This window comes from Arthrobacter sp. efr-133-R2A-63 (assembly GCF_030209795.1).
GTDB classification, from domain to species: domain Bacteria; phylum Actinomycetota; class Actinomycetes; order Actinomycetales; family Micrococcaceae; genus Arthrobacter; species Arthrobacter bambusae_A.
Genome location: NZ_JARVRG010000024.1, coordinates 168,734 through 256,084 on the forward strand (window position 1 = coordinate 168,734; position 87,351 = coordinate 256,084).

82 protein-coding genes, 1 rRNA gene and 1 pseudogene (1 of these 84 running past the window's edge) are annotated in these 87,351 nt (G+C 65.3%); 66 read left to right on the forward strand and 18 right to left on the reverse strand.

Features of this window, described 5'->3' with window-relative positions:
• On the reverse strand, positions 1–370 hold the beginning of the coding sequence (locus QRN45_RS13440; RefSeq protein WP_284763682.1) for a pyridoxal phosphate-dependent aminotransferase. The gene continues 785 nt to the left of window position 1, outside the view; 370 of the gene's 1,155 nt are visible here — the first part of the coding sequence; the start codon lies at positions 368–370; the stop codon falls past the left edge of the window.
• An 86-nt stretch (positions 371–456) separates the two neighbouring features.
• Here QRN45_RS13440 and truB point away from each other — a divergent pair, with 86 nt between their 5' ends.
• The 9 genes from truB to QRN45_RS13485 all read left to right on the forward strand — a co-directional run bounded on the left by truB (position 457) and on the right by QRN45_RS13485 (position 9,563).
• On the forward strand, positions 457–1,377 hold the full coding sequence (gene truB, locus QRN45_RS13445) for a tRNA pseudouridine(55) synthase TruB (protein WP_284763683.1): 921 nt from the start codon (positions 457–459) through the stop codon (positions 1,375–1,377).
• Between the two features lie 2 nt (positions 1,378–1,379).
• Positions 1,380–1,733: a hypothetical protein gene (locus QRN45_RS13450; RefSeq protein WP_078105694.1), complete on the forward strand. Its 354-nt coding sequence runs from the start codon at positions 1,380–1,382 to the stop codon at positions 1,731–1,733.
• Between the two features lie 2 nt (positions 1,734–1,735).
• Positions 1,736–2,185 (forward strand): hypothetical protein, encoded by a 450-nt coding sequence (locus QRN45_RS13455; RefSeq protein WP_078105693.1) that lies wholly within the window; start codon positions 1,736–1,738, stop codon positions 2,183–2,185.
• 117 nt (positions 2,186–2,302) lie between these two features.
• Entirely contained in the window at positions 2,303–3,286 is a 984-nt protein-coding gene (locus QRN45_RS13460; protein ID WP_264637656.1) for a bifunctional riboflavin kinase/FAD synthetase, read from the forward strand.
• A gap of 9 nt (positions 3,287–3,295) precedes the next feature.
• Positions 3,296–4,150, forward strand: coding sequence for a tryptophan 2,3-dioxygenase (gene kynA / locus QRN45_RS13465; RefSeq protein WP_284763684.1), 855 nt, complete (start codon positions 3,296–3,298; stop codon positions 4,148–4,150).
• 188 nt (positions 4,151–4,338) lie between these two features.
• Positions 4,339–4,608, forward strand: a complete 270-nt coding sequence (gene rpsO, locus QRN45_RS13470) for a 30S ribosomal protein S15 (RefSeq protein WP_028266602.1) — start codon at positions 4,339–4,341, stop codon at positions 4,606–4,608.
• Between the two features lie 253 nt (positions 4,609–4,861).
• Positions 4,862–7,114 (forward strand): polyribonucleotide nucleotidyltransferase, encoded by a 2,253-nt coding sequence (locus QRN45_RS13475; RefSeq protein ID WP_284763685.1) that lies wholly within the window; start codon positions 4,862–4,864, stop codon positions 7,112–7,114.
• Between the two features lie 153 nt (positions 7,115–7,267).
• Positions 7,268–8,611, forward strand: coding sequence for a M16 family metallopeptidase (locus tag QRN45_RS13480; protein WP_078105689.1), 1,344 nt, complete (start codon positions 7,268–7,270; stop codon positions 8,609–8,611).
• A 490-nt stretch (positions 8,612–9,101) separates the two neighbouring features.
• A complete protein-coding gene (locus QRN45_RS13485) occupies positions 9,102–9,563 on the forward strand; it encodes a DUF1579 family protein (RefSeq protein WP_241708790.1) in 462 nt (153 codons plus the stop codon).
• A 26-nt stretch (positions 9,564–9,589) separates the two neighbouring features.
• Here QRN45_RS13485 and QRN45_RS13490 read toward each other — a convergent pair whose 3' ends face one another.
• The 3 genes from QRN45_RS13490 to moaA form a co-directional block, all read right to left on the reverse strand.
• Complete coding sequence (locus QRN45_RS13490) at positions 9,590–9,883, reverse strand: hypothetical protein (protein ID WP_284763686.1); 294 nt, start codon at positions 9,881–9,883, stop codon at positions 9,590–9,592.
• Between the two features lie 80 nt (positions 9,884–9,963).
• Complete coding sequence (locus tag QRN45_RS13495; RefSeq protein ID WP_234753108.1) at positions 9,964–10,230, reverse strand: MoaD/ThiS family protein; 267 nt, start codon at positions 10,228–10,230, stop codon at positions 9,964–9,966.
• Positions 10,231–10,234: 4 nt separating this feature from the next.
• Positions 10,235–11,365, reverse strand: a complete 1,131-nt coding sequence (gene moaA, locus QRN45_RS13500) for a GTP 3',8-cyclase MoaA (RefSeq protein WP_284763689.1) — start codon at positions 11,363–11,365, stop codon at positions 10,235–10,237.
• A gap of 179 nt (positions 11,366–11,544) precedes the next feature.
• On the opposite strand from moaA, the gene QRN45_RS13505 reads away from it, so the two are divergent.
• The 17 genes from QRN45_RS13505 to QRN45_RS13585 all read left to right on the forward strand — a co-directional run bounded on the left by QRN45_RS13505 (position 11,545) and on the right by QRN45_RS13585 (position 27,314).
• Positions 11,545–12,276: a response regulator transcription factor gene (locus tag QRN45_RS13505; RefSeq protein WP_284763723.1), complete on the forward strand. Its 732-nt coding sequence runs from the start codon at positions 11,545–11,547 to the stop codon at positions 12,274–12,276.
• Positions 12,263–13,531 (forward strand): sensor histidine kinase, encoded by a 1,269-nt coding sequence (locus QRN45_RS13510; protein WP_284763690.1) that lies wholly within the window; start codon positions 12,263–12,265, stop codon positions 13,529–13,531. Before QRN45_RS13505 ends, QRN45_RS13510 begins: the two co-directional genes overlap by 14 nt.
• The gene (locus QRN45_RS13515) at positions 13,528–15,087 is read left to right on the forward strand and encodes a molybdopterin-dependent oxidoreductase (RefSeq protein ID WP_284763691.1); all 1,560 of its coding nucleotides are present in this window, start codon (positions 13,528–13,530) and stop codon (positions 15,085–15,087) included. The genes QRN45_RS13510 and QRN45_RS13515 overlap by 4 nt, the downstream gene beginning before the upstream one ends.
• A gap of 41 nt (positions 15,088–15,128) precedes the next feature.
• Entirely contained in the window at positions 15,129–16,349 is a 1,221-nt protein-coding gene (locus QRN45_RS13520) for a molybdopterin molybdotransferase MoeA (protein ID WP_284763693.1), read from the forward strand.
• Complete coding sequence (gene moaC / locus QRN45_RS13525) at positions 16,337–16,882, forward strand: cyclic pyranopterin monophosphate synthase MoaC (protein WP_284763694.1); 546 nt, start codon at positions 16,337–16,339, stop codon at positions 16,880–16,882. Before QRN45_RS13520 ends, moaC begins: the two co-directional genes overlap by 13 nt.
• Positions 16,879–17,379: a MogA/MoaB family molybdenum cofactor biosynthesis protein gene (locus QRN45_RS13530; protein WP_284763696.1), complete on the forward strand. Its 501-nt coding sequence runs from the start codon at positions 16,879–16,881 to the stop codon at positions 17,377–17,379. Before moaC ends, QRN45_RS13530 begins: the two co-directional genes overlap by 4 nt.
• Positions 17,369–17,824 carry a molybdenum cofactor biosynthesis protein MoaE gene (locus QRN45_RS13535; protein ID WP_284763697.1) on the forward strand — a complete coding sequence of 152 codons (456 nt, stop codon included), beginning with the start codon at positions 17,369–17,371 and terminating at the stop codon, positions 17,822–17,824. The genes QRN45_RS13530 and QRN45_RS13535 overlap by 11 nt, the downstream gene beginning before the upstream one ends.
• A 58-nt stretch (positions 17,825–17,882) precedes the next feature.
• Positions 17,883–18,641: a 4-hydroxy-tetrahydrodipicolinate reductase gene (gene dapB / locus QRN45_RS13540; protein WP_241708807.1), complete on the forward strand. Its 759-nt coding sequence runs from the start codon at positions 17,883–17,885 to the stop codon at positions 18,639–18,641.
• A 4-nt stretch (positions 18,642–18,645) separates the two neighbouring features.
• Positions 18,646–19,134 (forward strand): hypothetical protein, encoded by a 489-nt coding sequence (locus QRN45_RS13545; protein WP_078105678.1) that lies wholly within the window; start codon positions 18,646–18,648, stop codon positions 19,132–19,134.
• Positions 19,135–19,194: 60 nt separating this feature from the next.
• On the forward strand, positions 19,195–19,602 hold the full coding sequence (locus QRN45_RS13550; protein WP_241708809.1) for a hypothetical protein: 408 nt from the start codon (positions 19,195–19,197) through the stop codon (positions 19,600–19,602).
• 23 nt (positions 19,603–19,625) lie between these two features.
• A complete protein-coding gene (locus QRN45_RS13555; protein ID WP_241708810.1) occupies positions 19,626–19,901 on the forward strand; it encodes a nitrilase-related carbon-nitrogen hydrolase in 276 nt (91 codons plus the stop codon).
• Between the two features lie 64 nt (positions 19,902–19,965).
• Entirely contained in the window at positions 19,966–20,877 is a 912-nt protein-coding gene (gene dapA / locus QRN45_RS13560) for a 4-hydroxy-tetrahydrodipicolinate synthase (RefSeq protein ID WP_078105677.1), read from the forward strand.
• Between the two features lie 27 nt (positions 20,878–20,904).
• Positions 20,905–22,596, forward strand: coding sequence for a ribonuclease J (locus QRN45_RS13565; RefSeq protein WP_078105676.1), 1,692 nt, complete (start codon positions 20,905–20,907; stop codon positions 22,594–22,596).
• Between the two features lie 171 nt (positions 22,597–22,767).
• Positions 22,768–25,617, forward strand: coding sequence for an FtsK/SpoIIIE family DNA translocase (locus tag QRN45_RS13570; protein WP_241708813.1), 2,850 nt, complete (start codon positions 22,768–22,770; stop codon positions 25,615–25,617).
• A gap of 9 nt (positions 25,618–25,626) precedes the next feature.
• A complete protein-coding gene (gene pgsA, locus QRN45_RS13575; protein ID WP_241708814.1) occupies positions 25,627–26,229 on the forward strand; it encodes a CDP-diacylglycerol--glycerol-3-phosphate 3-phosphatidyltransferase in 603 nt (200 codons plus the stop codon).
• Entirely contained in the window at positions 26,226–26,729 is a 504-nt protein-coding gene (locus QRN45_RS13580) for a CinA family protein (RefSeq protein WP_078105674.1), read from the forward strand. Before pgsA ends, QRN45_RS13580 begins: the two co-directional genes overlap by 4 nt.
• A 132-nt stretch (positions 26,730–26,861) precedes the next feature.
• Positions 26,862–27,314 (forward strand): helix-turn-helix domain-containing protein, encoded by a 453-nt coding sequence (locus QRN45_RS13585; RefSeq protein WP_078105673.1) that lies wholly within the window; start codon positions 26,862–26,864, stop codon positions 27,312–27,314.
• A 179-nt stretch (positions 27,315–27,493) separates the two neighbouring features.
• On the opposite strand, the gene QRN45_RS13590 is transcribed toward QRN45_RS13585, so the two are convergent.
• Entirely contained in the window at positions 27,494–27,991 is a 498-nt protein-coding gene (locus tag QRN45_RS13590; RefSeq protein ID WP_264637673.1) for a MarR family winged helix-turn-helix transcriptional regulator, read from the reverse strand.
• 41 nt (positions 27,992–28,032) lie between these two features.
• Between QRN45_RS13590 and QRN45_RS13595 the strand changes: the two genes are divergently transcribed.
• The 7 genes from QRN45_RS13595 to dapF all read left to right on the forward strand — a co-directional run bounded on the left by QRN45_RS13595 (position 28,033) and on the right by dapF (position 35,175).
• A complete protein-coding gene (locus QRN45_RS13595; protein WP_241708817.1) occupies positions 28,033–28,272 on the forward strand; it encodes a DUF3046 domain-containing protein in 240 nt (79 codons plus the stop codon).
• Between the two features lie 241 nt (positions 28,273–28,513).
• Complete coding sequence (gene recA / locus QRN45_RS13600) at positions 28,514–29,563, forward strand: recombinase RecA (protein WP_078105671.1); 1,050 nt, start codon at positions 28,514–28,516, stop codon at positions 29,561–29,563.
• Between the two features lie 109 nt (positions 29,564–29,672).
• A complete protein-coding gene (locus tag QRN45_RS13605; RefSeq protein WP_502870717.1) occupies positions 29,673–30,233 on the forward strand; it encodes a regulatory protein RecX in 561 nt (186 codons plus the stop codon).
• Positions 30,234–30,361: 128 nt separating this feature from the next.
• Positions 30,362–31,624: an aggregation-promoting factor C-terminal-like domain-containing protein gene (locus QRN45_RS13610; RefSeq protein WP_241708818.1), complete on the forward strand. Its 1,263-nt coding sequence runs from the start codon at positions 30,362–30,364 to the stop codon at positions 31,622–31,624.
• A 22-nt stretch (positions 31,625–31,646) separates the two neighbouring features.
• On the forward strand, positions 31,647–33,227 hold the full coding sequence (miaB, locus tag QRN45_RS13615) for a tRNA (N6-isopentenyl adenosine(37)-C2)-methylthiotransferase MiaB (RefSeq protein WP_284763700.1): 1,581 nt from the start codon (positions 31,647–31,649) through the stop codon (positions 33,225–33,227).
• 6 nt (positions 33,228–33,233) lie between these two features.
• Positions 33,234–34,175 carry a tRNA (adenosine(37)-N6)-dimethylallyltransferase MiaA gene (gene miaA, locus QRN45_RS13620; RefSeq protein ID WP_284763701.1) on the forward strand — a complete coding sequence of 314 codons (942 nt, stop codon included), beginning with the start codon at positions 33,234–33,236 and terminating at the stop codon, positions 34,173–34,175.
• Positions 34,176–34,206: 31 nt separating this feature from the next.
• Entirely contained in the window at positions 34,207–35,175 is a 969-nt protein-coding gene (dapF, locus tag QRN45_RS13625) for a diaminopimelate epimerase (protein ID WP_241708823.1), read from the forward strand.
• Here dapF and QRN45_RS13630 read toward each other — a convergent pair.
• Complete coding sequence (locus tag QRN45_RS13630; protein WP_284763703.1) at positions 35,156–35,770, reverse strand: class I SAM-dependent methyltransferase; 615 nt, start codon at positions 35,768–35,770, stop codon at positions 35,156–35,158. The two genes, dapF and QRN45_RS13630, sit on opposite strands and share 20 nt — an antisense overlap.
• A 387-nt stretch (positions 35,771–36,157) precedes the next feature.
• Here QRN45_RS13630 and hflX point away from each other — a divergent pair, with 387 nt between their 5' ends.
• Together hflX and QRN45_RS13640 are read left to right on the forward strand one after the other, a co-directional pair.
• Positions 36,158–37,720 carry a GTPase HflX gene (gene hflX, locus QRN45_RS13635; protein WP_284763704.1) on the forward strand — a complete coding sequence of 521 codons (1,563 nt, stop codon included), beginning with the start codon at positions 36,158–36,160 and terminating at the stop codon, positions 37,718–37,720.
• Complete coding sequence (locus tag QRN45_RS13640) at positions 37,713–39,776, forward strand: ATP-dependent DNA helicase (protein WP_284763705.1); 2,064 nt, start codon at positions 37,713–37,715, stop codon at positions 39,774–39,776. The genes hflX and QRN45_RS13640 overlap by 8 nt, the downstream gene beginning before the upstream one ends.
• Positions 39,777–39,814: 38 nt before the next feature.
• Here the strand turns inward: QRN45_RS13640 and lexA are convergent, their stop codons facing one another.
• Entirely contained in the window at positions 39,815–40,564 is a 750-nt protein-coding gene (gene lexA, locus QRN45_RS13645) for a transcriptional repressor LexA (protein WP_078105743.1), read from the reverse strand.
• Between the two features lie 358 nt (positions 40,565–40,922).
• Between lexA and QRN45_RS13650 the strand changes: the two genes are divergently transcribed.
• The 8 genes from QRN45_RS13650 (at position 40,923) to QRN45_RS13685 (ending at position 47,163) form a co-directional block, all read left to right on the forward strand.
• The gene (locus tag QRN45_RS13650) at positions 40,923–41,282 is read left to right on the forward strand and encodes a LysM peptidoglycan-binding domain-containing protein (protein WP_264637675.1); all 360 of its coding nucleotides are present in this window, start codon (positions 40,923–40,925) and stop codon (positions 41,280–41,282) included.
• 91 nt (positions 41,283–41,373) lie between these two features.
• The gene (locus tag QRN45_RS13655) at positions 41,374–42,492 is read left to right on the forward strand and encodes a histidinol-phosphate transaminase (protein ID WP_284763706.1); all 1,119 of its coding nucleotides are present in this window, start codon (positions 41,374–41,376) and stop codon (positions 42,490–42,492) included.
• 43 nt (positions 42,493–42,535) lie between these two features.
• Entirely contained in the window at positions 42,536–43,162 is a 627-nt protein-coding gene (gene hisB / locus QRN45_RS13660) for an imidazoleglycerol-phosphate dehydratase HisB (protein WP_078105662.1), read from the forward strand.
• A complete protein-coding gene (gene hisH / locus QRN45_RS13665; protein ID WP_284763707.1) occupies positions 43,159–43,914 on the forward strand; it encodes an imidazole glycerol phosphate synthase subunit HisH in 756 nt (251 codons plus the stop codon). The genes hisB and hisH overlap by 4 nt, the downstream gene beginning before the upstream one ends.
• 1 nt (position 43,915) lies before the next feature.
• Positions 43,916–44,074 carry a CG2302 family histidine operon protein gene (locus QRN45_RS13670; protein ID WP_171983385.1) on the forward strand — a complete coding sequence of 53 codons (159 nt, stop codon included), beginning with the start codon at positions 43,916–43,918 and terminating at the stop codon, positions 44,072–44,074.
• A gap of 47 nt (positions 44,075–44,121) precedes the next feature.
• Positions 44,122–44,868: a bifunctional 1-(5-phosphoribosyl)-5-((5-phosphoribosylamino)methylideneamino)imidazole-4-carboxamide isomerase/phosphoribosylanthranilate isomerase PriA gene (gene priA / locus QRN45_RS13675; RefSeq protein ID WP_078105660.1), complete on the forward strand. Its 747-nt coding sequence runs from the start codon at positions 44,122–44,124 to the stop codon at positions 44,866–44,868.
• Positions 44,868–45,770: an SseB family protein gene (locus tag QRN45_RS13680; RefSeq protein WP_284763708.1), complete on the forward strand. Its 903-nt coding sequence runs from the start codon at positions 44,868–44,870 to the stop codon at positions 45,768–45,770. Before priA ends, QRN45_RS13680 begins: the two co-directional genes overlap by 1 nt.
• A 58-nt stretch (positions 45,771–45,828) precedes the next feature.
• The gene (locus QRN45_RS13685; protein ID WP_264637679.1) at positions 45,829–47,163 is read left to right on the forward strand and encodes an MFS transporter; all 1,335 of its coding nucleotides are present in this window, start codon (positions 45,829–45,831) and stop codon (positions 47,161–47,163) included.
• A gap of 83 nt (positions 47,164–47,246) precedes the next feature.
• Here QRN45_RS13685 and QRN45_RS13690 read toward each other — a convergent pair whose 3' ends face one another.
• Complete coding sequence (locus QRN45_RS13690) at positions 47,247–47,633, reverse strand: DUF1844 domain-containing protein (protein ID WP_078105657.1); 387 nt, start codon at positions 47,631–47,633, stop codon at positions 47,247–47,249.
• A 376-nt stretch (positions 47,634–48,009) separates the two neighbouring features.
• Here QRN45_RS13690 and infC point away from each other — a divergent pair, with 376 nt between their 5' ends.
• The 5 genes from infC to QRN45_RS13715 all read left to right on the forward strand — a co-directional run bounded on the left by infC (position 48,010) and on the right by QRN45_RS13715 (position 51,861).
• Positions 48,010–49,032 carry a translation initiation factor IF-3 gene (infC, locus tag QRN45_RS13695; protein ID WP_502870718.1) on the forward strand — a complete coding sequence of 341 codons (1,023 nt, stop codon included), beginning with the start codon at positions 48,010–48,012 and terminating at the stop codon, positions 49,030–49,032.
• A 117-nt stretch (positions 49,033–49,149) separates the two neighbouring features.
• Entirely contained in the window at positions 49,150–49,344 is a 195-nt protein-coding gene (rpmI, locus tag QRN45_RS13700) for a 50S ribosomal protein L35 (RefSeq protein ID WP_059387794.1), read from the forward strand.
• 117 nt (positions 49,345–49,461) lie between these two features.
• Positions 49,462–49,992 (forward strand): 50S ribosomal protein L20, encoded by a 531-nt coding sequence (gene rplT, locus QRN45_RS13705; protein ID WP_284763712.1) that lies wholly within the window; start codon positions 49,462–49,464, stop codon positions 49,990–49,992.
• A gap of 53 nt (positions 49,993–50,045) precedes the next feature.
• Positions 50,046–50,942, forward strand: coding sequence for a TrmH family RNA methyltransferase (locus QRN45_RS13710; RefSeq protein ID WP_284763714.1), 897 nt, complete (start codon positions 50,046–50,048; stop codon positions 50,940–50,942).
• Position 50,943: 1 nt separating this feature from the next.
• The gene (locus tag QRN45_RS13715) at positions 50,944–51,861 is read left to right on the forward strand and encodes a cation diffusion facilitator family transporter (RefSeq protein ID WP_284763716.1); all 918 of its coding nucleotides are present in this window, start codon (positions 50,944–50,946) and stop codon (positions 51,859–51,861) included.
• 14 nt (positions 51,862–51,875) lie between these two features.
• Here QRN45_RS13715 and QRN45_RS13720 read toward each other — a convergent pair whose 3' ends face one another.
• Complete coding sequence (locus tag QRN45_RS13720; protein ID WP_264637682.1) at positions 51,876–53,084, reverse strand: MFS transporter; 1,209 nt, start codon at positions 53,082–53,084, stop codon at positions 51,876–51,878.
• 146 nt (positions 53,085–53,230) lie between these two features.
• Here QRN45_RS13720 and QRN45_RS13725 point away from each other — a divergent pair, with 146 nt between their 5' ends.
• On the forward strand, positions 53,231–53,671 hold the full coding sequence (locus QRN45_RS13725) for a (deoxy)nucleoside triphosphate pyrophosphohydrolase (protein WP_264637683.1): 441 nt from the start codon (positions 53,231–53,233) through the stop codon (positions 53,669–53,671).
• Positions 53,672–53,696: 25 nt separating this feature from the next.
• On the opposite strand, the gene QRN45_RS13730 is transcribed toward QRN45_RS13725, so the two are convergent.
• Positions 53,697–54,791: an Rv2578c family radical SAM protein gene (locus QRN45_RS13730; RefSeq protein ID WP_241708841.1), complete on the reverse strand. Its 1,095-nt coding sequence runs from the start codon at positions 54,789–54,791 to the stop codon at positions 53,697–53,699.
• 124 nt (positions 54,792–54,915) lie between these two features.
• Between QRN45_RS13730 and pcp the strand changes: the two genes are divergently transcribed.
• Positions 54,916–55,563, forward strand: a complete 648-nt coding sequence (pcp, locus tag QRN45_RS13735) for a pyroglutamyl-peptidase I (protein WP_284763717.1) — start codon at positions 54,916–54,918, stop codon at positions 55,561–55,563.
• On the opposite strand, the gene QRN45_RS13740 is transcribed toward pcp, so the two are convergent.
• Positions 55,560–56,228, reverse strand: coding sequence for an SIMPL domain-containing protein (locus QRN45_RS13740; RefSeq protein WP_284763718.1), 669 nt, complete (start codon positions 56,226–56,228; stop codon positions 55,560–55,562). The genes pcp and QRN45_RS13740 overlap by 4 nt on opposite strands.
• A 172-nt stretch (positions 56,229–56,400) precedes the next feature.
• Here QRN45_RS13740 and pheS point away from each other — a divergent pair, with 172 nt between their 5' ends.
• The 3 genes from pheS to QRN45_RS13755 are packed head-to-tail and all read left to right on the forward strand — an operon-like array spanning position 56,401 to position 60,706.
• Complete coding sequence (pheS, locus tag QRN45_RS13745) at positions 56,401–57,462, forward strand: phenylalanine--tRNA ligase subunit alpha (protein ID WP_078105647.1); 1,062 nt, start codon at positions 56,401–56,403, stop codon at positions 57,460–57,462.
• Between the two features lie 2 nt (positions 57,463–57,464).
• Entirely contained in the window at positions 57,465–60,014 is a 2,550-nt protein-coding gene (gene pheT, locus QRN45_RS13750) for a phenylalanine--tRNA ligase subunit beta (protein ID WP_241708844.1), read from the forward strand.
• A gap of 47 nt (positions 60,015–60,061) precedes the next feature.
• A complete protein-coding gene (locus QRN45_RS13755; protein ID WP_284763719.1) occupies positions 60,062–60,706 on the forward strand; it encodes a 4'-phosphopantetheinyl transferase family protein in 645 nt (214 codons plus the stop codon).
• 27 nt (positions 60,707–60,733) lie between these two features.
• Here the strand turns inward: QRN45_RS13755 and QRN45_RS13760 are convergent, their stop codons facing one another.
• From QRN45_RS13760 to QRN45_RS13775, 4 genes are all read right to left on the reverse strand, one after another.
• A complete protein-coding gene (locus QRN45_RS13760) occupies positions 60,734–62,131 on the reverse strand; it encodes a M1 family metallopeptidase (RefSeq protein ID WP_241708847.1) in 1,398 nt (465 codons plus the stop codon).
• An 81-nt stretch (positions 62,132–62,212) separates the two neighbouring features.
• Positions 62,213–66,145 (reverse strand): Pls/PosA family non-ribosomal peptide synthetase, encoded by a 3,933-nt coding sequence (locus QRN45_RS13765; protein ID WP_241708849.1) that lies wholly within the window; start codon positions 66,143–66,145, stop codon positions 62,213–62,215.
• A 107-nt stretch (positions 66,146–66,252) separates the two neighbouring features.
• The gene (locus QRN45_RS13770; RefSeq protein WP_241708858.1) at positions 66,253–67,218 is read right to left on the reverse strand and encodes a quinone oxidoreductase family protein; all 966 of its coding nucleotides are present in this window, start codon (positions 67,216–67,218) and stop codon (positions 66,253–66,255) included.
• Between the two features lie 135 nt (positions 67,219–67,353).
• Positions 67,354–68,442 (reverse strand): fatty acid desaturase family protein, encoded by a 1,089-nt coding sequence (locus tag QRN45_RS13775; RefSeq protein WP_078105643.1) that lies wholly within the window; start codon positions 68,440–68,442, stop codon positions 67,354–67,356.
• Between the two features lie 200 nt (positions 68,443–68,642).
• Between QRN45_RS13775 and argC the strand changes: the two genes are divergently transcribed.
• From argC to QRN45_RS13820, 9 genes are all read left to right on the forward strand, one after another.
• Entirely contained in the window at positions 68,643–69,674 is a 1,032-nt protein-coding gene (argC, locus tag QRN45_RS13780; RefSeq protein WP_241708859.1) for an N-acetyl-gamma-glutamyl-phosphate reductase, read from the forward strand.
• Positions 69,671–70,837 carry a bifunctional glutamate N-acetyltransferase/amino-acid acetyltransferase ArgJ gene (gene argJ, locus QRN45_RS13785; protein WP_241708860.1) on the forward strand — a complete coding sequence of 389 codons (1,167 nt, stop codon included), beginning with the start codon at positions 69,671–69,673 and terminating at the stop codon, positions 70,835–70,837. Before argC ends, argJ begins: the two co-directional genes overlap by 4 nt.
• Before the next feature lie 11 nt (positions 70,838–70,848).
• A complete protein-coding gene (argB, locus tag QRN45_RS13790) occupies positions 70,849–71,808 on the forward strand; it encodes an acetylglutamate kinase (protein ID WP_241708861.1) in 960 nt (319 codons plus the stop codon).
• A complete protein-coding gene (locus tag QRN45_RS13795) occupies positions 71,805–73,112 on the forward strand; it encodes an acetylornithine transaminase (protein WP_241708865.1) in 1,308 nt (435 codons plus the stop codon). Before argB ends, QRN45_RS13795 begins: the two co-directional genes overlap by 4 nt.
• A complete protein-coding gene (gene argF / locus QRN45_RS13800; RefSeq protein WP_241708866.1) occupies positions 73,109–74,107 on the forward strand; it encodes an ornithine carbamoyltransferase in 999 nt (332 codons plus the stop codon). The genes QRN45_RS13795 and argF overlap by 4 nt, the downstream gene beginning before the upstream one ends.
• Positions 74,107–74,643: an arginine repressor gene (locus tag QRN45_RS13805; RefSeq protein ID WP_241708869.1), complete on the forward strand. Its 537-nt coding sequence runs from the start codon at positions 74,107–74,109 to the stop codon at positions 74,641–74,643. Before argF ends, QRN45_RS13805 begins: the two co-directional genes overlap by 1 nt.
• 103 nt (positions 74,644–74,746) lie before the next feature.
• Positions 74,747–75,952, forward strand: a complete 1,206-nt coding sequence (locus tag QRN45_RS13810) for an argininosuccinate synthase (protein WP_078105636.1) — start codon at positions 74,747–74,749, stop codon at positions 75,950–75,952.
• The gene (gene argH, locus QRN45_RS13815) at positions 75,949–77,439 is read left to right on the forward strand and encodes an argininosuccinate lyase (protein ID WP_241708871.1); all 1,491 of its coding nucleotides are present in this window, start codon (positions 75,949–75,951) and stop codon (positions 77,437–77,439) included. The genes QRN45_RS13810 and argH overlap by 4 nt, the downstream gene beginning before the upstream one ends.
• Before the next feature lie 163 nt (positions 77,440–77,602).
• A complete protein-coding gene (locus tag QRN45_RS13820; protein WP_078105634.1) occupies positions 77,603–78,340 on the forward strand; it encodes a maleylpyruvate isomerase family mycothiol-dependent enzyme in 738 nt (245 codons plus the stop codon).
• Here the strand turns inward: QRN45_RS13820 and QRN45_RS13825 are convergent.
• Positions 78,246–79,811, reverse strand: coding sequence for an AlkA N-terminal domain-containing protein (locus QRN45_RS13825; RefSeq protein WP_241708873.1), 1,566 nt, complete (start codon positions 79,809–79,811; stop codon positions 78,246–78,248). The genes QRN45_RS13820 and QRN45_RS13825 overlap by 95 nt on opposite strands.
• A gap of 96 nt (positions 79,812–79,907) precedes the next feature.
• Here QRN45_RS13825 and QRN45_RS13830 point away from each other — a divergent pair, with 96 nt between their 5' ends.
• Positions 79,908–80,570 (forward strand): DNA-3-methyladenine glycosylase, encoded by a 663-nt coding sequence (locus QRN45_RS13830; RefSeq protein WP_241708875.1) that lies wholly within the window; start codon positions 79,908–79,910, stop codon positions 80,568–80,570.
• Positions 80,571–80,589: 19 nt separating this feature from the next.
• Here QRN45_RS13830 and QRN45_RS13835 read toward each other — a convergent pair whose 3' ends face one another.
• Positions 80,590–80,847: a GNAT family N-acetyltransferase gene (locus tag QRN45_RS13835; RefSeq protein ID WP_284763726.1), complete on the reverse strand. Its 258-nt coding sequence runs from the start codon at positions 80,845–80,847 to the stop codon at positions 80,590–80,592.
• A 4-nt stretch (positions 80,848–80,851) separates the two neighbouring features.
• Positions 80,852–81,226: pseudogene (locus tag QRN45_RS13840) on the reverse strand (GNAT family N-acetyltransferase); the annotation flags it as partial.
• Between the two features lie 158 nt (positions 81,227–81,384).
• Between QRN45_RS13840 and QRN45_RS13845 the strand changes: the two are divergent.
• The 3 genes from QRN45_RS13845 to QRN45_RS13855 all read left to right on the forward strand — a co-directional run bounded on the left by QRN45_RS13845 (position 81,385) and on the right by QRN45_RS13855 (position 86,995).
• On the forward strand, positions 81,385–83,613 hold the full coding sequence (locus tag QRN45_RS13845) for a helicase domain-containing protein (RefSeq protein WP_241708877.1): 2,229 nt from the start codon (positions 81,385–81,387) through the stop codon (positions 83,611–83,613).
• 44 nt (positions 83,614–83,657) lie between these two features.
• On the forward strand, positions 83,658–84,968 hold the full coding sequence (tyrS, locus tag QRN45_RS13850) for a tyrosine--tRNA ligase (protein ID WP_241708884.1): 1,311 nt from the start codon (positions 83,658–83,660) through the stop codon (positions 84,966–84,968).
• A gap of 505 nt (positions 84,969–85,473) precedes the next feature.
• Positions 85,474–86,995, forward strand: a 16S ribosomal RNA gene (locus QRN45_RS13855).
• Positions 86,996–87,351: the final 356 nt, after the last annotated feature.

The window sequence follows — 87,351 nt, forward strand, 5'->3', positions numbered from 1 at the left end:
AGGTGGGATAGCCCGGATTGGGAATCAGGATCTCGTCGCCGGGGGAGAGGAGCAGGCTCATGGCGAAGTGCAGTCCCTGCTGGGCTCCGTCCACGACGTACACGCGCTCCGCCCCAACGTCCACCTTGTTGTGGGCACGGAAGCGGGCGGCAAACGCCTCACGCAAGGCCGGGATCCCGGCATTGGGGGTGTAATTGGTCTCGTCCCTGTCCAGGCACGCGATCCCCGCGTCCAGGATGTGCCGGGGCAGCGCGAAGCCGGGCTCGCCGATGCTGAGGACAATCGCCCCGGGAGTGCTCCACGCGGCCTCGGTGATTTCGCGGATCTGGTTCACGGGCACTTCGCGGACGTGTGCGGCAAGCTCAGGCATGGGAGCCATCTTAGCCGCGGTCCCGGGCCGTTCACGGAAGCTGCGCGCCGCGGGATGCATGCTCCGGCGCGGATATACTGGGAGGCGTGCTTTCTGGACTGGTAATCGTTGACAAGCCGCAAGGATGGACCAGCCACGATGTGGTTGGACGGATGCGGCGACTGGCCGGTACCCGGAAAGTGGGCCATGCGGGGACCCTGGACCCCATGGCCACCGGGGTGCTTGTGCTTGGTATCAACAAGGCGACACGGCTGCTGACGTACATCGTGGGCACCTCCAAGACGTACTCCGCCACCATCCGGCTCGGCGAATCAACCATCACGGACGATGCCGAAGGCGACATCACCGAAAGCCGCAGCGCCGCCGGAGTCACCGAGAACGCCATCCGTGCCGGCGTCGCGCAGCTCAGCGGCGAGATCCAGCAGGTTCCCAGCAGCGTCAGCGCCATCAAGGTCAATGGCGAACGGTCCTACGCGCGTGTCCGTTCCGGGCAAGAGGTCAAGCTCGCCGCCCGGCCCGTGACCATCCACCGTTTCGAGATCCACGCCATCCGGAGGGTCGACGACGGCAGGTTGGTGGACATCGATGGGACCGTCGAGTGCTCCTCGGGCACGTACATCCGAGCCCTGGCCCGCGACCTGGGCGAGGCTCTCGGCGTCGGGGGCCATCTCACAGCGCTTCGCCGGACGCATGTGGGACCGTATTCCCTGGAGCAGGCCCGGACCCTCGAACAGCTTGCCGAGGAACTGGACGTCCTCGACATGTCCGCCGCCGCCCGCGCCCTCATGCCCAACCGGGAGCTGAGCGAGGCCGAAACCACCGAGATCTCCTTTGGCCGCAGGATCGCCGCGGGACCTGCTGCAGGCACCGCCGATGCGGCCACCACCGAAAACCCGGCTGCCGCGTTCTCGCCGTCCGGCGAGCTGGTGGCGTTGTTGGCCGATGCCGGGAGTTTCGCCAAACCCGTCCTCGTGTTCGCCCCCGACAACGAAAAGCAGGTGCATTAGCCATGGACGGATATTTCTACGCCGTCCTGATAGTGGGCTTGCTGTCCTCCATCATTTGCGTCGTGGCGGGCATCATGAAGAAGGCCCCCAACGACGTCACCATACTGTCCGTCGCCGCCGTCGAACTCGTCCTGCTGGTCTATCTGGTGGGATCGATCATCCGTGTGGCGACGGGTGAAAAGATTGCAGGGGAGCCCTGGGAATTCTGGGGCTACATCGTCACGGCACTCATACTCCCTGTCGTCGCGGTGTACTGGTCCATCCTGGAACGGACCCGTTGGAGCAATTTCGTCATGGGCGCCGTGGGCGTCACCGCATTGGTCATGGCGGCCCGCATGAACCAGATTTGGTACTGACATTGGAAGAAGCACACGAAGTGACTGTTGAAAGCACCGAGAAGAAGAACCGGGACACCCGCAACACCGGGCCCGGGAGGCTGCTGATCGCGGTCTACGCGGTTTTCGCGATCTCGGCCACGGCCCGCGCAGGCTATCAGATCTTGACCAAGTTCTCGGACGCTCCCTTGGCCCACATCCTCTCGGCCTTCGCCGCAGTGGTATACATCGTGGCCACGGTGTCCCTCGCGAAGCCGGGCCGCGCGTGGTTCAAGGTGTCGCTGGCAGCCGTCCTCGTGGAGATGCTCGGGGTGGTGGTGGTTGGTGCCATCAGCCTTTTCGATCCTGTGGCCTTCCCGCATGACACCGTGTGGTCGCTGTTCGGACGTGGATACGGCTTTGTGCCGTTGATCCTGCCGGTCCTGGGCCTGCTGTGGCTCTACCGCCGCCGCCCGGCACCGCTCCCGCAGTAGGAATCGAGGCTCCGCAGCCCGCGCATGCCAGCCGCGGGATAGCGGGTAACCTTAGAGAATTCCGGCGCCGGACGAGGCGCCGGGCATAGCGAATACCAGCAGTAAAAGGCGAGGTTGATGGTCCACATCTGGAACGATCCCACCGAGGTCCCCGAGGATTTCGGTCCCAGCGTCGTGACCATCGGCAACTTCGACGGTGTCCATCGCGGACACCAGCAGGTGCTGACCCAACTGTTGCGCACCGCGGAGCAGCACGGCGCGCGGTCCGTCGTCGTGACGTTCGATCCCCACCCGGCGCTGGTCCACCGGCCGGACTCCGCACCGGAGCTCCTGATGGGGCTGCAGGACAAGCTCGATGCCCTGGCCGACACGGGCGTGGACGCTGTCCTCGTCATGAAATACAACCTCACCCTGGCGGCCATGACTCCGGAGGAATTCGTCGTCAACGTCCTGCTGGAGGGGCTTCACGCGGCTCACGTTGTGGTGGGCCATGACCTCCGTTTCGGTGTGGGAAATTCCGGCGACGTCGGCACGATGCAGGAACTGGGCAAGGAACTGGGGTTCGGCGTCCACGTCGTCAATGAGTTCGGCGCGGAGGGCTTTCCAGTGCACGACGACGGCGGCACGGACCGCCGCTGTTCCTCCACCTGGGTGCGCGAGGCCCTTGCCGAAGGCGACGTCGAGACCGCGGCCGCCGTCCTCGGCCGCCCGCACAGGATGCGCGGCGAAGTGGTCCACGGTGCGGCGCGCGGACGTGCCTTGGGCTTTCCCACGGCGAACCTGGACCACGGTTCCACGGGCTACGTCCCTGCGGACGGAATCTACGCCGGCTGGCTCGTGGACGAATCCGGAACCCGCTGGCCCGCCGCGATTTCGGTCGGTTCCAATCCCACGTTCGACGGCGTGAGCCGCCAAGTGGAAGCCCACGTGATCGACCGCCCGGAGGAAGCCGTGGAGGACTTCAACCTCTACGGCCAAACCGTCGTGGTGGAATTCACGGCCAGGCTGCGGGGCATGGTGGCCTACCGCGGACCCGAGGCCCTGGTAGAGCAGATGCGCCTGGACGTCGTGCAGGCCCACGACCTTTTGCTGAGCAAGTAGCCCCGCGCCGTGAGCGTTGAGAAGAACACCCGGCCTCTCGACGAAGGCATCGTCAGGGATTTCAGCTCACGCATGAGCTACGGCTCCTACCTGCAGCTGCCCTTGCTGCTCAGCGCCCAGCAACCCGTCAGCCAACCGGAACACCATGACGAGCTCCTGTTCATCATCCAGCACCAGACCACCGAGCTCTGGCTGAAGCTGGTCCTGCACGAGCTCCGCAGCGCGGCCGCCTGGCTCCGCCAGGACGACCTCGGCTCCGCACTCAAGGCCATCGCACGGGTCAAGCACATCCAGAAGACACTCACCGAGCAATGGTCTGTGCTCGCGACGCTCACACCCACCGAGTACTCCCAGTTCCGGGGCTTCCTGGGCAATGCGTCCGGCTTCCAGTCGAGCCAGTACCGCGCCGTCGAGTTCATCCTCGGCAATAAGAACGCCAAGATATTGCCGGTGTTCGACTCGGATCCGGAGTCCAGGACCGTGCTGGAGGAGCTCCTGCACGCTCCGAGCATCTACGACGAGTTCCTGGCCTACCTGGACCGGCACGGCTACGACGTTCCGCGGTCCGTCCTGGACCGGGACGTCACCCTGGCCCACGAGTTCGCCCCGGAGCTCTTGCCCCTTTTCAAGCACATCTACGAACATGCCGCGGACAATTGGGCGGCGTACGAAGCGTGTGAGGAACTGGTGGACCTGGAAGACAACTTCCAACTGTGGCGCTTCCGGCACCTCCGCACGGTGCAGCGGACCATCGGCATGAAGACCGGAACCGGAGGCTCGAGCGGTGTTTCCTTCCTGAAGAAGGCGCTTGATTTGACGTTCTTCCCGGAGCTTTTCGCCGTCCGGACCGAGATCGGCCAGTGAGCGGACCCTGGCTTTGATGAGGCTCACACGGCAGCTTTCGACAACATTGCCGGGCTGCCGGTAAACTGAGAGATGGATCCGGCTGCAGTCCGTGGCGGCTGGACCTGTTTTGTGTGCGGTCATTGGCACATCACAACCCGGCAGCGAGGCGCTGAATCGGGACGCACGGCACAACTCTAGGAGTTCACGTGGCACTTGAAGCCGCTGTTAAGCAGTCCATCATCGAGGCATACGCAACGTCCAAGGGCGACACTGGTTCGCCGGAGGTTCAGATTGCAGTCCTGACTCAGCGGATCAAGGATCTGACTGAGCACATGAAGGAGCACAAGCACGACTTCCACACCCAGCGCGGTCTGCTGGCCATGGTTGGTCGTCGCAAGCGCATGCTGGGCTACCTCAAGAAGACTGACATTGCCCGCTACCGTGCGCTCATCGAGCGTCTCGGCCTGCGCCGCTAGTTTGACTTCGGGCGGCCCGATCCTCCGCGGAACGGGCCGCCTTTTCTCCATAACTAAATCCAACACTTAACAGGAGTTCAACCGCATCGCGCATTCGCGGTCTTCGGTAGTGATCCCCGGGAAAGCTTTCCATAATGAAGGCGCAGCCCGTGGGTCTCGATCGATGACCGGGTGTCGTACAGGCCAGGAAAAGACGCTGGCCTGGGTCGATGCGGGAGGACTTCCGCTAAACAAGAAACGGAGGTGACTCTCAATGGAGGGTCCCGAAATCCAGTTCTCAGAAGCCATCATCGACAACGGCCGCTTCGGCAAGCGTGTAATCCGCTTCGAAACCGGCCGCCTCGCCAAGCAGGCAGCCGGCGCCGCGATGGTCTACATCGACGAAGACACTGCGCTGCTGTCCGCAACCACCGCAGGCAAGTCCCCGCGTGAAGGCTTCGACTTCTTCCCGCTGACTGTCGACGTCGAAGAGCGCATGTACGCAGCCGGCCGCATCCCGGGCTCGTTCTTCCGCCGCGAAGGCCGCCCGTCCACCGAAGCCATCCTGGCCTGCCGCCTCATGGACCGCCCGCTGCGCCCCGCGTTCGTCAAGGGCCTGCGCAACGAGGTCCAGATCGTCGTCACCGTCCTGGCGATCAACCCGGACGAGCTCTACGACGTCGTGGCCATCAACGCCTCGTCCATGTCCACCCAGCTCTCCGGCCTCCCGTTCTCCGGCCCGATCGGCGGCGTCCGCGTTGCCCTCATCGCCGACGAACAGGGCACCGAGTGGGTTGCCTTCCCGAAGCACTCCCAGCTTGAGAACGCCGTCTTCAACATGGTTGTTGCCGGCCGCATCGCGGGCGACGACGTCGCCATCATGATGGTTGAGGCCGAAGCCACGGACAACTCCTGGAACCTCATCAAGGAACAGGGCGCCACCGCTCCCACCGAAGAGGTCGTTTCCGAAGGCCTCGAGGCCGCCAAGCCGTTCATCAAGGCACTCTGCGAGGCCCAGGCTGACCTGGCCGCCCGCGCCGCCAAGCCGACCGTTGAATTCCCGGTCTTCCTGGACTACCAGGACGACGTCTACGCCGCTGTTGAAGCCGCCGCTGCCGAGAAGCTCGCTTCTGTTTTCCAGATCGCCGACAAGCAGGACCGCGACAACGCCTCCGACGAACTCAAGGACGAAGTCCTTGGCGCCCTCGCCGGCGAGTTCGACGGCCGCGAGAAGGAACTTTCCGCAGCCTTCCGCTCCTTGACCAAGCAGGTTGTCCGCCAGCGCATCCTCAAGGACCAGATCCGGATCGACGGCCGTGGCCTGACGGACATCCGCCAGCTGACCGCCGAGGTAGAGGTCCTGCCCCGCGTTCACGGTTCCGCCATCTTCGAGCGCGGCGAGACCCAGATCATGGGTGTCACCACGCTGAACATGCTCAAGATGGAACAGCAGATCGACTCGCTGTCTCCCGTCACGCGCAAGCGCTACATGCACAACTACAACTTCCCGCCGTACTCCACCGGTGAAACCGGCCGCGTCGGCTCCCCGAAGCGCCGCGAAATCGGCCACGGTGCACTCGCCGAGCGCGCCCTGGTTCCGGTCCTGCCGTCCCGCGAGGAATTCCCGTACGCCATCCGCCAGGTGTCCGAGGCCCTCGGTTCCAACGGTTCGACGTCGATGGGTTCCGTCTGTGCCTCCACGCTGTCCCTGCTCAACGCAGGCGTGCCGCTGAAGGCCGCCGTTGCCGGTATCGCCATGGGCCTGGTTTCCGACCAGGTTGACGGCCAGACCCGCTACGCTGCCCTGACCGACATCCTCGGCGCCGAAGACGCTTTCGGCGACATGGACTTCAAGGTTGCGGGTACCTCCGAGTTCGTCACGGCCATCCAGCTGGACACCAAGCTCGACGGCATCCCCGCATCGGTCCTCGCCGCAGCCCTGAAGCAGGCCCGCGAAGCCCGCCTGCACATCCTGGACGTCATCAACGCCGCGATCGACACTCCGGACGAGCTCTCCGAGTTCGCACCGCGCGTGATCGCCGTCAACATCCCCGTTGACAAGATCGGCGAGGTCATCGGCCCCAAGGGCAAGATGATCAACCAGATCCAGGAAGACACCGGCGCCGACATCTCCATCGAGGACGACGGCACCGTCTACATCGGCGCTACCAACGGTCCGTCTGCAGAAGCAGCACGCGCCGCGATCAACGCCATCGCCAACCCGCAGATCCCGGAAATCGGTGAGCGTTACCTGGGCACGGTCGTCAAGACCACCACCTTCGGTGCGTTCGTTTCCCTGACCCCGGGCAAGGACGGCCTGCTGCACATCTCCGAGCTGCGCAAGCTCGCCAGCGGCAAGCGCGTGGACAACGTCGACGACGTCGTCTCCGTAGGCCAGAAGATCCAGGTCGAGATCACCAAGATCGACGACCGCGGCAAGCTCTCCCTCTCCCCGGTTGTGGCCGAGGAAGAAGGCGCCGCCTCGGAAGAAGCTTCCGCCGAAGAGGCTGAAGTTTCCGCCGAGTAGCCTGAACCGGCAAACACGCGGCAGGACCGGTGGACATGTCCACCGGTCCTGCCCGGTTTAACAATGAATTCCCGTCCCGGGGGCGATCCGCCCGCTGGTACGATTGCAGCCAGATTTGGCACCCATGATTTCCCGCAGAACTGAAAGGTCTTGATGACTGTCGTACCCCTCCCATTGGCGCAGACCGTGCCCGGCGGCGAATTGATCCATGGTGTCGAAGGCGGCTCCGTAGTCCGGCGTTCAGTGCTTCCGGGAGGTGTCCGGGTGCTCACCGAAGCGATGCCCGGGCAGCGTTCGGCAACCATCGGATTCTGGGTGGGAGTCGGCTCCCGGGACGAGGCAGACGGGCAGCACGGCTCCACCCACTTCCTTGAACACCTCCTGTTCAAAGGCACCAAGAAGCGCACAGCCCTGGAGATCGCCTCCGCGTTCGACGAGGTCGGGGGTGAATCGAATGCCGCCACGGCGAAGGAAAGCACGTGCTACTTCGCCCGGGTGCTGGACACGGACCTTCCCATGGCCATCGACGTCATCGCCGACATGATCACCGGCGCCGTGCTGGATCCTGCGGAACTTGAACAGGAACGCGACGTGATCCTAGAGGAAATCGCCATGGACAGCGATGACCCCACCGACGTCGCACACGAAAACTTCGTGGCCGCCGTACTTGGTGTGCACCCGCTGGGTCGCCCGATCGGGGGCACTCCCGCCGCTATCAAGGCCGTGTCCCGCGATTCCGTGTGGGCACACTACCAGCGCTACTACCGGCCGGACGAAATCGTCATCACCGCCGCAGGGGGCCTGGACCACGACGTCGTATGCCGCCTCGTGCTCGATGCCTTGCGGACGGCCGGGTGGGAGCTGAAGGACACCGTTGCCCCAGTTGAGCGCCGCTCCACCGAGCGGGCGGACATCACGGGTACGGCAGGGCTGCATGTCATCAAGCGTCCCGTGGAGCAGGCCAACATCATCATGGGCTGCCCCTCGATCGTGGCCACCGACGATCGCCGCTTCGTGATGAGCGTCCTGAACGCGGTCCTGGGCGGCGGCATGTCCTCGCGCCTCTTCCAGGAGATCCGCGAAAAGCGCGGCCTCGTCTATTCCACGTATTCCTTTGCGTCCGCCTATGCGGACGCAGGCTACTTCGGCATGTACGCCGGCTGCACGCCGTCGAAAGTCAAGCAGGTTCTTGAACTCCTGGGCGCCGAACTGGACAAGCTCGCTGCGGACGGGATCACGGACGAGGAACTGCGCAAGGCCGTAGGGCAATTGTGCGGCGGAATCGTGCTGGCCCTGGAAGATACCGGTTCCCGGATGTCCCGCCTTGGCCGGGCCGAACTCGTCTCCGGCGAATTCCAGGACATCGACGAGACACTGGACCGCATCAAGGCCGTCACCGCCGAGCAGGTCCAGGAACTCGCCCGGGTGCTCGCCGAAGCCCCCCGCACCGTGACCGTCGTCGGGCCCTTCGAGGAAACCGAGACGTTCGGCATCTAAACCGCGCACGCTCCCTAGGGACATGCCCCTCGTTGGAGCCAAGGAGTGGACATAGTCCTGTTATGTCCACTCCTGGCTTGGAACAGGGGGCATGTGCCGTGGTGCACCGTGCACGCTCCCAGGGGACATGCCCCTCGTTGGAGCCAAGGAGTGGACATAGTCCTGTTATGTCCACTCCTGGATTGGAACAGGGGGCATGTGCCGTGGTGCACCGTGCACGCTCCCTAGGGGACATGCCCCTCGTTGGAGCCAAGGAGTGGACATAGTCCTGTTATGTCCAGTCGTGGCTTGGAACAGGGGGCATGTGCCGTGGTGCACCGCGCACGCTCCCAGGGGACATGCCCCTCGTTGGAGCCAAGGAGTGGACATAGTCCTGTTATGTCCAGTCGTGGCTTGGAACAGGGGGCATGTCCGGGTGGGGGAGGCTGGACGCGCCTGCTCGATCGGGAACATGATGGTGACGTATCCATCCCCTTGCGCAGGAGTCGCCATGAACGAGCCCTTGAAGAGTCCTGCACACACTGCGCTGGAGGCGTTCCTGGGGCATTGGCGGGGGAGTACCGAGCTTGCGGCCTCGCCGTGGGGACCTGCCCGGACCGCCGACGCCGAGGTGACGTTCTCACGTGCGGCAGGAGGGTATGCCTTGGTGCAAAGCTACCGGCACATTGAACCCGACGGCACCCATTTCGAAGGGCACGGTGTCTTCACGGTGGACCCCGATCATGGGGACACCATGTGGTACTACGTGGACAGCATGGGCCGGCCACCGGAAGCCCCGGCCCGCGGGCATTGGCAGGACGGCACACTGCGGCTTGAGCGCCGGAGTCCCCGGGGGACTGCGCGGCACACCTTCACGGTGGACGGCGGCGTGCTGACCCATATCGCGGAACTGAGGCTCGGGGATGCCCCGACGTTCAGCCCGTTCATGATCTCTGTCTGCAGGCGCGTCTAAGGCCTACGTCCAGAAGGCACGGCATTTCAGGGGACCTTGGCCTCCATCGACTCAAGGATCCGCGCATCCGGCATGCCGTCGAGCGACGCCGGCCGTTCCGGTCCAGTCCACACTTTGATCCGCAAGGTGTTCAGCATTGATTCAGCTTGCTCCCGTTCAGCGAAATCAAGCTCGATCAGGACCCGCTGCGAATCGTCGACGGGCCTGGATACCCGGTAGGAGACGACGCCTGAGCCGGCGCGGTCTGCCGGATCCGAGTCGAATGACCGCTTCCATGCGCCGAAGTCGTTCACAGCGTGTTCGATCAGGAGGGTGTACATGGCTGTTCCTTTGCTGTTGCGCGGATAGCCATAGCGTAGGCTCCTCGGACCCGGGGAACCACCCTTCGGCCGTGGCCGGCTCAGCCTCCGGCAAACGGTGGGAGGACGTCGACGACGTCGTCCGCGCCGAGGGCGGCCGAACGGTCGCGAACTGCTACCTCGTTGCGCAGGAAGCTGCTGCGCGAAATGATCCGGGCCAGGGGCGGTGTTCCAGCCGGTGGTTCCGGACGTTCGACGGCGAGCACAGCCGCGATCAGCCCGTCCAGGCCGGTCCCTTCCGGAAGGTCGTGGTGTTCCTCTTCGACGCCTGCCGCGGCGCGCGCGGCAGCGAAGTATCGTACGAGCAAAGCCTCAGCCTCCGATGGCGCTCATGCTGCGGTCCGGCTGCACGAAGTCGGGTGCGCCGAGGCCGGTGTGGTCCATGCCGTGCGCCTTGGGTTTGATCCACATGGCGTCCTGCCAGCGTTGGGCGAGCTCCTCGTCATCCGCTCCGGAGCGAAGCAGTCCCAACAGGTCGAATTCCTCGCGGGAGAACAAGCAGCTCATGATCTTACCTTCGGCGGTGATCCTTGTGCGCCGGCAATCGGAACAGAACGGCTCGGTGACGGAGGCGATGATGCCGACGGTGCCCAGGAGCGGCCCGGTGGCGTCGGCGGATGCCGGGTTCCGCCGTCGTACTTCGAACCGTTCCGCAGGTGCGCCGTCGCGTTCGCGCGGGTCCGGGCTCAGCACGAAGTCGCGGGAAAGCAGTTCACGGATCTCGGCGGCGGTGATCATGTCCCGCCGGGTCCAACCGTGATCGGCGTCCAGCGGCATTTGCTCAATGAAGCGCAGTTCATAGCCGCGCTCCACTGCCCAGGCCAGGAGGTCGGGGGACTCGGCGTCGTTGATTCCGCGCATGAGGACGGCGTTGATCTTGACCGGGCCCAGGCCCGCGGCCCAGGCGGCATCGACGCCGGCCAGCACCTTGTCGAGGAAAGGACGCCTGGTCAGCTTCGTGAAGGTTTCTTCGTGGAGGGAGTCGAGGGACACGTTGATGCGCGAGAGCCCTGCCTCCTTGAGCGCCGGCGCCTTCTTGTCGAGTCCGACGCCGTTGGTGGTCATGGAGATCGGCAGCTCGGGGTGCGCCGCACGGAGGGCTGAGATGATATCCACCAGGTCGGCGCGTACCAAGGGCTCGCCTCCTGTGAGGCGCAATTCGCGGACCCCGAGTTGTTCGACGCCGATCCGCACCAGCCGGACAATCTCGGCGGCGGTCATGACGGCCTGTTTGGACAACCATTCGAGGCCCTCGGCAGGCATGCAGTACGTGCATCGGAGGTTGCATTTGTCGGTCAGGGACAAACGCATGTCGGTGGCCCGGCGTCCGTATCGGTCGAACAAGCCCGCGGGAGTTCCGGCAGGGCGCGCCGGGGGTGCAGACACGCTGCTTCCCGTCCCGTCGCCCGTGGGGGGCAACGGCATGCCTAGCTGAACACTCATGGGTTCAGGCTACGCCAGCCACGGCCCAAGCGTGATATCGCCCACGGGTCACGTTCGTCGGCTGCCCGCCGCGGAGTGCACCGAACAGCCCGACTTCTTACGGAATACATACGGTTCGCAGGGACGTGCCCGGAACACATCCCGCCGGCACAATGCGAATCTATGCTGAAGGTGTGAACATGCAGCCCGCCCCGCACGCTGCCGACGTCGGCAATCGCCGCATTCTTCTGGTCGAAGACGAACAGACCATCGCCGATGTCGTCCGGGACTACCTGGTCCAAGCAGGCTTCCAAGTCGATCTCGCCGGCGACGGCTTCACCGCGTTGAGCCTCGCGGCCGCCAGGCGGCCCGACCTTGTCATCCTGGACCGGATGCTGCCCGGACTCGACGGCGTGGAAGTGTGCCGCAGGCTGCGCCTGGCCATGAGCGTCCCGATCATCATGGTCACCGCCCTCGGCACGGAAGACGACCGGATCCTGGGCCTGGAAACCGGAGCGGACGACTACGTCACCAAGCCTTTCTCTCCCCGCGAGCTGGTGCTCCGGGTGAAGTCCGTGCTGCGCCGGAGCATCCGGGAATTCAGCCCCGAACCTCCCGTGGAGCTCGCCGGCTTCGAACTGGACCCGGCCTCGCGCACAGTGCTCCAGGATGGCAAACCGCTGATGCTTACGGCGCGTGAGTTCGATCTGCTCGCGTTCTTGCTGCGCCGGCCCAACCAGGTGTTCAGCCGCGAGGATCTCATCAAGGCAGTGTGGGGATGGGACTTCGGGGACTTGTCCACCGTGACGGTCCACGTCCGCCGCTTGCGCGAAAAGATCGAGGACAACCCCACCACCCCGGTGTTGCTCAAGACGGTCTGGGGAGTCGGCTACCGCCTTGACGCGAAGGACGGTGGACATGCAGACAGCTGAAATGTTCACGATCCTGGGCTGGATGCTGCTGTGGGCTGTCCTCATCGGCGCCTTGACCCTCGCCTTGCTGCGTTTCCTGCGCGGCGCGTCGATCCTGGTGCAGATCTGCCTCGTGGTGGTGGCCACCGTTGCCGTCCTCGTGGCAGGGATGGTGAGCGCCTTCAATGCGATGTTCATTTCCGCTGTGGATCTCGAAGTCATGTGGTACATCCTCGGGGTGGCCTCGGTGGTCGCCATAGCGATTTCCCTTGTCCTGGGGGCCGGGGTGTCCCGCAACGCCATCCGGCTGGTGGCGGCAACGCGGCGCCTGGGCAGCGGAGAAGCCCTCGACGGCTCGTTCCTGCCGCAACCAGGATCGCGTCGGGCCGGGCCTGCCATGAACTCCGAGCTCGCCCAGCTCGCCCAGGAACTCGAAGCCAGCAGCATCAAGCTCGAAGAATCCCGACGCCGGGAGGCCGCCGTCGAAACCGCGCGCCGCGAACTGGTCTCCTGGATCTCACACGACCTCCGGACCCCCCTGGCCAGCATGCGGGCCATGGCCGAAGCGTTGGAAGACGGCATGGCGTCCGACATCCCCGCGTACTATCGCAAGATCATCGACCAGACGGACCAGATGGCGGTCATGGTCAACGACCTCCTGGAACTGTCCAAAATCCAGGCGGGAACGCTCCGGCTGAGCGCAGAATCCCTGGACCTCTACGACCTGGTGAGCGACGCTATTGCCGATCTCACGCCCCTCGCCGCGCAACGCGGGATCCGGCTCGACGGCGGCGGGGACCGCGAGTGCATGGCTGTCGCGGACGGCCCCAGCCTGGGAAGGGCCGTCCGGAACGTGCTGCTCAACGCGGTCATCTACAGCCGGCCCGACGGCGGGGTGCTGGTTCGCGTCGGACGCGACGGAAGCGACGCCGTCGTCGATGTCGTCGACAGCTGCGGCGGCATCGACGACGGGGACCTCGCCCACGTTTTCGAGACCGGTTGGCAAAAGGACCGTTCCAGGGGAGCAGGAAAGCCCGTCGAAGGGGAAGCGCCGCGATACAGCGGGGCCGGCGTAGGGCTCAGCATGGTGGCCGGCATCGTGAAGGCCCACGGGGGCACCGTCACGGTGGCGAACACAGGCGAGGGTTGCTGTTTCACGCTCCGCCTTCCGTCGGGTGCCCCGGCAAGCGCATCCCGCACCGAGAGATCTCCGATACAGACAGTTCCCGCGGACACCATTCCGGCAAAGAGCCATAAACAGGCAGGCACACCATGAGCAGGACCACTTCGAAGAAAGCCAGTACCAGGACGGCCGTCCGGTGGGCGGCGGCGTGTGGCGTGGCGGCCATCGGGCTCGGGGTGGCGGCCGGCGAACTGCTGGCCGGTTTCCTGAGCCCGTCCGTCTCGCCCGTCACCGCATTGGGCGGGGTAGTGATCGACGCCGTGCCGGGTTGGGCCAAGGAACTGGCCGTCAACCTCTTCGGCACGTCCGACAAATTGGCCCTGATCGTCAGCATCGCCTTGGTGACCGTAGTCCTCGCCGCGGTCGCCGGCCTCCTGGAGTATCGGCGAAAGGGAGCGGGACTGGCGCTCGCCTTGCTCGCTGGAGCAGCGGGACTGGCTGCCGTGCTGACCCGGGCCCAGGCCGCGCCCACAGCGGCGGTCGCCCCCGTCGTGGCCACCATGGTCACCATGCTTTTCCTCCGGCTCCTGATCCAGCGCCTCGAAACCTGGCGCCCCGTGCCCGAGGCGGCGGACATGCCATTGGCCCGCCGAAGCTTCATGCAATTGCTCGGTGGAACCGCGATCGCTGCGGTCGCCGTCGGGATCGTCACGACCCTCGTGCGGAGGGCCGGAACGGTGGCATCGGACTTCCGCAACGGCTTGGCACTACCCGCCCCGGTGACTCCTCCGGAAAAGATTCCCGACGGCGCCGCGCTCACCTTGGCGGGGCTTCAGCCGCTCGTCACGCCGAACCCCGACTTCTACCGGATCGACACTGCCCTGATCCCGCCGGCCGTGAATCCGCCGGACTGGACCCTCAAAGTGACCGGCCTGGTGGAGCGCGAAGTCACCTTGGATTTCGCCACGCTGCTCACCAAACCGATGATCGAGCGCTACGTGACCATCGCTTGCGTGTCCAACGAAGTAGGCGGAGACCTGATCGGCAACGCACTCTGGCTCGGCTGGCCGGTCCGCGAACTCCTCGCCATGGCCGGACCCAAGCCCGGGGCGGACATGGTGCTGTCCCGCAGCACGGACGGCTGGACCGCCGGAACCCCCCTCGAAGCGCTCACCGACAATCGGGACGCGCTCCTCGCCGTCGGAATGAACGGCGAACCCCTGCCGATCGAGCACGGCTTCCCCGTCCGGATGATCGTCCCCGGCCTCTACGGATATGTTTCGGCCACCAAATGGCTGACGGAACTGAAGGTCACCCGTTTCGCCGACGACCAAGGCTACTGGGTACCGCGCGGGTGGAGCGACCACGGTCCCGTCAAGACGCAGTCCCGCATCGACGTGCCCCGGGACGGCCGCTCGGTCAAGGCCGGAACGGTCCAGTTCGGCGGTGTCGCGTGGGCCCAACACCGTGGAGTTTCCAGGGTGGAGGTGCGCGTCGACCGCGGCACTTGGCAGGAAGCCAAACTCGCGCCGGGGATCTCCTCGGACACGTGGTACCAATGGCAGCTGGGACTTGAGTTGGGCGCCGGGAACCATGAAGTCCAGGTCCGTGCCACTGACTCCACGGGTACCCCGCAGCCAGAAGCCCAAACTCCCGTAGCCCCGGACGGCGCGACGGGGTTCCACACCATCCACGTCACCGCCAACTAGGCTGTGTAGGTCTCAGCGAAAACAACCCGGGAGGAACACTCGTGGCACGATCCGTCGCAGCCCACCGCCAAGCCGTCCAGGATCTGCTGTCCGGGCTCGCAGGCAACGACCGCGCCGAAGAGCTGCCGCTGATGGGGGCGCTCGGCCGGGTACTGGCCGCCGACGTCGTGGCCCCGCTCAACCTGCCGCCGTTCGCCAACTCCCAGATGGACGGTTTTGCCGTCTGCTCAGCGGATCTGGCACCGCACGCAGGGAGCGACGCCGGTGCGGAACTGACGGTCGTGGATCCCGTGCCTGCCGGCGCGGCACCGGTCCGGCTCATGCCCGGCACCGCAGCCCCGATCATGACCGGCGCCATGATGCCCGAAGGGGCGGACGCCGTCGTGCCCATCGAACAGGCAGTGCCTGATGTCTTTCCCGTCTCCGGTGTCCCATCAACCGTCCGCCTTCCCACCACGGAGCCCGGAACGTTCGTCCGCGACGCCGGGAGCGACATCACCGCCGGAACTGTCGCCTTGCGCGCGGGAACGGCCCTCGGACCCGGGCAATTGGGGCTGCTCGCCGCCCTGGGGATGACCGCCGTCGAGGTCCGCACGCCGGTGCGCGTGCTTCTGGTCACCACCGGCGATGAAGTGGTGGAACCCGGTACGTCCCTGCCGGAAGGCAAGATCTACGATTCCAACGGAACCCTGCTCGAAGCCGCCATGCTGCAGTCCGGCCTCCACGTCACGCGGACGGGAATCAGCGGCGACAATCCCACCGAGCTGCTGGCGCTCCTCCGCGGCCTGGGCGGCACCGTCGATCTCATCATCAGCACCGGGGGCGTCAGCAAGGGCGCCTACGAAGTGGTCCGGCAGGCCATGATGGACCAGCCGGTCGAATTCGTGTCGGTGGCCATGCAACCCGGCGGCCCCCAAGGGATCGGAACGTTCGACGGCTTGCCCTTCCTGGGATTCCCGGGCAATCCCGTGAGCTGCCTCGTGTCCTTCGAGATGTTCCTTCGCCCTGCGCTCGCCGCCGTCGTCGGCAGTCCCGCATTGCGGCCGAGCCTGCGGGCCCGCCTCTCGGAGTCTTTGACCTCGCCCGCCGGCAAGCACCAGGTCCGCCGTGGCACTCTTCTTCCCGGCGGAACGGTCAGGCTGGAAGGGGGCGCCGGCTCCCACCTCATCCATGCGCTCGCCAACTCGAACGCGCTGGTCCACGTGCCCGCAGCCGTCACGGAACTCGACGCCGGAGCGGAAGTGGAAGTATGGATGTTGTGAATGACACTCCAGAACCCGCCGGCATCGGCGGCGCGCTTACGCATCTGCGCCAGGACGGAACAGCCCAAATGGTCGATGTCTCCGACAAGGCCGTGACCACTCGGGAGGCAACCGCGACAGCCACCGTCCACAGCACGTCCGAGGTACTTGCCCTGCTCGGAGCGGGTGAGCTTCCGAAAGGCGATGCCCTTGCCGTAGCGCGCGTCGCCGGCATCATGGCAGCCAAGAAGACGCCCGAACTCATCCCGCTGTGCCACCCGCTGCCGATTTCCAAGGTCACCGTGGACTTCGAACTCGGCCCGGACGCGGTGGTTGTCCTGGCAACGGTGAAGACCCGGGGCGTCACGGGCGTGGAAATGGAAGCCTTGACTGCGGCATCGGTGGCCGCCTTGAGCGTCTACGACATGATCAAGGCAGTGGACAAGCACGCGGTCATCAGCGGCATCCAAGTGCTGGCCAAGAGCGGCGGAAAGAGCGGCGACTGGGCCGTTCCCGCCTCCTCCGGTGCCCCTGGCGAAGGAGTACGCGCATGAACGCCTGCGAACCGGGCCGCGGCCCGCGGAAGGCCGGCGTCGTCATTGCGTCCAACCGCGCGGCGGCCGGAATCTACGAGGACAAGACCGGCCCGGTGATCCTGGACTGGTTGGTCGAACATGGCTACGAGACCTTTCCGGTCATGGTGGTGCCGGATGGTGAGCCCGTCGGTGCCGCCATCCGCGCCCTGCTGACCCAGGAACCTGCCGTCGTCATTACGAGCGGCGGCACGGGGCTGAGCCCCGACGATCGCACTCCGGAAGTGACGCTGCCTTTGTTGGACCGCGAAATTCCGGGCCTCATGGAAGGCATCCGCCGAGCCGGAGCCGCCAAGACTCCCATGGCAATGCTGAGCCGGGGCCATGCAGGCGCAGCCGGCAAGACGTTCATCGTGAATCTGCCGGGTTCACCGAAAGGCGTGATGGACGGCCTCGCCGTTCTTGATCCCGTCATCGCCCACCTTTGCGATCAGTTGGAGGGAAGCCATGACCACTGAAACCGACTTCGAAATCATCAGCGCGATCCTCAGCGCAGGGCCGATTTCCGCGGACCAGGCCATAGCAGCCGTGGAGTCGGATACCGCGGGAGCGGTAGTGAGCTTCAGCGGTGTGGTCCGGAACCACGACGGCGGCAAGCCCGTCGACCGGCTCAGCTACAGCGCCCACCCCACTGCGCACCAGGTCATGGCCGACGTCGTCGCGAAGCTCGTGGCGGAACACTCGGGAGAGGCTGCCCGGCCGGTCCGTATCTGGGCAGCACACAGGATCGGCATGCTGGAGATTGGCGAACCCGCGCTGGTCTGCGCCGTTGCCGCAGCACACCGCGGACAAGCCTTCGCCGTGTGCTCGGAGCTTGTGGACAGGATCAAGGCCAACGTGCCTATCTGGAAGGAACAGTTCTTCAGCGACGGCACGGTCGAGTGGGTCGGGGCAGGGGAGTAGCCGAGGGCTTCCCGTCGACTCCACGTTGGGGTGTGCGCGGCCCGGTAGGGTTAAGGGCATGACCGAACAACTTGCTGTCGCCGTGCTGGGCGCCCAGGGGCGCATGGGTATCGAAGCCGTCAAAGCGGTGGAGGCAGCCGCCGACATGAAGCTCGTCGCGGCGCTCGGCCGCGGCGATTCCCTTGATACCCTGCTCGACGCCGGTGCGAAATATATCGTCGACCTCACCGTTCCGGACAGCACCGAAGCGAACGTCCGCTTCGCCGTCGAACACGGCATGCATGCCGTCGTGGGCACCACCGGCTGGGACGCCGCACGGCTCGCGGCCTTGCGCGGCCTGCTTTCCGCGAACCCGGAGTCGGGTGTCCTCATCGCCCCCAACTTCGCGCTCGGATCCGTCCTCGCCTCGGCCTTCGCCGCCACAGCCTCCAAGTATTTCGAATCGGTGGAAATCATCGAGCTGCACCACCCGGACAAGGTGGACGCTCCCTCGGGCACAGCCGTCCGCACGGCCCAGCTCATTGCCGCCGCCCGCGAAGATGCCGGCGTCCCGGCAAGCCCGGACGCCACGAACAGCGCCCTTGCCGGTGCCCGCGGTTGCGAGGTAGACGGAGTCCGGGTCCACAGCGTCCGTTTGCGTGGACTCGTGGCACACCAGGAAGTGCTCCTCGGCGGTCCGGGAGAGCAACTGACCATCCGCCACGATTCCTTCGACCGGGCGGCCTTCATGCCCGGCGTCTTGCTGGGACTGCGCAATGTGGCGTCCCACCCCGGGCTGACCGTCGGCCTGGACGGCTATCTGGACCTGGGGCTGTAGGCGCATGGGCTCGCTCTGGAACGCATTCAAGGAAAACCGCACCAAGATCTGGGTGGGCGCCGTCACCCTGTTGCTGGTTCTCTACCTCGTGGTCACTTTCGAACGCTCGATCCTGCTGCTCAGTGACGCGAACCTGGTTGCCAAGGGAATCGGCGCCGCCTATCTGGTGCTTCCCGTCATTGGAGCGTGGGCACTGATCCGCGAGCTTGTCTTCGGTGCGCGCACCGAGAAGATGGCCAAGGTGCTCGAAGCCGAGGGCGGGCTGCCGGTGGACAACCTGCCCCGGACACCCGGGGGCCGCATTGTGCGTGCCGCGGCGGACGCCGAGTTTGAGAAGTACCGCGTGGAGGCCGAGGCCGCCCCGGAGGACTGGCGTTCCTGGTTCCGGCTCAGCTGCGCGTATGACGCCGCCGGCGACCGGAAGCGCGCGAGGGAATCGATGCGCGACGCCGTCCGTCTCTTCCGCACCGAGCCCACCGCCGCGGAGCGGTAGCGGCTGGCGGCTCGAAGCAAACGCCTTGTGTTCGAATATATGTTCGAATACCATGGCTGCATGAACGATCCCTCGAAGCGGCCGAACGGCTATCCCCAAGGCCTGGACGGGCCCATGAAGGCGATGAGCCCGGGCGTCGTCGATTTCCTCTTCCGGCAGCTTGTGGCGGGGGAGCCTCCTGAAGACGTGGAGTGGCGTCGCGAGGGAACGGTTCTGGGCGAACAGCAACCGGGTGCCGAACTCGCCCGGCGGCTCGCGGAGACCGACCTTGAATCATTGACCCCCGTCGAATTGTTCGACTATGTGCGGGCTGCCCAGCGGCTCGGGGCGTGGGCGGACCGCTTGCGCGAGTCGGCGGTTGCCCGATATTGCTCACCGGAGACAGCCGCGAAGCCCGGAGGCCAGTATCCGGGCAACTCGGCGACGTTCGGGGGCGGCCGCTCCGGCTGCCAAAGCGGCCCCGCCTAAAGGCGCTGATCTAGGATAGCTGGGTGAATTCCGCCCTGACAGTTGCCGCCATTCAATACGAAGCGCTCGACGGCGGTGTGCCCGCCAACGTGCCGGAACACGCGCGCCTTATCGAGGATGCCCATTCGCGGGGCGGCCGCCTTGTCGTCTTCCCGGAGTTGTCGCTGACAGGCTATGACCTCGAGCTGTACGGCGCCGAGGAAGCCTGGGTGACCCAAGGGGATCCGAGGCCGAGGCGGGAGCGGACCTCTATGCCGTCTCCGCCGTCTACGTATGAGGCCTTGCTCCCATTTCGCTGAATTTGACGACCATCACGCGGGCCCCATTCTCCCAACCCGTGGCCGACAGGGTAACGTTTTTCATATGTCTGACTCTCGTGCGAACGTTCCTGCTCTCGGTACCCTTCTGACCGCCATGGTCACCCCGTTCACCAAGGACGGCGAAGTTGACTACAAGCAGGCAGCTGAACTGGCAGTCAAGCTCGTCGACGACGGCTGCGATGGCCTGGTCGTCACCGGAACAACCGGGGAGACATCAACCCTCACCGACGAGGAAAACCTCGGCATGTTCCGCGCTGTGAAGGAAGCTGTGGGCGGTCGCGCGGCAATCATCGCGGGCACGGGAACCAATGACACCGCGCACTCGGTGCACCTCTCCCAGGAAGCCGCGAAGCTCGGCGTCGACGGACTCCTGATCGTCACCCCGTACTACAACAAGCCAAGCCAAGCCGGGGTCCGGGCGCACTTCGAGACCATTGCGTCCGCAACCGAGCTTCCCGTCATGCTCTACGACATTCCCGGGCGCTCCTCCATCCAGATCGCACCGGAGACCATGATCGGCCTCGCGTCGCACCCCAACATCGTCGCCGTCAAGGATGCCAAAGCCGACTTCGCCGCGGCAACGCGCGTTATGGCAGAAACCGACCTCCTTTTCTACTCGGGCGACGACGGCCTCACCCTCCAGTGGATGGCCATGGGCGCGGTGGGCCTGATTGGCGTTACCACCCATGTCGTCACCCGCCGTTTCCGTGAGCTGATCGACGCCATCAACGCGAACGACCTCGGTACGGCGCGCAAGATCAACTTCGAACTCGAGCCCGTGGTCCGCGCAACCATGACCCGGGTCCAAGGCGCCGTCGCCGCCAAGCAAATTCTTAAATGGCAGGGAGTCCTGCCCAACTCGGTTGTCCGTTTGCCCCTCGTGGAGCCGGACGCCGCCGAGATCGCAATCATCCGCGAGGACTTGGCGGAAGCTGGAATGGACTTCACTGTCTAGGACGATTCCGCCGGAAAGTAGCGCATTATGACCCAAACCGCCCTTCCCGGACTTGTCACCCCGCCCAAACTTCCGCAGGGAACACTTCGGATCGTGCCCCTTGGCGGGCTGGGGGAGATCGGCCGCAACATGGCCGTTTTCGAAATCAACGGCAAGCTGCTGGTGGTTGACTGCGGCGTGCTCTTCCCTGAAGAGACACAGCCGGGTGTTGACCTGATCCTGCCGGATTTCTCGTACATCGAGGACAGGCTGGACGACGTAGTCGCCATCGTCCTGACCCACGGCCATGAGGACCACATCGGCGCTGTGCCGTACCTTCTGCGCCTGCGTCCGGACTTGCCGTTGGTCGGTTCCCAGCTGACGCTTGCCCTCGTGGAAGCCAAGCTCCAGGAACACCGGATCAAGCCGTACACGCTCACGGTCACTGAACGTCAGGTGGAGCAGTTCGGCCCCTTCGAATGCGAATTCGTCGCCGTCAACCACTCCATTCCGGATGCCTTGGCCGTCTTCATCCGCACCGCCGGCGGCAACGTGCTGCACACGGGCGACTTCAAAATGGACCAGTTGCCCCTCGACGGCCGCATCACGGACCTGCGCCACTTCGCCCGCCTGGGTGAAGAAGGGGTGGACCTGTTCATGGCCGACTCCACCAACGCGGATGTCCCCGGCTTCACCACGGCGGAAAAGGAGATCGGTCCCACCTTGGACCGGTTGTTCGGCCAGGCCAGGAAGCGGATCATTGTCGCCTCCTTCTCCTCCCATGTGCACCGGGTGCAGCAAGTGCTTGACGCCGCCGCCAAGCATGGCCGCAATGTCGCCTTCGTGGGCCGGTCCATGGTCCGCAACATGGCCATCGCCGCGAAGCTGGGCTACCTTGACGTCCCGCCGGGCATCCTCGTGGACATCAAGAACATCGACAACCTGCCGGACCACCGCGTGGTGCTCATGTCCACGGGCTCCCAGGGCGAACCCATGGCGGCACTGTCCCGGATGGCCAACGGTGACCACCGCGTGGTTGTCGGCCAGGGTGACACCGTCATTCTTGCCTCCAGCCTCATCCCCGGCAACGAAAACGCGGTCTACCGGATCATCAACGGACTGCTCAAGCTGGGCGCCGACGTCGTCCACAAGGGCAACGCCAAAGTGCACGTCTCCGGCCACGCCGCCGCGGGCGAACTGCTCTACTGCTACAACATCCTCAAGCCCCTGAACGCGATGCCTGTGCACGGCGAAACCCGGCACCTCATCGCCAACGGCAACCTGGCGGAGGAATCCGGCGTGCCCTCGGACCGCGTCATCCTCAGCGACAACGGCACGGTCATCGACGTCAGGGACCACAAGGCCAATGTGGTGGGCCAGGTGGAAGTCGGCTTCGTCTACGTGGACGGCTCCAGCGTGGGTGAAATCACCGACGCCGACCTCAAGGACCGCAGGATCCTCGGCGACGAGGGTTTCATCTCCGTTATCACCGTGATCAACCGGACCACCGGCAAGATCGTCTCGGGCCCCGAAATCCACGCCCGCGGCGTGGCGGAGGATGATTCCGTGTTCGATGAGATCATCCCCAAGATCAACGCGGCCCTCGAAGACGCCGTGCTGCACCACGCGGACCATACCAACCACCAGCTCCAGCAAGTGGTCCGCCGGGTGATCGGCACGTGGGTCAACCGCAAGCTTCGCCGCCGCCCCATGATCATCCCGTTGGTTTTGGAAGCTTAACCGGGACGGTGACGCCTCCGAACAGCCCGGTTCAGACGAACCGGGCTGTTCGTGTTTGGAGACCAGCCCGCCGTGAACCCGAGGTCCGCGAATGGTTCACAGGGGCAACATGGTTCCTCCGCGCCCCTGAAATCCGCGGTTTTCCGGACAGCTTGGGGTAGCGTGGCCGATATGGCGACTCGTACTACCTCCGCGCCTAGAGGCAGCTCCAATAGCAAATCCGGCGGCTCGGGCAGCGGCCGGACCCCGGCCAAGACCGGCAGGAGCGGCACAGGCGCGGCCCGCGGCAAGCAAGCCGCCGTCGTCGAACCCCAACAACCGTGGATCCTGCGTGCGCTTGCCGGTGTCTGGCTGGGAATCGGGCACGTGGTGGGTGCCGGCATCCGCCGGATCGGCCATGACGTCAGCGACCTCGATCCGGCCGACCGCCGGGACGGCGCCGCCCTCTTCAACCTCGTGCTCGGTGTCTTCATCGCAACCTTCGCCTGGTGGGGCTTCAAAGGCTGGTTCCCGGACGTTGTCTACAGCATCGTGAACGGAACCTTCGGCTGGGTATCCCTGCTTCTGCCGCTCATGCTTTTCGTCTGTGCCTTCCGGCTCTTCCGGCACCCGTGGGACAGCCGCGGCAACAACCGCGTGGGCATCGGCTTCCTGATCATGACGTTCGCCGGCACAGGCTTGGCCCACATCATCGGCGGCCAACCGACTGTCGCCGATGGATTCGAAGGCCTCCGGCGCGCGGGCGGAATGCTCGGCTTCCTCGCGGCGTCGCCCCTGGCCGCCATCCACCCAGCGGTACCCGTCATGGTCTACGGCGCCCTGGCGTTCGTGTCCCTCCTCATTGTGACGGCCACGCCCTTCGGCGCCATTCCCCGGCGTGTCCGCGGCGCCTACGAGCACCTCATGGGTGTCGACCTGGACGCCGACGCGCATCGCGGCGATTCCCATGACCGCAGCTACCTCTACGAAAACGACGCGGCCGCCGAACCGAAAAAGAAGCGCCGCAGGCGCCTCTTCGGCAAGGACCACGACGGCGACCCCACGCTGGAGGGCTATGTCGGCGACGAGGCCTTCGAACACGCAATCGTCGACGACGATGCCCCGCCCGCCAAGGGCGGACCGTCCGTCCCGCCCGGCGTGCGCAGGCCGACCCAGGCCGAAATCGCGGTCGAGAAGATCAAGGCCGCCCAGGGACTCGGAAGCGCGAAGGCGGTAGCAGACAACGCCACCGAAGCGATCCCCCTGGTTGCTCCGACCGCCGCGGTCCCCCCGGTCATTGTGCCTTCCGCGCCGATCAGTCCGCCGCCGCCCCCGACGCCGATCCCGCAGCGCACCGAACAACTGTCGCTCGCCGGCGACGTCACCTACACGCTGCCGTCCTCGGACAACCTGACGCCAGGCTCCATTCCGAAGGAGCGCACCGAAGCGAACGACGCCGTCGTGGCCGCACTGACGGACACGATGCAGCAGTTCAATGTGGACGCCACTGTCACCGGCTTCAGCCGCGGGCCTACCGTGACCCGCTACGAGATCGAACTTGCTCCCGGCACCAAGGTGGAGCGCGTCACGGCCTTGTCCAAGAACATCTCCTACGCCGTGGCATCGAGCGATGTCCGTATCCTCAGCCCGATCCCCGGCAAGTCGGCCATCGGCATCGAGATCCCCAACACGGACCGCGAAACCGTGTCCCTCGGCGATGTCCTGCGCAGCCAGAACGCTCGGCGGACAGACCACCCCATGGTGATGGGCGTCGGCAAGGACGTCGAGGGTGGCTATGTCGTCGCGAACCTCGCCAAGATGCCGCACTTGCTCGTGGCAGGTGCCACGGGTGCCGGTAAGTCGTCGTTCGTGAACTCCATGATCACGTCCATCCTGATGCGCGCCACACCCGATGAGGTCCGCATGGTCATGGTGGACCCCAAGCGAGTGGAACTGACAGCGTACGAGGGGGTTCCGCACCTCATCACCCCGATCATCACCAACCCCAAGAAAGCCGCCGAGGCGCTTCAGTGGGTTGTTCGTGAAATGGACGCCCGCTACGACGACCTCGCCAACTACGGCTTCAAGCACATCGACGACTTCAACAAGGCCGTCCGTGCCGGCAAGGTTGTGCCACCGGTCGACTCCAAGCGCATCATCAAGCCCTACCCGTACTTGCTGGTGATCGTGGACGAACTCGCCGACCTCATGATGGTGGCCCCGCGCGATGTCGAAGACTCGATTGTCCGGATCACCCAGCTCGCCCGTGCTGCCGGCATCCACTTGGTCCTCGCCACCCAACGTCCGTCCGTTGACGTCGTCACCGGCCTGATCAAGGCGAACGTCCCGTCGCGCATGGCGTTCGCCACGTCCTCCGTCACCGACTCCCGGGTGGTCCTGGACCAGCCCGGCGCGGAAAAGCTCATTGGCCAGGGTGACGCGCTTTTCCTGCCCATGGGGGCCTCGAAGGCGATGCGCGTGCAGGGCGCCTGGGTCACGGAGTCGGAAATCCACCGGGTGGTGGAGCACGTCAAGGGCCAGCTCAAGGCCGTCTACCGTGACGACGTCGCGCCCGAGGCGCAGAAGAAGCAGATCGACGACGACATCGGAGACGATCTCGAGGTCCTGCTGCAGGCCACGGAACTCGTGGTCACCACCCAGTTCGGCTCCACGTCGATGCTGCAGCGCAAGCTCCGGGTCGGCTTCGCCAAGGCCGGCCGCCTCATGGACCTGCTGGAGTCGCGCGGCGTCGTCGGTCCGTCGGAAGGTTCCAAGGCCCGCGATGTCCTGGTCAAGCCCGACGACCTCGCGCCCGTGCTGGCGGCCATGAAGGGGCAGGAGGCTCCTGTGACGCCCGACGCGCACACCGCGGCGCTGAGCGAGAACGCGAACGCGAACATCGCCGTCGGAGGCTACGCCGAAGACCTGGTTGCCGCCGACCTCGAACGCCGCAAGCATGTCACGGAGTACCACGACGGCGCAGACAGCTCCGATGACGAGGACGACGGCGGCGAGGACGCCTGGTCACTGACCGGACGGTAGCCTAGAGGGGTGACTACATCCGAGGGCAGCAAAGCCGGTTCCAGCAGCTCCGATATCTGGAACCTGCCCAACATCCTGACGATGCTCCGGATTGTCCTGGTCCCCTTCTTCGTGTGGTTCCTCCTGGAGGACAACAGCCAGCATGGCGTCTGGCGCTGGGCCGCCGTCGTGGCTTTCGCCGTGGCGATCTATACGGACAAGCTCGACGGCGACATCGCCCGGAGCCGCAACCTCGTCACCAACTTCGGCAAGATCGCGGACCCCATTGCCGACAAGCTGCTGATTGGATCGGCTCTTGTCCTCCTGTCGGCGCTGGGGGAGCTGCCCTGGTGGATCACGATCCTCATCCTCGTGCGCGAGTGGGGAATCACCGCCCTGCGCTTCTTTGTCATCCGCTACGGGGTGATGCCGGCCTCGCGTGGCGGCAAGCTCAAGACAGTCGTCCAGACTGTCGCGATCTTCCTCTACATCCTTCCGCTGAATTCGTTCGCGCCGTGGCTGGTCAGCGTTGCCTTCTGGGTCATGATCGTCGCCCTCGCCATCACGGTGTGGACCGGCGTCGAATACGTGATCGAAGCAGCAAAGCTTCGCGCCGCCGGCAAGCGCGCATGAGCACCACCGCTGATGCGACGGCCGCGTCCGCTGTCGCCCTCGCCATCGAGCGGGGCGTCACCGTGGCTACCGCTGAATCGTTGACGGCGGGCCTGGTCGCAGCCACCCTCGCTGATACTCCCGGTGCGTCGGGCATGCTCCAGGGCGGGGTGGTCGCTTACCAGAATGCGGTCAAGGCCGGAATCCTGGGGGTGTCCGAGGAACTGCTGTCCGCCGTCGGATCCGTCGACGCCGAGGTTGCCGCGGCAATGGCTGCCGGCGCCAGGCAAGCCTGCGGGGCCGACGTCGGGGTCTCCACTACGGGGGTTGCGGGGCCTTTGCCGCACGACGGGAAGCCGGTCGGCACTGTCTTTATTGGCGTCGCGACGTCCGGCGGAGCCGTGGCGCATGCCTACTCCTTTCGAGGAGATCGGCCGGGAATCCGTGCGCAGGCAACCGCGGCTGCACTGGAGCGCTTGGTGGAGTGCCTTGTCCATGTCGACCTACCGCACGTAAAGTAGCCGGGAACAAAAACAGCGGCCCAATAGTTGTTACATTGTGTCGCCTCGGAATGGCCGGGGCGCCTAGGATGTAGAAAACAACCGGTGCACCTTCAAGGTGAACCGGACTCACGAGGGAGCAAGGCGATACAGATGGTTAAGCAGCCCGTATCCGTAAACGGCGTTGTCCGCTGGAAGGATGTGGGCTTGGCCGAGAAGGCACCGAGCGAACAGAAGGAGCGCAAAATGGTTGTACTGCGTCACGAAATTGGTGATGTCCTGCGCGATGTCCGCCAGCGCCAGGGCCGTACGCTCCGCGAAGTCTCGCACAGCGCCCGCGTTTCCCTTGGCTACCTGAGCGAAGTTGAGCGCGGCCAGAAGGAAGCATCCTCAGAGCTGCTGTCCTCGATCTGCTCGGCGCTGGACGTTCCGTTGTCCGGAATGCTCCGCGAGGTCAGCGACCGGGTGGCCGTCGCCGAAGGCGTCGCCGTGCCGGACACCGTCCCGCAGGAATTCGCCCAGCGCTACGGTCGAGATCTCGACCGCGAGCTCAGTGCCGAACTGAACGACGATTTCACGCAGGGCATGCTCTCCGGAGCCCGCTAGGCCGAGCCACCTCCGGTACATGGTTACCGGAGCGGCGATCCGGCACGTTCTTGACCTATTGGTCGGGATCCTCTGCGGTCCAGCGCCGGCAAATACTTGAAGTAGAGAAGGAGGACCTCCGTTGGAGGTCCTCCTTCTCTGGTCAATCCGGCTTCGTTGGTCCCTGCGGCTTGGTGCGGTCAGTCCTTGCCGATTCCTTCGCCGTACGCAGCATTGAGCCGTTCAATGTAGTCCGCCAGAGTCTGGATTTCTTCCAGCGGCCACTCGCCCAGCCGTTCCCGGAAGACCTGCCGGCGCGCGTCCTGCACCTGATGCATCTTTTCTTCGCCCTTGGGGGTGAGCCGGATCGACTGTGCGCGGCCGTCCTGGGGGTCGGCCTCTTTGTAGACCATGCCGATGCTCTCAAGGAACGCGATCTGGCGGCTTACCGACGGCTTTCCGACGCCGATGCATGAGGCGAGCTCCGTCAGGCGAATGGGGCCCTCTTTCCGAATGATCGTCAGCAGTCCGTAAGCGGCTGGCTCCATGTCGGGATGGACCTGGCGTGATAACTGGTGGGAAAGCGATCGTGCGCGGCGCCAGAACATGCTCAGCTGGTGTTCCACCTGCTGGAGGGCGGCGTCGACGTTGTCGCCGGACTCCACCATCTCTGGTGCGTCGTCGGGAGTGTTGCTCATGACAACCATTCTAGAGTCCGCTCCCATGAGAGACTCTATTGGTGCGGATCAGTGACTTCTGGCGGCTAATGGACGATGAATTCGGGGCTGGCTACTCCCGGGTCCTCAGCAGCTCCCTTGTATTGGCCGGCGTCGGCGGCCGTACGGCAGACGACGCCTTGGCAGCGGGCTACAGCCCCCGCGACGTCTGGCTTGCCCTGTGCGACGTCCAGGACGTTCCCCCGGAGCGACGGCTCGGCAGGGACGTCAAGCCCGCCGACAAAAGTTCCCGGACGTTCTGAGTTCCGCTTCCTGACCGGACACGCCCGCACATTTGTTCGAATATCTGTTCGGATGAGGCTATGCTCCTATCAGAGGAAAATTGGTCCTGGCGGAGCGGTTTCCGTGTCATTCGAAGCCCGTAGTTGTCCACATAGACGAAGTCGCACGCAAAATTGTCAGCGGCTCGTACTAGCGTCGGATGAGACAGGAAAGCGGCCGTTCAGGCCAGTCCACAGCGAGAAAGCATCAGAGGTGTGAACCATGGCGGCAAACCAGGATCGTGAGAAGGCGCTCGAGGCAGCGCTTGCCCAGATCGACAAGCAATTCGGCAAGGGCTCCATCATGCGCTTGGGCGACGATATCCGTGCGCCCATCGAAGTCATTCCCACCGGTTCCATCGCCCTGGACGTCGCCCTCGGGATTGGCGGCCTGCCGCGCGGGCGCATCGTGGAGATCTACGGCCCGGAATCCTCGGGTAAGACCACCGTAGCGCTTCACGCCGTAGCCAATGCCCAGCGCCAGGGCGGCATCGCTGCCTTCATCGACGCCGAGCACGCCCTCGATCCCGAGTACGCGGCAAAGCTGGGTGTCGACACCGACGCGCTGCTGGTTTCGCAGCCGGACACAGGCGAGCAGGCGTTGGAAATCATGGACATGCTGATCGGCTCCGGCTCCTTGGATATCGTCGTGATTGACTCCGTGGCTGCGTTGGTTCCCCGTGCTGAAATCGAAGGCGAAATGGGTGACTCCCACGTCGGCCTCCAGGCCCGCCTCATGAGCCAGGCCCTGCGCAAGATCACCGGCCGGCTGAGCCAGACCAAGACCACCGCCATCTTCATCAACCAGCTCCGTGAGAAGATCGGCGTTTTCTTCGGTTCGCCTGAGACCACCACCGGTGGTAAGGCACTGAAGTTCTACGCTTCCATCCGCATTGACGTGCGCCGCATCCAGACGTTGAAGGAAGGTGCGGACTCGGTAGGCAACCGCACCAAGGCCAAGATCGTCAAGAACAAGATGGCGCCCCCGTTCAAGATCGCCGAATTCGACATCATCTACGGCCAGGGCATTTCCCGTGAGGGCGGGATCATCGATATGGGCGTCGAGCACGGCATCATCAAGAAGTCCGGTTCATGGTTCACCTACGACGGTGACCAGCTGGGGCAGGGCATGGAGAACTCCCGCCGCTTCCTGCGCGACAACCCGGAGCTGGCAGCGGACCTCGAGCGGCTGATCAAGGAAAAGCTTGGCGTCGGAGTAGTCAAGCCTGCCGAAGCCGACAAATCGCCGAAGCTGAAGGCCGTTGACGGCTAAGCGCGGCGGTCGCTCCCGGTCCTCGGGTTCGTTTGGTTCTTCGGGTTCCAAGCCGACGTCGGAATCCGGACGGGGCGCCCGGTCCTGGGGTCCCTCTGCGGATTCGTCCGTGGCCGCGGACCCTGAGGCCAATCCGGAATCAGTGGCGCGGGCCATTGTGCTCCGCCAACTGACCAACTCGCCCAAGAGCAGGCTTCAGCTGGCACGCAAGCTGGCTGAGCGGAACGTGCCGGAAGATGTGGCCGAAGCCGTCTTGGACCGCTTCGAGGAAGTCCGGCTCATCGATGACGCCGAGTTCGCGGAGATGTGGGTCCGAAGCCGTGCCCAGTCGAGGAAACTCGCCCGGGGTGCCTTGAGACGCGAATTGGCGGACAAAGGCATCGACGCTGAAACGGCGGAGAAGGCCCTCGCGCAAGTGAGCGATGACGACGAAACAAACGCTGCAAGGGACTTGGTCGCCCGCCGTTTGCGGGCCGGCGCCGACCTCTCCGACAGGACCGAACGAGACAAGCAGACCCGGCGGCTCGCCTCGATGCTTGCCCGCAAGGGCTACCAGCCATCGGCGGCATTCCGGATTGTCGGCGAAGTCCTGGACGAAACCTTGGCGGGCGAGTCGGAGTCCCGCAAGGCCGGCGCATACGGCGGTCCTGGAGGAGACGACATCGGCTAGACGGGGCGGCCGGGAAACTGAGAGCTGCCTGTGAGTATTGTCCCGTGCGGCGGGGTTGGTCGGGTTCTTGGTGGTGGTCGGCTAAGGTTCTGGACTAGTGTTCCGAGTCGGAAAGCAGGTCAGATCCAATGAATCCGTTGTCGTTACGGCTTTCGGCAATCATTGTGCCCTTGCTTGTCGCGTCGCTTCTCCAAGCCGGCCCGGCTTCGGCGGACGACGATGCGCCGCCGTCGGGCTATCCCAGTTGGGCAGAAGTGCAACAGGCCCAAGGAAATGAAGCAGCCGCAAGCGCCGAAGTGGACCGGATCAACCAGTTGTTGGCCGGCCTTCAGCAGAAGTCAGGCGAGCTTGGCGCAGCCGCCATCAAAGCGGGAACCGAGTACGCGAAGGCCCATGACGCCCTGCAGCGCCAGCAAGCTGTGACCCAGAAACTGGCTGAGGCATCGCAGCAGGCCAAGGCAAAAGCGGATTCGCTGAAGAAGGCCACGTCGTCCCTGGTCGTCAAGGCATACGAGTCCGGCGGGTTCGATCCCGGGCCCTGGTCCGTCGCGAATGCCGCCATCGCGCCTGACAACATTCAAAGTTATGCCTTGCTGAACAGGGTTCTCGATCGCACGTCGAAGCTGCACGATGACGCCCTCAGTGCGTCCCGGGCGTCAGCCGCCGCAACCGCCCAGGAACAAGCTGCGCGCGATGTCCTGGCCCAACTGGACAGTGACGCTGCGGCAAAGGCCCAAGCTGCAGAGTCTGCCAGGCGCGCGGCCGAGGACAGCGTCGCCGCCACGGACGGCCAGCGGAAGACCATGGTCGCCCAGCTCGCGTCCTTGACTTCTACCTCGGCCGCAGTGGCACAGAAGTACCAGGAAGGACAAGTAGCGCTTGCCGCCTATCAGGCGGCCCAGGAAGCCAAGCGGGAGGCGGCGCAGCGCCAAGCGGAAGCCGACGCCCAGGCAGCGGCCAACCAGCGGGCGCAGCAGGCAGCTGCAGCCGCCAGCAACCAGCAAGCCGCACCGCCGCCCGTCAGCAGCGGAGGAGGCGGCGGCTTCGGTGGTGGCGGAGGTGGTGGCGGGGGAAGCGTCGTCGACGACCCCGCAGGTGCGCGGCAATATGCGTCGTCCCGCCTCGGCGCCTTCGGCTGGGGGCAGGACCAAATGCAGTGTCTGTCACTGCTGTGGAACCAGGAATCAAGCTGGATGACGGATGCCACGAATCCCAGCAGCGGGGCCTACGGTGTTGCGCAGGCGCTCCCGCCGGACAAGTACTATTCCGCGGGCAGCGACTGGCTCAGCAACTACCGGACCCAGATCGATTGGGGCCTTGGCTATATCCGTGACCGTTACGGTTCCCCTTGCAACGCCTGGCAGCATGAGATGGGCTTCAACTGGTACTAGTCAGAGGGGCTACCCTAGATTGGTGAGTTCCCCTTCCGCAGCACCAGCACCAGCCACCCTTCAGCAGCCCACACCGGCCCCGGTCAGCGATACGGCACCAGACCATGGGGCGAAGCGCACCTACCAGGTCCGCACCTTCGGTTGCCAAATGAACGTCCATGACTCCGAGCGCATGGCAGGGCTCCTGGAGGACGCAGGATACGTGCCGTTCGATGGCGGCGTCGCCGACGTCGTGGTCTTCAATACCTGCGCCGTGCGTGAGAACGCCGACAACAAGCTGTACGGCAACCTCGGGGAACTCAAGCAAGTCAAGGCAGCCCATCCGGGAATGCAGATCGCCGTGGGCGGATGCCTGGCGCAAAAGGACCGCGAAACCATCGTGCGCAAGGCGCCATGGGTGGATGCGGTGTTCGGCACCCACAACGTGGGGGCGCTGCCCGCGCTGCTGGACCGGGCCCGCCACAACAATGAGGCGCAGCTCGAAATCCTGGAATCGCTGGACGTGTTCCCGTCGACCCTGCCGACCAAGCGCGACTCCGTGTACTCGGGCTGGGTTTCCATCTCCGTCGGTTGCAACAACACCTGCACCTTCTGCATCGTGCCGTCGCTCCGCGGCAAGGAGAAGGACCGCCGTCCCGGAGAGATCCTCGCCGAAATCCAGGCGCTGGTGGACGATGGCGCCGTCGAAGTCACCCTGCTCGGCCAGAACGTGAATTCCTACGGCGTGGAGTTCGGGGACCGCCTGGCGTTCTCCAAGCTGCTCCGCGCCTGCGGTGACATCCCCGGTCTCGAGCGTGTCCGCTTCACCAGCCCGCACCCGGCTGCATTCACCGACGACGTCATCGACGCGATGGCCGAGACGGCCAATGTCATGCCGCAGTTGCACATGCCCCTCCAGTCCGGCTCGGACAAGGTACTCAAGGACATGCGCCGCTCGTACCGTTCCACGAAGTTCCTGGGCATCCTGGACAAAGTCCGCGACAGGATTCCCCACGCCGCGATCACCACCGATATCATCGTGGGTTTCCCCGGCGAGACGGAAGAGGACTTCCAAGCAACGCTCGACGTCGTCGAGAAGTCGCGCTTCGCCTCGGCGTTCACCTTCCAGTACTCCAAGCGCCCGGGCACCCCGGCAGCGGACCTTCCGGAACAGCTGCCCAAAGCGGTCGTCCAGGAACGCTACGAGCGGCTGACCGCCCTCCAGGACCGCATCGCGGCCGAGGAGAACGCGAAACAGCTTGGACGCCGGGTTGAACTGCTTGTCACCGCCCAGTCCGGCCGCAAGGCAGAAGAAACGCATCGCCTGTCCGGTCGTTCCCAGGACCAGCGTTTGGTCCACTTCTCCGTGCCCGAAGGCGCAGAGGCCCCGCGGCCCGGCGACTTCGTCACCGTGACGATCACCGAGGCCGCTGCCTTCCACCTCGTCTCCGATCCGGCGACGACGGCGGACTACAGCCTGCGGCGCTCCCGGGCCGGTGACGCGTGGGACCGCTCCCAGGCCGATTCCTGCGGCGCTCCGGCACCGAGTGGCGCAGGCGCCGCGTCCGGCGGCCTCAAAGCCGTCTCCCTCGGTATGCCGTCGCTCCCCGTACGACGCGGCTAGCCCGGCATGGCAGCAGTACCGGCCGGATCAGCTGATCCGCATCCGCCCGTGATCGCCGTCGTCGGCCCCACTGGTTCCGGCAAATCCGATCTCGCCGTCAACCTCGCCCTCGCGATGGACGGCGAGGTCATCAACGCCGATGCCATGCAGTTCTACCGTGGCATGGACATCGGCACGGCCAAGATCAGCGTCGCCGAACGCAGGGGAGTGACCCACCACCTCCTGGACAACATGGATGTCACCGAAGAAGCCAGCGTCTCGGCTTTCCAAACCGACTGCCGGGCCGCCATCCGTGATATCCAAAGCCGCGGCAAGCGGGCCATCCTGGTGGGCGGCTCCGGCCTCTACGTCCGGGCGGCGTTGGATGTCCTGGAATTTCCCGGGACGGACCCTGGTGTACGGCAACGGCTGGAGCTGGAGCACGAAACCTCCGGTCTTGCAGGCCTCCAGGAACGGCTGCAACTTGTCGACCCAGTTTCCGCGGGACGGCTCGGCGACGCGCGCCGGATCATCCGCGCGCTGGAAGTCTTCGAGCTCACCGGGCGCCCGTTCAGCTCCTTCATGCCGCAGCGCGAGTACTTCCAGCCGGCCGTGCAGATAGGGCTCGACGTCGACCGGCCAGTGCTGCGCGAGCGTTTGGCCGAGCGCGTGCTGAGGATGGTGGACGCTGGACTCCTTGAAGAGGTCGCGCGGCTCGACGCCGCCGGACTGCGACAAGGCAAGACGGCATCGAGGGCGCTCGGATACGCCCAGTTCCTGAAGGTCCTCGACGGCGAATCCGATACGGCGGCAGCGGCCGAAGAAACCATCGTGGCCACCCGGCAATTCGCCCGGCGCCAGCTCACCTGGTTCCGGGCCGACCCCCGGATCCACTGGCTTGGCTGGCAGGATCCGGATTTGGTGGCCAAAGCGACAGAAATCTGCGCAAGCCACGTGTCAGTGATTTAGGCGGGCCCCCTCGGGCAGGTAGCCTTGAGCCATGGATGAAACCCTTGCATTTTCCGCCCCGCAGCCTGCCGCTGCCGGCGGTTCGGTACCCGCCTCCGGACTTCACGGACTGGCCTTCTCCAAGGGACACGGTACGGGCAACGACTTCGTCCTCGTCGCAGACCCCGATGACGCGCACCAGATCTCACCGGAGCAAGTCGCGGCGCTCTGTGACCGCCACCTGGGCATCGGAGGGGACGGGCTCATCCGGGCTGTCCCTTCACGGTACCTGCCCGAAGGCCTCCAGCTCCTCGAAGCGGACTCCGATGCCGAGTGGTTCATGGACTACCGCAATGGAGACGGTTCGCTGTCCGAAATGTGCGGCAACGGCGTCCGGGTGTTCGTCGAATTCCTCATCGAGCAGGGCCTTGTCACGCTCAACGCCGGTGAATCCCTGACCATCGGGACGCGCGGCGGCATCAAGAAGATTGTCCGGACCACTGAGGGCTATGCGGTGGACATGGGCCCGTGGGAATTCATTTTCCCCAAGGACGCCACGAGCAAGGCCATGGACTCCCTCGTCAGCGCCGACGGACTGGAAGTCGCCCGGCCCGCCCTTTCCATCAGCATGGGCAACCCGCACACCGTGGTGGCATTGGCCGAACTCTCGGAGCTCAAATCCACGCAGCTCTTCAAGGCGCCTGTCGTGGATCCCAAGCCGGCCAACGGCACCAATGTCGAATTCGTGGTTCCCGCGGAGCCCCTCGTTCACGAAGGAGTCGGCAACATCACCATGCGGGTCCACGAACGCGGCGTGGGTGAGACCCAATCGTGCGGCACCGGCGCCTGCGCGGCCGCCGTCGCCATCCGCCACTGGGCAGGGGAAGGCGCCCCGGACACGTGGCGCGTCAAGGTGCCGGGCGGCGTCGTCGGGGTGCGGTTCTTCCCGGGCGAAAGCGGCCGTGAACATGTGGAGCTGAGCGGGCCCGCCGTGATTGTCGCTAGCGGGACGCTTTCCTGATCCGCAGGACGCGGAAGGATTTCGAGGTGCTTTCCCGGGATACCGAGAAGGAACCGTCGAGGGTATCGGCCAGCCAGCGCTGAAGCGAGTCCGCCCCGAGGTTTTTCTGCACCACAAGCCAGGCGGTTCCACCCGGCGCGAGCCGTGGCAGCCACGTGAGCAGCAGCTCGTGGAGTCCATCCTTGCCGATGCGGATGGGCGGGTTGGACCAGATGGTGTCGAACATCACGTCAGGGTCGACGTCGTCGGGCAGGCTCGCGCTGACATTCCCAAGTTCCAGCAGGGCGGCGTTCTCGTTCGTCAAGGTGACGCAGCGCTCGTTGACATCAACGGCGTAGACGCGCGCATGCGGCGCCATGAGCCCCATCGTCAGGGCAATGGGACCCCAGCCGCAGCCGATGTCCAGCAGATTTCCCTGCGGGGCGGGCGCCGGAACCTCGGAGAGCAGGATCGCAGTTCCCTTGTCGATCCCGTCGGGGCTGAAAATGCCGCCCGATGTCTGGAGCGGGCGGGTCGCGCCGGCCAGTTCCACCGTGAGGGGCTTGCGGGTGAACGGCCCCGCGGGCTGTGCGCTGAAATAGTGAGCAGACTCCATAGCTTGCCAGATTAGTGGCCAGCAGCGGGCAAGGGAAACCGCGCGTCGCCCCGGGCCGGCCCAACCCGTGCTTGACGCGGTCTGATAGTCTGGTGCGCATGTTCCTGATCTTTGAGTAGCCGGCACCGCCCGCGACGCAGGCCTGCATCATGTGCAGCGCCATTCCGCCTTGGCATGTCCATTCCAGACGCTGTTCTTGACGCCTGGACACTCAGCAGATCGGCCCCCTTCCGCCCTTGGGAACTGTGCACGCACTCCGCGCAGCCCCTCCGGAGGGATACCCGGACCATCGGCAGGGGCTTGCCAGGCATCAGCCCTGCGCGAATTCCGCGCCATAAGAGACGAATCGGCACTATTCTGGAAATGCCGAACCCCCTAAAGGAGACCATGACCACGCAGAAGAACACCGGACCCGATTCCGACGCCCAGGACATGAGTCCTGAAGAAATCCAGGCTGTCATCGACCGGATTCTCTCCAAGGACGCACCTGCCATGGTGCAGGACCGCGACGAACCCCGGGGCGTGTTTGGCAAGGCCCAGGCGATTTCCCGCCTGGACGATGAACACAGCATCTACGACGGCGACCAAGAGGACCTGGCCGAGCGCCGGGCCTTGCGCCGCACCGCGGGCCTGTCCACGGAACTGGAAGATGTCACCGAGGTCGAATACCGGCAGCTGCGCCTTGAGCGAGTCGTGCTGGCAGGCCTCTGGACCGAAGGCACCCTGGCCGACGCCGAGAATTCGCTCAGGGAACTTGCCGCTTTGGCCGAAACGGCCGGCTCGGAAGTCTTGGACGGCATCGTCCAGCGCCGCATGAAGCCGGACCCCGGCACGTTCCTTGGCTCAGGCAAAGCCTTGGAGCTCAAGGACATCGTGATGTCCACCGGCGCGGACACCGTAGTGGTCGACGCCGAACTGGCGCCGTCCCAGCGGCGCGGCCTTGAGGACATCGTCAAGGTCAAGGTAGTGGACCGCACCACGTTGATCCTCGACATCTTCGCGCAGCATGCCAAGAGCCGCGAGGGCAAGGCCCAGGTGGAGCTGGCGCAGCTGGAATACCTGTTGCCGCGCCTGCGTGGTTGGGGCGATTCCATGTCCCGCCAGGCCGGTGGCCAGGTGGGCGGCGCCGGCGCCGGCATGGGTTCGCGTGGTCCTGGTGAAACCAAGATTGAGCTGGACCGCCGTCGAATCCGCACACGCATGGCCAAGCTTCGCCGTGAAATCGCGGCGATGAAGCCCTCGCGCGAGACCAAGCGGGCCAACCGCCGTCGTAATGCCGTTCCTTCGGTTGCCATCGCCGGTTACACGAACGCCGGAAAGTCGTCGCTGCTCAACCGCCTGACCGACGCCGGTGTCCTCGTGGAGAACGCGTTGTTCGCCACCTTGGATCCCACGGTCCGCAAAGCCCAGACGCCTGACGGGATCGGCTACACGCTCTCGGACACCGTCGGCTTTGTGCGTTCCTTGCCCACCCAGCTCGTGGAGGCTTTCCGTTCCACGCTGGAAGAGGTGGCCGACGCCGATCTGATCCTCCACGTGGTGGACGTTTCGCATCCCGATCCGGAAGGCCAGATCGCCGCCGTCCGCACGGTGTTCAGCGAAGTGGATGCGCGGAAGATCCCGGAAATCATTGTCCTGAACAAGGCGGACGCCGCGGATCCGTTCGTCATTGAGCGGCTTAAGCAGAAAGAGCCACGCCACGTCGTCGTGTCCACGCGCACAGGGCAGGGTATCGCGGAGCTCCTTGGAGCCATCAGCGAGGCCATTCCGCGCCCCGGCGTGCGCCTTGAGGTCCTGATTCCGTACAACCGCGGCGAGCTCATCAACAAGCTGCACAACACCGACGCCGAAATCCTCAGCCTCGAGCATGAGGAGGAAGGCACCCGCGTGGTGGCCATGGTCCATGAGAACCTCGCCGCCGAGTTGGAGTCGTTCGTCAGCAATGGTTGATCCAGAGGCGGGGGAGCGCGGCGAGACCGTGGGGGAGCGGATCGCCCTCGAACTCCTGGACAAAGCCGTTGCCGGCATGGGCGGGCAAAACCGCACGGGCCAGCACCAGATGGCCAGGCAGGTGGCGCGGGCGATCGAGACCGGCGAACATCTCCTGGTCCAGGCGGGCACGGGCACGGGCAAGTCCCTCGCGTACCTGATTCCGCTCATTGCGCACGCGATGGAAAGCAACAAGCCCACGCTGGTGTCCACGGCTACCCTTGCCCTGCAGACGCAGATCGTGGGCCGGGACCTGCCCCGCCTCCTGGAAACCATCAATCCGGAGCTGGAACGTCCGGTCAGCATCGCCCTGGTCAAGGGCCGGGCCAACTATGTGTGCCTGCACAAGCTGGAGGGCGGTTTCCCGAGCGAGGAGCCCGCCGAGGGGCAGTTGTTCTCCCTCGGCGAGGACACCAGCGTCCCGCATCTCGCCGCAGCCATCGGCGGGCCGGCCTCGCAGCTCGGCAAGGAAGTCCTGCGGCTGCGCGAGTGGGCCGGGAAGACCACCACAGGGGACCGCGACGAACTCATGCCGGGTGTGACAGACCGGGCCTGGCGCCAAGTATCGGTCACGTCGATGGAATGCCTCGGCGCGCAGAAGTGTCCGATGGCGGAGGAGTGCTTCAGCGAGCTGTCCCGCCACCGTGCCGCGGAGTCCGACGTCGTGGTCACCAACCATGCCATGCTCGCCGTCAGCGCCTTCGAAGGCCTGGCCGTGCTGCCCGAGTACGACGTCGTAGTGGTTGACGAGGCCCACGAGCTCCAGGACCGCGTGACGGGAGCCGTGTCCGGACAGCTGTCGGTGGCGATGATCCATGCCGCGGCCTCGAGCGCCCGCAAACATACAGCCATCACCGTGGACGCGCTGAACGCCGCAGCCGACCGCCTGGAACTCGCGATCATCGGTGCGCCGTCCGGCCTCCTGCCCAACGGGCTCAATGATGAACAGCTGGATTGCGTGGACCAGCTCCGGGAAGCGTGCCGTGCGGCGCTTTCCGATTCGAAGGGGGATTCGTCCAACGCGGTCGACGGCGGACGCCAGCTCGCGCGCTCACGGCTCATGCTGATCCTTGAGTTGTGCGAACGGCTGCTCTCCGCCCGGGAAAACCGGGAAGTCGTGTGGTTGTCCCGGAACAGCACCTTCGATCCGCAGCAGGGCTACACGGCACCCGACGAGGATTCGCCGGCGCTCATCAACATCGCGCCGCTCAGCGTTGCCGGACGCCTCCGGGAAGGTCTCTTCGCAGGCCACACCGTGGTCTTGACCTCTGCCACCTTGGCCATTGGCTCTGCCTTCGAGGCTACCGCCGGCGGGCTTGGCCTGACTGGCCAAGGCGCCCCGAGCTGGACCGGCGTGGATGTCGGCTCGCCGTTCGACTATCCGAAGCAGGGCATGCTGTACGTCGCCAAGCACCTGCCCAAGCCTGGGCGCGGCACTTCGCCCGAGGCGCTCGACGAACTTGAAGAGCTCATCAAAGCCTCCCACGGCGGAGCCTTGTGCCTCTTTTCGTCCCGCCGTGCGGCGGAGGACGCCGCGGACGCGATGCGGTCGCGCCTGGACGTGGACATCCTGTGCCAAGGCGAATCGACCATGGCCGCGTTGGTCAGGCAGTTTGCCGAGGAAGAGGACACGTGCCTGTTCGGCACCATGTCCCTCTGGCAGGGCGTCGACGTTCCTGGCGGTTCCTGCCGGCTGGTCGTCATCGACCGGATCCCGTTCCCTCGTCCGGACGATCCCCTGATGACGGCACGATCCCGCGCGGTCGCGCAGGCCGGGGGCAACGGTTTCATGGCAGTGTCCGCGACGCACGCGGCCATCCGGCTGGCCCAGGGAGCAGGCCGCCTCATCCGCTCAACGGGGGACAAAGGCGTGGTGGCAGTACTGGATTCACGGCTTTCGACGGAACGCTACGGCAACTTCCTCCGGGCAGCTTTGCCGCCCTTCTGGCCCACGACGGACCGTTCAGTGGTGCGCGGTGCGCTCGAGCGGCTTTACGCCGAGTCGGCCAAGGCTTAAAGCGGGCGCGTCCGGGCTCGGGCGCGTCTGGGCGCGTCCTAGAGTGAGCGCAGCACCGAGACGACCTTGCCCATGATGGTGGCATGGTCACCCAGGATAGGCTCGTATTGCGTGTTCTGGGGGAGCAGCCATGTGTGGCCGTCGCGCTGACGGAAGGTCTTGACGGTGGCTTCGTCGTCCAGGAGCGCGGCCACGATGTCGCCGTTGAGTGCGTCGTTCTGCCGCCGTACCACCACCCAGTCGCCATCGCAGATAGCGGCGTCGATCATGGAATCACCGGCGACCTTCAGCATGAAGAGCTCGCCATGGCCAACCAGCTGGCGGGGCAGCGGGAGGACATCTTCAACGGTCTGGTCGGCCAGGATGGGTCCACCGGCAGCAATGCGCCCCACGAGGGGAACCATGGCCGTGTCGCTGGCACTCGCGAGCTCCGTGACGGCCAGGCCGCCCGCGCTCCGGAGTTTCGCCGGAGCCTCGACGCCGGGAATGACCGAGCCGCCGTCCAAGGTCAATGGCATGAGGACTTCCATCGCCCGCGGACGCTTGGGATCGCGGCGGAGATAGCCGAGCTTCTCAAGCTGTGACAACTGGTGCGTGACACTGGACAGGCTGGCCAAGCCAACCGTGTCCCCGATTTCGCGCATCGACGGCGGATAGCCATGATCGTTCACTGAACGCTGGATGGTCTCCAGGATTTTCTTCTGGCGGACGGTCAGGCTCTTGGGGGCCTTCTGTGGCTGCTGGCTCCGCGATGAGGCCGACCCGCTGCCAGTGGCTTTCGCTGCCATGTTCGCCAACGCCCTTCCGTTCCGCCCGTCCGCCGCTGAGGCGCTTCCCGGGACTGTCGGCCTGAAATGTCAGACCCTCCTGTTGCACTGATTCAGTGCTCGTTCCTTCACTCAAACGTAGGGCAGGCACAGGCGTTTATCAAACATTTGTTCTAGCGAGTCTCGACATCGTTCGTTGATAAGTGCTAAAAATGTCATAGCAAGGTTCGAATATGTGTTCTATAAAAGTGCTGCGGGATCCGGGTGTTCGTTCGAAGACATGGACGAACAATCGCCTCGCAAGCACTGACTGAAGGCAAGAATTGGCAGCCGCACCCAGAGATTCCGGAATGCGGCATTGTTCAGAAGGGCTCAGCTCATGTCCGCAATCACCATCACCCACACCCCAGGCCGCAGTGCGGCGCCGGGCAGGCTTCACCTGACACGCCGGGGCCGTATGGTCTTCTTCGGCCTCCCGGCAATGCTCGTGGTTGCAGCGCTGCTCAGTCTGGCGGGATTCCTGAATTCACCGGCCAAGGCTGCTGACTCCGTCGCCGAGCTACAGCCCACGTCCAGCACGAGTGTCACGGTTCAAATGGGCGAATCGTTGTGGGGGATTGCAGGGAAGGCGGCGCCTTCCCGGGATCCTCGCGATGTCGTAGCCGAGATTATCCAGCTGAACAACCTGCAGGACGGACGCATCGTACCGGGCCAGCAACTGTTCATTCCTGCCACCTGAGGGCACTTTCGTCCAGGGTGGCAGCCCGCCTGAACGGGCGCAGGGCCGTCACAGTTTCAGGGCATCCGCCGTGGCACCTTAAACTGTCATGGTGAGTGAGCAGCTTGAGCGACTTGACCGACTTCCCCTCCGGACCAACCTCCGCGGCCTGAGCCCGTATGGCGCGCCGCAGCTTGATGTCCCGATTTTGCTCAACGTCAACGAGAATACGCATGGCGTTCCGGCCGATGTCCAGGCGGCCATCACCGAAGCGGTGGCGGCAGTCGCGACCGGACTGAACCGCTATCCGGACCGTGAGTTCACTGAACTGCGCGAGGCCTTGGCGGAATACCTTGGCCACGACCTCGCTGCCGGGAATATCTGGGCGGCCAACGGCTCCAATGAAGTGCTGCAGCAGATCCTCCAGGTTTTCGGTGGCCCCGGACGGTCCGCGCTCGGGTTCCCTCCCACGTACTCCATGTACCCCCTGCTGGCCAGCGGCACCGACACCGCCTACATTGCGGGTGTTCGCGGCGATGACTACGGACTCGATGCAGCCTCGGCCGCCGCGCAGGTGCGCGAACTCAAACCGAACGTCGTGTTCCTTTGCTCGCCAAACAACCCCACCGGCACCGGACTTGGCCTGGATGTTGTCGAAGCCGTGTACGAGGCAGGCGAAGCAAGCCAGACAGTCGTGATCGTGGACGAGGCCTACCACGAGTTCGCCCACGATAATACGCCAAGCGCGCTGACGCTCCTCCCTGGCCGGGAGCGCCTGATCGTCTCCAGGACCATGAGCAAGGCCTTCGCCCTCGCCGGTGCACGCATCGGCTATATGGCCGCTGCCCCCGAGGTCGCCGACGCGATCCGCCTGGTCCGCCTTCCGTATCATCTCTCCGCCATCACCCAGGCGACTGCGCTGGCCGCACTCCGGCACCGCGAAGCCCTCATGGCCGACGTCGAAGACATCAAGATCCAGCGCGATCGCATTGTCTGCGAGTTGACCCGCATGGGCTTCACCCCGGCCGCCTCCGATTCGAACTATGTTTTCTTCGGCGGAATCGAAAACCCCCATGCCCTGTGGCAAGGCCTGCTGGAGCGTGGAGTCCTGATCCGCGACGTCGGCATACCGGGCCACCTCCGGGTGACGGCAGGCACGGAGCCGGAGACCACCGCCTTCCTTGAGGCGCTCGAAGCCTTGCTGGACGGCCAGGCTCCCTCACCGGCCTAGACTTGGACTAGCCCCACCACACCTTCCTCCTAAGGACATATCAATGAGCGAAAACGGCGCCAGCACGGCGGCCGCCCGGACAGCACGCATGGAACGCACCACCAGTGAGTCCTCCGTCCTGGTTGAAATCAACCTCGACGGCACGGGGGTCTCGGACATCAGCACCTCAGTGCCGTTCTATGACCACATGCTGACGGCGCTCTCCAAGCATTCGCTCATCGACATGACCGTCAAGGCGACGGGAGACACCCACATCGACGCCCACCACACGGTGGAGGACGTTGCGATCACCTTCGGCGAGGTCCTGCGCACCGCGTTGGGCAACAAAGCCGGTATCCGTCGCTTCGGCGAGGCTACGGTTCCGTTGGATGAAGCGTTGGCCCACGCCGTCGTCGACGTCTCCGGACGCCCTTACCTGGTCCACGGCGGTGAGCCCGCCGGCCAGGAATACCACCTGATCGGCGGACACTTCACCGGGTCGCTGACCCGCCACGTCTTTGAGGCCATTACCCTGCACGCCGGCATCTGCCTCCACATGAATGTCCTGGCCGGCCGGGATCCGCACCACATCGTCGAGGCCCAGTTCAAGGCATTCGCCCGTGCACTCCGTTCCGCCGTCGAGTCCGATCCCCGGGTCGAAGGCATTCCGTCCACCAAGGGTGCCCTGTGAGTACGCACATCCTCAAGGATGGCGCCGTGGTGGATCCGAAAGCCGCCAGCCGCATCGTCTCGCCTGAGGGCAAGCCGACCGTAACGGTCCTTGACTACGGCTCGGGCAATGTCCGCTCGGCAGTCCGCGCCCTTGAGCGTGCCGGTGCGGCAGTCACACTGAGCGCCAAGCCTGAAGACGTCCTGAACGCTGACGGGCTCCTGGTCCCCGGCGTCGGCGCCTTCGAAACAGTGATGCGCGAACTCAAGGCAGTCGACGCCATCCGGATGATCGGCCGGCGTGTTGCCGGGGGCAGGCCCGTCCTCGGTATCTGCGTCGGGCTCCAGGTGCTGTTCGAAGCCGGTGTCGAGCACGGAACCGAAGCCGAAGGCATGGGCGAGTGGCCGGGCAAGGTGGAGCTCCTGCCGGCGCCCGTTGTCCCGCACATGGGCTGGAACACGGTGGACGTGCCGGAAGGCTCGAAGCTGTTCGCCGGCGTCGAGCACGAACGGTTCTATTTCGTGCACTCGTACGGCGTGCAGAAGTGGGAATTCGACGTCGTCCAGCCGCGCATGGCCCCGCCGAAGGTAACCTGGTCCGAACACGGCGCCCCCTTCATCGCCGCCGTGGAAAACGGACCGTTGTGCGCCACGCAATTCCACCCCGAGAAGTCGGGCGACGCCGGAGCCCGGCTCCTGCGCAACTGGGTTGAGGGCCTGCGTCCACCGGCCAAGTCCCAACCGCACGCGAGCGAAGCCGAAGGAACTGCCTGATATGTGGTCCGTTATTCTCATGGGCACGGCCGGGCTGCTGGTCGGCGGCGGTATCTCCTTCCACCAGCAGAAACGCCCCGCCTGGGTTTCCGTTTCGTTCTACGTACTCGCCGGCCTTGCACTGCTGGCTGCCTATCTCTTCACCCTGGCCCCTAAATGACCCGGCCGGGCAACTGACGCCCGTCCCCACAAACACCGAGGACTTCAATGACCACCGCCTCCGAACTGCCAGTTCTGGAACTCCTGCCCGCCGTCGACATCGTGGACGGCCAGGCCGTCCGTCTCCTTCAGGGAGAAGCCGGTTCCGAGACAAGCTACGGCACCCCGTTGGAAGCAGCGCTGAACTGGCAGAACGCCGGAGCCGAGTGGGTGCACATGGTGGACCTCGACGCCGCCTTCGGCCGCGGCAACAACGCCGGCCTCATCACCGAGGTTGTTTCCCAGCTGAACGTCAAGGTGGAGTTGTCCGGCGGACTGCGCGACGATGAATCCCTTGAGCGCGCACTCGAGCTCGGCGTCGCCCGCGTGAACCTGGGAACCGCCGCGTTGGAGGACCCCGAGTGGACACGCCGGGCCATCGACCGCTTCGGTGACAAGATCGCCGTCGGGCTCGACGTCCGCGGCACAACGCTCGCAGGCCGGGGCTGGACCAAGGAAGGCGGGGATCTCTGGGAAGTGCTCGCCCGCCTTGAGGACGCCGGCTGCGCCCGCTACGTGGTCACCGACGTGACGAAAGACGGGACCCTGCAGGGTCCCAACGTCGAGCTGCTGCGCCAGATGGTGGAAAAGACCGGCAAACCTGTCATTGCGTCCGGCGGAATCTCGAGCCTGGAGGACCTGCGGGTGCTCCGCGAACTCGTGCCGCTCGGGGTCGAAGGAGCGATCGTCGGCAAGGCGCTGTACGCCGGGGCCTTCACCCTTCCGGAAGCCCTGGACGTCGCCGGGCGCCGCTGATGTCCCACGATCCACAGTCCCCGGCCGCTGACAAGGATTCGACTCCCGCGCCCCGGCAGTTGCCCGGGCACATCGCCGCGGCCCTCGCAGGTGCCGGGGGAGCAGTCGATTCCGCCGGCCAGCCCTGGGCGGGCCGGGATTTGAGCGGAGACGCCGCCAAGATCCACAACTTCGAAGACGACGACGGAACGGCCGACGCCGGGTACCTCGCCGCCGTCGCCGCCCTGCTCGCGGGTACCGGGAGCGAGGCCGGTGTGGTGGCTTCCCTGGCGACCGCCAGGGTCTTCGTTCCGGTCGTGGCCCAGCTTGCTGAGGAAGCAGGGGGCGTGGACGGCCTCCATGCCGACAAGCAGGCCGACATGGCGCTCGTGACACTGAAAGCGCCGGATGGCCGCACGGCCATGCCCGTGTTCACTTCGGCCGGCGCACTTGAGTCCTGGCACCCGCAGGCCCGTCCCGTCGCAGTCTACGCGGCCCGGGCAGCGCTGTCGGCTGTCTCGGAGGGAGCCCAGCTGCTCGTGCTCGACCCCGGTTCCGATGTGACCTTCGTTGTGCGACGGCCCGCCATGTGGTCGCTGGCGCAGCAACGTGACTGGACGCCGTCGTACCTTGATGATGAACTGGAGGCTGCTCTCAATTCCCTGGCAGGGGTGTACCCGGCCGTGCGGCGCCTGGAGGTGCGGCCGGGATCGGGAATGGCTTCGCGCACGGCTGACGGATCGGCCATGGCCGGCGGAGGACCCGGGCCCGAATTGCGCGTGGTGCTGTATCTCGAAGACGGCCTGGACGCCGCAGCGGTGCAGGACCTCGTCGCCGGGCTGAACGGGCGTTGGGCGCAGAATGAATTGTTCGCCGAGCGGGTTGACTCCATCGAAGTCAGCCTGCAGCGGGCGGCACAGTAGCCGGAGGCACAGGGGGAACGTCCTTGTCCTGCCCTCGGCAGAACAGGGGATGTAGCTCGTGAATTTCTCTCTCTACCGGGAGATGCTGTCCATCACGTCCGTGCGGCGTCTCCTCTTGGTGGGCATGGTGGCCCGCATACCGCACTCGGCAGCCGGGGTCCTGCTCACTTTGCACATCGTGCTCACCTTGGGCAAGGGATATGCCGCCGCCGGTGCTGCCGCCGCGGTCTTCACCATCGGCATCGCGATCGGCGCCCCGTGGCGGGGCCGGCGCGTGGACACCGTCGGGCTGCGCAAGGCGCTTATTCCTTCGGTGGTGTCGGAACTGGTGATTTGGTCCGTGGTGCCCCACGTCAGCTACGAATGGATCCTTCCGCTCGTCTTCGTCGGGGGCCTGCTGACGCTGCCGATCTTCAGCGTCATCCGGCAGTCCCTCGGTGTCCTGGTTGACGGTGAGCAACGGCGTTCCGCCTATGCCTTGGACTCCATAGGCACCGAAGTGGTCTTCATGATCGGCCCCGCGGTGGGCGCAGTTGTCGCTACCAGCGGCTTCACGGTCCTCGGCCTGACCATCGTCGGTGTGTGCACCTCAGCCGCCGGGCTGTTCTTGTTCTGGTTCAACCCGCCCACCCGCAGCGAAGTCGTCCTGGATGCCGGCCAGACGGCTGACCGGGATGCCGATGAGCTCCATGCGGCCGAAGCCGCCGTGGTGGCATCGGCGCCGGCCCATCTCCAGGAAGCCGCCTCCGAGATGGCTCCGACGGTTTTCCAGCCGTCCGGGCTGCGGGGAAGGATGGCCCGGAACTTCACGTGGTTCACCGCGGCAGTGGCCGCCGTGTTCGCCGTCGCCGCAGGATCAGGCATGGTGCTGAGCGGCACCGACGTCGGAATCGTCGCGGTGTTGCAGCGCGGCGGGCACGAGAGCCAGATCGGAATTGTCTTCTTCTTCTGGTGCGCCTCTTCGGTTGTCGGCGGGCTCATCTACGGCGCCATGCACCGGCCCGTTTCACCCATCCTCCTCCTGCTGGGCATGGCGGCACTGACCATTCCGATGGGCTTCGCCGGGGACACCTGGACCCTTGCATTGTTGTCGCTGCTCCCCGGCCTGCTCTGCGCGCCCGTGTTGTCCGCGGCATCGGAAAAGGTCGCCGACCTCGTGGACGAGGAACGGCGTGGAGAGGCAATGGGTTGGTATGGCTCGGCCCTTACGGCGGGGGTAGCCTTCGGTTCGCCGGTCGCGGGGCTCTTCATCGACGGAGTGGGGCCCTGGGCCGGCTTCGTCGCCATCGGGACGGCGGGAGTGATCCTGTGCCTGGCCGGGCTGTTCCTCCAGCTGCGTCGGCGCCGGAGCATGACCATCTCCCGCGCCGGCGCGGGAGATCCCGCCAGCTGAGTTTCGCCCAAGCGCGATAGTACGACGACGGCGGGCCGGCCAAAGGGGCCGGCCCGCCGTCGCGGTCGTACAGGTAGTCCGGATCAGTTGACCGGGCCGGTGAACTTTTCGCCCGGGCCCTTGCCCGGCTCGTCCGGTATCAAGGACGCCTCGCGGAACGCAAGCTGCAGGGAGCGGAGGCCGTCGCGCAAGGGGCCGGCGTGCTGCGAACCGATTTCCGGTGCTGCGGCGGTGACGAGTCCGGCCAAGGCGGTGATCAGTTTGCGGGCCTCGTCCAGGTCCTTGAGCTCCTCGGCCTCGGGATCGTCGGCCAAGCCCACCTTGACGGCTGCTGCGCTCATGAGGTGAACGGCGCCGGTGGTGATGACCTCAACAGCCGGAACTTCCGAAATGTCGCGGATCTGCTGGCCTACTCCGGCATCGGTGCCGGTGGGCTCGTGGTCGAGGGAATTGCTGTCTGAAGTGCTCATGCTGGTAAGCTTGTCACAGACCGACTGGAAGTTGCCATTTCCATGGCATATGCAGCGCTCGGCCACCCATCGTTAATGTGCGGTTGGTTGCCGATTTCTGTAGAATTGATTTTCAGTTTGCAAGCGGAGTTCTCTCCCACCCGCGTCAGCCGTTTCCCTTCGGGGATGTAAGTTGCCGGGTACTTGGTCGGACACCGTTCAAGGTCAACCTTGGATGGTGCGAATGCCCCCATTGAGGGGCTTATCCGATCTTCGAGGCCTTCGATTGCGCCAGCAATTGGGGGCCTTCTCTATTTGCCGGTGGAATACTCATCACAACAACAGGAGCTTTGACATTAGCGAGCCAAGAATCAATGAGCGTATCCGCGTCCCCGAGGTGCGTTTGGTCGGCCCTGCCGGCGAACAGGTTGGAATCGTCCGTATTGAGGACGCCCTGCGTCTGGCTGCCGAGGCTGACCTGGATCTCGTTGAAGTTGCACCGCAGGCGAAGCCTCCGGTGTGCAAGCTGATGGACTTCGGCAAGTACAAGTACGAAGCCGCTGTCAAAGCCCGTGAGGCCCGCAAGAACCAGACAAACACGGTTCTGAAGGAAATCCGCTTCCGCCTGAAGATCGACACCCACGACTATGAGACCAAGCGCGGCCACGCGCTTCGCTTCCTGGGTGCCGGTGACAAGGTAAAGGCCATGATCCAGTTCCGCGGACGTGAGCAGCAGCGCCCTGAAATGGGCATCCGTCTGTTGCAGCGCTTCGCTGAGGATGTTGCCGAAGTCGGCGTGATTGAGTCAAGCCCGCGTATCGATGGCCGCAACATGGTCATGGTGATCGGTCCGCTGAAGAACAAGGCTGAGGCCAAGGCCGAGGCCCGCCGCGCGGCGCAGCGTGCAGAAGCCAAAGCCCAGAATGAAGCCAAGGCTGCAGGCCGGATTGACGTTTCAGGCGAGGATGCTCCCTTGACCCAGTCACTCGCGGACTTGCTCCCGGCGGAACTCTTGACCCAGGCCGAGGAAACCGCCCCGGAGACCGTTGAAGCTGAGGCTGCTGAAGTCGAAGAGGCTCCGGTCGCTGAGGACAATGTTGTCGAAGAGGCCCCTGTGGTTGAAGCGGCTCCGGTTGTCGAAGAGGCCCCTGTGGCTGAAGCGGCTCCGGTTGTCGAAAAGGCTCCCGTAGTTGAGGCTGCCCCGGTTGCGGCGCCTGCGAAGGCACCGGCACCGGTCAAGGCTCCTCAGCCGGCAAAGGCTCCTGAGCAGGCCGCTCCGAAGCCCGTTGTGCCGGCTGCTCCCAAGCCTGCTGCCACACCAGTACCGAAACCGATGGCGAAGCCCGCGGTTCCGAAGCCTGCAGCTCGACCGGCAGCCCCCAAGGCCGCCCCGAAGCCAGCGGCGCGCAAGACCAACTAGTCACGCCGCAGGAGGCATCCCCTCCGCCCGGCACGAAAGCAGCAGCCGCCTCCTATGGGGTGGCTGCACGAAAGAACTGCAGACCCAGTCTGCGGACACGTAAGGAGATCGGTTCCCATGCCGAAGATGAAGACCCACAGTGGTGCTAAGAAGCGCTTCAAGCTGACCGGTACCGGCAAGCTGAAGCGTCAGCAGGCCAACCGCCGCCACTACCTGGAGCACAAGTCCTCCACCCTGACCCGTCGCCTTGCCGGCGACAAGATCGTCTTCAAGGGCGATGCCAAGGTCATCAAGAAGATGCTCGGCGTCTAAGTTCCAAGTTTTCTGGTTGCTGCCATCCGGTAGCTGCCGACTACACCAAAGCCTTCTCAGGCCGGCCGGGTTTCCGGCAGTAGCAGCTTGGGATAAGAATTTTGAAGGAGTACGCACGTGGCACGTGTGAAGCGGGCGGTAAACGCCCACAAGAAGCGTCGGGTTGTCCTTGAACGGGCCAAGGGTTACCGCGGTCAGCGGTCTCGCCTGTACCGCAAGGCTAAAGAGCAGCTGCTGCACTCGTTTGTGTACAGCTACGGCGACCGCCGCAAGAAGAAGGGCGACTTCCGTCGCCTCTGGATCCAGCGCATCAACGCTGCATCCCGCGCCAACGGGCTGACGTACAACCGCCTGATCCAGGGCCTGAAGGCCGCTGAGGTCGAGGTTGATCGCCGCATGCTGGCAGAGCTGGCCGTCTCCGACGCCAACGCTTTCGCCGCACTGGTCCAGGTTGCCAAGGATTCCTTGCCGGCCGACACCTCTGCTCCGGCCGCCAAAGCCGAGTCCGCTCCGAAGGCTGCCGCCAAGACTTCTGCGGCTACCAAGGCTGCTCCGGCAGTCAAGGCCTCCGTTTCCGACGAAGAGCCCGCTGCCAAGGCCCCCAAGGCCAAGGCTGCGAAGAAGCCGGCCGCTGAAGCTGCTGACTAGCACGCGTAGCCTCAGTTCATGGGACAGTGGCAACTGCCACTAATGTTCTGTATATGAACGAAACCGGGCGCCCGCAAGAACTTCCGATGTCCAACCCCCGAGCCGATCGGGTCAGGGATGTCGCAAAGCTTGCAGGGCGCCCGGTCCGTTTAAAACGCGGCCGGTTCCTCGCGGAAGGCCCCCAGGCTGTTCGTGAGGCGCTGGTCCTGCACCGGGAGCGGACCGCGGCGGGGGAGCCCGGCGTCGTCCACGAAGTCTTCGCGAGCGAAAGCTGCCTTGACCGGCTCCCTGAACTGGCCGGGCTCGCCGATGGCGTCGCATTGCGGCTCGCGAACGACGACGTCCTGGCCGCCATGGCGGACACTGTCAATCCCCAAGGGATTGTGGCCGTCTGCAGTTTTGTGGACGTCAGCCTTGAATCGGTGCTCGACGCCGGACCGCGGCTGATCGCCGTCATGTGCCAGGTGCGGGACCCCGGCAACGCTGGAACAGTCCTTCGGGCCGCCGATGCCGCGGGCGCGGATGCGGTCGTCTTGACGGCCTCCAGCGTTGACATCTACAACCCGAAGGCCGTCCGGTCCACGGCAGGTTCGCTCTTCCACCTGCCCGTTGTCCTGGGTGCGGACGTCGAGGAACTCGTGGCCCTCTGCAAGGAACGCGGTATCGGAATCCTCGCCGCGGACGGTTACGGCACCCTCAACCTGGACAAACTCCAGGATGAGAACGCGGCACGCCGTCTGGGAGCGTCGGCAGCCCTTTCCGCTTACGCACTCGAAGCACCAACGGCCTGGCTGTTCGGTAACGAGGCGCAAGGGCTTTCAGAGTCGGAACTGGCGCTTGCGGACCATCGCGTCGCCGTGCCGGTTTACGGTTCGGCGGAAAGCTTGAACCTCGGCACAGCTGCCACTGTCTGTCTTTACGCCAGCGCACGCTCCCAGCAGGGGGCCTGACGTGGCTGAACACGGCGGTACCAAGGCAATCCTGGCGGCACTTGGCGCCAACCTGGCGATCGCCGTGCTCAAGTTCGTCGCATTCGTCCTGACGATGTCGTCGTCCATGTTGGCCGAGGCGATTCACTCGGTAGCGGACTCCGGCAACCAGCTGCTCCTGCTGCTTGGCGGGAAGCGGGCGAAGCGCGCCGCTAGTCCGGAACACCCGTTCGGCTATGGCCGGGAACGTTACATTTACGCTTTCATCGTTTCGATTGTGCTGTTCAGCGTTGGTGGCCTCTTCGCGCTGTACGAATCCGCGGAGAAGTTCCAGCATCCCCATGCCATCGACGGTGGTTTCTGGTGGGTGCCGCTGGCTGTGCTCCTCGGCGCGGTGGTGGCGGAATCCTTCTCTTTCCGGACGGCCATCCACGAGTCCAATCCCTTGCGCGGCGGGCAGAGCTGGATCAAGTTCATCCGCAACGCCAAGCAGCCGGAATTGCCCGTGATTCTCCTGGAGGACTTCGGAGCGCTGCTGGGCCTCGTTTTCGCCCTGTTCGGCGTGAGCCTGACCCTCCTCACGGGCAACGGCTTGTGGGATGCGGCGGGCACGGGAATGATCGGGCTGCTTCTTGTGGGAATCGCCGTGGTGCTCGCGGTGGAGACCAAGTCCTTGCTGCTCGGCGAATCAGCCACCAAAGAGGACAACGGGCGCATCACGGCAGCCATCGAGTCCGACGGCACGCGCATCATCCACCTCAAGACCATGCACCTGGGTCCGGAGGAGTTGCTTGTCGCCGCGAAGATCAGTGTGGGCGCGGCAGATACCGGCCAGGCGATTGCCAAAGCGATCGACGACGCCGAACTCAGGATCCGCACTGCAGTGCCGATCGCGCGGGTCATCTACCTTGAACCGGACGTGGAGCGGGTGCAGGTCTAGGTCCTGCGACAGCACTATGCAGCCAGTGGCCTCTTGCGTTCCAGCCAGCCGCTGATGCCCGCGACTCCAAGTCCCAGGATTGCGAGGACAGCACCGACGAGGGCCGGGGCAACGTAACCCCAACCCCAGGCGATGACCACGCCGCCCAGGAACGCGCCAAGCGCGTTGGCGATGTTGAGGGCGGAATGGTTGAGCGAGGAAGCCAAGGACGGGGCGTCCGGTGATGCGTCGAGGAGGCGCGTCTGCAACGGCGGAACCAACATGGAGCCGATACCGCCCACGATGAAGACCATGATGAACGCGGACCACGCCCAGTGGGCTGCGACGGCGTAGGCCACCAGCGCCAACGCGATGAGCGGAAGGACCCGGTAGATGGTTCCCATGACCGACTTGTCGGCGATGCGGCCGCCGAGGATGTTGCCTGCCACCATGCCGAGACCGTAGAGGGCAACCACCAGGGGTATCAGCGCCTCGGGGATGCCGGCCACGGACGTCATGGTGTGGGAGATGTACGTGTAGGTGGCAAAGAAGCCGCCAAAACCGATGATTCCGATCAACAATGCCAGCCAGACCTGGATGCGTTTGAGGGCACCGAGTTCCCGGCGGATGCTTGCCTCGGGGTGGGCAGGCTCAAAGGGGACAAATTTCCACAGCAACACGCTGGTGACAAGGCCGATCGCGCCGACGACTATGAAGAGCAGGCGCCACCCGAAGCTCTGGCCGAGCCACGTAGCCACGGGAACGCCGATGACATTGGAGATGGTGAGCCCGCCCATGACCATCGAAATCGCCCAGCCGCGCTTGGTGGGAGCAACCAGGCTCGCCGCGATGACCGCGGCGATCCCGAAGAAGGCGCCATGGGGCAGTCCCGAGGCGAACCTCGTGATCAACATGGTTCCGTAGTCCGGTGCGATGAAGGACGTCAGGTTCGCTATGGACAGGAACAGCATGAGACCCAAGGCAAGTTGCTTGCGGGGGAGGCGGGCGCCCAGGGCAGCGAATATCGGCGCCCCCACCACGACCCCCAAGGCGTAGGCAGAAATCAGGTTCCCGGCCTCAGGCGTGCTGATGTTGAGTCCTTGCTCGATCTCCTTGAGCAAGCCCATCATGGTGAACTCCGTGGTGCCGATGGCAAATCCACCCATGGCAAGGGCGAAGATCGCCAGCGCCACGTGGCGGTTTCCGGTCTTTTGGGAGGTCTTGCTGACAGCGGTAGTGGTCATCGTCCTGTTTCTTGGGGGTGAGTGGGAAGCCACTCGACGGGAATAAAGCCAGCTTTCAAGCTTAGTGCGAGTCTCCGGCGAATGGCCCTGAATGTGAGCACTTCCATAGGCGGAGGTGATCACCTGGCGGCCCATAGACTGTTGCGGTGACTGGACTGATAAGCGTGGCGGGCGCCGCCGTCGTCGATTCCCTTGAAAATCCGAAACGGTTGCTCGTCGCAAGGCGCAGCGCCCCACCGCAATTCGCGGGTATGTGGGAGTTCCCGGGCGGCAAACTCGAGGCCGGGGAATCCTTCGAAGACGCCCTGCACCGCGAACTGCTCGAGGAGCTCGGAGTCACCGTCCGGCTCGGAGCCGAAGTGGAACCGCAGGCAGGCACGGGATGGCCCCTGAACGAGCGGGCCGTCATGAGGGTATGGTTCGCCGAACTGCTCGACGGCGCGCCGCGTCCCCTCCAGGACCATGATGAACTCCGGTGGGTTCCGCTGGGCAACGGAGACGAGGCCTCCACGTTGCCGTGGATCCCTGCCGACCTTCCGATTGTCCAGGCGCTGCTGGAGCGGGTGGCCTCGGGCCTGCTTGGCTGAACAGGTTTGGCTAACAAAGACCTGGCTAGAAAAGAGTGGACTGGCCTGCTGTTGGTACGGAAGCCGGTGGTGACGACGCCGGCGGTTCCTTGCCGACAGCGGCGTTCCTGTGGCTGAAACCGCTGCTTCCGGAGTAACCGTGGCGGGCCTTGAAGTAGTTGATACGTCCACTTAGCCAGGTCCTGTATTCCTTGGAGGCATACGAGCCTTGGCCGTAGAGACGGCGGTACTTGCCGACCAGGCCGGGGTGCTGTGCCGCCAGCCACTGCATGAACCATTCCCGGGTGCCCGGCTTCAGGTACAACGCCCCGGCCGTGACGCCGGTGGCACCGGCGTCGGACAACGCGGTAAAGAGCGACTCCAGGGCTTCATCGCTGTCCGTCAGCCACGGCAGGATGGGCATGGCCATGACACCGCAAGGCAACCCGGCCTCGCGCAGGCGGCGGATGAGCTTGAGCCTGGCGCGTGGTGCGGGCGTGCCCGGTTCCACTGCCGATGCAAGGGCTTCGTCAGTCATGGCCAGCGAGATGCCCAGATCCACCGGCACTTGGCTTGAGGCGTGCTTGAGGAGGGGGATGTCCCGGCCCAGGAGGGTTCCCTTGGTGAGGATGGAGAACGGTGTACCGGAATCGGCCAAGGCCCGGATGATCCCCGGCATCAGCTGATAGCGGCCTTCTGCCCGCTGGTACGGATCCGTATTGGTGCCGAGCGCCACGTGGTGGTGGCCCCACGACGGTTTCGCGAGTTCCTTGCGCAGGACCTCTGCTGCGTTGATCTTCACGATCACTTGGGAATCGAAATCGTGTCCGGCGTCGAACTCCAGATAGGTGTGGCTCTTGCGCGCAAAGCAGTAGACGCAGGCGTGGCTGCATCCGCGGTAAGGATTGACCGTCCATTCGAAAGGCATCTGGGAACCGGACGCCACCTTGTTGAGCACCGATTTGGCGGTGACCTCATGGAAGGTGACTCCGGAGAATTCGGGGGTAGAGACGGAACGCACAAGCCCGGCCAGCGGCAGCAGTGCGTCTGTTGCTGGGGCGGCTCCGGACGGAATGCTGTTGCTGTTGTCTCCTTGTGCCGGACCACGTCGTGGTGAAAGCGCCTGTGCGTCCCATCTCATATGCTCCATTCGAATATATGTTCGAATGGTTGTCAAGGCCTGCTGAACCACGGGCTGATGAAACAGCCGGTGAAAGTCCGCGCGAGGACGGGGGAGCCGCGCGAGCTGTTGCTAGGGTGGGTGCATGATTCTGCTGACGGGGTTCGAGCCTTTCGGTGGCGATTCGAACAACCCTTCGTGGGCTGCCGTCCTCGAAGCGCAGGAAATCTTGCGCACAGAAGGACATGGAGTGGAAGCGCTCGAGCTGCCGTGCGTCTTCGGTGAATCCGCCGCGGTCCTGCGCGACGCCGTCGGCCGACTTCACCCCGAGCTGGTTGTCTGCGTCGGGCTCGCCGGAGGCCGGGACCGCCTCTCCTTGGAGCGCGTGGCCATTAACTGCGATGACGCCAGGATTCCGGACAACGCCGGAAACCGGCCCATCGACGAACCGGTGGTCCCCGAAGGGCCAGCGGCGTACTTCAGCACGCTGCCGGTGAAGGCCGCGCTCCGGGCACTGCAGATCGCCGGAATCCGCGCCGAAGTCTCACAGACCGCCGGGACGTACGTGTGCAACCACGTGTTCTATGCCCTCATGCACGAGCTCGCCGGAACGGCAGCACCGCGTCCGCGGGGCGGCTTCATCCACGTTCCCTATGACGAAGCGCGGACTCCGCAGGGAAGCACCGCGCCCGGCATGGCGACGCGGGACATGGGCCGGGGGATCGCCGTCGTCGTGCGCACAGCGCTTGAGACTCCGGTGGACGCGAAGCTGTCCGCCGGCGCTATTCACTAAGCTGGCGCTGGTCTCTGGGCCGGCGCTGGCGAGTCCAGCTCCCACTGCACCAACACGCTCGCGGAAACAGCCGCCGATCCCGCCTCGATGGGAACGCCTTCGCCCGCGGAGGCACGCTTCATGCCGGACATCATAGGCACAGGTGATCCATGCTCCGGCCGCTGATCGATGGAGAGCACCCGCCCCAAGCGGACGCCTGCGAGTGACGCAAAGCGGGACGCCGTCGCTTCGGCTTCCCGCCACGCCGCCGCTTGTGCCCGCGCCGCAACCGCGGACGAATCCGTGAATCCTTGCTCGATCCCGTTGATGCGAAGGCTGTCACCCCCCGCAGCCACCGCCGCGGAGATGGCCGCGGGGGCCGCCGACGGCGGGCCTACCCGGGCGACCAGGGTGGTGGACGCAACATAACCAGTGACCTTTTGCCCCTGGTTTTCGGCCCAGACAAGTTCGGCGCGCAGATTGAGGCCGCTGGTCCGCAGATCACGTGCGGCCACGCCGTGCCCCCGCAAGGCGTCCGTGACGGCCGCGGCGATCGCTCCGGCGTCGTCATAGGCCGCCTCGGCGGCGTCCCGCCTGACTTCGACGGCGAGTGTGAGTGTGAGCAGGTCGGGAACGGCTTCGGCGGTTCCTTCTCCGGTGACAGTGATGGTGCGGGCCGGTGTCATGAAGCCATGCTAGCCCCGGGCGCTGGAAGGGTGTCATGGGTTAAAGCCCCGCCGAACCCTTCTACTAGACTGGGGTTAGTGTCCGCCGGACGTGTCCGGCGAGCATGACTCCTGCTTTTGCCACGGCCCTGCCTGGTGAAGACCATTTCCGACTCGTAGCTAAGAACAGTAGATGACTGACACTTTGCCGGGCGCTGCCATCCCGAACCCTCTGGATGAAGCTGCCATCACCGCTGCCGTTGAGGAAGCCGTCGCCGCGATTGCTGCTGCATCCTCCCTCGAAGAACTCAAAGCCGTCCGCTTGGCGCACACCGGCGAGAAGTCGCCCTTGAGCCTTGCCAACCGTGAAATCGGTGGCTTGCCCAAGGAACAGAAGGCCGCCGCGGGCAAGCTCATGGGTTCGTCCCGTGGCCGCGTCAACCAGGCGCTCGCAGCACGGACCGCTGTGCTCGAAGCCGAAAACGACGCCCGCATCCTCGTCGAGGAAACCGTCGACGTCACGGCGGCACCGCGACGGCGCCGCGCCGGTGCCCGCCACCCGCTGTCCACGCTGCAGGACCGTGTCGCGGACATCTTCGTCGGCATGGGCTGGGAAATCGCCGAAGGACCCGAGGTCGAGTCCGAGTGGTTCAACTTCGACGCCCTCAACTTCAAGCCGGACCACCCGGCCCGCGAAATGCAGGACACTTTCTTCGTGGAGCCTCCCGAGGCGCATCTGCTCATGCGCACGCACACGTCCCCGGTGCAGGTCCGTTCCATGCTGGAGCGCGAAGTGCCCATCTATGTGCTGTGCCCGGGCAAGGTGTTCCGCACCGATGAACTCGATGCCACCCACACGCCCGTGTTCCACCAGTTCGAGGGCCTGGCCATCGACAAGAAGCTGAGCATGGCCGACCTGCGCGGCACCTTGGAGCACTTCGCCCGGCAGATGTTCGGTGACGAGGCACAGATCCGGCTGCGTCCCAACTACTTCCCGTTCACCGAGCCTTCCGCTGAGCTGGATATTTGGCACCCCGGCGCCAAGGGCGGCCCCCGCTGGATCGAATGGGGCGGTTGCGGCATGGTCAATCCCAACGTCCTGCGCGCTGCCGGCATCGACCCGGACGAGTATTCAGGTTTTGCCTTCGGCATGGGCATCGAGCGCACGCTCATGTTCCGCAACGAGGTCGGCGACATGCGCGACATGATCGAAGGCGATGTACGTTTCAGCGAGCACTTCGGGATGGAGATCTAACAGTGCGTATCCCACTTACATGGCTGCGTGAATTCGCGCAGGTTCCGGCCGACGCCACGGCCGAAGACGTCATGGCGGAACTCGTCAAGGTCGGTTTTGAGGAAGAAGCGGTCCACCGCCCCACGGACGAACTCAAGGGTCCCATCGTGGTGGGCCAGGTCCTGAGCCTCGTCAAGGAACCGCAGTCCAACGGCAAGACCATCAACTGGTGCCAGGTCCGCGTTGTCCCTGAAGGCCAGGAGCAGACCCTGACCGGCAAGGGCATCGATCCTTCCGGCGTGCAGGGCATCATTTGCGGTGCCCACAACTTCGTCGAGGGAGACAAGGTTGTGGTGACCCTCCCGGGCGCCGTGCTCCCGGGTGACTTCCACATTTCCGCCCGCAAGACCTACGGGCACCTGTCGGCAGGCATGATCGCCTCCGTCCGTGAACTCGGCATCGGCGAGGACCACGACGGCATCCTGGTGCTCTCCCGCATCGGCTTGGATCCCGAAATCGGCACCGACGCCATGTCCCTCCTGGGCCTCTACGACGAAGCCGCCGAAATCAACGTCACCCCGGACCGCGGCTACGCGTTCTCCATTCGTGGCGTGGCACGCGAGTACGCCCACGCCACCGGAACCGTCTTCACGGACCCGGCGGCCAAGGTCAACGCCCCCGCGGCGCTCTCCGGCGGCTATGGCGTCAAGCTCAACGACGACGCCCCCATCTACGGCAAGCCTGGTTGCGACCGTTTCGTGGCCCGCACGGTCCGCGGCGTGGACGCAACCCGTCCCACCCCGCCATGGATGGTCTCCCGGCTGCGTCTTGCCGGCATCCGCTCCATTTCGCTGCCTGTCGACATTTCCAACTACGTGATGCTCGAACTCGGCCAGCCGAACCACTGCTACGACCTCGACAAGCTTTCGGGCGACATCGTGGTCCGCCGAGCCGTCGCGGGCGAGAAGATCACCACCCTTGACGATAAAGTGCGGGCGCTCGACGTCGAAGACCTCCTGATCACCGACGACTCCGGTGCAATCGGCATCGCCGGCGTGATGGGGGGAGCCAACACCGAGGTTTCCGATTCGACCACCAACATCCTGGTCGAGGCCGCGCACTTCGACGAGGTCTCGATCGGTCGCTCGCGCCGCAGGCACAAGCTGCCGTCGGAGGCGTCCAAGCGATTCGAACGCGGTGTGGATTGGCAGGTTGCCAACGTAGCTGCCCAGCGCGTCGTCGACCTCCTGGTGGAACTGGCCGGCGGGACGGCGGACGAAGCCGGCACCGACGTCGGGACGGCACCTGACGCCGTCACCATCGAGCTGCCGGCAGGCTACGCGGCCTCCCGGATCGGCATCGACTTCACGGAAGAGCAAATCACGGGTTCCCTCAAGGACCTCGGCGCCATCGTCCTGAAGGACGAAGCGAGCGACTCCTACGTGGTCACGGCACCGAGCTGGCGCAACGACCTGGAAACCAAGGAAGACCTCTCCGAGGAAATCGCGAGGCTGGTGGGCTACGACAACATCCCGGCAACCCTGCCCGTGGCCCCTCCTGGCCGCGGCCTGACCCGGACCCAGCAGCAAAAACGCCGCGTGGTCCAGGCCCTCGCCGACGCCGGGCTCACCGAGGTCCTGTCGTACCCGTTTGTCTCCAAGTCGGCCAACGACACCTTCGGCGTGGCAGAGGAAGGCGCGGCGCGCACCGCCCTCAAATTGGCCAACCCGATCAGCGAGGAACATGGCTACCTGCGTACGTCCGTGCTTCCGGGCCTGATCGAGGTGGCCCGCCGCAACCACTCCCGCGGTTTCCGCGATCTCGCCCTTTTCGAGGCAGGCTCGGTGTTCCTTCCGGACGGTCAGCTTGGCACGGCATCCATCCCGCCGCTGGGAGTCAAGCCAACCGATGAGGTCCTTGACGGACTGTACGACGGCGTCCCGGACCAGCCGCTGCACATCGCCGCGGTCTTGACCGGCCATGATTCCCCGGCAGCCGCGGCCCACACCCCGCGTGCCTGGGACTGGGCCGACGCCCTGGATGTTGCCCGGCTCGTCGGCGACGTCCTCGGCGTCGAACTCGTCGTCAGCCAAGGCAGCCACCAGGCGTTCCACCCGGGCCGGGCCGCCCGGTTGGCGCTCCGCTCCGGCGACGTCGTCGGCTACGCCGGCGAGTTGCACCCCAAGCTGCTCGCCGCCCATGACATGCCGGCGCGCTCCGTTGCCCTCGAGCTCAATGCGGACGCACTGTTCGACGCCGCTCCGGACGTCATTGTCGCCAAGCACATCTCCGGTTTCCCGGTGGCCACCCAGGACGTAGCCCTTGTGGTGCCGCAGGACGTTCCGGCGGACGCAGTGCTGGCGGCCCTCCGGGAAGGCGCCGGCGAACTCCTCGAAGACGTCGCCTTGTTCGATGTCTACGCGGGCCAGGGGATCGAAGACGGCAAGAAGTCGCTCGCGTTCGGGCTGCGGTTCCGTGCCTCGGACCGCACTTTGACCGCCGACGAGGCATCGGCGGCACGTGAGGCCGCCGTCGCCGTCGCCGCAGAGCGATTCGGGGCAGTCCAGCGCTGACGGACATCAACCCGGGGGTCCAGGGGCTGGCTGTTCACATCCAGTCCTTGGACCCTGCCGATTCCGCCGCCATCGAAAAGATCGCGGCGGAATTGCTGTCTCCGGCCGAGACGCTTCGGGCAAACACCATGGCCCCGGCCCTGCGCCTGGAATTCCTGGCCTCCAGGCTGGCGCAGCAAGACTTTGCGGCCACCCTTCTGGGTGTTCCCGCCTCGAAGCTCCAGGCGGCCTACGAGTGCCCGGACTGCGGTTCCGGTCCGGACATCGCGCATGGCCGGCCCGGATACCTGCTCGACGGCGGCCCCGCACCCTTGGCGCTTAGCGCCTCACGGTCGTCGGGCTGGGTGCTGTTTGCCGCCGTCGTACACCCCGGACCAGGGCTCCGGGTGGGCGCCGACCTGGAAAATGCCGCGGGCACGGAGTTCACCGGCTTCGACGACGTCGCCCTCACCGTGCGGGAGCGGCGCCATCTCGACGCGCTGGATCCCGCGGGGCGGCCCCAGGAGCGAGCACGATTGTGGGCGCGCAAGGAAGCCTGGTTGAAGATGACGGGCGACGGGCTCAGGGTGGCCCCGGATTCCCTCGATGTGCTTGACAGGGCGGGGCTGTGGGACCTCGAACTCCCGTCAAGCGCGGGCGGCCGGGATCTTCCGGCCGGTCTGCTTGCCGCCCTCGCGATATCGGCACGCTAAGTCCTTGGACAGGCTGGATTTTCGGGATCAGCCGAAAGCGGGCACCCTTGCCTGGTACAGCCACGGTTCCAGGACACTTCCCGCGTCGAGCCCCGGGACGTAAGTGTTTGCCGCAGCGATGAATTCCTCCGTGGAGACCGAGCTGTGGCGCTTGGCCTCGGTCCAATGGCGCAGCAATCCGAAGAACGCTTCGTCTCCACATGCGCGGCGGACGGCGTGGAGGGCCAGGGCCCCGCGCTTGTAGACGCGGTCATCGAACATGTGCTCCGGTCCGGGATCCCCGATCACGAGGTCCTGGGCGCCCATGTCGAGCTTGCGCCACGCGGCCCTTGCGCGGTTGGCGAGGGACATGACGCCCGCCTCTTCGGACCAGATCCACTCGGCATAGCACGCGAAGCCCTCATGCAACCAGATGTCCCGCCAGCTGCTCACGGTGAGCGAGTTGCCGAACCACTGGTGGGACAGCTCGTGGGCGATGAGGCGCTGCGCGTCCCACGATTGCTCCATGTGGTTCCTGCCGAAGATGGAGAGGGTCTGGGCCTCAAGCGGTATTTCCAGTTCGTCCTCGGTCACCACGGCCGTGTATTCGGCAAAGGGATACGGACCGAAACACTCCACAAAGGTGCGCATCATGTCGGCCTGCCGTGCCAGGCCTTCGCGGGCCTCGGTCAACAAACCGGGGGAGACAGCAACGAACTGGGGCACCGGAGCCTGCCGCAGGGCTTCGGCGTGATGGGCAGTTCCGGCGCGGACCCCACCCGGGGCGGGGCTGAGCTGGTGAAGCCGGTAGCGTCCGATTTGCACGGTGGCGAGATAGCTTGCCATCGGCTCGGCCTGTTCGTAGACCCAGGTTTCGCGGCTTGATTTCCTGCTGTGGGAGACGAGGCGGCCGTTGCAGATGGCGCGGTAGTTGTCGTCGGTGGTGATGCTGATCAAGTAGCTGGACTTGTGCCGGGGATGGTCGTTGCACGGGAACCAGGACGCGGCGCCGTTCGGCTGCCCGGCAACCAGCACGCCGTCTTCGAGCTCTTCCCACCCGACTTCGCCCCACAGGCCCCGGCGCGGCTTCGGGTTGCCGTCGTAGCGGAGTTCAACCGTGAAGTGCTGGCCTGCCCGCAAGCGGTCTTTGGTGGTGATCACGAGGTGTTCGCCGCGCGGGCTGAACTTCGGCACTTTCTTGCCGTCAACCAGGATTTTGGAAGCCTTCATGCCTACCAGGTCGAGGACTACGGAGTCCGTGTCTTCGAGCGTGACGCAACGGAGCACGGCGCGTCCGTTAAGCCGGTTGCTGCCCAGGCTGTAGTCCAGGTCTAGTTCATACCTCTGGACCTGGAATGCCGTGCTCCCATGGTGCAGGGTGTAGGGATCGGCGGCAGTTGTAGTGGTTTCCCGCGCTTGGGGTGTTCCGGGTTCGCTGCGGCTCATGTGCGCTGGCTGCCTCCGTGTAGCTTGTTGTGTCGGGGTCCTCATGGGCTGGTAATTAATAAGCCCCCTTGCCAATCTACGCTACGGCCCGGACCACGGGCTGACGGGGTTGCCCATCCAGTAGGTGCCCGCGGGAACCGTCTCTCCACGCATGACGAGCGACGCCGGTCCCACCGTTCCGCCGGCCCCGATGCTGGCGCGCGGCAGGATCACGCCGTGCGGACCCATCGTGGCGCCGTCACCGAGGACCACGGTGTCGATGCTCATGATGCGGTCATGGAAGAGATGTGTCTGGACCACGCAGCCGCGGTTGACCGTGGAGCTTTCGCCGAGCGTGACGAGGTCGGCTTCGGGCAGCCAGTAGCTCTCGCACCAGGTACCCCGGCCGATTTTCGCGCCGAGCGCCCGGAGCCACCACACCAACGCCGGCGTGCCGGATGCTGAACGCGCAAACCAAGGGGCACTGACCATTTCGATGAAGGTGTCCACCACCTCGTTGCGCCAAATGAACGAGCTCCACAGGGGATGTTCGCCCTCTTTGATGCGCCCGACCAAGACCCACTTCGCGGCCACCGAACTCGCAGCCGCCACGGCACCCGCGGCGAGGATCACGACGCCTCCAAGGACGGCGGCGAGCCAGTAGGAGGTCTCGGTGGCGATCCAGTCGAGGACCAGCATGATGCCGACGGCGATCCCCACCGTCAGCATGACCGGCACCAAGCGGCACAGTTCCCACAGGGCCCGTTTGGCCTTGAGGGCCAACGGCGGGTTGAAGGTGAGGCTCTGATCCGCATTGACGGCAGTCCTGCGCAGCCTGACGGGAGGACTCCCCAGCCAGGAGGTGCCCGATTTGGCCTTGGCCGGCGTGGCGGACAGGACCGCCACGAGTGAGTTCTTGGGAACGCTGCGGCCTGCGGCGGTCATGCCGGAATTGCCCAGGAAGGAGCGTTTGCCGATCTTGGCCGGAGCGATTTTCATCCAGCCGCCGCCGAGCTCGTAAGAGGCCACCATGGTGTCGTCGGCGAGGAACGCGCCTTCGCCGATGGTCGTCATGCGTGGAAGCAGGAGCACCGTGGAAGCTTCCACGTTGCGGCCTACCTTGGCACCCAGCAGGCGCAACCACACCGGGGTGAAGAGGCTGGCGTAGATCGGGAAGAGCAGGTCCCGTGCCATGTCCAGCACACGTTCGGTAGCCCAGACCTGCCAGCCGACGCGGCTGCGGACCCGGTAGTACCCCTCCTTGAGGCCGACGCCGAGCATCCGGGTGGTCGCCAGGATCAAGAGGAGATTGCACAGGAACCAGGCCAATGCCGCCAAGGGGATGGCAGGCAGGAGTTCCGGGAAGGCGTCCTGCAGGGAACTCCTGCCTTGGATGAATGCCAGGATGACGATCGCAGCGACGAATGCCGAGATGTAGGGGATCAGGGCGAGCAGCGCCGAGGCCGCAGCGAATGCCGCAAACCAGAGCCTGCCGATCAGGTGGTGTGACGAAGGGGTCTCGGGCCAGCCATTCTTGGCTTTGCCGCGGCGCTCGGCGGGGGAGCCGGCAACAAGATGCCCGGCCTTGACCTTGCCCAACACCGCGGAGCCGGGCTCCACGCGCGCACCTGCGCCGATGCTGGTTCCCGGCATGAGGGTGCTGCGGGAGCCGACTGTGGCGCCGGCACCTACGTGGATGGCGCCGATGTGGACGAAGTCGCCGTCGATCCACCAGGCAGAGAGGTCCACTTCGGGTTCGATGTTGGAGCCGCTGCCCAAGGAGAGCAGTCCGGTGACCGGAGGCAGCGAGTGCAAATGGACGTTGTTCCCGATCTTCGCCCCGAGTGCCCTGGCGTAGTAGGGAACCCACGGAGCGCTCGCGAGGCTGATGGCGCCTGAAAGGTCCTGGATCTGTTCTGCCAGCCACAGCTTCAAGTGGACTTTGCCCGAGCGCGGGTACGTTCCGGGACTGACGCCGCGCAAAAGGGTTCGCGCGGCCAGAATCGAGATCCCCATGCGTCCCGGCGGGCTGACGAACACCAGCCACGATGCCAGGATCCACCACCAGGACACCACGGGAGCGGCGGTGAAACCGGCGAAGTCGGCCAGTAAGCGGTTGGCGGCCATGAGGTACGTGAGCCAACGCATGCCCACCAGGATGTTGAGGAAGATTCCCATCAGGGTCTGGAAGATCTGCGATTTCCGGGAGGTGGGGCGGACCGTGCGTTCGGCCGCCGGCCCTTGGATGCCGCCTTCCGGCAGTGACTGCCGCGCGGCGTCGATCAAGGCGCCCACGCGAGGAGTTGCATAGATTTCGGCCACCGTGATGGTGGGGTACCGCACGCGCAGCGCCGAGACGAGTTGGGCTGCGGCGAGGGAGCCCCCGCCGTAGGCGAAGAAATCGGCGTCGAGCGAGGTGACGCTGGAGCCGAGGACGCTTTCCCACTGTTCAACCACCCATTGGGCGTCCTCGGGGAGGTTGAGTGGTGCTTTGTCGGCATCCGCGGCGCCCGCGCCGGCCAGTGGCCAGGGAAGCGAATGCCGGTCCACTTTGCCGCTGGTCTTGGTCGGAAGCGAATCGACGACCGTCAGCAGCGGGATCAGCGCGGCGGGAAGGCTTTCCGTGAGCAATTCGCGGGACGCTGCGAGGTCGATGTCCCCTGGTCCGGCCGGAGCCAGGTAGCCGACCAGTATCTGGTTCCCCGCCGCCGTCGTGCGGACCGCAGCCGCGGCGCCGGCGACTCCCGGGAGGGCCTGCAGGGCGGCGTCAATCTCACCGAGTTCGATGCGCCGGCCGCCAAGCTTGACCTGTTCATCCGCGCGGCCCTGGAAAACGAGGCCGGCTTCCTCGTAGCGGACGAGGTCGCCGGAGCGGTATGCGCGTTCCCACCCCAGGGACGGCATGGGGGCGTACTTTTCGGCGTCCTTGGCCGGGTCGAGGTAGCGGGCCAGTCCGACGCCGCCGATGATCAGTTCGCCTGTCTCGCCTTCCGCGACGGGAATACCGGCAGCATCGACGACGGCGAGGTCCCAGCCGTCCAGCGGCAGTCCAATCCGCACCGGGCCATCCCCGCCTAGGGGAGCCGCGCAGGCCACGACGGTTGCTTCGGTGGGGCCATAGGTGTTCCACACTTCGCGGCCGTCAACGGCGAGACGCTCTGCGAGTTCCGGAGGGCAGGCTTCGCCACCGAAAATGAGCAGGCGCACGTTTTCGAGGGCTTCCGCGGGCCACAGGGCCGCGAGTGTGGGAACGGTGGAAACCACCGTGATGCCGTGGTTGATGAGCCACGGGCCAAGGTCCACGCCGGAACGCACCAAGGCGCGCGGGGCCGGGACAAGGCAGGCGCCGTGCCGCCACGCCAGCCACATTTCTTCGCAGGAAGCGTCGAAGGCCACGGAAAGGCCGGCGAGGACCCGGTCCTGCGGTCCGATCGGATCCTGCTGGAGGAAGAGCCGGGCTTCGGCGTCGACAAAGGCGGCGGATGAACGGTGTCGCACTGCCACACCCTTCGGCGTGCCGGTGGACCCCGAGGTGAAGATGACCCAGGAATCGTCGTCCAGCCCGGGTGCGCGCGGAGTCGGGTGCGGTGTGGGGCGGTCCGCGGACACATCGATCCTGCCGCCCTTGGTGACGACGGCAGACACTTTGGCTTCTCCGAAAACCAGCCGTGCCCGTTCCTCGGGATCGTCCGCGTCCACGGGCACATAGGCGGCCGCAATCGAGAGGATCGCCAGGATGGCAATGTAGAGATCGTTGGATCCGGAGGGAACCCGGACGCCGATCTTGTCCCCGGGGCCCAGACCGGCTGCGTTGAGCGTTGCAGCAAAACCGTGTACCTGTGCCATGAGTTCTGAATAACTCAGCGACTTCTGCCCGTCGTCGAGGGCAGAAGCCTCCGGAAATGCCAGGGCCGTGTCGTGGAGGATCTCCACGAGCGTGCGCGCGGGCGGGGCGGCTGCTGAACCTTGCAGCTGGGGCAGATGCACCGCTTGGAGTTCCAGGCTGTCCGCCGGGATTTCATGTTCCTGGGTCACGTTCGAAGCTTCTCGGATTGAAGTGAACAAAAAGTGTCAGCGGCCGCGTGACCGTTGCCATGGCCTAGCCCAATGCTAAGTGAAAAGCCAACGTGCTGTTTATTCGATTATGGGAGCAACAGTAGCTTGCCGGTGGTGTTGCGGCCCTCCAGGTCGCGATGGGCCTGGGCTGCGTCGGCGAGCGGGTATGTTCCGCCAATCCGGACTTTGAGCGCGCCGCTGGCGGCAGCGCCGAAGACTTCAGCCGAGCGCCAGCGCCGCTCCTGCGGGTTCTGGAGGAAATGGCCAAGGGTGGGGCGCGTCAGGGACAGCGATCCGCCCGCGTTCAGCCGCTGGGGATCGAAGGGTGGCACAGGCCCGGAAGCCGCCCCGAACAGGACGAGCGCGCCGCGGACGCGCAAGCTCGCGAGGGAACCGTCAAAAGTATCCTTGCCGACGCCGTCGTACACCACGTTCACGCCCGTGCCATCGGTGAGCTCGCGGACCTTGTCCGCAAATCCGGTGTAGCGCAGGACTTCGTCCGCGCCGGCTTCCCGGGCAAGGGCTTCCTTCTCGTCCGAGGAGACCGTGGTGATGACGCGTGCGCCCCGGGCCTTGAGCAACTGCGTCAGGATGAGTCCCACGCCGCCGGCGCCGGCATGCGTCAGGACGGTCTGGCCCGGTTCCACGCGGAAGGAAGAGTTGATCAGGTAGTGCGCGGTCATTCCCTGCAGCGGCAGTGCTGCCGCTGTGTGGTCGTCGACGCCGTCCGGCACGGGAAGCGCTTTGTCGGCGTCTACGAGGGTGTACCCCGCGTAGCTGCGGGATCCTTCAGCCGTAGCGACCCTGTCTCCGACGGCGAAGTCCTCGACGTCGGGGCCGATGGCCTCCACGGTGCCTGCAGACTCGGAGCCGGGGGTGAACGGATACTCGACCTTGTAGGTGCCGCTGCGCTGATACGTGTCAATGAAGTTCACTCCGGCGGCTGCAACTTTGACGAGGAGCTGTCGCGGGCCAGGAACCGGAACCTCTGCTTCGGTGAGTTCGAGGACTTCAGGTCCTCCCGCTTGCCGGGCAATGATCGCTTGCGTCATGGGTCTCCTTCTCCGTCGAGGCACTTTCGTGCCCGCATTCACACAACCATCCTAGGGAGCGGAGTCCGTCGAGTGTCCAGTCAGCTGCTGGGGGCCGTGGTTCGCCGTAACGTGGCCCGTGGCCTTCCGGGCGCGTCAGCCCCTGCCGTGCGCGGATGCGACGGGGCAGTCAAAGCCGCGGCCTGCGGCGAGTCCTACCTCGTTGAGGTACCGAACGACGATGCCGTACGACTGCATCAACGTGGTTTCCGTATAAGGAATGGAATGCTTTTCGCAGTAGCTCCGAACGATCTCCGAAGCGCGGCGCAAGTGCGGGCGGGCCATGTCCGGGAACAAGTGGTGCTCCGCCTGGTGGTTGAGGCCGCCCAGGAGGATGTTCATGAACGGGCCGCCGGAGATGTTCCTGGCGGTCAGAATCTGGCGGCGAAGGAAATCGACCCGCGAGTCTGCCGGGAGGACCGGCATGCCCTTGTGGTTCGGGGCGAAGGAAGCACCCATGTAGAAGCCGAACACCATGATCTGGACGCCCAGGAAGGCAAATGCCATGCCAAGCGGAAGGAACGTGAAGGCGAGGACCGGCAGCGCGAGAAGCCGTGCCAGGAGGATGGGGGTTTCCACCCAGCGGTGCTTGATGGCTCCGGGCCGGAAGATGTACATCAAGGACTCCCACTGCAGGCTGATGCCCAGCAGCAAGAGGAGCGGGAAGAAGAACCAGCCTTGCCTGCGGGTGAGGAACGCGAAGCGTCCCTGCCTGCCGGCAGCGGCTTCAACATGGAATGCCAGGGCTCCGGTTTTGATGTCCGGGTCCTTCGAAATCACGTTCGGGCTGTTGTGGTGCGCGCCGTGCTTCTGTTCCCACCAGGCATAGCTGATGCCGGCAACCGAAGTGGCCAGGATGCGGGCGGACCAGTCATTGGCCCTGCGGGACGCGAAAATCTGGCGGTGGCCGGCCTCGTGGGCAAGGAAGCTCAACTGGGTGCAAAGGATGCCCAGGGCCGCGGCGATGAGGAGCTGGTACCAGCTGGGCCCAATCAGCGCGAAGCCGAACCAGGTGCCGGTCAGCAAGAGGACCAGGGAAGCGAAAACGCTGATGTAAAAACCGACGCGGCGCTTCAAAAGCCCTTCCGCGCGGACCGTCTTGAGCAGTTCGGAATAGCTAAGAACGACGGCGTTGGGTGGCCGGACGCCCTTATGAGGACGTTCCGTGGTGGAGGTCTGTGACATATGCAGTTGCCCCGTAATACATAACGGGCAACGCTGCAACCGACGATCGGCTGCACGGTCTAGATCACCCTCTATTCAGCATACGCTCCCAAAGGGGTTGTGCCGAGACGGGCTGCTTCCGGGAGTGGCTCGAAGAAGCTCCGGAAAAGGGCGTGCATAAATATCGGCAACCATGAATAGTTTTGCTGTATAGTCGTGCCATGACTATTTCTGTTGCCGTCTCCGGTGCCAGCGGCTATGCCGGGGGAGAGGTGCTGCGCCTTCTGGCAGGCCACCCCGACGTCACCATCGGTGCCATCACTGCGCACAGCAACGCCGGTTCCAGACTAGGGGAGTTGCAGCCGCATCTCCACGGTTTGGCCAGCCGGATTCTCGAAGACACCAGCGTGGAAAACCTCGCCGGTCACGACGTCGTGTTCCTGGCGCTCCCGCACGGAGCCTCGGCTGAGATCGCAGCGCAGCTGCCGGAAGGCACGCTGGTGATCGACGCCGGCGCGGACCACCGGCTCGAAGACCCCGCAGCCTGGGAAAGGTTCTATGGCTCCGCCCATGCGGGGACCTGGCCGTACGGGCTGCCGGAACTTCCCGGCCAGCGCGACGCCTTGAAGGGAGCGAAGCGGATTGCCGTTCCCGGCTGCTACCCGACGTCGGCCCTCCTTGCCCTCACGCCCGGCTTCGCCAACAAGCTTCTCCAGCCGGACGACGTCGTGATTGTTTCCGCCTCCGGTACCTCGGGCGCGGGCAAGGCGGCCAAGGTCAACCTCATCGGTTCCGAAGTCATGGGTTCCATGAGTCCCTATGGCGTGGGCGGCGGCCACCGCCACACCCCGGAGATCGAACAGGGACTTTCCAACGCCGCGGGTGAACCGGTCACCGTGTCCTTCACTCCCACCCTCGCGCCCATGAGCCGGGGCATCCTGAGCACGGCAACAGCCAAGGTCAAGCCCGGCGTCACCGCTGCGGAACTCCGCAGTGCCTGGGCTGAAGCGTACGACGACGAACCGTTCGTCCACCTGTTGCCGGAGGGCCAGTGGCCCACCACCAAATCGGTGCAGGGTTCCAACCACGCCGTCATGCAGTTGGCCTTCGACGAGCATTCCGGCCGTGTGGTTGTCACGTGCGTCATCGACAACCTGACCAAAGGGACCGCAGGCGGCGCCGTGCAGTCCATGAATATTGCCCTCGGCCTGGACGAATCCGCCGGCCTCAATGTCCAAGGAGTTGCCCCGTGACCATCACCGCCCCCCAGGGATTCCGGGCCGCAGGCGTCAAAGCCGGCATCAAGGCCTCGGGCAACCCGGACCTCGCCCTCGTCGTCAACGACGGTCCCCTGAAAGCCGCAGCAGCCGTTTTCACGTCCAACCGCGTTGCCGCGGCGCCGGTGCACTGGTCGCGCCAGGTTCTCTCCGACGGGCGCGTCGACGCAGTGGTGCTGAATTCCGGCGGCGCCAACGCCTGCACCGGTCCCCAGGGTTTCCAAAATACGCACGCAACCGCAGAGAAAGTGGCAGCCGTGCTCGGGATCTCCGCCTCCGACGTCGTGGTTTGCTCCACCGGACTCATCGGCGAGCAATTGCCCATGGACAAGATCATCCCTGGCATCGACGCCGCGTTCGCCGAACTTTCCGAGAACGGCGGTTCCGCTGCCGCCACGGCGATCATGACGACGGACAGCGTGGCGAAGGAAGCAGTCTTCACCGGGACCGATGCCGAGGGCAACACGTTCACGGTCGGGGGCATCGCGAAGGGCGCCGGCATGCTGGCGCCGGGCCTGGCAACCATGCTCGTGGTGCTCACCACCGATGCCCAGGTCCCGGCGGAAGAGCTCGACGTGGTGCTCCGCGACGCGACGCGCGTCACCTTCGACCGCACGGACTCCGACGGCTGCATGTCCACCAACGACACCGTGGTCCTGCTGGCCTCCGGGGCCTCCGAGGCCATGCCGTCCGCCGAGCAGCTCGGTGCCGGGGTCACCCACGTGTGCGCCGAGCTCGCCCGCAAGCTGATCGGTGACGCCGAAGGTGCCAGCCACGACATCGCCATCCGCACGTTCAACGCGGCGAGCGAGCGCGACGCCGAAATCGTCAGCCGTTCGGTGGCCCGCTCCAACCTCTTCAAGACTGCCATCTTCGGCAAGGACCCCAACTGGGGCCGCGTCCTGTCCTCGGTGGGCACCACCGACGCCGTCTTCGAACCGGACCGGCTCAACGTCTCCATGAACGGTATCCAGATCTGCCGCAACGGCAGCATCGGCGACGACCGCAACCTCGTAGACCTCGAACCCCGCGAGGTGCTCGTGGAAATCGACCTGCAGGCCGGCGACGCCGAGGCCACCATCTGGACCAACGACCTCACGCACGAGTACGTGCACGAGAACAGCGCCTACTCGAGCTAGACGGGATGACCATGACTGCGCACACCCGGGAAAACACATCCATCGGCGCCGATTCGGCAAAAACTGCCCAGGACAAGGCAGCGACCCTGATCGAGGCGCTGCCGTGGATCCAGCGGTTCGCCGGCACCACCATGGTGATCAAGTACGGCGGCAACGCCATGGTCAACGAGGAACTCCGCCGCGCCTTCGCCGAGGACATCGTCTTCCTGCACCACGTGGGTATCCACCCCGTCGTCGTGCACGGGGGTGGCCCGCAGATCAACTCGATGCTCGGCCGGCTGGGCATCGAATCCGAATTCAAGGGCGGCCTGCGCGTCACCACTCCCGAGGCCATGGACGTTGTCCGCATGGTGCTTACCGGACAAGTGGGCCGCGAACTCGTGGGCCTCATCAACTCCCACGGACCCTATGCCGTGGGCATGTCCGGTGAAGACGGCGGACTCCTGCGTGCCGTGCGCACCGGCACCGTAGTGGACGGCGAGGAAGTGGACCTGGGGTTGGTGGGCGAAGTGGTGGGTGTTGATCCCACGGGTATCGAGGACATCCTCGCAGCCGGCCGCATCCCCGTGATTTCCACGGTCGCACCCGAGATCATCGACGAGGGCGACGGGACGGGCTCCACAACGGGGCAGGTCCTCAACGTCAACGCGGACACGGCCGCAGCGGCGGTCGCCTCGGCACTGGGCGCATCCAAGCTCGTCATCCTGACCGACGTCGAGGGCCTCTACGCCAACTGGCCGGACAAGTCCTCGCTTATCTCCTCGCTGACGGCGACGGAGTTGCGCGAGATGTTGCCGCGCCTCGAGTCCGGCATGATCCCGAAAATGACGGCCTGCCTGAAGGCCATTGATGAAGGAGTGGAACGCGCGCACATCGTGGATGGCCGCCTGCCGCACTCCATGCTCCTGGAAACCTTTACGACCGCGGGCATCGGAACCCAGGTTGTCCCCGACGAGGAAGTGAACTCATGAACGAAACCGTTGGTTTGAGCCCGACCGCCGTTACTGCGGAACCCGCCGCAACCACGCTTGTTTCCCAGAGCACTGGAAGCGACTGGCTGGCCCGTTACGCTTCCTCGCTCATGGGCGTCTTCGGCACCCCGCAGCGGGTCCTGGTCCGGGGTGCGGGTGCCCTCGTGTGGGACGCCGACGGCAAGGAATACCTGGACCTCCTCGGCGGGATTGCGGTGAACGCCCTGGGCCACGCCCACCCGTTCGTCACCTCCGTCATCTCCAGCCAGCTGGCCACCCTGGGCCACGTCTCCAATTTCTTCACGAGCCCCACGCAGATCGCGCTCGCGGAGAAGCTCCTCGCCATCACCAAAGCTCCTGCCGGCTCCAAGGTGTTCTTCGCCAACTCCGGTACCGAAGCCAACGAGGCCGCGTTCAAGCTGGCGCGGCGCAACAGCTCTGGCACGCGCACCAAGATCATCGCCCTGGAAGGTGCTTTCCACGGCCGCACCATGGGTGCGCTGGCCTTGACCGCCAAGGAAGCGTACCGGGCGCCGTTCGAGCCGCTGCCGGGTGGAGTCGTCCACATCCCGTTCGGCGACATCGAGGCGCTCCGTGCCGCCGTCGACGAAACCACTGCCGCGGTGTTCCTGGAGCCCATCCAGGGCGAAGCCGGCGTCCGCCCGCTCAGCGTCGAGTACCTGCAGGCGGCCCGCGAGATGACGAGCAAAGCAGGCGCGCTGCTCATCCTGGACGAAGTCCAGACCGGCGTCGGCCGAACGGGCAAATGGCTGGCCAGCGAAGACGCCGGAATCGTCCCCGACGCCGTGACGCTCGCCAAGGGCCTGGGCGGTGGCTTCCCGGTCGGCGCGCTCATCACCTTCGGGGAGCCGACGTCGTCGCTCCTGACCGCGGGCCAGCACGGCACCACCTTCGGCGGGAACCCGGTGGCCACAGCCGCCGCCCTCGCCACCCTGCATGCGATCGAAAGCCAGGGCGTACTGGAAAATGTGCTCAGCGTCGGCGCGCGGTTGCGGGCCGGACTGTCCGACGTCGACGCCGTCACCGAAGTGCGGGGCGAAGGCCTCCTGATCGGTTTCGACCTCGACTCCGACATTGCGCCCGCCATGGTGACTGCTGCCCTCGACGCGGGCTTCATCATCAACAGTCCCGGCCCGCGCACCATCCGGCTGGCTCCGCCGCTCATCCTGACCGCCGAGCAAGCCGACCGCTTCCTCGACGCGCTGCCAGGCATCATCCAGGCCGCAGCCGAAACCGCTGCACCCCTGAACGCTGCACCACTGACCGCTAAGGACGCACAGTGAACGCCACCCGTCATTTCCTCAAGGACACGGACCTTACTCCGGCCGAGCAAGCCGAGGTGCTCGAACTCGCAGTCCGGATGAAGGCCGCCCCGTACAGCATCCAACCGTTCGCGGCTGCCGGCAACGGGCGCAAGACCGTCGCCGTGATCTTCGACAAGACCTCCACCCGTACCCGAGTGTCCTTCGCCACCGGCGTCGCCGACATGGGCGGCAACGCGCTCATCATCAATCCGGGCGAGGCGCAGATCGGCCACAAGGAATCCGTGGAGGACACCGCCAAGGTCCTCGAACGCATGGTCTCCACCATCGTGTGGCGGACCTCGGCGCACTCCGGCCTCGTAGCCATGGCCGAAAACTCCAAAGTTCCCGTCATCAACGCCCTCTGCGATGACTACCACCCCTGCCAGTTGCTGGCAGACCTCCTGGCAGTCAAGGAGCACAAGGGCGAACTCAAGGGCCTCACCATGGCCTACCTGGGCGACGCCGCGAACAACATGGCCAACTCCTATCTGCTGGCAGGCGTCACGGCGGGCATGCACGTCAGGATCTCGGGTCCGGAAGGCTACCTGCCGGCCGCCGACATCGTGGCGGCGGCCGAGGAGCGCGCCGCCGAGACCGGCGGTTCCGTGCTCATCACCACTGACGCCGCGGAAGCCCTCGACGGCGCCGACGTCGTCGCTACGGACACCTGGGTGTCCATGGGGCAGGAAGCAGAGAAGGAAGCGCGGATGGAGCTCTTCCGCGGGTATTCCGTGGACGAGGCCGCCATGGCACACGCCGCACCGGACGCCGTCGTGCTCCACTGCCTGCCCGCCTACCGCGGCTACGAAATCTCCGCGGGTGTCATCGATGGACCCCAGTCGATCGTCTGGGACGAGGCCGAGAACCGCTTGCACGCCCAGAAAGCGCTCATGGCCTGGCTCATGCACCGCTCGGGACTCGCGTTCGTCGACGGGCTTTCCCCCGTTGAGGGCACCGGAGAGAGCACGTTCTAGTGTCCACCCATCCTGCGTCGCAAGGCGCCAGCCCCGCCACCAAGACCGCCCGCCAGGCGCGGATCACCGCGATCCTGACCGGTCAGTCGGTGCGCTCGCAGGCCGAACTCGCGGCTTTGCTGGCCGACGACGGCGTGCAGGTCACCCAGGCGACCCTCTCCAGGGACCTGGTTGAACTGGGGGCGGTGCGTGTGCGCGGCAAGGACGGTGCACTGGTCTATGCGGTGCCCGGCGAGGGCGGCGACCGCAATGCAAAAAGCGGCGTCACCCAGGAAATCCTGGACGCCCGCTTGTCGCGCCTCTGCGGCGAGCTGCTGGTCACTGCCGAGGCCTCGGGCAATATCGTGGTGCTGCGGACACCGCCGGGTGCCGCCAACTTCCTCGCCCTGGCCATCGACCACTCGGTAATGCCGTCTGTATTGGGTACGATCGCAGGCGACGACACCTTGCTTTTGGTTGCCAGGGATCCCGACGGCGGCGCCGAACTGGCAACGCGCTTCCTCCAGCTGGCCCAGGAAGCCGGACCGGGGAACTAGCCGAGACCGGCAACTGAGCCCTTCTGACCTGTTCCATCCGGGCCTTCGGCCCGATCCAAGCATTTGACTCAAAAGAACCAAGCAACAACAAAGGAGCACTCTCGTGACTGAGCGCATTGTTCTGGCCTACTCCGGTGGCCTTGATACTTCCGTAGCCATCGGCTGGATCGGTGAAGCCACCGGTGCCGAGGTCATCGCCGTGGCCGTCGACGTCGGACAGGGCGGCGAGTCGCTGGAGACCATCCGCCAGCGCGCCCTCGGCTGCGGCGCCGTCGAGGCCTACGTGGCCGACGCCCGCGACGAATTCGCCAACGAATACGCCATGCCCACGCTGAAGGCCAACGCCCTCTACCAGGGCCACTACCCGCTGGTTTCGGCGATCTCACGCCCCGTGATCGTCAAGCACCTCGTCAAGGCCGCCCGCGAATTCGGTGCCACCACCGTTGCGCACGGCTGCACCGGCAAGGGTAACGACCAGGTCCGCTTCGAGGTCGGCATCCAGACCCTGGGCCCGGACTTGAAGTGCATCGCACCCGTCCGCGACCTCGCCCTGACCCGCGACAAGGCCATCGCCTTCGCCGAGGAAAAGGGACTGCCGATCGAGACCACCAAGAAGAACCCGTACTCGATCGACCAGAACGTCTGGGGACGCGCCGTCGAAACCGGCTACCTCGAGGACATCTGGAACGCCCCCACCAAGGACATCTACGACTACACGGCCACCCCGGAATTCCCGCCGGCGCCGGACGAAGTCACCATCACCTTCGAAGCCGGCGTCCCGGTGGCCATCGACGGCGTCAAGCGCACTCCGCTCCAGGTCATCCAGGAACTGAACCGCCGCGCCGGCGCCCAGGGCGTTGGCCGCATCGACGTCGTCGAGGACCGCCTGGTGGGTATCAAGTCCCGCGAAATCTACGAGGCGCCCGGCGCGATGGCCCTCATCACCGCCCACAAGCACCTCGAGGACGTCACCATCGAGCGCGAGCAGGCCCGCTTCAAGGCCACAGTCGGCCAGCGCTGGTCCGAGCTGGTCTACGACGGCCAGTGGTTCTCCCCGCTCAAGCGCTCCTTGGACGCCTTCATCGAGGACACCCAGAAATACGTCTCGGGCGACATCCGCATGGTCCTGCACGGCGGCCAGGCCATCGTCAACGGCCGCCGTTCCGACACCTCGCTCTATGACTTCGACCTCGCCACCTACGACACCGGCGACACCTTCGACCAGTCGCAGGCCAAGGGCTTCATCGAGCTCTGGGGAATGTCCTCCAAGGTCGCCGCAGGCCGCGACCTGCGGGTTTCAGGAAAGTGAGTCAGCAGCAAGGCCCACGGACGCCGGGGTCCCCGGCCGAGCGCAGCGAGGTTGGGGAGCGTTCGGGGATCAAATCTGAAGCGACAAACACCGGCGCGCTGTGGGGCGGCCGGTTCGCCGGCGGCCCTGCAGATGCGCTTGCCGCGCTGAGCAAGTCCACGCACTTCGACTGGCGGCTGGCCCGCTACGACATCGCCGGCTCCAAGGCGCATGCCCGGGTGCTGCACAAGGCCGGGCTGCTCGACGACGGCGAACTCGAAGGCATGCTCGCGGCGCTCACCCTGCTGGATGACGACGTCGCGAGCGGCGCCTACAAGCCTGCCGAGAGCGACGAGGACGTCCACGGTTCCCTCGAACGCGGTCTCATCGAGCGCGCGGGAACCCACTTGGGCGGCAAGCTCCGGGCAGGCCGTTCGCGCAACGACCAGGTGGCCACGTTGGGTCGCATGTTCCTGCGCGACCATGCCCGCATCATCGCCCGTGGCGTGCTCGCCACGATCGATGCCCTCGTGGAGCAGGCCAAGGCCCACCAGGGCGTTGCCATGCCTGGCCGGACGCACTTGCAGCATGCCCAGCCTGTCCTGCTGAGCCATCACCTGCTAGCCCATGCCTGGGCGCTGTTGCGCGATGTGCAGCGGTTCCAGGACTGGGACAAGCGCGCCGGTGTATCGCCGTATGGTTCCGGAGCCTTGGCGGGTTCCTCGCTCGGCCTGGATCCCGAGTCCGTCGCTGCGGACCTCGGATTCTTCTCGGCGGTGCACAACTCGATCGACGGCACTGCCTCGCGCGACGTCTTCGCCGAGTTCGCATGGATCTGCTCGATGATCGGCGTGGACCTGTCGCGGGTTTCCGAGGAGGTCATCCTGTGGGCCACCAAGGAGTTCTCCTTCGTGACGCTCCATGATTCGTACTCCACGGGGTCCTCGATCATGCCGCAGAAGAAGAACCCGGATGTCGCCGAGCTCGCCCGCGGCAAGGCAGGGCGCCTCATCGGCAACCTGACCGGGCTGTTGGCGACGCTCAAGGGCCTGCCGCTCGCGTACAACCGCGACCTGCAGGAGGACAAGGAACCGGTTTTCGACGCGGCGGATACCTTGGAAGTGCTGCTCCCGGCTGTTTCCGGCATGATCGCCACGCTCACCTTCAACACCGAGCGCATGGCATCCTTGGCCCCGCAGGGCTTCGCGCTTGCCACGGACATCGCAGAGTGGCTCGTCCGCCAGGGCGTCCCGTTCCGGGAGGCACACGAGCTCTCCGGTGCCGCGGTGAAGCTGGCCGAAGGACGCAGCGTCGAGCTGTGGGACCTGACGGACGAAGAGTACGCGGGCATTTCGGCGCACTTGACTCCCGAGGTTCGCACAGTGCTCAGCACCGAAGGTTCGCTCAACAGCCGCAACTCCCAGGGCGGAACGGCCCCGGCCGCCGTCGAGCGCCAACTGCTTGCCCTCGAAGCGGAACTCGCAGCGGTACGCGGCTACGCCGGGTAACAACAATGGGCCCACGCCCGCAGGGTTCCCTGGCCGAGCTTGCGAGGCTAGGGGGCGGGTGGGGATTCGCGGCGGTGTTTTTCGCAAACGCTGCCGCGAAATGCCCGCCGTTGTCAGTTAATCGTCGTTAACAGCGGTTAACTCTGTCGGATACTATGGCGCTATGACCGAGATCACTACCTCAGCGCTTCTTGCCGAGCTCCACAAAGCAGCCGGCACTGTCACCGACGTTGTCGCCAAACTCGACGACGCCGATGTCGCAGCTCCCTCCGAGCTGCCCGGGTGGACCCGCGGCCACGTGCTGGCTCACATCGCCGGCATCTCGAATGCCATGGCCAGGCAGCTGGAATACGCCGCGCGCGGCGAGACCATCGACATCTACGACGGCGGCTACGAGGGTCGCACGAAGGCCATTGAGCTGGCGGCGAGTCACAGCCTCGCCAAACACCGCGACGCCACCGAAGCCGCCCTTGCCCGGGCCCTGAGGGCCTTCGACGGACTCGTGGAGTCCGGCTGGAACACCCGGATCAGCTTCCGGAACGGAACCGTGCTCGACGGCGGCCTGGCGCTTTGGCGCGAACTCGTCATCCACGTCACGGACCTGGGGATCGGCCGCGGCCCGGAAGCCTGGAGCCGGCAATTCTGCGAGCACCTCTTTGATTTCCTCTCCGCCCGTGTTCCGGCCGACCAGAAGTTCGTTCTTCAGCCCCTTGGCCTCCCGCAACTGGTTATCGGCTCGGGCCGGCAGTCTGTCGCCATCAACGGCATGATCACGGATATCGCCGCCTGGCTCGCCGGGCGCACACCTACCCTGGGGAGCCTGCGGGCCTCTGCTGACGCGGACGGTGTTGACTTGCCTGAGCTTCTCCCGTGGCCATCGAGCGTTCCCGCGGCGCACTAGCGCCTCCGCGTTTGCTTGCGGCTGCCCGCCACAGATGCATCGTGGCGTAAGAACGCCACGGGCTCACGGTGCGGAAATCGGCAGGCAGGTCTTCCGCTGCCGCGAGGTTCTTGAGGCCGTTCCGGACCGCTGCATCGTTCGCCAGGAAGACGTCCGGGTCGCCGATGACCCGCATCGCCACGTACCCCACGGTCCATGGTCCGACGCCGGGCAGCGGCAACAGTTTGTCCGCGAGCGTTTGGGGGTCGTCGCCGTAGTCGAAGTCGAGGTCCCCGCTGGCCATGGCTGCTGCCGCGGCCAGCACGGAATCGATGCGCCGCTGCGGACCCCTCAGCAGTTCCCGGCCCGAGGTGGCGATCTCCGCGGCCGTGGGAAACAGGCGGTCCAGGCCCAGTGCGTGTCCTGCGTGCCCTTCCGGCAGGCGGGTTCCGGCGTCGGAAAGGTGGCTCAAAGCGGTCCGGGCGGCGGCCACGGTGATTTGCTGGCCGATCATCGCGCGGATCAACAGTTCCCGGGGGTCCACGGCACCCGGGACCCTGATCCCCGGAGTATCGCGGGCTGAGGGGCGGAGCCGGGCATCGGAAGCCAACGCCTCGTCCACGGCGACGGGATCGGCGTCGAGATCGAACAACCGCCGCACCCGGCTCAACAGCACGGGAAGGTCGTGGAGATCCAGGGTGCTGACGGCGAGGGTCAGCGCGCCGCCGCGCGCCCCGCCGTCGTACTCCACGGTGAACACGGCGTTGCCGCGGGGCAAGCGGAGGGTCCGCGTGTAACTTGCGGGACCCGCCAGCTCGACACCGGGAACCGCGCGGGCCGCGAGGAAATCGAAAATCCCCGTATCGAACGGCTCCCGGTAGGGGAGGTTCAGGGTCAGGGACGTCGCCTCGCCAGGCTTGCCGTGATGGCCCGGGGGATTCGCGGTGGCCCGGAGCGCGGTGGGAGTCAGGGCGAAGACTTCGTTGATGGTGTCGTTGAACTGGCGGACACTGTTGAAACCGGCGGCGAACGCCACGTCCGAGAGTTTCATCGAGGTGGAGACCAGGAGCGTCCTGGCGGTCTGGGCCCGGCTGGCCCGCGCCAAGGACAGCGGCCCGGCGCCGAGTTCATGGCTGAGGATCCTGTTGAGCTGGCGGGAGGAGTAGCCCAGCCTGGTGGCGAGCCCTTCGACGCCGACCCGGGAGATCGCGCCGTCGTTGATGAGCCGCATGGCCCTGCCCGCGACGTCCGAGCGCAGGTTCCACGCGGGAGTGCCGGGGACCGCCTCCGGAAGGCAGCGCTTGCACGCCCTGTACCCGGCTTCGTGGGCCGCGGCCGAGGTTTCGTAGAACGTCACGTTTTCCGCCTTGGGCGTCCGTGCCGGGCACGACGGCCGGCAGTAGATGCCCGTCGAGCGCACAGCGGTGAAGAACTGGCCGTCGAACCGGGGGTCCCGCGCATCGATGGCACGGTAGCGTTGCCAAAAGTCCATGACTTCATCCTGTCAGCTTCCCCGGGCCCTTCCTAGCGGGAATCGGACATCGCCGGCGGCGGATCCGATTGACTGATTTTTTGCTAGGGTCTGGGCATGACAACGCAGCGCCAATCCACGGAGGCCATCCGGGCGATTCTTTCCGGAGATCCGCGGGACGTGGCCCCTTTGCTCCTCGGCGCCGTGTTGAGCCACCGGACTCCTGAGGGCACGGTGTCCGTCCGGCTCAGCGAGGTGGAAGCGTATCTGGGTCCGCGGGACTCCGCCCAACCCGACCCCGGATCCCACACCTTCGGGGGCCCCACCGCCCGGAACGCTCCGATGTTCGGTCCCGCAGGCCACCTGTACGTCTACTTCACCTATGGCATGCACTATTGCGCCAACATCGTCTGCGGGCCCGACGGCGTTGCGTCCGCGCTGCTGTTGCGGGCAGGGGAGGTGGTGGCCGGGCAAGCCTTGGCGCAGTCCCGCCGTCCGGCGTCGAGATCGCTGAACGATCTTGCCAGCGGGCCGGCGCGGCTTGCCTCCGCTTTGGGACTGACCACGGCGGACAGCGGCCGGGATGCCTTGGCTGCACCGTTCAGCCTCGACCTTCCGGCAAGCCCGGCGGTGCCACCGGCAATCACGAGCGGCCTCCGGGTCGGAGTGTCGGGCGACGGCGGTTCCGCCGCCTACCCGTGGCGGTTCTGGCTCTCCGGCGATCCCACGGTGTCGCGCTACAAGCCCGGCCGCAGCCGCGCCGTCGAGAAGCCCTCGTAGGAGGCCAGCGAAGTACCCGTCACGCCGCGTGTTCGCTCCGGGCCGGTTCCGCGACATACGCACAGTGGTTGTCGGCCAGTTCGAAGGGCGCGAGGCGGCCAAGCAACGCCTCGCGCACGTGGGGCCATTCCTCGCGCAGGATCGAGAAGACGGCGGTGTCGCAGCGGCTGCCGTCCGGAGCGAAGCGGTGCCCGCGCAGGGTGCCCTCGTAACTGGCGCCGAGCCCGCTGGATGGCCGCAGCGCTGCGCGTATTCCGGGCGTCGCAGCGGAAGGCAACGCGGTGGACGTCCAGCACATCGAAGGAGTACGCCAACAGCAGGTGCTTCGCGGCGGGATTGACATGGCTGCCCCAAAACGGTCGCCCGTAAAAAGTGCCGCCGATTTCCAGGCGCTGCTGCCGCGGACTGTACTCGCACAGGGACGTGGTTCCAAGCAGTGCTCCCGTACGCTGCTCGACGACGGCAAACGGCATGGTTGCCGGATCTTCGAGGCGGGCCGCGAAGAGTTCGGCCAATTCCGCGGCGCTCAAGGGCTGGTCGGCGGCCATGCCGGACCACATCCCGGAGTCCACGAAATCGAAGAGCGGACCGGCATGTGCGGGGGAGAGCGGGACCAGGCTGATGCCGTGTCGGGTCAGGGCAACGTCGTGCTGCATTGCAGCATTGAAGCACCACTGGGTGCGGATGGAACAGCTCAGGAGGTTAGCGCCGGGTGAACATTGTGTGACGCACCGGCGGGCGGGCAGTTTCACGCACGTCAAGCAAAACCGCTGTAGAATGGACGGTCCGTCTTTTTCGATAGGGGAACGTTTCGATGCACGACGCTGATTTGATCCACGAGCGGGAGTACGTGGCCGGTCTCTACTCGCGTCTGGATGAGCTGCGGGAGGAAAAGCGCCAACAGCTGGCGCAGGTCCGGCGCGCCGGGGCGGTGGGCACCATGCAGAACGTTTCCGAAAGGGACGCCTTCGCGGCACTGTACGAGGACCGCCTCGCCCAGCTCGACGCCGTCGACGACCGTCTCGTGTTCGGGCGCCTTGACCTGGACAGCGGAGAGGCGCAGTACATCGGGCGCATCGGATTGTCCACGGCAGACCTCCAGCGGCTCATGGTCGACTGGCGTGCGCCGGAAGCCGGCCACTTCTACCAGGCGACCGCCTTCGACCGGCAGGGGGTCCGCCGTCGTCGCCACCTGATCCTGCAGGGCCGCGAGGTCAAGGCGATCGAGGACGATGTCCTGGATGCCAGCATGCTGGCGGACAACGCCTCGCTCCAGGGCGAGGGCGCACTTCTTGCCGCCCTCAATTCCAAGCGGACCGGCCGCATGTCGGACATCGTCGGCACCATCCAGTCCGAGCAGGACCGGATCATCCGTTCGTCCATGTCGGGTGCCTTGGTTGTCCAGGGCGGTCCCGGCACGGGCAAGACGGCCGTCGCGCTCCACCGCGCCGCCTACCTGCTGTACACCCACCGTGACCGTTTGAAGTCCGCGGGCGTGTTGCTCGTTGGACCGTCGTCGTCGTTCATGCACTACATCGAGCGGGTGCTGCCGTCCCTCGGCGAGACCGGCGTCGTCATGGCGAGCCTTGGCCGCCTCATGCCCGGCATCCATGCCGTCCCGGAAACCGATCCCGACGTCGCAGCGCTCAAAGGCAAGCTGAATATGGCCGACGTGATTGCCAACGCCGTGGCCAACCGGCAGCGGACTCCCGCCGAGGACCGCATCCTCGAAGTCGATTCGCGCAAGCTCACGCTGTCCGTGCGGCAAGTCCGCCGCGCCCGGGACAGGGCACGCGCCACCGGCAAGCCGCACAACGAAGCGCGCGTGACGTTCGTGAAGATCCTGTTGCGCGAACTCACGGAGCAGCTGACGGAGATCGTCGAGGAATCGAACATCGGCAACAATGCCGACCGTTCCTACCTCGCCGAAGACGTCCGCTCGGCACGCGACGTCAGGATCGTCCTGAACCTTTGCTGGATGCCCATGACGCCCGAGAAACTCGTTTCCGAGCTCTTCAGCAAGCCAGCCATCCTGGAAGCCTGCACCCCGCACCTCACCCCGGCCCAGCGTGCCCTCCTGCTTCGTCCGGCGGACGCCCCGTGGACGGAAGCGGATGTTCCACTGCTCGACGAGGCCGCCGAGCTCCTGGGCGAGCTGGATCCTGCCGCCGGTCGGGGGCTGGCACAGCAAGAACACGACCGTGCCCGCGACATCGCCAACGCCAAGCAGACCCTGGTCAACATGGAGGCCATGGGTGTGGACGTATTGATGACGGCCGAGGAACTGGCGGACCAGAACCAGGAGCGCGAAACGCGCCTGACCGCGGCCGAACGTGCCACGAGCGACCGTTCGTGGGCGTTCGGACACATCGTGGTGGATGAAGCGCAGGAGCTCTCGCCCATGCAGTGGCGGCTGTTGGTCCGCCGCTGCCCGCTGAAGTCCTTCACGATCGTCGGCGACATCGCCCAGACGAGTTCCTCCGCCGGTGCGAATTCCTGGCAGAGTGCGCTCGCGCCGTCCTTCGGGGACCGCTGGCAGCTCGAAGAACTCACGGTCAACTACCGCACGCCCTCGCAGATCGCCGAAGCGGCAGTCCGTATGGCGAACCGCGCCGGCCTCGTCGTCTCGGCACCCAAGGCCGTCCGGGAAGGCAAATGGTCGCCCATCGTGGATCGCGTGGACGAAGCCGGGATGGTGGACCGCCTCGTCGAGGTCCTTCCGGAGGAACTGGAAGCGATCGACGGCGGCCTTCTCGCCGTGATTGCCGACGGCGCCCTCTTGCCGCGCGCCGCAGCCGCCCTCCGTGGGGTCTACGGACACCGCGTGGGCACTGGAGCGGGCAGCTACTCCCAGGACATCGTGGTCATCAGCCCCAAGGAAGCCAAGGGCCTGGAGTTCGATGGTGTCGTGGTCCTTGAGCCTGCGGCCATGCTGAACCATGAACATGGGAAGGTGGGCGATCTCTACGTCGCCATGACCCGTCCGACGCAGCGGTTGCGCCTCATCACGGCCGCTCCATTGCCCGCGGGTATCGAGCGCTGAGCCATGCAAGCAGGCCGAACGTCAATCCTGCTAACTTAGAACTCGTGTCACACGTAAACAACCTCGAGTCCCAACACAACGACCCGGGCTTTGCCAACATCTGGCAAGAGCTCAAATGGCGCGGCCTGATCCACGTTTCCACTGATGAAACGGAACTGGAAAAGCTTCTCGCCGGGGACCCGATCACGTATTACTGTGGCTTCGACCCCACCGCGCCGTCCCTGCACCTCGGCAACCTGGTCCAGCTCCTGCTCATGCGCCGCCTGCAGTTGGCCGGCCACAAGCCGCTCGGCCTGGTGGGCGGCTCCACCGGCTTGATCGGGGATCCGCGCCCGACGGCGGAACGCACCTTGAACACCAAGGACACCGTTTCGGAGTGGGTCGGCTACCTTCAGGCCCAGGTCCGCCGTTTCCTCAGCTTCGAGGGGGACAACGCGGCGCGCATGGTCAACAACCTTGACTGGACCGCGCCCTTGAGCGCCATTGATTTCCTGCGGGAGATCGGCAAGCACTTCCGGGTGGGCACCATGCTCCGCAAGGATGCCGTTGCTTCCCGTCTCAGCTCCGACGAGGGCATCAGCTACACCGAGTTCAGCTACCAGATCCTGCAGGGCATGGATTACCTCCAGCTCAACCGTGACTACGATTGCGTGCTGCAGACCGGCGGCTCGGACCAGTGGGGCAACCTCACGAGTGGCACGGAGTTGATCCGCAAGGTCGATGGGAAGTCCGTCCACGCCTTGGGGACGCCCCTGATCACCAACTCGGATGGCACCAAATTCGGTAAAAGCGAAGGCAACGCCATTTGGCTCGATGCCCACATGTGCAGCCCCTACGCCTTCTACCAGTTCTGGCTCAACACGGCGGATGCCGACGTCGTTGACCGCCTCAAGGTCTTCACTTTCCTTGGCCGCGCGGAGATTGAGGAACTTGGAGCCGCTGTTGCCGAGCGACCGTTCGCCCGCGAGGGCCAGCGCCGGCTCGCCTACGAAGTCACGTCGCTCGTGCACGGAGTGGACGCGACGGAGAAGGTGATTACCGCTTCGGCTGCGCTGTTCGGCAACGGCGATCTCTCGGTTCTGGACGAAGTGACCTTGGCGTCCGCCACTGCCGAGCTGCCGTCTGCCTCGATCGGCGCAGATGGCTTGGGTATCGTCGACCTCCTGGTTGCGTCCGGACTCTCCGAGAGCAAGTCCGCTGCCCGACGCACGGTAGGGGAGGGCGGCGCCTACGTGAACAACAACAAGGTAACCGACCCCGACGCCGTGATCGACCGGGCGGAACTGCTTCACGGCCGGTACCTGTTGCTGCGCCGCGGGAAGAAGAATCTGGCTACTGTCGAAGTGGCTGTCTGACTCCGAGACGGACTATTGCACGCCCCTCCGGGCCGACTTGCGCGGCTCCGGGGGAGCGTGTATCGTTTTCTGAGTCGCTGCCGCTGAAGCGGATAAATTGCGGCAAAATCCCATTGAATGTGAATAATCCGATGTAGACCGAAAATCTGGAATCGGATGATTTATCGACTCTGTGGGGAAATTCGATTCCGTTGGGTGAATTTCCGGAGAAATCCTGGATTTGCAAAGTGGAAATGAATGAAATAAAGTAGAAACATCGCAGCGAGGAAATGCGGAACAAATTCAATTGAATTTTTTCCGAGAAGTAATCGGATTGTGTCTGTTGTTTGAGAACTCAATAGTGTGCCAAGTTTGTTGATACCGATTTGTTTTTATGGATTGGTTGATTTTGCCGGGCCTTGTCCGCCCCTGTGGGTGGGGTCTGGTTTTCAGCTGGTTTCAAATTTTGTGCAGCCGTTCTGCCGTTATTTCCGGTGGTTGTGGTTGTGTCTGTTTTTGTTTTACTTCAACGGAGAGTTTGATCCTGGCTCAGGATGAACGCTGGCGGCGTGCTTAACACATGCAAGTCGAACGATGATCTCCAGCTTGCTGGGGGGATTAGTGGCGAACGGGTGAGTAACACGTGAGTAACCTGCCCTTGACTCTGGGATAAGCCTGGGAAACTGGGTCTAATACCGGATATGACCATTCCGCGCATGCGGTGGTGGTGGAAAGCTTTTGCGGTTTTGGATGGACTCGCGGCCTATCAGCTTGTTGGTGGGGTAATGGCCTACCAAGGCGACGACGGGTAGCCGGCCTGAGAGGGTGACCGGCCACACTGGGACTGAGACACGGCCCAGACTCCTACGGGAGGCAGCAGTGGGGAATATTGCACAATGGGCGCAAGCCTGATGCAGCGACGCCGCGTGAGGGATGACGGCCTTCGGGTTGTAAACCTCTTTCAGTAGGGAAGAAGCGAAAGTGACGGTACCTGCAGAAGAAGCGCCGGCTAACTACGTGCCAGCAGCCGCGGTAATACGTAGGGCGCAAGCGTTATCCGGAATTATTGGGCGTAAAGAGCTCGTAGGCGGTTTGTCGCGTCTGCTGTGAAAGACCGGGGCTCAACTCCGGTTCTGCAGTGGGTACGGGCAGACTAGAGTGATGTAGGGGAGACTGGAATTCCTGGTGTAGCGGTGAAATGCGCAGATATCAGGAGGAACACCGATGGCGAAGGCAGGTCTCTGGGCATTAACTGACGCTGAGGAGCGAAAGCATGGGGAGCGAACAGGATTAGATACCCTGGTAGTCCATGCCGTAAACGTTGGGCACTAGGTGTGGGGGACATTCCACGTTTTCCGCGCCGTAGCTAACGCATTAAGTGCCCCGCCTGGGGAGTACGGCCGCAAGGCTAAAACTCAAAGGAATTGACGGGGGCCCGCACAAGCGGCGGAGCATGCGGATTAATTCGATGCAACGCGAAGAACCTTACCAAGGCTTGACATGAACCGGTAACGCCTGGAAACAGGTGCCCCGCTTGCGGTCGGTTTACAGGTGGTGCATGGTTGTCGTCAGCTCGTGTCGTGAGATGTTGGGTTAAGTCCCGCAACGAGCGCAACCCTCGTTCTATGTTGCCAGCGGTTCGGCCGGGGACTCATAGGAGACTGCCGGGGTCAACTCGGAGGAAGGTGGGGACGACGTCAAATCATCATGCCCCTTATGTCTTGGGCTTCACGCATGCTACAATGGCCGGTACAAAGGGTTGCGATACTGTGAGGTGGAGCTAATCCCAAAAAGCCGGTCTCAGTTCGGATTGGGGTCTGCAACTCGACCCCATGAAGTCGGAGTCGCTAGTAATCGCAGATCAGCAACGCTGCGGTGAATACGTTCCCGGGCCTTGTACACACCGCCCGTCAAGTCACGAAAGTTGGTAACACCCGAAGCCGGTGGCCTAACCCTTGTGGGGGGAGCCGTCGAAGGTGGGACCGGCGATTGGGACTAAGTCGTAACAAGGTAGCCGTACCGGAAGGTGCGGCTGGATCACCTCCTTTCTAAGGAGCACCATTTTCGCCTCTGGGTCTGTCTGCATGGATGGTCCGGGGGTGTGTGGAAGCAAAGCCCATTGCGCAGGCGTCTGTTCTGCGGTGGGTGCTCATGGGTGGAATATCAGCAGATAGCGGCCGGTTTGTTTTTTCCTGTGTTTAGTACGGATGCTCTTTGGGTGTTCTGGAACGGTGCGGGCGGGGATGGGCTGGTTTTCGTGTTTGGCACACTGTTGGGTCCTGAGGCAACAGGGCCGGTTGTGGGGGGTGCGTGGCCTGTTCGGGTTGCGTGGTTTCCTTGTGCCGGGTTTGTGTGTTTCTGGTTTCCTGGTTGCATGTCCTGTGCGTGTCCGGTTGTTCTTCGT

Bases quoted from the DNA above. Each gene is read 5' to 3' on its own strand.
- lexA (WP_078105743.1), bottom strand. From the start codon at position 40,564: ATGGCAGCGAAAGCCACTGGCAGCGGGTCGGCCTCATCGCGGAGCCAG.
- QRN45_RS13845 (WP_241708877.1), top strand. From the start codon at position 81,385: ATGCACGACGCTGATTTGATCCACGAGCGGGAGTACGTGGCCGGTCTC.
- QRN45_RS13590 (WP_264637673.1), bottom strand. From the start codon at position 27,991: ATGAGCAACACTCCCGACGACGCACCAGAGATGGTGGAGTCCGGCGAC.
- QRN45_RS13510 (WP_284763690.1), top strand. From the start codon at position 12,263: ATGCAGACAGCTGAAATGTTCACGATCCTGGGCTGGATGCTGCTGTGG.
- QRN45_RS13630 (WP_284763703.1), bottom strand. From the start codon at position 35,770: ATGGAGTCTGCTCACTATTTCAGCGCACAGCCCGCGGGGCCGTTCACC.
- argB (WP_241708861.1), top strand. From the start codon at position 70,849: ATGACTGCGCACACCCGGGAAAACACATCCATCGGCGCCGATTCGGCA.
- hisB (WP_078105662.1), top strand. From the start codon at position 42,536: ATGAGCGAAAACGGCGCCAGCACGGCGGCCGCCCGGACAGCACGCATG.
- QRN45_RS13485 (WP_241708790.1), top strand. From the start codon at position 9,102: ATGAACGAGCCCTTGAAGAGTCCTGCACACACTGCGCTGGAGGCGTTC.
- QRN45_RS13570 (WP_241708813.1), top strand. From the start codon at position 22,768: ATGGCGACTCGTACTACCTCCGCGCCTAGAGGCAGCTCCAATAGCAAA.
- QRN45_RS13515 (WP_284763691.1), top strand. From the start codon at position 13,528: ATGAGCAGGACCACTTCGAAGAAAGCCAGTACCAGGACGGCCGTCCGG.
- QRN45_RS13830 (WP_241708875.1), top strand. From the start codon at position 79,908: ATGACAACGCAGCGCCAATCCACGGAGGCCATCCGGGCGATTCTTTCC.
- QRN45_RS13670 (WP_171983385.1), top strand. From the start codon at position 43,916: ATGTGGTCCGTTATTCTCATGGGCACGGCCGGGCTGCTGGTCGGCGGC.
- recA (WP_078105671.1), top strand. From the start codon at position 28,514: ATGGCGGCAAACCAGGATCGTGAGAAGGCGCTCGAGGCAGCGCTTGCC.
- hflX (WP_284763704.1), top strand. From the start codon at position 36,158: ATGACCACGCAGAAGAACACCGGACCCGATTCCGACGCCCAGGACATG.
- QRN45_RS13475 (WP_284763685.1), top strand. From the start codon at position 4,862: ATGGAGGGTCCCGAAATCCAGTTCTCAGAAGCCATCATCGACAACGGC.
- QRN45_RS13640 (WP_284763705.1), top strand. From the start codon at position 37,713: ATGGTTGATCCAGAGGCGGGGGAGCGCGGCGAGACCGTGGGGGAGCGG.
- QRN45_RS13650 (WP_264637675.1), top strand. From the start codon at position 40,923: ATGTCCGCAATCACCATCACCCACACCCCAGGCCGCAGTGCGGCGCCG.
- QRN45_RS13545 (WP_078105678.1), top strand. From the start codon at position 18,646: ATGGGCTCGCTCTGGAACGCATTCAAGGAAAACCGCACCAAGATCTGG.
- QRN45_RS13450 (WP_078105694.1), top strand. From the start codon at position 1,380: ATGGACGGATATTTCTACGCCGTCCTGATAGTGGGCTTGCTGTCCTCC.
- QRN45_RS13490 (WP_284763686.1), bottom strand. From the start codon at position 9,883: ATGTACACCCTCCTGATCGAACACGCTGTGAACGACTTCGGCGCATGG.
- QRN45_RS13680 (WP_284763708.1), top strand. From the start codon at position 44,868: ATGTCCCACGATCCACAGTCCCCGGCCGCTGACAAGGATTCGACTCCC.
- QRN45_RS13535 (WP_284763697.1), top strand. From the start codon at position 17,369: ATGACCACTGAAACCGACTTCGAAATCATCAGCGCGATCCTCAGCGCA.
- miaA (WP_284763701.1), top strand. From the start codon at position 33,234: ATGGCAGCAGTACCGGCCGGATCAGCTGATCCGCATCCGCCCGTGATC.
- rpmI (WP_059387794.1), top strand. From the start codon at position 49,150: ATGCCGAAGATGAAGACCCACAGTGGTGCTAAGAAGCGCTTCAAGCTG.
- QRN45_RS13775 (WP_078105643.1), bottom strand. From the start codon at position 68,442: ATGTCACAGACCTCCACCACGGAACGTCCTCATAAGGGCGTCCGGCCA.
- QRN45_RS13530 (WP_284763696.1), top strand. From the start codon at position 16,879: ATGAACGCCTGCGAACCGGGCCGCGGCCCGCGGAAGGCCGGCGTCGTC.
- QRN45_RS13740 (WP_284763718.1), bottom strand. From the start codon at position 56,228: ATGACACCGGCCCGCACCATCACTGTCACCGGAGAAGGAACCGCCGAA.
- QRN45_RS13770 (WP_241708858.1), bottom strand. From the start codon at position 67,218: ATGACGCAAGCGATCATTGCCCGGCAAGCGGGAGGACCTGAAGTCCTC.
- QRN45_RS13580 (WP_078105674.1), top strand. From the start codon at position 26,226: ATGAGCACCACCGCTGATGCGACGGCCGCGTCCGCTGTCGCCCTCGCC.
- argC (WP_241708859.1), top strand. From the start codon at position 68,643: ATGACTATTTCTGTTGCCGTCTCCGGTGCCAGCGGCTATGCCGGGGGA.
- QRN45_RS13585 (WP_078105673.1), top strand. From the start codon at position 26,862: ATGGTTAAGCAGCCCGTATCCGTAAACGGCGTTGTCCGCTGGAAGGAT.
- QRN45_RS13610 (WP_241708818.1), top strand. From the start codon at position 30,362: ATGAATCCGTTGTCGTTACGGCTTTCGGCAATCATTGTGCCCTTGCTT.
- QRN45_RS13460 (WP_264637656.1), top strand. From the start codon at position 2,303: ATGGTCCACATCTGGAACGATCCCACCGAGGTCCCCGAGGATTTCGGT.
- dapB (WP_241708807.1), top strand. From the start codon at position 17,883: ATGACCGAACAACTTGCTGTCGCCGTGCTGGGCGCCCAGGGGCGCATG.
- QRN45_RS13480 (WP_078105689.1), top strand. From the start codon at position 7,268: ATGACTGTCGTACCCCTCCCATTGGCGCAGACCGTGCCCGGCGGCGAA.
- QRN45_RS13565 (WP_078105676.1), top strand. From the start codon at position 20,905: ATGACCCAAACCGCCCTTCCCGGACTTGTCACCCCGCCCAAACTTCCG.
- QRN45_RS13760 (WP_241708847.1), bottom strand. From the start codon at position 62,131: ATGAGCCGCAGCGAACCCGGAACACCCCAAGCGCGGGAAACCACTACA.
- pheS (WP_078105647.1), top strand. From the start codon at position 56,401: ATGACTGACACTTTGCCGGGCGCTGCCATCCCGAACCCTCTGGATGAA.
- QRN45_RS13710 (WP_284763714.1), top strand. From the start codon at position 50,046: ATGAACGAAACCGGGCGCCCGCAAGAACTTCCGATGTCCAACCCCCGA.
- QRN45_RS13820 (WP_078105634.1), top strand. From the start codon at position 77,603: ATGACCGAGATCACTACCTCAGCGCTTCTTGCCGAGCTCCACAAAGCA.
- moaA (WP_284763689.1), bottom strand. From the start codon at position 11,365: ATGAGTGTTCAGCTAGGCATGCCGTTGCCCCCCACGGGCGACGGGACG.
- QRN45_RS13825 (WP_241708873.1), bottom strand. From the start codon at position 79,811: ATGGACTTTTGGCAACGCTACCGTGCCATCGATGCGCGGGACCCCCGG.
- QRN45_RS13690 (WP_078105657.1), bottom strand. From the start codon at position 47,633: ATGAGCACTTCAGACAGCAATTCCCTCGACCACGAGCCCACCGGCACC.
- dapF (WP_241708823.1), top strand. From the start codon at position 34,207: ATGGATGAAACCCTTGCATTTTCCGCCCCGCAGCCTGCCGCTGCCGGC.
- QRN45_RS13505 (WP_284763723.1), top strand. From the start codon at position 11,545: ATGCAGCCCGCCCCGCACGCTGCCGACGTCGGCAATCGCCGCATTCTT.
- QRN45_RS13795 (WP_241708865.1), top strand. From the start codon at position 71,805: ATGAACGAAACCGTTGGTTTGAGCCCGACCGCCGTTACTGCGGAACCC.
- pcp (WP_284763717.1), top strand. From the start codon at position 54,916: ATGATTCTGCTGACGGGGTTCGAGCCTTTCGGTGGCGATTCGAACAAC.
- QRN45_RS13730 (WP_241708841.1), bottom strand. From the start codon at position 54,791: ATGAGATGGGACGCACAGGCGCTTTCACCACGACGTGGTCCGGCACAA.
- moaC (WP_284763694.1), top strand. From the start codon at position 16,337: ATGGATGTTGTGAATGACACTCCAGAACCCGCCGGCATCGGCGGCGCG.
- QRN45_RS13720 (WP_264637682.1), bottom strand. From the start codon at position 53,084: ATGACCACTACCGCTGTCAGCAAGACCTCCCAAAAGACCGGAAACCGC.
- dapA (WP_078105677.1), top strand. From the start codon at position 19,966: ATGTCTGACTCTCGTGCGAACGTTCCTGCTCTCGGTACCCTTCTGACC.
- priA (WP_078105660.1), top strand. From the start codon at position 44,122: ATGACCACCGCCTCCGAACTGCCAGTTCTGGAACTCCTGCCCGCCGTC.
- QRN45_RS13550 (WP_241708809.1), top strand. From the start codon at position 19,195: ATGAACGATCCCTCGAAGCGGCCGAACGGCTATCCCCAAGGCCTGGAC.